Source organism: Roseateles sp. GW821-FHT09H11, from assembly GCF_059415845.1.
The window spans coordinates 335,188-449,463 of record NZ_JBWKOA010000007.1 but is presented as its reverse complement, the minus strand read 5'-3'; the positions used below and the strand labels follow the sequence as shown (position 1 = coordinate 449,463).

Annotated in this window: 95 protein-coding genes (2 of these 95 cut by a window edge); 38 read left to right on the top strand and 57 right to left on the bottom strand. The window is 69.9% G+C overall.

Translation table 11 applies throughout. From position 1 onward, the window contains the following. From AC07PR_RS24050 to AC07PR_RS24040, 3 genes are all read right to left on the bottom strand, one after another. Positions 1-527 carry the 5' portion of a heavy metal sensor histidine kinase gene (locus tag AC07PR_RS24050; protein ID WP_495136803.1) on the bottom strand. It extends 931 nt beyond the left edge of the window, so 527 of the gene's 1,458 nt are visible here — the first part of the coding sequence; it begins with the start codon at positions 525-527; its stop codon lies off the left edge, out of view. Positions 528-594: 67 nt separating this feature from the next. Continuing rightward, entirely contained in the window at positions 595-1,296 is a 702-nt protein-coding gene (locus tag AC07PR_RS24045) for a heavy metal response regulator transcription factor (protein ID WP_495136802.1), read from the bottom strand. A 73-nt stretch (positions 1,297-1,369) separates the two neighbouring features. Further along, on the bottom strand, positions 1,370-2,188 hold the full coding sequence (locus AC07PR_RS24040; protein ID WP_495136801.1) for an alpha/beta fold hydrolase: 819 nt from the start codon (positions 2,186-2,188) through the stop codon (positions 1,370-1,372). Between the two features lie 300 nt (positions 2,189-2,488). On the opposite strand from AC07PR_RS24040, the gene AC07PR_RS24035 reads away from it, so the two are divergent. Together AC07PR_RS24035 and AC07PR_RS24030 are read left to right on the top strand one after the other, a co-directional pair. Then, positions 2,489-3,616 carry a patatin-like phospholipase family protein gene (locus AC07PR_RS24035; protein ID WP_495136800.1) on the top strand — a complete coding sequence of 376 codons (1,128 nt, stop codon included), beginning with the start codon at positions 2,489-2,491 and terminating at the stop codon, positions 3,614-3,616. Positions 3,617-3,639: 23 nt separating this feature from the next. Continuing rightward, positions 3,640-4,809 (top strand): ComEC/Rec2 family competence protein, encoded by a 1,170-nt coding sequence (locus tag AC07PR_RS24030; RefSeq protein WP_495136799.1) that lies wholly within the window; start codon positions 3,640-3,642, stop codon positions 4,807-4,809. Here AC07PR_RS24030 and AC07PR_RS24025 read toward each other — a convergent pair. Beyond that, positions 4,787-6,394, bottom strand: coding sequence for a CHAT domain-containing protein (locus AC07PR_RS24025; protein ID WP_483108628.1), 1,608 nt, complete (start codon positions 6,392-6,394; stop codon positions 4,787-4,789). The two genes, AC07PR_RS24030 and AC07PR_RS24025, sit on opposite strands and share 23 nt — an antisense overlap. After that, positions 6,387-8,885, bottom strand: a complete 2,499-nt coding sequence (locus AC07PR_RS24020) for a GAF domain-containing protein (protein ID WP_377158168.1) — start codon at positions 8,883-8,885, stop codon at positions 6,387-6,389. Before AC07PR_RS24020 ends, AC07PR_RS24025 begins: the two co-directional genes overlap by 8 nt. A gap of 331 nt (positions 8,886-9,216) precedes the next feature. On the opposite strand from AC07PR_RS24020, the gene AC07PR_RS24015 reads away from it, so the two are divergent. Then, positions 9,217-11,604, top strand: coding sequence for an FdhF/YdeP family oxidoreductase (locus AC07PR_RS24015; protein WP_495136827.1), 2,388 nt, complete (start codon positions 9,217-9,219; stop codon positions 11,602-11,604). Between the two features lie 13 nt (positions 11,605-11,617). Next, positions 11,618-12,529 carry a bestrophin family protein gene (locus AC07PR_RS24010; protein ID WP_495136798.1) on the top strand — a complete coding sequence of 304 codons (912 nt, stop codon included), beginning with the start codon at positions 11,618-11,620 and terminating at the stop codon, positions 12,527-12,529. Positions 12,530-12,616: 87 nt separating this feature from the next. Here AC07PR_RS24010 and AC07PR_RS24005 read toward each other — a convergent pair whose 3' ends face one another. Beyond that, positions 12,617-14,044: an aminotransferase-like domain-containing protein gene (locus tag AC07PR_RS24005; RefSeq protein ID WP_483108626.1), complete on the bottom strand. Its 1,428-nt coding sequence runs from the start codon at positions 14,042-14,044 to the stop codon at positions 12,617-12,619. A 225-nt stretch (positions 14,045-14,269) separates the two neighbouring features. On the opposite strand from AC07PR_RS24005, the gene AC07PR_RS24000 reads away from it, so the two are divergent. Both AC07PR_RS24000 and AC07PR_RS23995 read left to right on the top strand, forming a co-directional pair. Beyond that, positions 14,270-15,205: an endonuclease/exonuclease/phosphatase family protein gene (locus tag AC07PR_RS24000; protein ID WP_495136797.1), complete on the top strand. Its 936-nt coding sequence runs from the start codon at positions 14,270-14,272 to the stop codon at positions 15,203-15,205. Further along, on the top strand, positions 15,202-15,612 hold the full coding sequence (locus AC07PR_RS23995) for a hypothetical protein (RefSeq protein ID WP_431101367.1): 411 nt from the start codon (positions 15,202-15,204) through the stop codon (positions 15,610-15,612). Before AC07PR_RS24000 ends, AC07PR_RS23995 begins: the two co-directional genes overlap by 4 nt. Before the next feature lie 205 nt (positions 15,613-15,817). Here the strand turns inward: AC07PR_RS23995 and AC07PR_RS23990 are convergent, their stop codons facing one another. Next, positions 15,818-17,953 (bottom strand): sigma-54-dependent Fis family transcriptional regulator, encoded by a 2,136-nt coding sequence (locus AC07PR_RS23990; protein WP_495136796.1) that lies wholly within the window; start codon positions 17,951-17,953, stop codon positions 15,818-15,820. 271 nt (positions 17,954-18,224) lie between these two features. Here AC07PR_RS23990 and adh point away from each other — a divergent pair, with 271 nt between their 5' ends. Continuing rightward, on the top strand, positions 18,225-19,745 hold the full coding sequence (adh, locus tag AC07PR_RS23985) for an aldehyde dehydrogenase (RefSeq protein WP_377158180.1): 1,521 nt from the start codon (positions 18,225-18,227) through the stop codon (positions 19,743-19,745). A 129-nt stretch (positions 19,746-19,874) separates the two neighbouring features. On the opposite strand, the gene AC07PR_RS23980 is transcribed toward adh, so the two are convergent. Then, entirely contained in the window at positions 19,875-21,425 is a 1,551-nt protein-coding gene (locus tag AC07PR_RS23980) for a methyl-accepting chemotaxis protein (protein ID WP_495136795.1), read from the bottom strand. Positions 21,426-21,614: 189 nt separating this feature from the next. Here AC07PR_RS23980 and AC07PR_RS23975 point away from each other — a divergent pair, with 189 nt between their 5' ends. The 7 genes from AC07PR_RS23975 (at position 21,615) to AC07PR_RS23945 (ending at position 30,233) form a co-directional block, all read left to right on the top strand. Beyond that, a complete protein-coding gene (locus AC07PR_RS23975; RefSeq protein WP_495136794.1) occupies positions 21,615-22,715 on the top strand; it encodes a carbohydrate kinase in 1,101 nt (366 codons plus the stop codon). 88 nt (positions 22,716-22,803) lie between these two features. Next, positions 22,804-23,733 carry a pseudouridine-5'-phosphate glycosidase gene (locus AC07PR_RS23970; RefSeq protein ID WP_495136793.1) on the top strand — a complete coding sequence of 310 codons (930 nt, stop codon included), beginning with the start codon at positions 22,804-22,806 and terminating at the stop codon, positions 23,731-23,733. 230 nt (positions 23,734-23,963) lie between these two features. Further along, positions 23,964-25,265, top strand: coding sequence for an efflux RND transporter periplasmic adaptor subunit (locus AC07PR_RS23965; protein WP_495136792.1), 1,302 nt, complete (start codon positions 23,964-23,966; stop codon positions 25,263-25,265). A gap of 69 nt (positions 25,266-25,334) precedes the next feature. Next, on the top strand, positions 25,335-28,466 hold the full coding sequence (locus AC07PR_RS23960) for an efflux RND transporter permease subunit (RefSeq protein WP_495136791.1): 3,132 nt from the start codon (positions 25,335-25,337) through the stop codon (positions 28,464-28,466). 38 nt (positions 28,467-28,504) lie between these two features. Beyond that, positions 28,505-29,227, top strand: coding sequence for a hypothetical protein (locus tag AC07PR_RS23955; protein WP_495136790.1), 723 nt, complete (start codon positions 28,505-28,507; stop codon positions 29,225-29,227). 97 nt (positions 29,228-29,324) lie between these two features. After that, on the top strand, positions 29,325-29,468 hold the full coding sequence (locus tag AC07PR_RS23950) for a hypothetical protein (protein ID WP_495136789.1): 144 nt from the start codon (positions 29,325-29,327) through the stop codon (positions 29,466-29,468). A gap of 63 nt (positions 29,469-29,531) precedes the next feature. Then, positions 29,532-30,233: a hypothetical protein gene (locus tag AC07PR_RS23945; RefSeq protein ID WP_495136788.1), complete on the top strand. Its 702-nt coding sequence runs from the start codon at positions 29,532-29,534 to the stop codon at positions 30,231-30,233. Between the two features lie 287 nt (positions 30,234-30,520). Here the strand turns inward: AC07PR_RS23945 and AC07PR_RS23940 are convergent, their stop codons facing one another. Continuing rightward, complete coding sequence (locus AC07PR_RS23940; protein WP_495136787.1) at positions 30,521-31,129, bottom strand: DNA-3-methyladenine glycosylase I; 609 nt, start codon at positions 31,127-31,129, stop codon at positions 30,521-30,523. Positions 31,130-31,234: 105 nt separating this feature from the next. Between AC07PR_RS23940 and AC07PR_RS23935 the strand changes: the two genes are divergently transcribed. The 3 genes from AC07PR_RS23935 to AC07PR_RS23925 all read left to right on the top strand — a co-directional run bounded on the left by AC07PR_RS23935 (position 31,235) and on the right by AC07PR_RS23925 (position 36,367). Further along, on the top strand, positions 31,235-32,788 hold the full coding sequence (locus AC07PR_RS23935) for a hypothetical protein (RefSeq protein WP_495136786.1): 1,554 nt from the start codon (positions 31,235-31,237) through the stop codon (positions 32,786-32,788). A 138-nt stretch (positions 32,789-32,926) separates the two neighbouring features. After that, positions 32,927-33,499, top strand: a complete 573-nt coding sequence (locus AC07PR_RS23930) for a hypothetical protein (RefSeq protein WP_495136785.1) — start codon at positions 32,927-32,929, stop codon at positions 33,497-33,499. A gap of 96 nt (positions 33,500-33,595) precedes the next feature. Continuing rightward, the gene (locus tag AC07PR_RS23925) at positions 33,596-36,367 is read left to right on the top strand and encodes a hypothetical protein (RefSeq protein ID WP_495136784.1); all 2,772 of its coding nucleotides are present in this window, start codon (positions 33,596-33,598) and stop codon (positions 36,365-36,367) included. Here AC07PR_RS23925 and AC07PR_RS23920 read toward each other — a convergent pair. From AC07PR_RS23920 to AC07PR_RS23910, 3 genes are all read right to left on the bottom strand, one after another. Beyond that, positions 36,364-36,840 carry a low molecular weight protein-tyrosine-phosphatase gene (locus AC07PR_RS23920; protein ID WP_377158198.1) on the bottom strand — a complete coding sequence of 159 codons (477 nt, stop codon included), beginning with the start codon at positions 36,838-36,840 and terminating at the stop codon, positions 36,364-36,366. The two genes, AC07PR_RS23925 and AC07PR_RS23920, sit on opposite strands and share 4 nt — an antisense overlap. Positions 36,841-36,859: 19 nt before the next feature. Next, positions 36,860-37,546: a ribulose-phosphate 3-epimerase gene (rpe, locus tag AC07PR_RS23915; protein WP_331613027.1), complete on the bottom strand. Its 687-nt coding sequence runs from the start codon at positions 37,544-37,546 to the stop codon at positions 36,860-36,862. 113 nt (positions 37,547-37,659) lie between these two features. Then, positions 37,660-38,481 (bottom strand): substrate-binding periplasmic protein, encoded by an 822-nt coding sequence (locus AC07PR_RS23910; RefSeq protein ID WP_495136783.1) that lies wholly within the window; start codon positions 38,479-38,481, stop codon positions 37,660-37,662. Positions 38,482-38,649: 168 nt separating this feature from the next. Here AC07PR_RS23910 and apaG point away from each other — a divergent pair, with 168 nt between their 5' ends. The 3 genes from apaG to mltA all read left to right on the top strand — a co-directional run bounded on the left by apaG (position 38,650) and on the right by mltA (position 42,473). After that, positions 38,650-39,024 carry a Co2+/Mg2+ efflux facilitator ApaG/CorD gene (gene apaG / locus AC07PR_RS23905; protein ID WP_377158204.1) on the top strand — a complete coding sequence of 125 codons (375 nt, stop codon included), beginning with the start codon at positions 38,650-38,652 and terminating at the stop codon, positions 39,022-39,024. Beyond that, positions 39,024-41,099 carry a transporter-like protein TlpB gene (tlpB, locus tag AC07PR_RS23900; RefSeq protein WP_495136782.1) on the top strand — a complete coding sequence of 692 codons (2,076 nt, stop codon included), beginning with the start codon at positions 39,024-39,026 and terminating at the stop codon, positions 41,097-41,099. Before apaG ends, tlpB begins: the two co-directional genes overlap by 1 nt. Before the next feature lie 165 nt (positions 41,100-41,264). Beyond that, positions 41,265-42,473, top strand: a complete 1,209-nt coding sequence (gene mltA, locus AC07PR_RS23895; protein ID WP_495136781.1) for a murein transglycosylase A — start codon at positions 41,265-41,267, stop codon at positions 42,471-42,473. Here the strand turns inward: mltA and AC07PR_RS23890 are convergent. Continuing rightward, entirely contained in the window at positions 42,463-42,744 is a 282-nt protein-coding gene (locus tag AC07PR_RS23890; RefSeq protein WP_495136780.1) for a DUF427 domain-containing protein, read from the bottom strand. The two genes, mltA and AC07PR_RS23890, sit on opposite strands and share 11 nt — an antisense overlap. Positions 42,745-42,755: 11 nt before the next feature. Here AC07PR_RS23890 and AC07PR_RS23885 point away from each other — a divergent pair, with 11 nt between their 5' ends. After that, positions 42,756-43,022: a hypothetical protein gene (locus AC07PR_RS23885; protein ID WP_377158212.1), complete on the top strand. Its 267-nt coding sequence runs from the start codon at positions 42,756-42,758 to the stop codon at positions 43,020-43,022. Positions 43,023-43,029: 7 nt separating this feature from the next. Beyond that, a complete protein-coding gene (locus tag AC07PR_RS23880) occupies positions 43,030-44,142 on the top strand; it encodes a Fic family protein (RefSeq protein WP_495136779.1) in 1,113 nt (370 codons plus the stop codon). Between the two features lie 3 nt (positions 44,143-44,145). Here the strand turns inward: AC07PR_RS23880 and AC07PR_RS23875 are convergent, their stop codons facing one another. After that, positions 44,146-45,816 carry a GDYXXLXY domain-containing protein gene (locus tag AC07PR_RS23875; RefSeq protein WP_377158216.1) on the bottom strand — a complete coding sequence of 557 codons (1,671 nt, stop codon included), beginning with the start codon at positions 45,814-45,816 and terminating at the stop codon, positions 44,146-44,148. After that, positions 45,813-46,763 carry a DUF2157 domain-containing protein gene (locus AC07PR_RS23870; RefSeq protein WP_495136778.1) on the bottom strand — a complete coding sequence of 317 codons (951 nt, stop codon included), beginning with the start codon at positions 46,761-46,763 and terminating at the stop codon, positions 45,813-45,815. The genes AC07PR_RS23875 and AC07PR_RS23870 overlap by 4 nt, the downstream gene beginning before the upstream one ends. A gap of 112 nt (positions 46,764-46,875) precedes the next feature. Here AC07PR_RS23870 and AC07PR_RS23865 point away from each other — a divergent pair, with 112 nt between their 5' ends. Continuing rightward, positions 46,876-47,547: a dienelactone hydrolase family protein gene (locus tag AC07PR_RS23865; RefSeq protein ID WP_377158220.1), complete on the top strand. Its 672-nt coding sequence runs from the start codon at positions 46,876-46,878 to the stop codon at positions 47,545-47,547. 12 nt (positions 47,548-47,559) lie between these two features. Continuing rightward, positions 47,560-49,053: a M28 family peptidase gene (locus AC07PR_RS23860; RefSeq protein WP_495136777.1), complete on the top strand. Its 1,494-nt coding sequence runs from the start codon at positions 47,560-47,562 to the stop codon at positions 49,051-49,053. Positions 49,054-49,184: 131 nt separating this feature from the next. On the opposite strand, the gene AC07PR_RS23855 is transcribed toward AC07PR_RS23860, so the two are convergent. The 7 genes from AC07PR_RS23855 to AC07PR_RS23825 all read right to left on the bottom strand — a co-directional run bounded on the left by AC07PR_RS23855 (position 49,185) and on the right by AC07PR_RS23825 (position 55,223). Next, entirely contained in the window at positions 49,185-49,871 is a 687-nt protein-coding gene (locus AC07PR_RS23855; RefSeq protein WP_377158224.1) for a YciI family protein, read from the bottom strand. A gap of 60 nt (positions 49,872-49,931) precedes the next feature. Beyond that, a complete protein-coding gene (locus tag AC07PR_RS23850) occupies positions 49,932-50,375 on the bottom strand; it encodes a methylglyoxal synthase (protein ID WP_377158226.1) in 444 nt (147 codons plus the stop codon). Between the two features lie 36 nt (positions 50,376-50,411). Beyond that, positions 50,412-51,770 (bottom strand): glycoside hydrolase family 18 protein, encoded by a 1,359-nt coding sequence (locus AC07PR_RS23845; RefSeq protein ID WP_495136776.1) that lies wholly within the window; start codon positions 51,768-51,770, stop codon positions 50,412-50,414. Between the two features lie 98 nt (positions 51,771-51,868). Further along, the gene (locus AC07PR_RS23840; protein WP_495136775.1) at positions 51,869-52,576 is read right to left on the bottom strand and encodes a hypothetical protein; all 708 of its coding nucleotides are present in this window, start codon (positions 52,574-52,576) and stop codon (positions 51,869-51,871) included. 73 nt (positions 52,577-52,649) lie between these two features. Beyond that, positions 52,650-53,429 carry a zinc metalloprotease gene (locus AC07PR_RS23835; protein WP_495136774.1) on the bottom strand — a complete coding sequence of 260 codons (780 nt, stop codon included), beginning with the start codon at positions 53,427-53,429 and terminating at the stop codon, positions 52,650-52,652. After that, positions 53,426-54,316, bottom strand: coding sequence for an EamA family transporter (locus AC07PR_RS23830; protein ID WP_377158233.1), 891 nt, complete (start codon positions 54,314-54,316; stop codon positions 53,426-53,428). Before AC07PR_RS23830 ends, AC07PR_RS23835 begins: the two co-directional genes overlap by 4 nt. A 331-nt stretch (positions 54,317-54,647) precedes the next feature. Then, on the bottom strand, positions 54,648-55,223 hold the full coding sequence (locus AC07PR_RS23825) for an Lrp/AsnC family transcriptional regulator (RefSeq protein WP_377161616.1): 576 nt from the start codon (positions 55,221-55,223) through the stop codon (positions 54,648-54,650). Between the two features lie 240 nt (positions 55,224-55,463). Between AC07PR_RS23825 and AC07PR_RS23820 the strand changes: the two genes are divergently transcribed. After that, the gene (locus tag AC07PR_RS23820) at positions 55,464-59,024 is read left to right on the top strand and encodes an indolepyruvate ferredoxin oxidoreductase family protein (RefSeq protein WP_495136773.1); all 3,561 of its coding nucleotides are present in this window, start codon (positions 55,464-55,466) and stop codon (positions 59,022-59,024) included. A 176-nt stretch (positions 59,025-59,200) separates the two neighbouring features. Here AC07PR_RS23820 and AC07PR_RS23815 read toward each other — a convergent pair whose 3' ends face one another. The 6 genes from AC07PR_RS23815 to AC07PR_RS23790 all read right to left on the bottom strand — a co-directional run bounded on the left by AC07PR_RS23815 (position 59,201) and on the right by AC07PR_RS23790 (position 69,982). Then, on the bottom strand, positions 59,201-59,716 hold the full coding sequence (locus AC07PR_RS23815) for a hypothetical protein (protein WP_377158240.1): 516 nt from the start codon (positions 59,714-59,716) through the stop codon (positions 59,201-59,203). 97 nt (positions 59,717-59,813) lie between these two features. Further along, complete coding sequence (locus AC07PR_RS23810) at positions 59,814-61,421, bottom strand: CYTH domain-containing protein (RefSeq protein ID WP_495136772.1); 1,608 nt, start codon at positions 61,419-61,421, stop codon at positions 59,814-59,816. Beyond that, complete coding sequence (locus AC07PR_RS23805) at positions 61,421-63,157, bottom strand: alkaline phosphatase D family protein (RefSeq protein WP_495136771.1); 1,737 nt, start codon at positions 63,155-63,157, stop codon at positions 61,421-61,423. Before AC07PR_RS23805 ends, AC07PR_RS23810 begins: the two co-directional genes overlap by 1 nt. Next, a complete protein-coding gene (locus tag AC07PR_RS23800; protein WP_495136770.1) occupies positions 63,154-67,236 on the bottom strand; it encodes an alpha/beta fold hydrolase in 4,083 nt (1,360 codons plus the stop codon). Before AC07PR_RS23800 ends, AC07PR_RS23805 begins: the two co-directional genes overlap by 4 nt. A gap of 37 nt (positions 67,237-67,273) precedes the next feature. Then, the gene (locus AC07PR_RS23795) at positions 67,274-69,076 is read right to left on the bottom strand and encodes an ATP-binding response regulator (RefSeq protein WP_495136769.1); all 1,803 of its coding nucleotides are present in this window, start codon (positions 69,074-69,076) and stop codon (positions 67,274-67,276) included. Between the two features lie 327 nt (positions 69,077-69,403). Continuing rightward, positions 69,404-69,982: an HD domain-containing protein gene (locus tag AC07PR_RS23790; protein ID WP_483108590.1), complete on the bottom strand. Its 579-nt coding sequence runs from the start codon at positions 69,980-69,982 to the stop codon at positions 69,404-69,406. 327 nt (positions 69,983-70,309) lie between these two features. Here AC07PR_RS23790 and AC07PR_RS23785 point away from each other — a divergent pair, with 327 nt between their 5' ends. The 6 genes from AC07PR_RS23785 to AC07PR_RS23760 all read left to right on the top strand — a co-directional run bounded on the left by AC07PR_RS23785 (position 70,310) and on the right by AC07PR_RS23760 (position 75,417). Beyond that, positions 70,310-70,873: a cytochrome b gene (locus tag AC07PR_RS23785; RefSeq protein ID WP_377161620.1), complete on the top strand. Its 564-nt coding sequence runs from the start codon at positions 70,310-70,312 to the stop codon at positions 70,871-70,873. 88 nt (positions 70,874-70,961) lie between these two features. Further along, on the top strand, positions 70,962-71,603 hold the full coding sequence (locus tag AC07PR_RS23780; protein WP_483108589.1) for a YceI family protein: 642 nt from the start codon (positions 70,962-70,964) through the stop codon (positions 71,601-71,603). A gap of 140 nt (positions 71,604-71,743) precedes the next feature. Then, positions 71,744-72,313: a YceI family protein gene (locus tag AC07PR_RS23775; RefSeq protein ID WP_495136826.1), complete on the top strand. Its 570-nt coding sequence runs from the start codon at positions 71,744-71,746 to the stop codon at positions 72,311-72,313. 226 nt (positions 72,314-72,539) lie between these two features. Next, on the top strand, positions 72,540-74,072 hold the full coding sequence (locus AC07PR_RS23770; protein WP_495136768.1) for a sensor histidine kinase: 1,533 nt from the start codon (positions 72,540-72,542) through the stop codon (positions 74,070-74,072). Next, positions 74,069-74,524 carry a hypothetical protein gene (locus tag AC07PR_RS23765; RefSeq protein ID WP_377158255.1) on the top strand — a complete coding sequence of 152 codons (456 nt, stop codon included), beginning with the start codon at positions 74,069-74,071 and terminating at the stop codon, positions 74,522-74,524. Before AC07PR_RS23770 ends, AC07PR_RS23765 begins: the two co-directional genes overlap by 4 nt. Before the next feature lie 56 nt (positions 74,525-74,580). Further along, positions 74,581-75,417, top strand: a complete 837-nt coding sequence (locus AC07PR_RS23760; protein ID WP_377158257.1) for a LytR/AlgR family response regulator transcription factor — start codon at positions 74,581-74,583, stop codon at positions 75,415-75,417. A gap of 26 nt (positions 75,418-75,443) precedes the next feature. Here the strand turns inward: AC07PR_RS23760 and AC07PR_RS23755 are convergent, their stop codons facing one another. The 4 genes from AC07PR_RS23755 to AC07PR_RS23740 all read right to left on the bottom strand — a co-directional run bounded on the left by AC07PR_RS23755 (position 75,444) and on the right by AC07PR_RS23740 (position 81,722). Then, positions 75,444-78,107, bottom strand: a complete 2,664-nt coding sequence (locus AC07PR_RS23755) for a hypothetical protein (RefSeq protein ID WP_495136767.1) — start codon at positions 78,105-78,107, stop codon at positions 75,444-75,446. Further along, positions 78,104-78,802 (bottom strand): lysoplasmalogenase, encoded by a 699-nt coding sequence (locus AC07PR_RS23750; protein ID WP_495136766.1) that lies wholly within the window; start codon positions 78,800-78,802, stop codon positions 78,104-78,106. The genes AC07PR_RS23755 and AC07PR_RS23750 overlap by 4 nt, the downstream gene beginning before the upstream one ends. Before the next feature lie 162 nt (positions 78,803-78,964). Next, positions 78,965-79,528, bottom strand: a complete 564-nt coding sequence (locus tag AC07PR_RS23745; RefSeq protein WP_377158269.1) for an ImmA/IrrE family metallo-endopeptidase — start codon at positions 79,526-79,528, stop codon at positions 78,965-78,967. Between the two features lie 127 nt (positions 79,529-79,655). Next, positions 79,656-81,722: an ATP-dependent helicase gene (locus AC07PR_RS23740; RefSeq protein ID WP_431101325.1), complete on the bottom strand. Its 2,067-nt coding sequence runs from the start codon at positions 81,720-81,722 to the stop codon at positions 79,656-79,658. Between the two features lie 63 nt (positions 81,723-81,785). Here AC07PR_RS23740 and AC07PR_RS23735 point away from each other — a divergent pair, with 63 nt between their 5' ends. Next, positions 81,786-82,154 (top strand): DUF1304 domain-containing protein, encoded by a 369-nt coding sequence (locus AC07PR_RS23735; RefSeq protein WP_495136765.1) that lies wholly within the window; start codon positions 81,786-81,788, stop codon positions 82,152-82,154. 104 nt (positions 82,155-82,258) lie between these two features. Here the strand turns inward: AC07PR_RS23735 and AC07PR_RS23730 are convergent, their stop codons facing one another. From AC07PR_RS23730 to AC07PR_RS23720, 3 genes are all read right to left on the bottom strand, one after another. Then, on the bottom strand, positions 82,259-83,089 hold the full coding sequence (locus AC07PR_RS23730; RefSeq protein ID WP_495136764.1) for a substrate-binding periplasmic protein: 831 nt from the start codon (positions 83,087-83,089) through the stop codon (positions 82,259-82,261). Positions 83,090-83,145: 56 nt separating this feature from the next. After that, positions 83,146-83,625, bottom strand: coding sequence for a hypothetical protein (locus AC07PR_RS23725; protein ID WP_483108583.1), 480 nt, complete (start codon positions 83,623-83,625; stop codon positions 83,146-83,148). A gap of 252 nt (positions 83,626-83,877) precedes the next feature. Further along, positions 83,878-84,969 (bottom strand): hypothetical protein, encoded by a 1,092-nt coding sequence (locus AC07PR_RS23720; protein WP_495136763.1) that lies wholly within the window; start codon positions 84,967-84,969, stop codon positions 83,878-83,880. A gap of 134 nt (positions 84,970-85,103) precedes the next feature. Between AC07PR_RS23720 and AC07PR_RS23715 the strand changes: the two genes are divergently transcribed. Next, positions 85,104-87,515, top strand: a complete 2,412-nt coding sequence (locus AC07PR_RS23715; protein WP_483108581.1) for an alpha/beta hydrolase family protein — start codon at positions 85,104-85,106, stop codon at positions 87,513-87,515. Positions 87,516-87,681: 166 nt separating this feature from the next. On the opposite strand, the gene ypfJ is transcribed toward AC07PR_RS23715, so the two are convergent. The 3 genes from ypfJ to AC07PR_RS23700 all read right to left on the bottom strand — a co-directional run bounded on the left by ypfJ (position 87,682) and on the right by AC07PR_RS23700 (position 91,756). Beyond that, on the bottom strand, positions 87,682-88,575 hold the full coding sequence (ypfJ, locus tag AC07PR_RS23710; RefSeq protein WP_483108580.1) for a KPN_02809 family neutral zinc metallopeptidase: 894 nt from the start codon (positions 88,573-88,575) through the stop codon (positions 87,682-87,684). Between the two features lie 127 nt (positions 88,576-88,702). Beyond that, the gene (locus tag AC07PR_RS23705) at positions 88,703-90,883 is read right to left on the bottom strand and encodes a sensor histidine kinase (protein WP_483108579.1); all 2,181 of its coding nucleotides are present in this window, start codon (positions 90,881-90,883) and stop codon (positions 88,703-88,705) included. 15 nt (positions 90,884-90,898) lie between these two features. After that, on the bottom strand, positions 90,899-91,756 hold the full coding sequence (locus AC07PR_RS23700) for a substrate-binding periplasmic protein (protein WP_483108578.1): 858 nt from the start codon (positions 91,754-91,756) through the stop codon (positions 90,899-90,901). Positions 91,757-91,913: 157 nt separating this feature from the next. Between AC07PR_RS23700 and AC07PR_RS23695 the strand changes: the two genes are divergently transcribed. Next, entirely contained in the window at positions 91,914-92,561 is a 648-nt protein-coding gene (locus tag AC07PR_RS23695) for a helix-turn-helix domain-containing protein (RefSeq protein ID WP_495136762.1), read from the top strand. A gap of 28 nt (positions 92,562-92,589) precedes the next feature. Next, positions 92,590-93,309 (top strand): response regulator, encoded by a 720-nt coding sequence (locus AC07PR_RS23690; protein ID WP_483108576.1) that lies wholly within the window; start codon positions 92,590-92,592, stop codon positions 93,307-93,309. 21 nt (positions 93,310-93,330) lie between these two features. Here AC07PR_RS23690 and AC07PR_RS23685 read toward each other — a convergent pair whose 3' ends face one another. Both AC07PR_RS23685 and hemE read right to left on the bottom strand, forming a co-directional pair. Continuing rightward, the gene (locus tag AC07PR_RS23685; protein WP_495136761.1) at positions 93,331-95,445 is read right to left on the bottom strand and encodes a primosomal protein N'; all 2,115 of its coding nucleotides are present in this window, start codon (positions 95,443-95,445) and stop codon (positions 93,331-93,333) included. 318 nt (positions 95,446-95,763) lie between these two features. Beyond that, positions 95,764-96,858, bottom strand: coding sequence for a uroporphyrinogen decarboxylase (gene hemE / locus AC07PR_RS23680; protein ID WP_495136760.1), 1,095 nt, complete (start codon positions 96,856-96,858; stop codon positions 95,764-95,766). An 86-nt stretch (positions 96,859-96,944) separates the two neighbouring features. Here hemE and AC07PR_RS23675 point away from each other — a divergent pair, with 86 nt between their 5' ends. The 3 genes from AC07PR_RS23675 to AC07PR_RS23665 are packed head-to-tail and all read left to right on the top strand — an operon-like array spanning position 96,945 to position 99,233. Then, positions 96,945-97,655 (top strand): LemA family protein, encoded by a 711-nt coding sequence (locus AC07PR_RS23675; RefSeq protein WP_495136759.1) that lies wholly within the window; start codon positions 96,945-96,947, stop codon positions 97,653-97,655. A gap of 10 nt (positions 97,656-97,665) precedes the next feature. Further along, the gene (locus AC07PR_RS23670; protein WP_495136758.1) at positions 97,666-98,685 is read left to right on the top strand and encodes a TPM domain-containing protein; all 1,020 of its coding nucleotides are present in this window, start codon (positions 97,666-97,668) and stop codon (positions 98,683-98,685) included. Next, complete coding sequence (locus tag AC07PR_RS23665; protein WP_377158291.1) at positions 98,685-99,233, top strand: TPM domain-containing protein; 549 nt, start codon at positions 98,685-98,687, stop codon at positions 99,231-99,233. Before AC07PR_RS23670 ends, AC07PR_RS23665 begins: the two co-directional genes overlap by 1 nt. 3 nt (positions 99,234-99,236) lie before the next feature. On the opposite strand, the gene ppk2 is transcribed toward AC07PR_RS23665, so the two are convergent. The 17 genes from ppk2 to AC07PR_RS23580 all read right to left on the bottom strand — a co-directional run. Next, on the bottom strand, positions 99,237-100,127 hold the full coding sequence (gene ppk2, locus AC07PR_RS23660) for a polyphosphate kinase 2 (RefSeq protein WP_495136757.1): 891 nt from the start codon (positions 100,125-100,127) through the stop codon (positions 99,237-99,239). A 118-nt stretch (positions 100,128-100,245) separates the two neighbouring features. Continuing rightward, positions 100,246-101,091 (bottom strand): D-hexose-6-phosphate mutarotase, encoded by an 846-nt coding sequence (locus AC07PR_RS23655; protein WP_377158295.1) that lies wholly within the window; start codon positions 101,089-101,091, stop codon positions 100,246-100,248. A gap of 14 nt (positions 101,092-101,105) precedes the next feature. After that, entirely contained in the window at positions 101,106-101,831 is a 726-nt protein-coding gene (locus AC07PR_RS23650) for a 4'-phosphopantetheinyl transferase family protein (protein ID WP_495136756.1), read from the bottom strand. 29 nt (positions 101,832-101,860) lie between these two features. After that, entirely contained in the window at positions 101,861-102,463 is a 603-nt protein-coding gene (locus AC07PR_RS23645; RefSeq protein ID WP_377158298.1) for a hypothetical protein, read from the bottom strand. 55 nt (positions 102,464-102,518) lie between these two features. After that, positions 102,519-102,926 (bottom strand): hypothetical protein, encoded by a 408-nt coding sequence (locus tag AC07PR_RS23640; protein ID WP_377158300.1) that lies wholly within the window; start codon positions 102,924-102,926, stop codon positions 102,519-102,521. A gap of 13 nt (positions 102,927-102,939) precedes the next feature. Beyond that, positions 102,940-103,410: an excinuclease ATPase subunit gene (locus AC07PR_RS23635; protein WP_377158302.1), complete on the bottom strand. Its 471-nt coding sequence runs from the start codon at positions 103,408-103,410 to the stop codon at positions 102,940-102,942. A gap of 54 nt (positions 103,411-103,464) precedes the next feature. After that, positions 103,465-104,694 carry a beta-ketoacyl-ACP synthase gene (locus AC07PR_RS23630; protein WP_483108565.1) on the bottom strand — a complete coding sequence of 410 codons (1,230 nt, stop codon included), beginning with the start codon at positions 104,692-104,694 and terminating at the stop codon, positions 103,465-103,467. Beyond that, positions 104,691-105,437, bottom strand: a complete 747-nt coding sequence (fabG, locus tag AC07PR_RS23625) for a 3-oxoacyl-ACP reductase FabG (RefSeq protein ID WP_377158305.1) — start codon at positions 105,435-105,437, stop codon at positions 104,691-104,693. The genes AC07PR_RS23630 and fabG overlap by 4 nt, the downstream gene beginning before the upstream one ends. 74 nt (positions 105,438-105,511) lie before the next feature. Next, a complete protein-coding gene (locus AC07PR_RS23620) occupies positions 105,512-106,060 on the bottom strand; it encodes a hotdog family protein (RefSeq protein ID WP_483108564.1) in 549 nt (182 codons plus the stop codon). Then, a complete protein-coding gene (locus AC07PR_RS23615) occupies positions 106,053-107,249 on the bottom strand; it encodes a beta-ketoacyl-ACP synthase (RefSeq protein ID WP_495136825.1) in 1,197 nt (398 codons plus the stop codon). Before AC07PR_RS23615 ends, AC07PR_RS23620 begins: the two co-directional genes overlap by 8 nt. Before the next feature lie 2 nt (positions 107,250-107,251). Next, a complete protein-coding gene (locus AC07PR_RS23610) occupies positions 107,252-107,929 on the bottom strand; it encodes a DUF3261 domain-containing protein (protein ID WP_495136755.1) in 678 nt (225 codons plus the stop codon). Further along, the gene (locus tag AC07PR_RS23605) at positions 107,929-109,050 is read right to left on the bottom strand and encodes a class I SAM-dependent methyltransferase (RefSeq protein WP_495136754.1); all 1,122 of its coding nucleotides are present in this window, start codon (positions 109,048-109,050) and stop codon (positions 107,929-107,931) included. Before AC07PR_RS23605 ends, AC07PR_RS23610 begins: the two co-directional genes overlap by 1 nt. Next, on the bottom strand, positions 109,047-111,470 hold the full coding sequence (locus AC07PR_RS23600; protein WP_495136753.1) for an MMPL family transporter: 2,424 nt from the start codon (positions 111,468-111,470) through the stop codon (positions 109,047-109,049). Before AC07PR_RS23600 ends, AC07PR_RS23605 begins: the two co-directional genes overlap by 4 nt. A 7-nt stretch (positions 111,471-111,477) precedes the next feature. Beyond that, positions 111,478-112,131, bottom strand: a complete 654-nt coding sequence (locus tag AC07PR_RS23595; RefSeq protein WP_495136752.1) for a LolA family protein — start codon at positions 112,129-112,131, stop codon at positions 111,478-111,480. 23 nt (positions 112,132-112,154) lie between these two features. Beyond that, complete coding sequence (locus AC07PR_RS23590) at positions 112,155-112,619, bottom strand: acyl-CoA thioesterase (protein WP_377158318.1); 465 nt, start codon at positions 112,617-112,619, stop codon at positions 112,155-112,157. Next, the gene (locus AC07PR_RS23585) at positions 112,609-114,165 is read right to left on the bottom strand and encodes an HAL/PAL/TAL family ammonia-lyase (protein WP_495136751.1); all 1,557 of its coding nucleotides are present in this window, start codon (positions 114,163-114,165) and stop codon (positions 112,609-112,611) included. The genes AC07PR_RS23590 and AC07PR_RS23585 overlap by 11 nt, the downstream gene beginning before the upstream one ends. After that, positions 114,152-114,276, bottom strand: partial view of a lysophospholipid acyltransferase family protein gene (locus AC07PR_RS23580; RefSeq protein ID WP_483108558.1) — the 3' portion only. Its footprint extends 859 nt past the window's final position; the window shows 125 of its 984 coding nt (coding positions 860-984); its start codon lies off the right edge, out of view; the stop codon is at positions 114,152-114,154. The genes AC07PR_RS23585 and AC07PR_RS23580 overlap by 14 nt, the downstream gene beginning before the upstream one ends.

Genomic DNA, 114,276 nt, shown 5'->3' with positions numbered 1-114,276 from the left:
GCGATCGTGCACAGCACGCCGGCCACGCCGACCATCAGGCCCGCGTCGTCGTAGGTCGACAGCATCTGCTGGCGCGGCCTCGGGTCCATCCCGATCAGCACCTGCGCATCGGGGAACACCGCGTGATCGGGCAGACGGAAATGCGCGCCGCGCAGCTCGACGCCATCCTGCCGACGCAGCCAGACCTTGTCGCCGTCGCGCTGCACCGACGGCGGCATGGGTTCCGCGCCGTACAGCAGCGCGCCGTCGCGCCCGATCAGCCACACGTTCCAGCGGAAGCGCCCGCCGACGCTCGTCGCCGCCAGATGGCGGCGCAGCATCGGCAGATCGTCCATCGATCGCGCCTCGCCGATGAAGTGCTTCACGACCTCCGTCTTGCCGAGCAGGTCGGCGCGCTCGTCGGCGATCAGCACCTGCTCCAACGCCTTGTGCAGCAGGAAGCCGGCGGCGGAGAACACCACCACCGCCACCAGCGCCAGCATCAGCACCAGCCGCGCGGAGATCGAGCCCAGCCGGCCCGCGCTCATCGGGACGCCTTCGTGAGCACGATCGGCCGGGTCGATCGCATCGGCAGGAACGGCGGCACCGGGCGCCTCATGTCGAGGGCACCTCCAGCACATACCCCATGCCGCGCACGGTGCGCAGCATCTTGGTCTCGAACGGGTCGTCGACCTTCGCGCGCAGACGCCGCACCGCGACATCGACGACGTTGGTGTCGCTGTCGAAGTTCATGTCCCAGACCTGCTCGGCGAGCACGGTGCGCGACAGCACCTCGCCGCGACGCCGCATCAGCAGCGCGAGCAGCTGGAACTCCTTGTTGGTGAGTGCGATGGACTGACCGCCGCGGAGGGCCTTGCGTCGCGCGAGATCCAGCTGGAGATCGCCGAGCGTGAGCATCGTTTCCGACATGCCGCCCGCACCGGCGCCCGACCCCGAGCGCACGCCGCGGCGGCGCAGCGCGGTCAGCCGCGCGAGCAGCTCCGAGAACGCGAAGGGCTTGACGAGGTAATCGTCGGCGCCCTCCTGCAGGCCGTGCACGCGGTCCTCGACGCCGTCCCGCGCGGTCAGCATCAGCACGGCGACGTCCTTCTCCGCCTTGATCGCCTTCAGCACGCTGAAGCCGTCGATGCCCGGCAGCATCACGTCGAGCACGATCAGGTCGTACTCGCCATTCAGCGCCAGGTGGCGGCCGTCGATGCCGTCAGCCGCCACGTCGACGACGTAGCCGTTCTCCGTCAGTCCTTTGCGGAGGTAACCGGCGAGCTTCGGTTCATCTTCGACGACGAGGACACGCATGTCTGCTCCTTGATCGCCGCCCCCGCCGGGCTCCCTGCCCGGCGGCGGCGCGTGGCGGATTATCGGCAGCAAGTCAGCGCTGGCCCTGCGCGGCCTTGACGATCAGGTCGGCCACCGCCTGCGGCTGCGACAGCAGCGAGACGTGGCTGGCGTTCAGCTCGATCGTCGCGGCGCCCATGCGCTGCGCCATGAAGCGCTGAAGCTCGGGGTTGATGGTCCGGTCCTGCGTCGACACGGCGTACCAGCTCGGCTTCACGCGCCACGCGGCGACCGTCGTCTTGCCACTCGCCACGGCGCGGGCGAAGGGCTGCTGCACGGCGAAGTAGCTGAGCGCCTCGGCGGACGGCAGGTCCCCCGCGAAGTCCTTCAAGAAGGCGTCCTGCGACAGGCTGCCCCAGTCGCCGCTCCACTTCAGGCCGGCGGCCGCGGGGGCCGTCGGGAACTTGCGGGTCAGCGCGGGGTAGTCCTCGCCGGCGTCCGGCGCGCGCGCCGCGATGTAGACCAGGCCGCTGACCTTGGGATCGGCGCCGGCCTCGGTGATCACCATGCCGGCATACGAATGGCCGACCAGCAGCGTCGGGCCGTCCTGCTGCGCCAGCGCGCGCTTCACGGCGTCCGCGTCGTCCTGCAGGCTGGTCAGCGGGTTCTGCACCGAGGTCACGTGCAGACCCTTGGCCTGCAGCAGCGGGATCACCTTGCCCCAGCTGGAGCCGTCGGCGTACAGGCCGTGCACCAGCACGACGTTGTGGACGGCGATCGGCGCGGACTTGGCCGTGACGGGCGCGGACTGCGGGGAAGGCGCGGCATCGGTCTCGGCATGCGCGGCGCCGAGGGACACGGTCGCGACGAAGGCGGTGGCCATCAGCTGGCCGAGGAAGGTCTTGCGGTTCATGAGGCTCTTTCGCGTGGATCGGACGCCGTCATCGGCGTCCTGGCTATAGGGAAGATTCGGGTGAGAGTCGCAGCGGCCCGGTGCCGACTGCTTGGAATGAACTGTAGAAACCGGGCTCCCACGCCAGACGCACAGCCACATGACAAGTTTGAAATCTTCGCGGGCAGGTGCCGGCCGCCACCCCTGCGCCGTCGCGCGTCCCGTCTCCCTGCGGCATCCGGGCCGGCACCCCCAACTTGACAGATTGCGGACCGCCCATGCGAGGCCTAGGCTCAACGATCCACACTGCGGGAGACCGCCATGCCCTTCGACCATGACGCGCGCACCAGCGGCATCGCGCTGGCACTCTCGGGCGGGGGCTTCCGCGCCGTGCTGTTCCACGTCGGCGTGCTGTGGCGGCTCAATGAGCTCGGCGTGCTGGGCAGGCTGGCGCGGATCTCCAGCGTGTCCGGCGGCTCCATCGCCTCGGGGTTGCTGGCCGTGCGCTGGCCTCGGCTCGCGTTCGGCGAGGACGGCCGCTCCGCGCTCTTCGAGGCCGAGGTCGCCGCGCCGCTGCGCGAGTTCTGCGCGCGCAACATCGATGTCGCCTCGGTGCTGTCCGGCGCGTTCAATCCGTTCCGCTCGGCCGGAGAAGCCGTCGCCGACGAGTACCGCAAGCGCCTGGGCCTCGACGTCTCGCTGCAGTCGCTGCCGGACGAACCGCGCTTCGTCTTCAACGCCACCAACTACGCGACCGGGGTGAGCTTCCGCTTCTCCAAGCCCTATGCGGGGGACTACCGCATCGGCCTGATCCCGAAGCCGCGCTTCGACGTGGCGACGGCGGTCGCCTGCTCCAGCGCGTTCCCCCCGGTGCTGGCGCCCATCGAGCTGGACGTCCACCCCGAGGACTTCACGAAGGTCGACGGCGCCGATCTCTACGACCAGATCGACTACCGCCGCCGGCTGATGCTGGCCGACGGCGGCGTCTACGACAACCTGGGGCTGGAGACGGTCTGGGGCCGCTACGAGACGGTGCTGGTCAGCGACGCCGGCAAGCCCTTCGACATCGACGCGGGCATCGGCACGATGGCGCCGCGCCAGATCATGCGCACGATGGACATCGGCCTGAACCAGGCGCTGGCGCTGCGCAAGCGCATGCTGATCGCGGCCTACGCCCGCGGCGACGCGAAGGGCGCGTTCTGGGCCATCGACACCGACATCGCCGACTACCCGGCCACCGAAGAGGCCCAGTTGCCCGTTGCTCCCGCGCGTGTCGCCGACCTGGCCGCGATCCGGACCCGGCTCGACCGCTTCAAGGAGCAGGAACAGTGCGAGCTGATCAACTGGGGCTATGCGGTCAGCGACGCCGCGGTGAGATCGCGCGCACCGCACGTGGCGCTGCGGCACCAGTCGCCGGCGTGGCCGTATCCGAAGCACGCGCTGGACTGAGGAAGCCCGGCTGACGCCGCGCCATGGCCGACATCTTCCGCATCGAGCTGCTGCCGGCGCGCCATGGCGACTGCCTGCTGCTCGAGTACGGAGACGCCGCGCGACCGCATCGCGTGCTGATCGACGGCGGTCCGATCGGCGCGTACGGCGCGCTGTCGCAACGTCTGGCCGCGCTGCCCGACGACGAGCGCGAGCTGGAACTGCTCGTGATCACGCACGTCGACGGCGATCACATCGAGGGTTGCCTCAAGCTGCTGAACCACCGCGAGCTGGCCACCTTCCGCGACATCTGGTTCAACGGCTGGCCGCACATCGCGCAGCCGCTGAAGGAGCCGCCGCCGCCCCGGCCCGGCGCGACGGGCGGCCACGGTGCCGCGGACGTGAACGCCCAGCGCAGCGCGCTGCAGGGCTCGATGATCAGCGTCCGCATCGAGGACCGGCAGTGGAACGCGGCCTTCCAGGGCGCGCCGATCTTCGTGCCGGCGATCGGCCCGCTGCCCGTGCGCGAGTTGCCCGGCGGCCTGCGCCTGACACTGCTGTCGCCGACGCTGGAGAAGCTCGAGAAGCTGCGCGCCGCGTGGGACCGCGCGCTGGAGCGCGCCGAGCTGGACGCCACCGATGAAGCGGCACTCGGCGCTCGCCTCGAAGGCCGCGCCGCGTTCCGTTCCGGCGGACTGCGCCGGCGTCCGAAGCCCGAGGAGATGCTGTCCTCGACGGCGCTGGCGCTCGGGCCCATCGACAACGCCGTGGCCAACGGTTCCAGCATCGCCGTGGTCGCCGAGTACCAGGGCCGTCGCATCGCGCTGCTCGGCGATGCGCACGCGCCGACGCTGACCGCCGCGTTGCGACGCCTCGCCGGCGCGGCGGGCGAACCGCGCCTGCGACTCGACGCGGTGAAGATGGCCCATCACGGCTCCGCCGCCAACCTGAGCGAGGATTTCCTCAGCCGGATCGAGTGCACCACCTGGCTGGTCTCGACCGACGGCAGCATCTTCAACCACCCCGACGACGAGGCGATCCACACCATCGTGAGGAACGTGCCGGGCGCGCGGCTGCTCTTCAACTACCGCTCCGCGCGCACGGCGCCGTGGGACGAGCCGGCCATGCGCGCCGCGCACGGCCACGAGGCCTTCTACCCGGCGGACGCCGCGGCGGGCCTCTCGCTCGACCTCATGACGGGACACCCGACGTGACGAGCATCGCCGAGGCCCAGGCGTTGTCCTGGCCTTCGTAGCGGCGGTAGAGCCGCCGCCGCGCGTGCCCGAAGGCCGCGTCCAGCGAGCGGCTGCGCTGCAGCATCCGGTAGAAGAGCAGCGCCTGCACGGCCGCCGTGCGGTCGTTGACCCGGCAGCGATAACCGAGCACGGCGTGGATGCCGGCCTCGGCGGCCAGCGTCGCGAAGCCCGAGTTGCCGCTCTCGCAGCTGCTCAGGTAGACGAAGCGCGTGTCGCGCAGGTAGCTGAGGATGTCGCCGAAGTCGACGCATTGCGGCTCTTCCTTCGGTCCGACGAACAGGAAGCCGGTCCCGCCCAACTGCCGCGCACCGGCCGGCTGGAAGCAGGTGTGGCCGGCGAAGTGGATCAGGTCCCAGCCGCCGTCGCCCAGCGCCGCCACGAGGCTCTCGCGGCTGAGCGGGCCGTCGAGGCCGATCACGCTGACGTTGCGCTCGTGGAAGAGCGGCTGGCCGCTGCGCGGGTCGGGCCGCGTCAGCAGCTTCTTCACGCGCGCGCACTCGCGCCGGACCGCCGTCAGCGGCGCAAGCTGCAGCGCGCCGCCCTTGAGCTGGTCGTCGTAGGCCGTGCCGTGCGTGTCCGCGCAGATCAGCAGCGCGCGGCGGGCCGCCACGGGGCCGGCGAACAGGCTGCTCTGGCTCTCCTTCGAGGCCGCGAGCCGCCGCGACATCGACGCCGCCTTGGCCAGCCAGGGCACCTCCTGCGAGGGCTCGAACATCGCCTCGAGCAGCAGCGGATAGCAGTCCTCCGACACCTCGAAGGTGATGCGGTCCGTCACGTCCTTGCCGGCCTCGCCGAGCTGCTGGAAGGCCTTGAGCCGCGCGTTCTCGCGCTGCAGGCGGAAGCTCTCCTGGTCCTCGCACAGGGCGATGCGGATGCTCTTGCCGATGCGGGAGAACTCCTTGTACCAGTCCGGCTCGTGCATGTACTGGGCCTGCCAGTCGAGCCGTGCCGACTTGCTGACCGTCAGCGGCCCCGCGCCCTGGAACTGGAAGTCGATGCCATGCATCTCGAAGCGCCAGTTGTCCGCGATCGCGGAGACCCGGATGTCGAGGCAGGGATTCAGCGCGGCGACGCGTGCCCGGCCCCCGCGGCCCGCGAGCGCGCCGGTCCCGGCGCCGCCCCCTGCATCGCCACCCGCGCCGGAGCCCTCCGCTTCGGACGACTCCAGACCCAGCAGCTCCAGCGCGAAGCTCCCGGCCGACGCCGGATCCGCATGCAGCGTCACCCGCAGCCGGATGCAGGCCATGTTCAGCTCGGTGGTCATCGCCGGCGCGAGCAGCATCATCGGCGTGTTGCCGAGCACGCGAACCTCGCGGCAGAAGGCCAGGCCGCCGTCCTCCGCGACGACCGCGCCCGCGTCGTCGGCCAGCTGGCTGCCGACGATGATGTAGTCGAAGGGCTGGCCGGTCAGCAGCTCCAGTCCGGTCTCGCGGTTGGTCTCTTCCTGGATCGTGTGACGGCCGAGCTGCCGCAGCTGCTTCTTGATCTGCGGGCCGAGGCTGCCCTGCTGCTGCGGGCTGAGCACGAGGAGGATGTCAGCCATGGACCCTCCTGCGCAGGAAGCTCAGCACGAACTCGGTGTCGCCGTCCGGCAGCACGCTGGCCTTGAGCGCGCCGCCCTGATTCTTCATCAGCTTGCCGAGCAGCGGATTGGCCAGCCGCAGGTCCGCCTGCGCCGCCTCGGGCGCGGAGAAGCGCTCCCCATGGCGCCGCGCCGGCGGCAAGCGGCCGCGCAGCCGCAGGAAGACCAGGTCGTCGTCCGGCACCAGCGTCAGCCGCACCATCGCCGTCTCCGGCGCCGCGCGCAGCAGCACCGACAGCAGGCTCTCCACGACGATGTGCAGCTGCATGTGGTCGGCCTCCACCTCCACCTTGCGCGCCGCGGTCTCGAACACGACCTTGCGTCGCTCCGATGCAGCCAGGCTGGACAGCAGCGCGTCGATCTCGCAGTCCAGCCGGATGGTGCTCGCGACGCGCGAGGCGACCCGCGCCTCGCGGTTGTACATGGCCAGCCGCGTGAACGCGTGCTTCACGCGCCCCAGCTGCCGGAGCACGGTCTGCAGCTCCCGGCCGCGCGCCTGCTCGCGGGCCGCGTCCGAGCCGAACGCCGCCTCGAGCTGATCCTCCAAGCACGACATCGCCATGCCCAGCGGCGCCTGCGTCTCGACGGCCAGTTCGTAGGCGGTCTCCTCGAGGAACTCCAGCTGCACCGAACGCCGGATCGGCCGCAGGTCGCGCGCGATGAAGACATGCCCGCCGAGCTTGCCGGGGAAGTCGCGCCGCGTGATGAAGACCGGCAGGCCGCCCGCCTCCGACGAGGTGTCGGGCACGGCAGCGATCGCGGCCTCGGGCGCCTCGTCGACGGCGACGCCCCTGCGGCACACGCGCAGTTCGCCGATGCGGTCCCCCGCCTCGGTGCCGTCGAGCAGCGCCGCCAGCGGCTCCGGGTTCTGGAACAGTTCCAGCAGGCTGCGCCCTTCCAGCGTCTTCGGCGCCGCGCCGAACAGCGCCTCCGCCGCCGGATTGACGCGGCGGATGCGCAGCTTGGCGTCGGTCGCGATGATCGGATCGGAGACGTTGTTGACGCACTCCGTCATCAGCGTCAGGTCGCTGATGCGCTCCATCGCGCCGGCCACCTCGTGCGCGATGTCGGTCAGTTGCCGCACGTGTTCCCGGGAGAACGCGTTCACCCGCGGATCGTCGACGTTGACGATGAAGCGCACCCGCTCGCCTTCCGAGAACATGATCGGCACGGCCAGTTCCGAACGGATCGGTTCGCCGTCGGGGGTCCGGAGGTACTCGGCATCGCGCGTGACGTCGGGGATCTTCTGCGGCTGCATCGTCCGCACGACCCGGCCGAGGATGCCCTGGCCGATGCCCTGCGAGTAGTCGCCCCAGGACACGCCGGTGTCCACGGCGAATCCGTCGTCGCCGAGCCGGGCCGAGGCCACGCGCACGATCGCCTCGCGCGCGCTGTCGATCCGGAACAGCGACACGTGCCGCCAGTCGAAGATCTCGACCAGCGCATCGGACAGGCACCGGCACGCGCCCTGGATGTCGACGCAGCGGTTGAGCGCGCGGAACATCTGCAGCTGGCGGCGGTCGCGCTCGCGATCCGCGTGGTCCAGGCTGCACAGCACCGCCTCGATCAGCGGGAGCTGGTTGAACAGCGCGAGGTGCTGCTCGTCGTAGGCGCCGCGCTCGCGGCTGAGCAGCGTCATGATCGCGACGGTCCGCTCGTCCTCGCCTTCGCCGCGCGTGATGCGGCGCCACATGCTGGACTTCAGGTCCATGGCGTGCATCTGCCGGCACATCGGCTCGTCGGCCATGTCGGCCCACGGGGGTTCGCTCATCACCGTCTCGAAGTCGTGGACGCCGCCGTCGTTGTCTTCCATGAATGCGCGTTGCGCGGCGTTCAGCTCATACCAGGCCGTCGGCACGTCCTGCCGGAACGGCGGATGGTTGAAGACGATCTCCGATTCCCAGGCACTGTCGTCCTCCACCACGCGCGACACCAGCATCAGGTCGAAGGGCAGTTCCCGGCGCAGCGCCTCGGCCACCAGCGGCAGCAGGTCCGGGCGACCGGCATGGCTCAGCGTCAGCGCGCGCACCTGGTCGGTCAGCACCTGGTGCTGCAGGCTGCGGAAGAAGCCCAGCGAGCCCACGACCGTGCCGCGCTCATCCATCAGCGGCAGGCCCGTCACCTCGACGGCCACCTGCCGCTCCGGATCGTCCTGGCAGGTCAGCGTGACGCGGTAGGCGCCGAGCTCCCGGTTGCGACGCCCGCGCGTCTCCTCGTCGAGCACGCGACCCGCTTCGCCGGCGAAGAGCCGGTCCAGGCGCAACTGCCCGACATGCTCGACCCCGCTCATCGCCAGCGCGGCCGCGTTGGCATAGAGCACGTTGTTGTCGAGGTCGCGCTGGATCACCGCGATCCGCGAGCCGTCGAAGACCGCCCGCTTCATCTGTCCCAGCATCGCGGCGGCTGCCGCCGAGGTGGGTCGCTGTGCGGAGTCTTGTGCGGAGTCATCCATGAGGCCGCCTCCTGGCCATCCCTGGCCCTCGTTCCCTTGCCGACATCCCTGGCCGGCATCCCTGCCGACCGCCTGAAGGCTACGCCGATTGATCGGCCGACGCGCCTGACAACATAGGGGTCCGAGGCCCGGGAGGCCCCATTTCATCGGTATTCCCCCGATGTCCGCCGACATCCGGCCGGCATTCCGTGGCCGCGGCGCCACGCGATGCTCGCGAACTGTGCTCCTTTGCGGCGGTCCGAACTGCATGCCCCACGGGGCGGCGCCGCTCTCCACCATGGAGTCCGGAGTGCGCCACCCCCTGGAAGCCCTGGAGTCCCCGATGAGCAAGATGCCCCCCCGCCCCCGCCGCGAAGTCCCCGGCATCCGTCGCTACGACGGCCCCGCCGGCGGCTGGGGCGCGCTGCGCGCCACCGCGCAGGCGGTGCGCCAGCAGATGGAGATCGTCGAGGCGCCCATCGTCCTGATGCGCACCAACCAGCCCGCCGGCTTCGACTGCCCCGGCTGCGCCTGGCCGGACAAGGAGCACAAGTCCACCTTCCAGTTCTGCGAGAACGGCGCCAAGGCCGTCACCTGGGAAGCGACCAGCAAGCGCGTGACGCCGGACTTCTTCGCGCGGCACACGGTGTCGTCGCTGCTGGCGCTGTCCGATCACGAGCTCGAGAACTTCGGCCGCCTGACGCATCCGATGGCCTACGACGCGGCCACCGACACCTTCCGCGCCGTCGAGTGGGACGCGGCCTTCGCCCGCATCGGCGAGGTGCTGCGCGGCATGGCGTCGCCGGACCGCGTCGAGTTCTACACCTCGGGCCGCGCGTCCAACGAGGCCGCCTACCTGTTCCAGCTCTTCGCCCGCGAGTACGGCACCAACAACTTCCCCGACTGCTCCAACCTGTGCCACGAGGCCACCAGCGTCGGCCTGCCCCGGTCCATCGGCATCGGCAAGGGCACGGTGTCGCTGGCGGACTTCGAGTCGACGGAGCTGATCCTGTCCATCGGCCACAACCCCGGCACCAACCACCCGCGGATGATGGGCACGCTGCACGAGTGCGCCCGCCGCGGCGTGCCCATCATCGTGCTGAACCCGCTGCAGGAGCGCGCGCTGGAGCGCTTCGCGGATCCGCAGGACGTCGTCGAGATGGCGACCAACCGCTCGACCGACATCGCGTCGACCTACCTGCAGGTGAAGGCCGGTGGCGACGCGGCCGCGCTGAAGGGCATCATGAAGGCGCTGCTGGCGCTGGACGCCTGGGCCGGCAAGGGTGCCGGCATCCTGGACCGCGACTTCATCGCCGAGCACACCAGCGGCTTCGACGCGCTGGTGGAGGACCTGTACGCCACCTCCTGGGCCGAGATCGAGGACGAGTCCGGCCTGCGCCGCGCCGACCTGGAGACCGTGGCCCAGGCCTACGCCAGGTCCGGGGCGACGATCGTCACCTACGGCATGGGGGTGACGCAGCACAACACCGGCACCGCCAACGTGCGGCTGATCGCGGACCTGCTGCTGATGCGCGGCAACATCGGCAAGCCCGGCGCCGGCATCTGCCCGTTGCGCGGGCATTCCAACGTGCAGGGCAACCGCACCGTCGGCATCACCGAGAAGCCGTCCGGGGACTTCCTCGACCGGCTCGAGGACGTCTTCGGCTTCACGCCGCCGCGGGCGCACGGCCACGACGCGGTGAAGGCGATGCGGGCCATGGAGACCGGCGAGGCGAAGGCGCTGATCTGCCTGGGCGGCAACTTCGCCGTCGCGTTGCCCGATCCCGAACGCTGCTTCCCGGCGATGAAGTCGCTGGCGCTGAGCGTGCACCTGGGCACCAAGCTGAACCGCTCGCACCTGCTGGTCGGCAAGGAAACCTTCCTGCTGCCGGTGATCGGCCGCACCGAGCTCGACCTGCAGGCGAGCGGGCCGCAGTCGATCACGGTGGAGGACTCGATGTCGATGGTGCACGCCTCGGCGGGGCGGCTGCGGCCGGCGTCGGCGCAGCTGCGCTCGGAGCCGGCGATCGTCGCGGGCATGGCGCGCGCGACGCTGCCGCACAGCAAGGTCGCCTGGCACGCGCTGGTGGAAGACTACGACCGCATCCGCGACCTGATCGAACGGACCATCCCCGGCTTCGACGACTACAACGTCCGCATCCGCACGCCCGGCGGCTTCCGGATGCCGCTGCCGCCGACGGAGCGCCGCTGGCCGACGCCGACCGGCAAGGCGATGTTCTCGGTCTTCCGCGGCGTGCGCGAGCGCTACGAGCCCTGGTCCGCCGACGCGCTGCGCCTGGTCACGATCCGCAGCCACGACCAGTACAACACGACGGTCTACGGCCTGGACGACCGCTACCGCGGCGTCTTCGGCCGGCGCGACGTGCTGTTCATGCATCCGGACGATCTCGCCGCGCAGGGCCTGGAGCACGGCGACGTCGTCGACATCGAGACCGTCGCCGAAGGCCGGTCGCTGCGACTGCCCGGCATCACGGTGATCGAGTACGACATCGCGCGCGGCTCCGTCGCCGCCTACTACCCCGAGGCCAACGTGCTGGCGCCGCTGGACTACATCGACCAGGACAGCGGCACGCCGTCGTACAAGTCGATCCCGGTGCGGCTGGTGCGGACGGCCACGGCCTTGGCCGCCGCCACGCCCGCGATGGCCGCGGCGCCGACGACATCGGCGGCATCGGCGGCATCGGCGATCTCGGTCGCATCCTCCGCATCGCCCGCCTGATCGGAGATTCGCGATGATCATCCGACCAAGACAGAGCTGGTTCCGGCTGCTGTTCGTGTGGCACGGCTCGGTGCTGCCGTCCATCCTCCCGCAGCTGGGTTTCATGGCGGCGGTCAGCGTGCTGGCGGTGGCGACGCACGGCCAGGTCTTCGGCGAAAAGATCCCGCTGAACGCGACGCTGATGACGCCGTTCGGTCTGACGCTGGCCATCTTCCTGGGCTTCCGCAACAACGCGAGCTACGAGCGCTTCAACGAGGCCCGGCATCTGTGGGGCAATCTGCTGATCGCCTCGCGCGCGCTGGTGTCCGGGCTGCTCTGCTACCTGCCCGACAAGGCGATGGCGCAGCCGGCGACGGATCGGCTGCTGGCGGCGGTCTACGCGCTGAAGCACGAGCTGCGCGGCACGGATCCCGAGGAGGACCTGGTGCGCCTGGTCGGCCAGCGCGAGGCGTTCCGGCTGCGGCGCGATCCGCAGACCTCGAGCGCGGCGCTGCACGCGGTGCGCGAGCGGCTCTGCGCGCTGCAGGACGACGGCCACCTCGGCGATGCCCGCTTCTGGACGCTGGACACGCAGCTGACGGAGATCGGCAAGGCGATCGGCGGCAGCGAGCGCATTGCGTCGACGCCGATCCCCTTCGCCTACGGGGTGCTGCTGCATCGCACGGTCTACACCTACTGCGTCCTGCTGCCCTTCGGGCTGGTGGACGCGACGGAGTTCTTCACGCCGCTGCTGTGCGTGTTCCTCTCCTACACGCTGATCGCGCTGGAAGCGGTGGCCAACGAGGTCGCCGAGCCCTTCGGCCTGGCGCCCAACGCGCTGGCGCTGGATGCGATGGCGCGGGGGATCGAGCGCTCGGTACTGGCCCTGAGCGGGCGCGCGATGCCGGAGCGCGTCACGCCGACGGAGGCCTTCCAGTTGACCTGATCGACGCTTCCGCTGGATCCGCTCGATCTGCCTGGTCTGCCCGACTTGCGCAGGAAGCCAGGCCTGCCTGCTACCGAGTCGATCGTCTCAACAGTTCTGTCGCGCGCACGTGGCGGCCAGCTTGCCGACGGTGATCACCGCCTGCTCGATGTCCTTGGACCACGGCGTGCTGTAGTTCAACCGGATGAAGTGCCGATAGCTGTTGCTCACCGAGAACATGTAGCCGGGCCCGATGGTGATGCCGCGCTCCAGCGCGAGCTCGTAGAGCCGCAATCCATCGATGGCCGGCGGCATTTCCACCCAGAGCACGTAGCCGCCGACGGGCGTCGAGACGCGGGTGCCTTCGGGGAAGAAGCGCAGCACGATCGCGCGCATCAGGTTGGCCTGCTGCGCGAAGGTCTTGCGCAGTCGACGCAGGTGGGCCTCGTAGCCGTCGCGTTCGAGGAAGCGCGCGATGGCGACCTGCGGCAGCGGCGGCGTGGTCAGCGTGTTGAGGAACTTCAGCTTCTCGACCTCGTCGCGATAGCGGCCCGGCAGCGCCCAGCCGATGCGGAAGGTCGACGCCAGCGTCTTCGAAAAGGTGCCGCAGTGCAGGACCAGGCCGCGCGTGTCATAGGCCTTGAGGGTGCTGGGCGCGACGGCGCCGTAGTAGAGCTCGTTGTAGACGCCGTTCTCGATCAGCGGCATGTCGAGCCGCGTCGCGAGCGCGACGAGCGCGCGCTTGCGCTCGTCCGGCATCTGGAAGCCGAGCGGGTTCTGGAAGTTCGGCATCACCATGCAGGCGGCGATCGGCTGCGTCGCGGCGATGGCGGCCAGCGCGTCGACGTCGAGTCCCCGCACCGGATCGGTCGGGATCTCCAGCGCGCGCATGCCCAGGCGCTCGATGGCGTGGAGCATCGCGTAGAAGGTCGGCGTCTCGACGGCGATCACGTCGCCGGGTTTGGCCACGGCCTGCAGGCAGAGGTTGAGCGCCTCGGTCGCACCCATCGTGACGAGGATCTCGGCCGGATCGACGGCCTGGCCCTTGTCGAGGTAGCGACGCGCGATCTGGCGGATCAGCAGCGGATGACCGGGCGGCAGCGCGTCCTTGAGCGTGCGCAGCGCCGGATCCTGGCCGGCGGCGAAGGCGTAGCGGTTGAGCTTCTCGAAGGGGAAGCTGCCGGTATCCGGATACGGCGAGCCCAGCGGCACCGCGTCATGCGCGGCGATCGAGCGCAGCGTGGACAGCACGAGCCGGCTGACGTCGACCGAGGACGAGACGGCGATCGGCCGCGGCGTGGCGGGCGCCTCGAGCTCGGCGGCGCCGGGCTTGATCTGGACGTAGTACCCGGACTGCGGTTTGCTGACGATGAGTCCCCGGCTCTCGAGCAGCACATAAGCGCGCAGCACGGTCGTGACGCTGAGCTGACGCTGCTTGCTGGTCTCTCGCACGGACTGCAGCCGGTCGCCGTGGCGGAAGACGCCACTGCGGATCTGGCGTTCGATGTCGTCGGCGAGCGTCTCGTAGAGCTTCATGGAGCGCGGTTGAGAGTATCCACCGCAGGTATCGGTGGGTGCGCTAGTTTATGAGCGGTATCGAGGCTTGAAAGTCCACCAATTCGAGAGCGCTCCAACGCTGGCATCGCGAATTCCACCCCCGTAGAGTGACTGCCCTCCCCGCGAATTTTCGCAGTGGAGCAGGCGCCGGCAGCCAGGGCTCGGCGATGTGGAACAGACTCTGCCAAGGACATGCTTCGGCCCATGACTCCCGATCCCATTCCGCCCGAGACGGGCCTGCGCATCGCATGGTGGAACACCAAACTCTCGCCGGCGCACGTGGCCGCCACGATCAGCGACGCCGTCGCCCTGGCCGCGGCCGATGTACTGATGCGGCTGATGAACGTGGTTCTGGCCGACATCATCATCCTGGGCGAGATGTCCGACAGCGCCATCGCCGCCCTGCGGGACACGTGCCCGGATGCGGTCGCCCGCTATACATGGCTGCCGGCCTGCCACCCTGCGGGGAAAAGCCGCTTCTCCGTGTGCGTCTTGAGTCGCAAGGACTACGTGCACGTCCAGTTCCAGGATCCGATCCTGCTCGAAGACGGGAAGTCGGTGACCAAGGTAGGCCTGCGTTTCGCGGTCCGCCTGTGGGACGACAGCCAGTGGATCCATCTCATCGTCTCGCACTGGCCCAGCCGTCTGCACCTGGATCGCCATGACAGTGGACGAACCCACATCGCGGCGTTCCTCCGCCACTGGATCGAGAACAAGATCTTCCGCGGCAGTTCCCATCCGAACATCGTGCTCGTGGGCGACTTCAATGACGAACCCTTCGATGAAGGATTGGAGCGCTATCTGCGTGCCACCAGGGACCACGACAAGATCAAGCGCAATCCGAAGCTCTTCTACAACCCGTTCTGGCGACACCTGAGCTCGTTCGAGCATCGACTCGTCAAACACCATGCCGCTGATCCGGGCACCTACTTCCATCGTGGTGGCAGGGACACCTGGTGGCGGACCTTTGATCAGTTGATCGTCTCTTCCGCAGTGCTCTTCGGCACGTCCGGCTGGCGCCTGGACGAGGCGTCCACGCGTGTCGTCCCTGAAGCCCAGGCCGGCATCGAGATCCGCTCGACGCGACGGATCTTCGATCACCTTCCCATCGTCGGACACATTGAAAGGCAATACCCATGATCGACTTCGACAGCCACATCCGCGCCGGCATCGACAACGCCACCACAGCCGATGGAGAGCTCGCCGAGATCGAGCGCATCCTCGGCAAGCTGGACGAAGCCATCCGCCGCAGCACGTCCGGCAAGGGCAAGCTGTTCGTCGGCAAGTTCCACAACGCCGAAGAAGATGAGGCGATGCGACTCGCAAGCGTGCCCCTCCGGCTCGTCATCCAGAGCACGGAGGACGACCGTGACGGACGAGTCATCGCGGGTTGGGAGACCGGCTCGAACGGTGGATACGCCACGCACCTGGTCTACGAGTTCCAAAGCCTTTACTGCGGCGATGGCGACGAGTTGCTGGAAGAGCTGGGCAACCTTCTCGAAACGGCCCGCGTCGGTCGCGCGATCCAGTACTTCGCCAACCGGTGAGCCCAAAAGACGAAGGCGGACATCCTTTCGAATGTCCGCCTTACCCATTGACGTCCGGCTTGCGCCTCTGCAGATCCACCACCAGAAACCCGGACCGCATGAACGAAAGAATACGCAGCGGCCGTCGATCCCGGAAGGCGGGTTCACCCCATCGCGGCTTCGGCGGATGGCTGATGCGCGCGTGAGGCGATGCCCTACGCCGCCCCTACGCGTCAGGCTCCTTGAGCAGCCGGTACAGCGTGTTGCGCCCGATGCCCAGCCGCCGCGCGGCTTCCGAATGGTTGCCGTCGCAGTCGTCCAGGACACGGCGGGCGTGGGCCCGGGACTGGGCTCGCAGCATCGCCGGCGCGGTGTCCGTTGTGGCGTCTGTTGCGGCGTCTGTTGCGGAGACTCTCCGCGACGACGCGCCCGATCGCCCCGCCGCCGAGGTCGACGTCCGCGCCGCGACCGGGACCAGCACCGGGATGACCAGACGCTCGTCCTGGTCGAGGTCCTCGACGAGATCATCCGGCAGATGCCCGCGCCGGATCACCGACTCGCCAGATTCCATCAGCGCGCAGGCGATGCGCAGCGCCTGCTCCAGCTGGCGCACGTTGCCCGGCCAGCGGTAGGCCGCCAGCTCGTGCGCCAACGGTGGATCGAGCACCACCCGCCGCGTCGGCTCCAACGCGGACAGCAGGCGCTCCACCAGCACCGGCAGGTCCTGCCGCTCCCGCAGCGGCGGCAGGCACAGCGTGAGCCCGTTGAGCCGGTAGTAGAGGTCCTCGCGGAACAGCCCCTGCGCGACCAGCGGTCGCAGCGGGCGGTGGCTCGCGCCGATCAGCTGGAAGTCCACCTGCACCGACGGCCCGCCGCCCAGCGGCTGCACCTGCCGATCCTGCAGCACGCGTAGCAGCCGCGCCTGCAGCGGCAAGGGCATGTCGCCGATCTCATCGAGGAACAAGGTGCCGCCGTGCGCCTCGCGCAAACGCCCTGGCGCGCCCTCGCGCGACGCCCCGGTGAACGCGCCGGGCCGGTAGCCGAAGAGCTCCGCCTCGATCAAGGACTCCGGCAGCGCGGCGCAGTTCACCGCCACGTACGGTCGACCGCGGCGCGGACCGCTGTCGTGCACCGCGCGGGCGAACAGGTCCTTGCCAACGCCCGACTCGCCCTGCAGCAGCAGCGGGATCGGCTTGTCGAGCACCCGCCGCGCCCGGACGACCGCTTGGTGCATCGCCGCGTCGCCGAGGTCCAGCGCCTGCAAGGCGTCTTCCACCGACAAGGCTCGAAACGCGGACTCGACGCCCGGATGCGTCGCGACGATCGTGCCCCGCGACACGTCCGTCGAGGAACGGGCGAGGACGTCGGCATCGACCACCGCCGGGGGCGCGCTGGCAGCATTCGATGCCGGCGGCGCGGGATGTCGCCATCCGCGCGGCGCCAACAGCCGCATCCACAGCGGCGGAGCGTCCTCGCGATGCAGCAGCCGCGCGCCCTCCCCATCCTGTCGCGCCCAATCCATCAACTCGGCCCATCGCAGCGGCAGCACCGACTCCAGCGGACTCGGTCGCGCCGCGTCCGTCCCGAGCCACGCCTGCGCCGCCGCGTTGCAGCCCAGGATCCAGCCGTCCTCGCTCAGCGCGAGCAGCCCTTCCGTCGGCGTGCCCAGTCCCTCGGGCTGGATGTGGATCTGCAGACGCAGTCCATCCGCGTGCCGCGTCTGGAACAGACGGTGTTCCACCATCCGCGCCGCCGAGCGCACCAGCGCCAGCGTGTGCCGCTGGAAGCCGTGCTGCTCGCCGGAGAGGTCCAGCACGCCGAGCACGCGCCCTTGCGGATCGCGGATCGGCGCCGCCGTGCAGCTGAGGAAGGCGTTGCGCTCCAGGAAGTGCTCGCCGCCGAGCACCGACACCGGCCGCTGCTCCACCAGCGCGGTCCCGATCGCGTTCGTGCCCCGCCAGCGCTCGTCCCAGATCGCACCGGGCCGCAGCGCGACCCGCTGCGCGCGATCGACGAAGCGGCCGTCCCCCAGCGCCCCGAGCAGCAGCCCCTGCGCGTCGGCCAGGATCACGAGGCCGTCGCCGTCGCGGGTCTGCTCGAAGAGGTCCTCCATCACCGGCCTCGCGTGGACGACCAGCTCATGCTGGCGCTCCAAAGCCCGTCGCAACTGCGCGCCCGACGCGTGCGGCGCGCCCGGCGGCCGTCCGACCGGGCTCAGGCCGAAATCGCGGCTGCGAAGCCAGCTGCGGCTCAGCCCTTCGTCGAGCGTCGCGACGCTGAGCCGGCCCGTGTCCAGCAGCTCGCGCCGCGCCGCGCGCAGCAGTCGCGGCGCCATGGCGGCGTCGCTCGGGGTTTTCACCATGCCGTTGTCTCCTTGGGCGCTGGGTGCGCGCTCATCGGGTCTTGCCCGCCGGTTTGAACCGGTCTCGACACCCCGGGTGTTCCATTCCGGAACACCTGTGCCGCCGATGACGTGCCTGCGCCATGCCGGACCGATCCTGACCAAAGCCAGCCGGATTGGGAAGAGGCATTCCGCCCATCAGGCAGGGTCTTCGGCGCGAAGGCGGCGTTGGCACGGCCCCTGCAATACGCCCCTGGGCGTCCCTCGCCTCAACAACCACGGAGACAACACCATGATCTACGCCAAGCCCAACGCGGCCGGCGCGCCGCTGCAGTTCAAGAAGCGCTACGACAACTTCATCGGCGGCCAATGGACCGCGCCGCGCGACGGCCAGTACTTCGACGTGATCACGCCCATCACCGGGCAGGTCTACACGCAGGCGGCGCGATCGACCGCCGCCGACATCGAGCTCGCGCTGGACGCCGCGCATGCCGCCGCCGAGAAGTGGGGCGCCACGCCCGCGGCCGAGCGCGCCAACGTGCTGCTGCGCATCGCCGACCGCATCGAGCAGAACCTCGAGCTGCTCGCCTACGCGGAGACCGTCGACAACGGCAAGCCGATGCGCGAGACGCTGAACGCCGACCTGCCGCTGGCGGTCGACCACTTCCGCTACTTCGCCGGCTGCCTGCGGGCGCAGGAGGGTGCGCTCAGCGAGATCGACGCCAACACCATCGCGTACCACTTCCATGAGCCGCTGGGCGTTGTCGGCCAGATCATCCCGTGGAACTTCCCCCTCCTGATGGCGGCCTGGAAGCTGGCGCCGGCGCTGGGCGCGGGCAACGCGGTCGTGCTCAAGCCGGCCGAGTCGACGCCGATCAGCATCCTGCTGCTGGCCGAACTCGTCGCCGACCTGCTGCCGCCGGGCGTGCTCAACATCGTCAACGGCTACGGCAAGGAAGCCGGCATGCCGCTGGCGCAGAGCAAGCGTATCGCCAAGATCGCGTTCACGGGCTCGACCGCGACGGGCCGCGTCATCGCGCAGGCGGCGGCGACCAACCTGATCCCGGCCACGCTGGAGCTGGGCGGCAAGAGCCCGAACGTCTTCTTCCCCGACATCGCCGCGCAGGACGACGACCTGTTCGACAAGGCGATCGAGGGGCTGGTGCTTTTCGCGTTCAACCAGGGCGAGGTCTGCACCTGCCCGTCGCGCGCGCTGATCCACGAATCGATCTACGACAAGTTCATCGCCCGCGCGATCGACCGCGTGAAGGCCATCAAGCAGGGCAACCCGCTGGACACCGACACGATGATGGGCGCGCAGGCCTCGTCGATGCAGCTGGACAAGATCCTGTCCTACCTCGAGATCGGCAAGCAGGAGGGGGCGCAGTGCCTCATCGGCGGCGGACGCGCGCAGCTGGGTGGCGATCTGGCCGGCGGCTACTACATCGAGCCCACGCTCTTCAAGGGCACCAACGACATGCGGATCTTCCGCGAGGAGATCTTCGGACCCGTGCTGGCGGTGACGACCTTCAAGACCGAGGAGGAGGCGCTGCGCATCGCCAACGACACGCCGTACGGGCTGGGCGCGGGCGTGTGGTCGCGCGACATCAACACGGCCTTCCGCATGGGCAAGGGCATCAAGGCCGGACGCGTGTGGACCAACTGCTATCACGCCTACCCGGCGCACGCGACCTTCGGCGGCTACAAGGAATCCGGCATCGGTCGCGAGACCCACAAGATGATGCTGGACCACTACCAGCAGACGAAGAACCTGCTGGTGAGCTACTCGCAGAAGAAGCTCGGGTTCTTCTGACGGAGTCCTAAGTCCAAAGGCCCGCGGGCAGCGAGCGCGCGTGGGGCCGGAATGTCGCTGGGGGTTCCCGGAGGGACACCCCCTGCGACCTGGAGTGCCCGCGCTTGTCCGCCCGCAGTCGGTCTCCGCTCAGCTCATCCGAAACACGGCCACGGCTTGAACCAGCTGCGTGGCCTGTTTCTCGAGGGAATCGCTCGCCCCGGCGGACCGCTGCACCAGTGCCGCGTTCTGCTGGGTCGTGCGATCGAGTTCGCTGACCGCCTGACTGACCTGGGAGATCCCGGTCGCCTGCTCACGCGTCGCATTGCCGATCGTCGAGATGAGCGCCGAGACGCGCTTCACCTGCTCGACGATCTCGTGCATCGCCTTGCTGGCCTCGTCGACCTGACGGCCGCCGGCCTCGACGTGCTCGACGCTCTCCCCGATCAGCTGCTTGATCTCCTTGGCCGCCGCGGCGCTGCGTTGTGCCAGCGAGCGCACCTCGCTCGCGACCACCGCGAACCCGCGTCCCTGCTCGCCGGCGCGTGCCGCCTCGACCGCCGCGTTCAGCGCCAGGATGTTGGTCTGGAAGGCGATCCCGTCGATGACGCCGATGATGTCGGCGATCCGCTTGCTGGACGTCGTGATGCCGGCCATGGTCTCGTTGACGTGACGGACCACCTCGCCGCCCTGCGCGGCCGCGACGCTCGCGCCCTGCGCGAGATCTTCGGCCTGGCGCGCGGCGTCGGCGTTGCTGCGCACGGTGGCGCTCATCTCCTCCATCGACGCGGCCGTCTGCTGCAGGCTCGCCGAGGCCTGCTCGGTGCGCGAGCTGATCTCGTTGTTGCCGTTGAGGATGTCCCCGCTGGACGACTGCACCGTCACCACCTGCGCCGCCACGTCGTCGATGACCCAGCGGAACATCAGGCCCAGCTGGTTGAGCGAGCGCAGCGCCATGCCGACCTCGTCGACGCGGTCCATCTGCAGCGGCTCGCGCGTGTCGCCGCTGGCGACGCGCTTGGCATGCCGCGCCAGCGATTCCATCGGCGCCACGATCTGCGCCTGCAGGAACCCCATCGCGAGCAGCGAGACGACCACGAAGGCGCCGATCCACATCGCCGCGGCGGCCAGCGTGGCCGCGCTCATCCACGCGGACACGATCGCCGCGATCGTCAGCGCGAGCACCGGCAGCCGCACGCGCCAGCGCACCGGCATCGTCTTCATCATCGAGGTCCACGCCATCGCGCCCTGGCGCACCACGACGCCCTTGTGGATGCGCAGGTGCTTCGCGCGGCCTTCGCGCATGTCGGCGTAGAGGCGCTCCGCGCCGGCGATCTCCTCGGCCGACGGCCGCGTGCGCACCGACATGTAGGCCACCGGCTGGCCGTTGCGCATCACCGGTGTCGCGTTCGCGCGGACCCAGTAATGGTCGCCGTTCTTGCGCCGGTTCTTCACCAGCCCGGTCCAGGACTCGCCGGCCTGCAGCGTCTGCCACATGTCGCCGAAGGCCTCGGGCGGCATGTCGGGATGCCGGACGATGTTGTGGGGCTGGCCGAGCAACTCCTCCGTCGTGAAGCCGCTGGCTTCGACGAAAGCCTCGTTGGCGTAGGTGACCCGACTCTTCGTGTCCGTCGTGGACATCAGCGTCGCGTCGGCGGGGAAGTCGTACTGGCGCTGGGTGACGGGCAAGTTCTTCCGCATGGCGTCCTCCTTGACTGTTTGATGCGGTGCGCTTCCCGCCGTGTGCCGGTCTGTGGAAGCGCGTTAAGCGTATGAAAAGTTCGCTTATCGCGCGACCCCTTCATATCAACGCCAGCAACGACTGACAAATGTTTTAATGAAAGACATTTGTTTGACCATGCATAGGCTGGCGCTCTAGAATCACGCGCCATGACGCCTCCCAAGGAACTTTCCTCGAAGGAACAGCTGCTGGCCTTGGTCGAAGCCAACCCCTTCATCGGCCAGCAAGAGCTGGCGGACCAACTCGGCCTGTCGCGCTCCGCCGTCGCCGGCCATCTCGGGCAGTTGACCCGCGAGGGACGCATCCTCGGCCGCGCCTACGTGCTGCCGCAGCGCCAGCCCATCGTCTGCATCGGCGGCACGAACCTGGACCGCAAGCTGCGCGCCGTCGGCCCGCTGCGCATGGGCAGCTCGAACCCGGCACGGCAGCATGAATCGGCGGGCGGCGTCGCCCGCAACATCGCGGAGAACCTGGCGAGGCTCGGCCTGCCGGTCCACCTGCTGACCGCCGTCGGACGCGATGCCGCAGGGCAGACGCTGCTGGCGCAGCTGCAGGGGCTGGGCGTCGATTGCGCCGGTTGCCTGCAGGCTTCCGACGCGGCGACGGGCAGCTACACAGCGGTGCTCGATCCCGACGGCGAGCTGGTGCTGGCGCTCGCGCACATGGCGTTGACGGACCGGCTCGATCCTGCCTTCCTGCGCCAGACCGCACCGCAACGGGCGCCAGCACGCTGGCTGGTCGCCGACCTGAACCTGCCCCGCGAGACGCTCGACGAGTTGCGCGCCGAAGCGCGGCTGCGCGGCCAGCGCCTGCTGTTGGTGGCCGTGTCGGAGCCGAAGATGGCGCGGCTGGGCGCCGATCTGCGCGGTGTCGAATTGCTGGTGCTGAACCGCGGCGAGTTGCAGGCGCTCTCGGGCCAGGCCCTGCCCGACGACGACGCCTTGCATGCCGCGTGGCGATCGTTGCGGGAAGCCGGCCTGCAACGGCTCGTGATCAGCGACGGCGCGGACGGCGTCCGTTTCTCCGACGGTGACGCGCTCGTCCTGCTCCCCGCGCCACCGCTGGATCCGGCGTCGATCCGCGAGGTCACCGGCGCCGGCGACGCGATGACCGCCGGCATCGTCGCCGCGCTGCACCGCGACCCCGACGACCTGCGCGGCGCCTGCGCGTTCGGCCTGCGGCTGGCGGCGCTGACGCTGCAGAGCGACGCCACCGTCAGCGAGGCGCTGAGCCCGGCATTGCTCGTCTGAGCCCGAGCGTCGCGCGCACGAATCCCAATCCGATCCCAATCCCAATCCGAGTCCGAGACCCCTCAGGCTCGAATCCAAGAGAGAACCCATGAGCACGCAAGACCTGATCGACCAGAACCTCATCGACTTCTCGCCTGAGGTGGCGGCCGCGCGGGCGCAGGGCCGTCCGCTGGTGGCGCTGGAGTCCACGATCATTTCCCACGGCATGCCCTACCCGCAGAACGTGCAGACGGCGCGCGAGGTCGAGGCCATCGTGCGCGAACACGGCGCGGTGCCCGCGACGATCGCGGTGCTGGACGGGAAGATCCGCGTCGGCCTGAACGACGCGCAGCTCGAGCTGCTCGGCCAGTCCCCGGACGCGATGAAGCTGAGCCGCCGCGACCTGCCCTTCGCGCTCGCGACCGGCCGCGTCGGTGCCACGACGGTGGCCGCGACGATGATCTGCGCACGCCTGGCCGGCATCGAGGTCTTCGTCACCGGCGGCATCGGCGGCGTGCACCGCGGCGCGGAGACGTCCTTCGACATCTCCGCCGATCTGCAGGAACTGGCCCGCACGCCGGTGGCCGTGGTCTGCGCGGGCGCCAAGAGCATCCTCGACCTGGCGCTGACGCTGGAGTACCTGGAGACGCACGGCGTGCCGGTGCTGTCCGTGGGGCAGGAGAACTTCGCCGCGTTCTACACGCGCGACAGCGGCCTGAAGGCGGACTTCCGCATCGACGCGCCGGCCGACCAGGCGCGTTTCCTGCGGACGAAATGGGCGCTCGGGCTGAGCGGCGGCGCGGTGATCAGCAACCCGGTTCCGGCGGCGCATGAGATGCCGCGCGCCGTCATCGACGGCTTCGTGGAGCAGGCGCTCGCGGAAGCCTCTGCGCAGGGCATCAGCGGCAAGGCCGTCACGCCCTACCTGCTCGCCCGCATCAAGGACCTGAGCGGCGGCGCCAGCCTCGTCACCAACATCGCGCTGGTGAAGCACAACGCCGTCGTCGGCGCGGCGCTCGCCAAGGCGCTCGCACTCTGACGGCCGCTGGCCCTCACCCCTTCCCTCTCCCGCAAGCGGGAGAGGGTGACAAGCTCCTTTCAGCCATCTCCGAAAACGTTCCTTCACGCTCCAATCGCACAGGTTTTCCTCCCGCTCGCGCAGGATTAACCTGAACGAAACAATCATCGAAAGAGCCGGACTTAACCTTCCGCGCCCTCAGGGAGCTTTGCAAAGCGCTCCCTGGATGACTGTCGTTGGAGAACGTGTTCATGCGCCGCAAGCCCCTTGTCCTGTCGTTGATCGTCATCCTGCTGCTCGCGGGCGGGGGCTGGTGGTGGAAGTCGCGGGCCGCGTCCCGCGACGCCGGTGAGGCAGGTCCCGCCACGGCTGCACGCGGGGCTTCAGGTCCCGCCGGCACGCAGACCGTCGGCGTCGTCACCGCGCAGCGCCGCGACGTCCCGGTCACCGTCGAAGCCTCCGGCACCGTCACGCCGATCAACCAGGTCGACCTCCGCGCCCAGACCACCTCGACGATCCGCGACGTGCTGGTCCACGACGGCCAGACGGTCACCAAGGGTCAGGTCTTGTTCCGCTTCGACGAGCGCGCGGACCGCGCCAACCTCGACAAGGCGCGGGCCCAGCTGGCCCGCGACAAGGCCAGCCTCGGCGACCTGCAGCGCCAGTACGAACGCGCCAAGGACCTGCTGGCGCAGAACTTCGTCGCGCAGAGCGCCCTGGACACCGCGCTGGCCAGCCTGCAAGGCGGCCGCAGCCTGGTGGACGCGGACGCCGCCGCGGTGGAATCCGCCGCCGTCGCGCTGAGCTACAACGAGATCCGCGCGCCCTTCTCCGGCCGCGCCGGCGCCGTGAACGTCTGGCCCGGCAGCCTGGTCCAGGCCAGCGCGACCGGCACGCCGCTGGTCAACATCGTCCAGATCGATCCCATCGCCATCAGCTTCAACCTGCCCGAGACGGAACTCGCGCCCGTGCTCGACGCGATGCGTCCCGCCGCCACGGGCGCCCAGGTCACGCCGCCCGAGGTGCAGGTCGTCCTGCCGACCATCGAAGGCGGCCCTTCCCGGAAAGACAGCAAGGGCGGCAAGTCCGCCGAATCGGTCGCCCACGGCAAGCTCACCTTCGTCGACAACCTCGTCGACGCGACCACCGGCACCATCAAGCTGAAGGCCGAGTTCACGAACGACGCGCAGAAGCTCTGGCCCGGCCAGTACCTGCGCGTGCGCATGACGCTGCGCAGCATGAAGGACGCGGTCGTGATCCCGCAGGCCGCGATCATCCTGCGCGGCGGCGACCGCCAGGTCTACGTCGTCGGCCCCGACAAGACCGCCCAGCTCAAGCCGGTGAAGCTGCGCTACGCCTTCGGCGAGATGGCCGTCGTTGACGGCGTCGACGCGGGCGCGACCGTGGTGCTCGACGGCAAGCAGAACCTGCGGCCCGGCACGCCGCTGCGCACGCAGCCCGCCGCCGTCGATCCAGCCGCCGCCGCGCGTCTGGCCGCGGCCTCGGCCGCCGCGGGCGGTGGCGCCTCCGGTGCCGACGTCGCCGCGCCCTGATCCGGCCATCCGGCCCCCGCCTTCGACGCCCCTGACGTCCCGACGCCTTCAGCCCACGCGGAAGCTGCCATGAATCTCACCGAACTCTTCATCCGCCGGCCGGTCATGACCGTGCTGCTGAACGTCGCGCTGGTCGTCGCCGGCATCGCCGCGTGGAGCCGCATCCCGGTCGCCGCGCTGCCCAGCTTCAACACGCCGGTCATCAACGTGCAGGCCACGCTCCCCGGCGCCAGCCCCGAGACGATGGCCTCGTCCGTCGCGCTGCCACTGGAGAAGCAGTTCTCGACGATCGCCGGCATCACGACGATCTCCTCGACCAACACGCTGGGCAACAGCTCGCTGACGCTGGAGTTCGACTCCGCGCGCGACATCGACGCCGCCGCGGTCGACGTGCAGGCTGCGCTGTTCCGCTCGCTGCGGGCGCTGCCGGTCGAGATGACGACGCCGCCGTCCTACCGCAAGGTCAACCCGGCCGACGCGCCGGTGCTGCTGGTGGCGCTGACCTCCCCGTCGATCAACCTGTCCGAGCTCAACGACTACGCCGAAAACCTGATCACCCCCAGCCTGTCGACGATCGACGGCGTGGCGCAGGTCTCCATCTACGGCCAGAAGCGCTTCGCGGTGCGCATCAAGGCGCGCAACGAGCTGCTCCAGCAGCGCAACATCACGCTCGACGAGCTGCAGGCCGCCGTCAAGGGCGCCAACGCCAACACGCCGGTCGGCACGTTGGACGGCGCGCGCCAGACGCTGACCATCCAGGCCAACAAGCAGCTGCGCGACGCCAACGCCTTCGGCGGCATCGTCGTGGCCACGCGCAACGGCGCGCCGGTGTTCCTGCGCGAGGTCGCCGACGTCGAGGACAGCTACGAGACCGTCAAGTCCTTCTCCAACTTCAACGGCGAGCGCTCCATCGTGCTGGCCGTGCAGCGCCAGCCCGACGCCAACACGGTGAAGGTCGTCGACGCGGTGAAGGCGATGCTGCCGCGCTTCGCCGCGCAGCTGCCGGCGTCGGTGCAGATGAGCACGCTGAACGACCGCTCGGTGTCGATCCGCGAGGGCCTGCACGACGTCTACTTCACGCTGGCGCTGACGGTGGCGCTGGTCGTGATGGTGATCTTCCTGTTCCTGCGCCGCATGGTCGCGACGCTGATCCCGACGCTGTCGCTGCCGATCTCGCTGATCGGCGCGGTGACGCTGCTGTTCGCGCTGGGCTACAGCCTGGACAACATCTCGCTGCTCGGGATCACGCTGGCCGTGGGCCTGGTGGTCGACGACGCGATCGTGATGCTGGAGAACATCTACCGCCACGTCGAGGACGGCATGGCGCCCTTCGACGCCGCCATCCGCGGCGCGCGCGAGATGGCGTTCACCATCATGTCGATCTCGATCTCGCTGATCGCGGTGCTGATCCCGATCTTCTTCATGCCGGGCGTCATCGGCCTGCTGTTCCACGAATTCGCGGTCGTCGTGTCGCTGGCGATCGGCGTGTCGGCGGGGGTGTCGCTGACGCTGGTGCCGATGCTGTGCAGCCGCTTCCTCAGCAGCCATCACGAGGTCGAGGAGAACGCGCTCGGCCGCACGTTCGAGGCCGGCTTCGGCTGGGTGCTGAACAAGTACACCGCGTCGCTGGACTGGGCGCTGGCGCGCCGCTGGGTCGTGGGCGTGGTGGCACTCGCCACCTTCATCGCCAGCGCGTGGCTCTGGATCGTCATCCCCAAGGGCTTCTTCCCGGAAGAGGACATCGGCCAGATCCAGGCCAGCACCGAAGCGGCCGAGGACATCTCCTTCGCCGCGATGACGGTGCTGCAGGAACGCGTCGCGCAGATCGTGCAGGACGATCCGTCGGTGTCGTCGGTGTCCGCCGCGGTGGGCGGCGGCGGGGGCGGCGGCAACGTCAACACGGGGCGCCTCTTCATCAACCTGAAGTCGCGCGGCGAGCGTCCCCCGATGCCGCAGGTACTGGAGCAGCTGCGCAAGAAGCTGCGCGGCGTGCCCGGCATCGCGGTCTATCTGCGGCCGGTGCAGAACCTGCAGCTCGGCGGGCGGCAGTCCAAGAGCCGCTACCAGTTCACGCTGCAGTCGGTCAGTACCGGCGAGCTCAACACCTGGGCCGTGAAGCTGCAGGACAAGCTGCGCAACGACCCGGTCTTCCGCGACGTCACCAGCGACTCGCAGCTGCGCGGGCTGCAGGCCAACCTCGTGATCGACCGCGAGCGCGCGACGCTGCTGGGCGTGCAGATGCAGGACCTGCGCAACGCGCTGTATTCGGCCTTCGGCGAGCGCCAGGTCTCCAGCATCTACGCGGAGAGCAACACCTACCAGGTGATCATGGAAGCGACCGACAGCGACCGCCTCAGCGAGGACGCCTTCGACAAGATCTACCTGCGCGGCAAGAACAACACGATGGTGCCGCTGACGGCCTTCGCGAGCGTGAAGCGCGAGCTCGGCCCCACGGCGGTGAACCACCAGGGCCAGCTGCAGGCGATCACCCTGAGCTTCAACCTCGCGCCGGACGTGCCGCTGGGCACGGCCACGGGCAAGATCGACCAGTTCACCAAGGAGATCGGCCTGCCGCCGTCCATCATCACCAGCTACGGCGGCGACGCGGCGGTGTTCAAGGACTCGCAGGGCGGCCAGCTGCTGCTGATCGTGCTGGCGGTGGCGGTGATCTACGTGCTGCTGGGCGTGCTCTACGAGAGCTACATCCATCCGCTGACCATCCTGGCGGGGCTGCCGTCAGCGGCGGTGGGCGCGCTGCTGACGCTGCAGCTCGCGGGCATGGAGCTGACGATCATCGCGACCATCGGCATCCTGATGCTGGTGGGCATCGTCAAGAAGAACGCGATCATGATGATCGACTTCGCGCTCGACGCACAGCGCAATGGCGGCATGACGCCGCAGCAGGCGATCCGCGAGGCCTGCATCCTGCGCTTCCGCCCGATCATGATGACGACGCTGGCCGCGCTGATGGGCGCGCTGCCGATCGCGCTGGGCCTGGGCGCCGGCGCGGAACTGCGCCAGCCGCTGGGACTGGCGGTGGTCGGCGGACTGGTCCTGTCGCAGGCGGTGACGCTCTACATCACGCCGGTGATCTACCTGGCGCTGGACCGCTTCAGCGGTAAGGGGCCGGATACGCGGGAGGTGGAGCACACGCGACTCACGGAACATCCGGCGCAGCCAGCTCCCGGCCACGCGGACTGACCGCGAGACGAGGCGTCTGCAAAACGAACTTTGAACATTTGTGGATCGGCATCAACTCAGTTGTCATGTCAATCCAACGCACCAACCCCACCTCATCTTCCCTGTCGCCTCCGTCGCTCGCACCCGATCCGCAGTCGGCAGCGTCGTGGCCCACAGACCAGGCCTTTGCCGCACATCTTCAGAATCTGAAATTCTTCCCCGCCGGCGCGAGCCGCTCGCCATCCGCAGTTCTACAGACGGAACACATCTACGACCTTGCTTCGCCCCTCAAGCGATTCGTGGACGCGTCCGAGCCGCCCCCCAACAGCTTCGTCCTGCAAGACAGGGTGGCGATGATCGCGGCTGCCGTTCGCAACGGGGATCTGCCCGTAGAACACGCTCGACGCCTCCTGGTACCGAGCGAACCTTCGTGGCTGACCAGCTTGAACACATCGTGGCGCATCCGTCTGGCGCATGACACGCTTCAGACCCTCACAAGAGCTTCCGTATTGAGCGACGGGACGGCGACCGCCGCCAGCCAATCGCTGTTACGGGGGCTGCTCGAGACCGAAGGGAACTCGCCGAGCGAGGTGCTACTCAGCATGGCCCTGTTCGACAAAGTCTCGTGGCTGCCACCTCTCGACGGCCAGAGGGCCATCCTGGCCAGTCGTATGGTCGACTTCATGTACCAGATGCAATTCACCGAGGCCGAGATCGGCCAGGTCAGCACTGTCCCTCGCAAGAAGGCGCCGCCGTTCCCACGGGCTTCGCAACACGCATGACCTGACCCCTCGACACGCCCGCCGGCTCAGCGCGGCGGGGCTGAAGCGCCAGTCGCTGGGCCTGGCACGGATCGGCGGGCTGATCCTGTCGCAGGCGGTGACGCTCTACATCACGCCGGTGATCGACCTGGCGCTGGACCGCTTCAGCGGGAAGGGGCCGGATACGCGGGAGGTGGAGGAGACGCGCTTGACCGAGCATCCGGTGCACGCGGCGCAGCCGGTTCCCGGCCACGCGGACTGAGCGCGACGAGGCGCATGAGCAACAAACTTTGAACGTTTGTGGCGCGGCATGAACTCAGTGGTCATGCCCATCGAACACGTCACCTTCAAGCTCTCTTCCCTGCTGCCGCCTCCGTCCCCCAACGATGTGGATCCGGGCGCATCGTGGCCCATGCAACAGCCCGTCGATGACTTCGATGAATATCTTCTGACTCTGTGTCGCCTCCCCGCCGGAGCGGGCGCCTCTCCGTTCGAAGCTCGCGAGGCGGAACGGCTCTACGATCTCGCTTCGCCCATCGGGCCCTTGCTGGAAGAGTCTCCGTACCGCCACCCCATGGAGCTCAACTTGCGAGACAGGCTGAGGACCATCTCATCAGCCGTCCGCGACGGACATCTCCCTGTAGAACACGCTCGACGGCTGCTGGTACCGAGCGAGCCCCCCTGGCTGACCAGCCTGAACACATTGCGGCGCGTCGAGCTTGCGCATGACACGCTTCAGACCGTCGCCGGAGAGTCCATAGCGAGAGATCGCACGGTCACAGCCGCCAGCAGAGCACTGTTCCGATCGCTGCTAGAGATCGAAGGCGACGCGCCGAGCGGGGTCCTGCTCAACATGGGCCTGTCTTTTCGACACCCATCGCAACCGCTCATCGACTTCAACAAGGCCACCCTGGCCAGTCGGCTGTGCGACTTGATGACATCCATGCAATTCACAGAGGCTGAGCGCGTCCGTGCTCTCAATGTGCCTCGTAAAGCGACCGCCTCCGGCGCCCGCAGGGTTCTTTGATCGGCCCGCATGACCTGACCCCTTGTGGCGCTCGACGGCCGTCTTCAGCGCCACCGCCTGGCCCGAACGGGCCACTCCCCACACCCCGCTCATTGCCTGTGCCGATCGAACGGGCCTGGACCGACAGAGGGCCGAGCTGGCCAACACGCTGAGCTGCTACATGTCCCGGATCGGGTTCACGGACGACGAGGGCGTCAAGGCGCTCCATGTGCCCCGCAGGCCAGCACCTCCACCGTCGCGGCCGTCCACGCGGCTGGCATGGCCTGACCCCTGCGACGCCCACCAGCTCAGCGCGGTGGGTTGAAGCGCCGACGTGCCAGCGCCGCCGCATCGCGTCCGATGCACCCCGGCGCGTGATCGTTGATCAGCCCCATCGCCTGCATGAACGCATAGACCGTCGTCGGGCCGACGAACTTCCAGCCGCGTTTCTTCAATTCCTTGGACAGTCGGATCGACGTCTCCGACGTCGCCCTCACATCGCCGCCCTCCTCCGGATCCTCGAAGCGCCAGAAGAACGCGGCCAGCGAGCCGGCGTCCTTCTGAAGCTCGAGCGCGCGGGACGCGTTGTGGATCGCCGCCTCGATCTTGCCGCGATGACGCACGATGCCCTCGTCCGCGAGCAGTCGCGCCACGTCGGCCTCGCCGAACTTCGCGACCCTGGCGATCTCGAACTGCTTGAAGGCCTTCCGGAAGTTCTCGCGCTTCGCGAGGATCGTCCGCCACGACAACCCCGACTGGAACCCCTCCAGGCAGAGCTTCTCGAACAGTCGCCGGTCCTCGTCGACCGGGTAGCCCCATTCGTTGTCGTGGTAGTCGCGGTACATGTCGAAGCCGGGCGCCTCGCACCACTTGCATCGCCATTGGCCGTCCGGGCCTTGCGCCAATCGTTCCGTCATCACCTCTCCGCATGGCCTCGACGCGGGCCCTGGCCGGCAATTCTGCCGGCAAGCGTGCCCCCGACGCGCAGAACGCTCCCCCCGCCCAGTGCCACTGCACGCGCCATGCATCCACTCATCGCCGCGTTCACGTCCTCATTTCTCCAGGACCCTGCGCTCGACGCCGCGGTGCCCGTGACCGCCAGCACGGCCGAAGGACGGGCGCACGACCCCTGGTGGTACCAGCCCGGATCCCGGCAGTCGCCTGAAGCGTTCGCGCGCGGCAACGGCTTCGATCGATTCGCGTCCAGCCTGTCGGCGCGCATCTCGGCCTTGGCGGCGATCGTCGGCACGGCGTCGATCGAAGCCGACGCCTTCGTCACATTCCAGGCCCATGTGCTGGATGTCGACAGCAAAGGCGCCAACCGCCACTTCGGTGACGCCGCCGGCAACGTCTATGGCGAGGGCGCCCAGTACCTGGATCGCCTCGTGCACCTGATCGGCGACCCTCGCCTGACGCCGGAGACGCGCATCACCGCATTGCGCGAGCTCGCCCCGCAATTGGTCGAGTGCGGCAACGGTGCCGTGGTCGCCCTTCAGCAGAGCGTCGCGCGCCTGGATCCGGACAGACGGGGCCTGCGAGGGAAATGCCGCACGCTCATGGAACTCACCATCGAACAGGTCGCCGCCGAAGTCCTCGACCGGCGTCACGCCAGGGCGTTGAGGGCGGCACCGGGCATGCATCGGCACCATGTGGCGGGCCTGCAGACGCGCCTGTATGGCGCACTGGGCCTGCCCTGGCGTCCGTCCAACGATCCGATGGCCAAGGCCACGTTCCCCACCCTGACCATCGAGAGTTGCCTCCAGCAACTCGGCAGCGTGTTGACGCCATCCGCCTTGGCATTGACGTTGGCGGAGGACTATCTCGCGAGATGCACGGAGGCCCTCCGCGACGCCAGCGCGTGCCGCGCGGACGCGCCGCTCACGATCGGCGAGATCGACGCGGGGACGCTGACGCTGCTCCACGAGTTCAATGTGACGCCGACGCACGACGCGTTGGTTCGCGTGGACGCGGACGCCGGCAGTTGCGTGCTCCAGGACGATCCGATCCTGGTGGGCCTCCAGTTCCTCGAAGAACTGTCGAAGGCCGACGTGGTCCATGCGGCGTGCCACGAACCGGTCGCTTCATGGATCGACGGCAGCGGTGAGCCGGTGCAGTGCTTCGTCAACGGGGCGCTGTCGTGGGCCGTCCAGGACGGCCGGCCACGGCCGCTGATCGCGTCGGACCTCCCCGGGCTGGCGACCTTGACCGTCGCGCCGCTGAACGCGGCGGCCAGGCGGTCGCTCAGGCTGGCCAGCACGCCATCGGCGTTGGCCGCGCACGTCGATCCGCGCCTGCTGCGGGACGCCGACACCTGCACCTGGTTGTGCGACCAGTTCGACGACGCCGGTCTGGCGCCGCTGTTGAGCGATTGGCAGGCCAGGCAAGCCTGGACCCCGGAGCAGTTCGCCTGGATTGCGCACGCGCTCGCTGCCCAGGGCCGCGTCGATCTGTTCACAGGCCTGCCCTTCGACTGGCCCGCCAACGCGCGTCTCGCGGTCATCGTCCGCGCACTGGACGCCAAGCCGCCGAAGCTGGATCCCGGCGGTCTGCGGCAGATCCTCGCCATGACGGTCTAGGATCAACAGTCGCTGCTGGAATGCGTCCTCCTGAAGGCGGACCTGCCCCTGTGCTGCCGCTTTCTGGATGCGCTGACGACCCGGGCCCGCACGGGGGAGCTGGAGATCGGCACCTGGGAGGTTTTCACCGATGCCGCCATGGAGAAGTCGGGCATCGCCGCGCGCCTCTACCAGTCCACGGGGACCTACTGTTCGCTGACCAGACTGTTCCAGCATCGCAATCTGCAAGGCCTGCTGATGAAGGGCACCAGCTCGCCCAGACAGTTGGCCACGGACCTGCTCCCTCCCGTGAAGGGGATATTTCCACGGGTCATCGATACGAACGATGAGGGTCACGTCCTCGCCGCGTTGCTGGCCGTCGAGGTCATCGGAAAGTTTGCCTGGGGAGGCGACAAGGCGCGCGGCCGCGACACCTTGCGTGCGCTGCTCGAGGGCCCTGGCCGATGCGCCTCCGGGGCCCTGCAGCGTCTGCACGGGCCGCGCACCGAGGACCTCTTCATCGCGCTGCTGGCGGAGACCCTCCGGGCGATGCGGCGGCTGTCCTTCAGCCGGGAGGAAGCGAGGGCCCTGCTTCGCATCCGTCCCTCCTCGGCCTCCGCGAAAGTGGGCGAGATCCTGGACGAAATCGCCCGGCAGATCGACAGCGCGACGGACGACGAACAGCTCCCGGAGTCGCTCGACGACTTGCTGACCTACACCCTCGCCCGATGACGCCGGGGCGAGTGGGCCGCCCGTCGCGCCGCCGTCGCGAATCGACGAATCGACGAATCGACGAATCGATCATGTTTGTTCGCACACTCACCGCGCATGCCTGTCATCCACGATCTGTACTCTTCCAACTTCCTCGCCGAGGCGCCGATCGTCGACGCCGAGCCGCCACCGCCCGCACCTGCCGATGCGACGTCGGACGGCGATTGGACCTACAGCCCCCAGCGCCATGGCGCCTTCGAGGCGTTCTTTCGACACGCGGACTATCCGCCGTTCCGCGAACGCGTCGAACGCAACATCGACGATCTGATCGCCTTCGCCCGCGCCGGCGACCTGCGCGGCGCCGTCCCGCACCTCGAGGCCCTGCGCAACAAGCTGTTCGACATCGGCGTCGACGGGCATCCCCTGAGCGTCAAGCCCTACGAGGTCATCAAGTCCTATGGTCCCCTGGTCGAGTCCCTGGACCGGCTGGTGCCGCTGTTCCACGACGAGACGATGCGCCTCGAGAGCCGGCGCACGGAACTGCAGCGGCTGGCGCCGGAGCTGCCGGTCTGTGCCAACGGCGCGCTCAACGCCGTGCAGTCCGCGCTGATCCAGCTCGAGCTGAAACGCTCCGGTCTGGGCGGGAAGTTCCGCGCCACGGTCGAGCACATCGTCGAACAGGCGGCCACCGATGCCGTCGAGATCAAGTACCAGCGCGACTTCCACCTGGCTCACCTGGAGCAGCGGCACTACGTCGCCGGATTGAAATCGAAGCTGTATCAGGAACTCGGTCTGCGCTGGGAACTGCCCGCGGACGATTCCGCCTACCGCCGGCACTCCGAGAACTTCGTCCGGCGCGTGGCCGGGTCCCTGACCGAGTCCATCGCGCCCGGGGCGGTGGCCCGTGTGATGGCGGAGGACTACCTCGCGCGTTTCACCGACGGCATGAACGAGACGCTCAGGCCGCGCGGCGCGGGGGCCTGGCCCACCGACGGGGATGTCGAGGACTGCACCGCCCTGCTGTCGTTGGAGTTCGGTCCGCCGCCGCCGCGCCATGGCCTGCTGCGACAGCACCCGGACGGCATCGGTTGGGAATGCCTCACCGACCCCACGCTCGTCGCGGCGCACCTGCTGGACAGCCTGCACGACGCCGGCATGCTGCAGCAACGCCGCGCGCCCAGCACCGTCGCCCGCTGGACGACCGTCGACCTGCCGCCGGCACGCTGTGAGCTCCAGTCGGTCGATGGGCTGACCTGGGTGGCAGAGAACGGCCATCGGCGCCCCTTGGAGGCCGGGGATCTGAAGCAGCTGAACGACCGCGCCGCCCTGAGCGCGCCGATGGTCCTGGCGGCCATCGCGAACAGTCCGCCCGACACCGTCGCCACCCTGGCGGAGCCCGATTGGCTGCTGAACCGCGAGGTGGGCGACCGCCTGCTGGGTCGCGTCGGGCTGGGCGGGGTCGCAGCGCTGGTCGAGGCACGACGTGCCGCCGGCACCTGGACCGACGAGCTCGACGCCTGGTGGACCGGCGTCCAGGAGGCACACGGCCCGAACCCGCCCCCCGCGGGTCGCATCAGCTGGTCGGACGCTCAGGGACAGCATCAGCTCGCGCCCGTCCAGATCAGCGATCTGCTGGGCGCCCGGATCGGGGATCTGCTGGACCAGCGCGAGCTCGGCCCGTTGTCCACGGAGACGCTCACCCACCTGAGCGACCTGCTGAGCTTGACCTTGACCGAACCGACGCCGAGGGCCCCTCGCGCCGTCGACGCCTCCGACCTCACCAACGCCGCCCGCGCGGCCCGGGAGGCCCGGAACGCCTTCAAGCGTGCGATGGCGATCGAAGAACCCATCCGGACGTGGTGGGCCACGGTCGGCGAGGCCCTGCGCGCCGACCCGCCGCGGATGACCGGCGACGCCTTGGCGGACGTGCTGACGACGGCAGGCAGCGAGTCGACAGTCCCGTTCGTCCGCGCCCTCACCGTGGCGGACGACAACGTGCGGCAGGTCTTCATGGACGGCCTGACGGAGCTGCAACGCGATGGTCTTCTGGCCACGGATCGCCTGGTCGCGCGGCTGACGCAGCCGCACGCGGCCTCCGACGGGCTGACGGCACGGCTGACCTCGCCGGAATTCGACCTGGAGACCCTGCTGGCGTTCACCACGAGGGCGGTGGCCGACGGCCATCTCGAACGCGAACGTGGCCTGGAACTCTTCTTCGGATCCGCACCGATCGCCTCCTCGTCGACGCCCCTGCCGCTCGTCCTGTTCGAGCGCGCCGACGCGCGCGCCGACAAGCGCCTGCGAGCCTATTTCTCCGCGCTGAGAGAGGCGGCGTCGCGCGGTGTGGTCACGCGGGACGAGCTCCTGCGATTGACCGGCCACGGACGCAGCGCCCATCCCGTGGCCGATGCCTGGCAAGCCACGCCCTCGATGACGAAACGTCCCCCCGCGTCGGCCTGGTTCCTGGGCATCGCTCAACTGTGTGCGGAAGGCCACCTGGCGGTCGAGGAGGCGGAAACACTGCTGGTCCCGCCCCCAGCAGGCAACGTGTCGGCCTGGGGGGATCTCGCGGACAACTGGCAACAGCAGCAGGTCCTGAACATCCTGTGGTCCGTGCCGCGCCCCCGCTTCGCGGGGCTTCGCGAGCCGTTGCCGCCTGAGCCGACGGAGGTCGCGCAGCGGCGTCGTCAGCTGTTGAGCGCCGTGACCGGTACGGGTTCCGGAACGCCCTGCCGCTTGATCAGGGCGCTGCACGACGCCGTCCCGGACCCGGGCGCGGGGTTGAGGTCCTTCATCGAGCAGCAGTTGGCGTTGACGATGACGACGCTGGGCTTCGGCGCCGAGGAGATCGCCGCCGCCGTCGGCAAACCCGTCGACGCTGTCGCCTAGCCCGGGTCGCGGTGAAACCGCGCGCGGTCGCTCGGCCAGGTGTGGGCGCGCGCCTCGATCAGGTCGAGCACCTGCACGAAACCGCTGGCGGCGCCGTAGTAGGGATCCGGTACCTCGTCCAGGCCCAGCCCCGTCATGCCGGCCAGGAACAGCCCGAGCTGCGCCTGCGCCGCCGGCGGCCGCATCGCCTGCAGGCCGCGCAGCACCTGGCGGTCCATCGCCAGGATCAGGTCGTAGCGGTCGAAGTCCTCGGGCTTCACCTTGCGCGAGCGCCAGCGCCGGTCCATGCCGTAGCCGCGCTGCTCCAGCACCGCCAGCGCGCGCTTGTCGACGGCGTGTGCGCGCGACGACGCGAACACGCCGGCCGAGTGCACCTCCGTCAGGCCGAGCTCGGGGGCGCGCAGCCGCAGCACCGCCTCGGCCATCGGCGAGCGGCACAGGTTGGCCGCGCAGACCAGCAGCAGTCGGGTCACCGTGTCGACGCGTCCGGGTTCAGAGCGCCAGCTCGGCGCGCATCGCGTCGATGACGCCCTTGTAGTCGGGCTTGCCGAAGATCGCCGAGCCCGCCACGAAGGTGTCCGCGCCCGCGGCGGCGATCTCGCGGATGTTGTCGACCTTCACGCCGCCGTCGATCTCCAGGCGGATGTCGCGGCCGCTGGCCAGGATCATGGCCTTGGCCTGCTGCAGCTTCTTCAGCGCGCCGGGGATGAAGCTCTGCCCGCCGAAGCCGGGGTTGACGCTCATGATCAGCACCAGGTCGACCTTGTCGATGACCCACTCCAGCACGTCCAGCGGCGTGGCCGGGTTGAACACCAGGCCCGCCTGCGCGCCTTCGGACTTGATCAGCTGGATCGTGCGGTCGACGTGCGCGCTGGCCTCGGGGTGGAAGCTCACCAGGTTGGCGCCCGCGCGGCAGAAGGCCTGCGCCAGGCTGTCCACCGGCTGCACCATCAGGTGGACGTCGATCGGCGCCGGCGTGCCGTCGGGCTTCACGGCGTGTTTCTTCAGCGCCTCGCAGACCATCGGGCCGAAGGTCAGGTTGGGCACGTAATGGTTGTCCATCACGTCGAAGTGGATCCAGTCCGCGCCGGCGGCCAGCACGTTGCGGACTTCCTCGCCGAGATTGGCGAAATCGGCGGACAGGATGCTGGGGGCGATGCGATAGGTGGGCGGGTTCATGGCGGGGCGGGCGCGGAGCCGCTGGCGGGGAAAGTCGACGATTGTAGAAAGGCCGGCGCGCGAGCGGGCGCCGCCCGGCCATGACACCCGTCGATGGCGCTCGACGACGGCGCTCAGCGGTAGCGTTCGGCCAGCCGCGCGATCTCCCCGGACGCGCTGAGCTGGCGCAGGCGGTCGGTCAGGCGCTCCACCACCGCCTCGGGCAGCTGGCGCGAGACCACGACGTACTGGGTTTCCTCCTCGAAGACGTGAGGCCCGATGCGCACGCGCGACGCCAGGCCCTCGCCGCGCGCCGCCTGGCGCAGGTTGAAGTCCTGGCCGTAGACCCCGCCGGCGCGGCCGCGCACGAGCATCTGCAGCGCTTCCTTGTCGCTGCGCGCGGATTCGATGAAGGACACGTCGGCCTCCTGCAAGGTGGCGGCCAGCTTGGTCCCCTGGGCCAGCAGCAGCGGCTGGCGCCGCGAGAAGGCGCGCAACTCGTCCCAGCTGCCGGGCGCGCGTTCCTCGCCGGCGCGCATCGCCAGCACATGCGAGATGCGGTACAGCGGCACCGGCAGGTAGCGCATCAGCGCATGGCGGTGCTCGGACTTGAGCAGGCAGAAGAACACGTCGAGGTCGCCGTTGCTCAGCATCAGCTCGAGGCGGCGCAGCGGCACCTGCTGGGTCAGGCCCTCGATGCGCAGGTCCGGATCGGTCCGCATCACGGCCTCGGCGATCTCGCCGCACAGACCGGGGCGCTGCGGGTCGCCCGACGCGTACTTGGCCGGCGCGCCGGCCTGCGCGGCGCTGCGCAGCATCAGCGGTCCCGTGGCGCCGGCCCCCGGCACCGCGGGTGCCGCGGGCCCGGACGGCGCCGCCATCGCCGAGTTCGCGGCCACCAGCCCGAACCTGACGCCCGCGGCCACGCCGCCGGCCAACGCGCAGCCGCGCGCCATGGCCTGACGTCGATTGGGCCGGGGGGATGCCGGCGGGTGTCCTGCCCTTGTCTCCATGACGGATGGCGTCCGGTGCGTGCCGGCCGCGTGGGGTGGTCCGTTCGAGCGGGTCCTGCTTGTGCTCTGTGCGATAGCCAGCATAGCCGAGGCGGCGCCTAGAATCCGCCGATGGCACATCCGCATTTCCACTGCAGCGTGGCCGTCGAGCCGCTCGCCGATCAGACCTTCCCGGATCGCAACGAGTTCGCGTACGGCTATACCGTGACGATCGAGAACCGGGGCGACGTCACCGCCCAACTCATCGGCCGCCACTGGACCATCGTCGACGGCAACGGCAAGGAGCAGGAAGTGCACGGGCTGGCCGTCGTCGGCCACCAGCCGCTGCTGCAGCCGGGCGAACGCTTCCAGTACAGCTCCTGGGCGCAGATCGCGACCCGCCACGGCACGATGAGCGGCCGCTTCCTGTGCGTCACGGACAAGGCCGAGGTCTTCCACGCCGACGTGCCCGAGTTCCTGCTGGCCGACTCCGGCTCCCTGCATTGATGTTCCGTCGCCAGGGCTGGGACCTCACCGCGCTGCTCAACGCGGCGCATCCGCAGGCACCGCTGGCCGAGCGCAACCTCTGGCTGGTGCGACTGATCGAATGGCTGCGGCACGCGCCGCTCAAGGACGACCGGGCGCCAGCGCCTGCCGCCACCGCCGCGGGCGCGGCGACCCCGTCGACCCTCGGGGACGAGCCGGCACCCGCGGCGCCTGCCGTCGTGCTCGCCGCCGCGCCTTCCGCCCCGCTGCCGGTCCGCCGTCTCAAGTACCTGCTCCGCATGCTGGAGCGCCATCCCGATCACGCGAAAGCCTTCGCCGAGGTCATCGCCAGCGTCTGGGCCGACGTCGACGCGATCAGCCTGTTCGCCGAGGTCGGCTTCGCGCCGCGGATGGCGTTGTGGAACGAGTTCCTCGGCCGCCTGCGCCGGCGTCTGCTGCCGCTGAGCGCGGACACCCGGGACCTGTCCGAACTCTTCGAGCTGCTGTTTCCGCACGAGGCCGATGAGCAGTGGATCAACGCCGTCGACGACGAACTGCTGGAGCGCCTGGGCCTGCTCTTCGCCGGCGCGCCCGAGGGCGACTGGCGCGAGGAGATGCGCGCCGCGATCACGGTGCTGGTGAGCTCGGTGCGCTCGGCCGGCCTGTCCGGCGCGCTGCGCGTGCGCATGGATCCGCAGCGGCTGGCCAAGCGCCCGTTCCGCAACCTCGCGACCGCCTGGGAGCAGGTCGAGCACGCGCTGGTCGAGCACGACCGCGCCACGCTGCCCGGCAGGCTGCAATACCTGCGCGGGCTGCTCGATGAATGCCGGGCGGCGGTGCGTTCCGTGCCGGATCACCTGGAGGAACACGGCGTCTCGGTGGACCTGATGTTCGGCGTCGAGCAGATGCAGGCGCGGCTGCGCCGCGTCGAGGACCTGCTCGCGGTGCTGCTGGCGGATCACCCCGAGCGCGAGCTGCTGCGGCTGGTGGCGAGCCTGGTGGCCGTCGTGCACGATCGACGCAGCATCCGGACGCTGTTCGCGCGGCACTACTCGCTGCTGGCGCGCAAGGTCGCCGAACGCAGCGCCGAAACCGGCGAGCACTACATCACCCGCAACCGCGAGGAGTACGGCGACATGCTGCGCCGCGCCGGGGGCGGCGGGCTGGTGATCGCGGGCACGACCTTCATGAAGTTCGCGATCATGGCGGTGGGCCTGTCCGCGTTCTGGGGCGGGTTCTGGGCGGGCGTGAACTACGCGGCCAGCTTCGTGCTCATCCTGCTGCTGCACTGGACCGTCGCGACCAAGCAGCCGGCGATGACGGCGCCCGCCCTGGCCGACAAGCTCCGCCACATCGACAGCGACACCGGCCTGCAGGCCTTCGTCGACGAGGTGGCGCACCTGTTCCGCTCGCAGACGGCGGGGATCATCGGCAACCTCGCGCTGGCGGCGCCGATGGTGCTCGTCGTGCAACTGGCGGCCTGGCTGAGCTTCGGCAAACCGCTGGTGGGCGTGAAGGAAGCCGAGCACGTGCTGCATTCGCTGACCGTGCTGGGGCCGTCGCTGTTCTTCGCGGCCTTCACCGGCGTGCTGCTGTTCGCGTCCAGCCTGATCGCGGGCTGGGTCGAGAACTGGTTCGTCTTCCATCGGCTGGACAGCGCGATCGCGTGGAACCCGCGCATCGTCGCGCGGCTGGGCGCGAACCGGGCGGGACGCTGGTCGCGCTGGTGGCGCGACAACATCTCGGGGCTGACGGCCAACATCAGCCTGGGCCTGATGCTCGGGCTGGTGCCGGCGCTGCTGGGGTTCTTCGGTCTGCCGATCGAGGTCCGGCACGTGACGCTGTCGACCGGTCAGCTGGCCGCCGCAGCCGGGGCGCTGGGGCTGGACGTGCTCAAGCACTGGCCGTTCTGGCTCTGCGTGATCAGCATCCTGGGCACCGGCGTGCTGAACGTGGGCGTCAGCTTCTACCTCGCGTTCAAGGTGGCGTTGCGCTCGCGCGGGATCCGGCTCGCGGACCAGAAGCGCGTGCGCGCGGCGATCTGGACGCGCATGCGCCACCAGCCGCTGAGCTTCCTCGTGCCGCCGAAGGGCTGAGGCTCACACGCTGACGCTCGAGGGCTGGCGCCTGAACGCCGGGCCGCTCAGGCGGCGTCGCGGTCGTCGGGCCGTTCGCCGCCCTTGCGGCCGGAGAACATCGTCCACCAGACGATGAAGACGAGCAGCGCGAGGGCGCCGAGCGCCTCCAGCAAAATCACGCCCATGATTCGTGGTCCGATCCGTAGCAGAACTCGCCGCTGGAGCGCGGCGCTGGCGATTCTAGGCGCGCTGGGCGCGGCCTCCGCTGCCGTTGTCACCGCCCTTGTCACCACCCTTTTCATCGGCTTCCTGGCGCCCGTGGCGTCCGCGGCGGGCTTGCCGATCGATCCCGAGAAGCTGCTCAACGGCGAGGACGACACCGCCGGTCGGCACGTGCTGCAACGCGAACGCGCCCGATGGGTCGCCGCGGCGTGGAACGAGCTGCCCGGCTGGGGCCAGGACCGCGCGCTGGAATGGTGGCCCGCGATGCTGCGCGGCTGCGAGAAGCCGATGCCGGGCTGGGCCGCGATCTGCGCGCAGGCTCGCGGCTTCAAGCCGGGCGACGACTGGGACGCGATGGTCTGGTTGATGAAGCGGCTGCAACCGTATCGCGTCGAATCGCCCGAGGGCCAGCGCGAAGGCGTGGCGACCGGTTACTACGAGCCGGAGCTCGCGGCGCGGCGCCAGTCGCAGGGCGAGTTCCGCGTGCCGCTGCTGGCGCCGCCGCAAGACCTGGCACAGCGCAAGCCTTACGACACCCGTCAGCAGATCGAGAGCAACGCGTCGCTGTCGCGGCTCAGCCTGGCCTGGGTGCAGGACCCGCTGGATGCGCTGGTGATGCAGATCCAGGGCAGCGGCCGGCTGCGGGTGACCGAGCGCGACGGCTCCAGCCGTTGGGTGCGGCTGTCCTTCGCGGCGCACAACGAGCAGCCGTACCGCTCGATGGGTCAGTGGCTGATCGCCCAGGGTGAGCTGCGGACCACGGAGGCGTCGTGGCCGGGCATCAAGGACTGGGGACGGCGCAATCCGCAGCGGCTCAAGGAGGCGATGTGGGCGAACCCGCGCTATGTCTTCTTCCGCGAAGAGCCGTTGCCCGATCTGGCGGTGGGTCCGCGCGGGGGTCAGGGCGTGCCCCTGACGCCGGGGCGCTCGATCGCGGTGGACAAGGCCAGCATCCCCTACGGCACGCCGGTGTGGCTGGACACGACCGAACCGCTGTCGACGACGCCGATGCGGCGGCTCGTGATGGCGCAGGACACCGGCGCGGCGATCGTCGGCGCGGTGCGGGCGGACTACTTCTGGGGCTGGGGCGAAGCCGCCGAGGCGCAGGCCGGCCGCATGAAGCAGCCGCTGCGGCTGTGGGTGCTGTGGCCGAAGGCGCTCACTCGGTGATCTGGACGCCCTTCCAGAAGGCGACGCGATCCTTGATCTCGGCGGCGGCCTCGGAGGGTTCCGGGTAATACCAGACGGCGTCCGGGTTCATGTCGCCGTGGACCATCAGGCTAAAGTAGTGCGCCTGGCCCTTCCACGGGCAGGACGTGCGGTGATTGCTGAACGTGGTGAACTCGCGCTTCAGCGAGGTGACGGGGAAGTAATGATTTCCCTCGACCACCACGGTGTCGTCGCTCTCGGCGATGACTTCGCCGTTCCAGATTGCCTTCATTCCAACTCCTCGTGCTCAAACGCTATTTCGCCCATCGGGGCAAGGACATCTTCGTCACCGCCGGGTCTGCGAGAGACCTGACACCCGGCAGCTTCGGGATCTGCGCGATCGGGGGCGGCGCGGAAGGCTGGTCCGTCGTCCACGTCGGCCCGGATGGCGACGCCGCCGACCTCGGCGGGGAGTACTACTTTGCCACCTCCGAGGAAGCCCTGGCGTTCCTGAAGGAACTGATCGACCTGATGGTGGATGGTGGCGAGCCGGAGGGGCTGGCGGAGTGACCCCTGGATGAGGCGATTCCCCGATCAGATCGACTCAGAATTCGAGGCGATTCTCAGCCCGATCGTCTCGCGTACCTGGCGGGCGGTGGGTGCGGTGGAAGGCGCGCTCTCGGCCGTTTCACCGGCAGATCGACTCCTGCTGGAAATCGACGGCTGGAGCGGGAACGCACTGGCGACGGCCTTGATCGAAGGCGAGCGCTACGACCAGCGATCGCTGCGTGACTCCGTCGAACACCGTGTGCGGCGGAACAAGCCACTGTGGGCGCCCTCCCCACCCCCTGTGGAGGGCTTGCTCGACGTCATGGACGACGCCGTCTGCCGCGCCGACGAACCGATCAGCGAAGAGCGGCTCTGTCTTTGGCAATCGACCCTGTTCCCACGCGGCTGCCTCGACGCCAAACCGGTCCTGACGGGGCAATACCGTCTCGACGGCATGGACATCGTGAGCGGACCTCCTGGGAATCGGACAGTCCACTTCACCGCACCGCCACCGGAGCACGTGCCGGCACAGATGCGAGATTTCATCGAATGGTTCAACGCGCCGAAGACGATGGATCCGCTCGTGGTCGCGGGCGTGGCACACCTGTGGTTCGAAACCATCCATCCCTTCGAGGACGGCAACGGCCGGGCAGGCCGAGCGCTGATCGATCTGCTGATGGCCAGGCAAATCGGGACCGCCACGCGTCTGATCCGAACGTCGGAGCGTCTGCTCGAAAAGCGCAGCGAGTACTACGAGGGGCTCCGGGCGACGCAGCACGGTGAAGCGCCGGTCAAAGCCTGGGTCGTCTGGTTTCTTGAGCAGGTGCGCGCATCGTGCGAATGCGCGAAGCAGGCGATCGACGGCAGATTGGCCAAGTCTCGCTTCTGGGCAGAGCACGGAGGCCACGACATCGGGCCGCGGCAACGCGCCGTGCTGAACACACTGATCGATGCGGGTCCCGCCGGGATCGAAGGCGGAATGAGCACGCGCAAGTACGAGCAGATCGGCGAGACCTCGCGCGCCACCGCATCCCGGGAACTGCTGGAGTTGGAAGCACTCGGATGTCTGCGGCGCTTTGGCGCGGGAAGATCGACCCACTATCAGATCGCCATCGACGGCTGGAACCCGGCTGCGAACTGACGCTCACAACGGCTTCAGATCCTCCCCCACCACCCGCACCAGCAGGCCCTTGCCTTCGGGGGTCACGCGGAACTCGCCGTACTTCGCCGGCTGCCAGCGCTCGGCCTCGCCTTCCTTGAAGAACCAGGCGTCGGACACGAAGGTCCATCGACCGTCCTTGGGCGTGAGCTCCAGCAGTTGCGCTCCGGCTGGAGAGGCCTCGCCTGGTTCGAGCATCCGCGCAGACTGCACGACGCCGCGAGCATCGACCGTCGCCGCGATCTGCAGACGATGCCCCCACAGCGGATCCTTCTCCCGCGATAGCCGGGTCCATGTGACATTCCCCAACGTGCGGCTCCAGCTCACCCCGGGCAGGTCGTAGCTCAACTGCATGTAGTCTCCCTGCATCAGCGAACGCGGATCGACCGGCGCCAGCTTCACGAAGACCGGGCGGCCATTGGCGATGAGCTGCTCCCGACTGGCGATCAGGACGTTCACCAGCACGAGCGACAGCACGCCCGCGCCGAGCAGCACCGCTGCAGCGCCACGCAGCGCGAGCGCCGGTCGCGCCTCGCCATCGGACAAAGGCGCCGCCGGATGCCACGCCAGCCAGCGGACCCATGCGGCGAGCGCCGCGCCGGCGGCCACCAGCGCGAGGGACTTGTGGGCGAGCGGCAGTTGCCACTCGTAGTACAGCGCCCCGATCGCCCACACCGCTGCCGCGCCGGCGAGCGCGGCCAGGCGCCAGCGTCGCGTCGACGCCATCAACGCCAGCACCAGCAGGATCCCGCCGAGCGCCGGCATCAGCGCCGAGAGCGCCGCCATCAGCAGCACCGGCGGCAGCAGTCGCGCGGCGCCCGTGGGCCGCCAGCGGCGCAGCAGCCACATCGCGCCAGCGAGCGCGAGCAGCGCCGACAGGGCACGGCTCGCCCCCACAAGGAACACATGGGTGCTCGTCAATTCCCGGGTGAGGCCACGCAACATGTCGCCACTTGAGAACGCACCGACGGGTGTGAACGACCAACCCGCGGCCACCGCGTGCATCACCAGCACGGCGACCCACCAGCCGCTCAGCGCCGATTCGAGCGCCGCTGCGGCAGACGCGGTGCGGGCATCACGACCCAACCGGGTTTGCAGCAGCCACAGCAACCCGCCTTCCGCCAGCAGCATCGCAGCGGCCATCAGAGACAGTCCGCCGTCCCATTCGTACCAGGCCCTCGGCGCGATGCCCTCGATCCACAGGTGCCCGAGGTAGCCCGCCAACGCCGCCATCCCGACGCCGAGCAGTCCGCGCAGCCAGCCCTGCTTGAGCAGCACGATCAGCGCCGCGCCGATGGCCAGGCCGATCCACGCCGCGCCGGCGTGCGAGAGATCCCGCTGCAGCCCGTAGCCGAGGCACACGAGCCCCGTCGGCAGTAGCGGCACCGCCGCCTGCTCCAGGAACAGCGGAATGGCCCGCGCCCGCAACAGCACGACGGACAGCGCGATCAAGGCGATGCCTTCGATGTACGGCATCGGGCCGCGATCCCAGTCGCCCCCGAACAGCATCGCGAACAGGAAGAGGAACGGCGGCACTGCCAGCCAGGCGCCGAGCGCCGTCAGCAGCACCACCGGCCAGGGCCGCTCCGGCACATCGGTCCCGGCGGGCACCAGCCCCTCTGCGCGCGCTTGCGCGATCCAGTCAGCGCCGCTCATGCACGCGCCTCCAACGCGCGTACGCGCCGCATGATCAGGCTGACGCTCACCGCAAGTAGTGCGCAAGCCACCAGGCCGATGAGGAAGACGCCGCCGATATCGCCCTTGGCGTCGATGATCAAGCGTGCCAGCCCGACGACCAGCAGCGTGTCGACCGCCAACGCCAGCGCGCTCATCGCATAGACCTCGCCGCGTCGCCACGCCAGCACGAGCCCCACGCCCATCACGCCGAGGCCCAGGAAGTACTGCGGCGCCACGTCCCTCGCGAACAGCCCGCCCAGCGCTGTCCCCGAGATCGCGATCACCGACGCCAGCACCGCCAAGCGCCATGCCCAGGGCTGCGCGAGCGGATCCGGTCGCAGCGCGAGCCTGGCGCACAGCAGGCCGTACGCGACGAAGCCGATGGCGTGCACCGGCACCGTGGATGCATCAAAGCGCCACGAGTGCCCGCCGAAGGTCTCCATCCACAAGCCGATGCCGGTCGCGACCACAAGCGCCCATGGCGTCCACGTCAGGTCCGAGCGCGACGCCCACGCGATCGGCAGTCCGAGCGCGGCCCAGAGCGCGAAGAGCTGCCAGGGATCGGCGCCCGTCTGGTAGGTCTGCCCGAAGAAGGCCAGCAGGCCGCCCAGCGTCAGGAAGGCCACCATCGCCAGCGGCGCGCGCCACGGTCGCAGCGTCGCCGCCGCGATCAGGCAAACGGCGAGCACCGCCTGCAGCAGCCCGAAGCGCATGACGCGCCCGAAGTCGTCCCAGTTTGCCGCGACCCACAGGATCAACCCGAACCCGATCAACCCTGCCGCCAGCGCGCCCGCGCCGCGCCGCAGCGGCGTCCACGGATCGCCCGGCGGATCATCGACGCCGCTGAGCGCCCGCAAGCGCCGTGCGCTGGTCGCATCCAGGCCCTGGCGGGCCGTCCATTGGTACAACTGCTCGTGCAGACTCACGGGTTCCTCCCTCAGGATGCGACCGCCCGCAGGGGTCGCCGGTGATGTTCTTCGAGGGGGACGATTCTTCCTCATCCTTCGCTTCTTCCTCTTTCGGCACTGGGAGTTCCAAATGGGACAGATGATCGACTACGAACGCCCCGACGGCGGCACCACCGCCGGCTACCTCGCCAGCGCCGGCGACGGCGCGCCGGGCATGATCCTCATCCAGGAATGGTGGGGCCTCAAACCCCACATCAAGGACATCGCCGAGCGCCTGGCCTCCGCCGGCATCACGACGCTGGCGCCCGACCTCTACCGCGGCCGCATCGCCGCCGACGCGGACGAGGCCAGCCACATGATGGACGGCCTGGACTTCGTCGACGCCACCACGCAGGACCTGCAGGGCGCGCTGACGCACCTGCGCGAGCACCTCGGCTGCGGCCAGGTCGGCGTCATGGGCTACTGCATGGGCGGCGCGCTGACCATCCTCGCCGGCGTGAACCTCAAGGACCTGCAGGCGGCGGTCTGCTACTACGGCATTCCGCCGGCCGAGTTCGCCGACCCGGCCAAGATCGAACCGCCCTTCCTCGGCCACTTCGCGACGCGCGACGACTGGTGCACGCCCGAGAAGGTCGACGCCCTGGAGGCCCGGATGAAGTCGGCCGGCAAGCAGCCGGTCATCCACCGCTACGTCGCGGACCACGCGTTCTCCAACAAGACCCGCCCCGAGGTCTACGACGAGGCCGCCGCCGAGCTGGCCTGGTCGCGCACCCTGGACTTCCTCAAGCAACACCTCGCCTGATCGACTGAGCCCATGACCCTCCATCGCCGCCGCCTGATCCCCACCGCCGCCGCTGTCTGGGCGCTGATCGCTGCTTCCGCCATCGCACAGACCACGCCGGCCTCGGGTCCGGCGTCGGCGACGGCGCGCGCCGCCTCGGAGACCGCGGCGCCGCCGCTGGATCCGCGCGTGGCGCCGCTGCTCGCGGACATCTCCGCCGAGCGCATCGAGCAGACCATCCGCAAGCTGGCCGCCTTCGGCACGCGCCACACGGCGTCGGACACGAAGAGCGACACGCGCGGCATCGGCGCCGCGCGGCGCTGGATCGAGCGCCAGCTGAAGGACTGCGGCGCGAAGGCCGGCGGCCGGCTGCAGGTCACGATGGACGCGTTCATCGAGCCGGCGGGCAATCGACTCTCGGCGCCGACGGAGTTGGTGAACGTCGTGGCCACGCTGCCCGGCGCGTCGGCGGGCACGCCGCGCGAGCGCATCCTCGTGGTGAGCGGGCATTACGACTCGCGCAACAGCGACGTGATGGACGCGCAGGGCGAGGCGCCCGGCGCCAACGACGATGCCTCCGGCACGGCGGCCGTCATGGAGATGGCCTGCGCGGCGGCCAAGCAGCGCTTCGACGCGACGCTCGTGTTCATGGCGGTTCCGGGCGAGGAGCAGGGCCTGCTCGGCGCCCGCCACTGGGCCCGGCGCGCCCGCGCGCAGGGGTTGAACGTCGAAGGCATGATCACCAACGACATCGTCGGCAGTTCGCGCGGCGACAAGGGCGAGCACGATCCCAAGCGGCTGCGCCTGTTCGCCGACGGCTTCGATCCGCTGCTGCGCCTGCTGGTCAACGCGAACGCCAACAGCCCGGCCAACGAGGACGAGGTCAAGACCAACGCGGCGATCCGCGCGCAGCTGCAACCGCTGGCGGTGGCCGGTGGCGGCGAGGAGCTGCCGACGCAGCAGTTCGGCCGCCACCTGAAGGCTGAGGGCGAGCGCTACCTGCCGGGCTTCCGCATCGACCTGATCCAGCGCCGCGACCGCTACCTGCGCGGCGGCGATCACCTGCCCTTCCTGGAACGCGGCTACGCGGCGGTGCGCTTCTCCGAGCCCTTCGAGGACTTCCGCCACCAGCACCAGAACCTGCGCACCGAGAACGGCGTCGTCTACGGCGACCTGCCGGAGTTCGTCGACTTCGGCTACGTGGCCGACGTGGCGCGGGTCAACCTCGCGGGAGTGGCGACGCTGGCCTGGGCGCCATCGCCGGTGAAGGGCGCGCGCATCGACGCACGCGAGCTGACCAACGACACGACGCTGCTGTGGACCGCGAACGTCGATCCGGAACTGGCGGGTTACCGCGTCGTCTGGCGCCGCAGCGAATCGCAGGCGTGGGAGGGCGCGAAGGACGTCGGCAAGGTCACGACGGTCACGCTGCCGCTGTCCAAGGACAACCTGATCTTTGGCGTGCAGGCGGTGTCGACGTCGGGCCATGCGAGCCTGGCGAGTTATCCGTTGCCGCTGGCCCGCTAACCAGAGCCCGAACGCCTCGGTGTCCTGGTCGGCGGGAGCCGGGGTGCCCCCGGGCGATTTAGCGGAGCCTGCGAGCGTATGAGCCCGGGGGTGCCCCGGCTCCCGCCGACCTGCTCGGTCCAACGCAGGACCTATCGCAGCACGCCCTTCCCCAGCCACTGCCCCCAGATCTTCATCGTCACGCGCTGATCGGAGAGTCCGGGGTATTCGGCCATGGTCTTGCGCAGCGCCGTCTCGTCGGTGCCGCGCGAGAACACGACCTCGCCGATGGGCCCGTCCTCCAGCGAGTACCAGGCGCCGATGACGCCCTGGTCGAGCGCCCGCTGCAGGAAGATCGGGACCGCGTCCTTGTCCTGCTCCTGCGCGCGGCTGAACAGCACGATGCGGTGCTCCTCGATGCCGTTGGGATCGATGCCGGTGTGGTTCAGCGCCTGGTGCACCGTGGCGGGCTGGGCGTTGACGACCATGTAGCCCTCACGGACGTACTGGTCGGGCTCGAAGTAGCTCAGCAGGATCTGCCGGTTGGGGGCCTTGACCACGACGATGCCGCGCTTCTGCTTCAAGGGGTCGCGCATCGGTCCGGCCGCGAAGAGCTTCTCGTCGGCGAAGAGCCGCTTGAAGTTCTCCAGGTGCCCGGCCTGCATCGCAGCAACGGCCGCCTTGTCGTCGGGGACCGGCTTGCCGGTCTCGAGGAAGATGAAAAAGTACTGCTCGGCTGCGATCATTGGCGGACGGGTCTGTGCGTGGGCCGGCAGCGCCGCAAATGCGGATAACGCGGGGAGAGCCGCCGCCGTGGCGATCAGGGAACGTCGTTGCATCGGAGTCTCCTTCTGTCGTTGACCGGGGCCAGCGTCGGACTCCGGCGTCGACAGATGACTCTACTCCCGGCCGCCGCCCGTGCCGAGCACCTGCAGCGAGCGCAGCATCAGCCGCCCGCTGGTGACGTTGGTGGCGCAGGCGACGTTGTGGACGTCGCAGGCGCGGACCAGCGCGTTGATGTCCGGTTCATGCGGCTGCGGCGTCATCGGGTCGCGCAGGAACACGACCGCGTCGACCAGCCCGACTGCCAGCCGGGCGCCGATCTGCAGGTCGCCGCCGTGCGGCCCGGACAGCATCCGCTCGACCGTCAGGCCGACCTCGGCCGTCAGGCGCGAGCCGGTCGTGCCGGTCGCCACCAAGTCGCAGCCGCCGAGGAAGCCGGCGAACTCGGTGGCGAGCATCACCATCTCGTCCTTCTTGCCGTCGTGGGCGATCAGGGCGATGCGCAGGCGCGCGGGCGCGGCGGTCGTCGTCGCGGAATCAGGAGCGGTGGAGGCAGTCATGGCCGCGATCGTAGGCCCGGAGGAACGGCGCGCGAGTTACCGGCGAGGTTCTTTCTGCGTCGCCAGCGGCACGTTGCCGACGCCCCGGTTCATCGCGTTCAGCAAGTCGCCGTTGTCCTGGCTCAGCTCCCAGGCGAAGACGCCCGCCAGGCCCTGGTCGCGCACGAAGCGCCCCTTAACAAGCACGGCACGCGGATCGTCATAGCCCATCCAGAGCTTCTGCGTCGGATTGAACAGCGACCACGACTGCGTCACCGGGTCCCAGACGGACTGGTAGCCTGCGCGGCCCTTGCCCTTCGCATCGAGGATGCGGCCGGCGATCTCGCGATAGCCCTGCGCGCCCTCGCCGCCCGGGTACGCGCCGGTCTTCGCGGCGCCAGCCTTGGTCTCGCTCACGCCGGTGAAGCCGCGGCCATACATCGCGACGCCGGCCACCAGCTTCGAGCGCGGCACGCCGGCCTTCTCCAGGTTGGCCACCGCGCGCTCCAGGCTGTCGTCCGCCTGCGGCGACGACGAGCGCAGCGTCGTGTGATGCCCCGCCACCGGCGACCACATGCCGTAGAAGTCGTAAGTCATCATGAAGATGAGATCGAGCGGCTTGGACGCGTCCTTGAAGTTGATCTTGCCGACGATCGAGTCCATCGGATTCACGGCAGTGGTCAGCAGATAGGGACGGCCCGTCTCCGCGGTCAGCGCGTCCAGCGCCTTGCGCAGGTCGGCCATCAGTTCCGCGTAGGACTGGCCATCCTGCGGACTGCCGAGCTGCACGCCGTTGGCCGCGCCGTTGTTGCCGGGATGCTCCCAGTCGATGTCGATGCCGTCGAAGGCCGGATGATCGCGGAGGAACTGCTGCGCCGAAGCCGCGAACACCGCGCGCTTCGCCGAATCGCCGACCAGGTGGAAGATCGGATCCGACCCGCCCCAGCCGCCCACCGAGGCGACGATCTTCAGATGCGGCGCGCGCTGCTTGTAGCGTTGGAATGCGTCGTTGAAACGCGTGTCGATCGGGCCGGTGCCGATTTCGAAGTCCTTCTTGCCGACGCACTTGGCGGCGTCCTTCTCCAGCTGGCCCGGGCCGCACAGGCGCAGGAAGGCGTAGAGCACGTGGGTCAGGTTTTGCGGCGGCACGCGCTCGATCAGCTCGACCGGCTCCCAGTTGGGCACGTAGATGCCGACGATCTTTCCGCCGGTGCGCTCGAACTCGACCGGCTTCGCGCCGAAGAGCGCGTATCCCGGCGCCTGCGCAGGGGCCTCCGACTTCGCCGCGGCCTTTGCGCCGGGCTTGACCTCGGCCGCCGGTGTTGCGGCCATCGCGGCCGAGGCGGCGATCGCACCCAGTGCGGCGATCGCGGCGGTCAACGGGGTCGGAATGCAGGACAGGACTCGAGCAGACATGCGGGGCCTCCAATGGACGCCGCAGCTTAGCGGATCGAGCCGAAAATTAACACCAGTCAAATACCAATTTGACTGATTCACCGAGTTCGGAGGAACCTTTATGGAGCCACTTCGACCCGAAGCTGCAGTTCGCGGAGCTTCTGTACCTCCGCGTCCCGCGTGCTGTAGGTATTGCGGCCAGCACTCGACGTCACGCTGCCGGTGCGCGCGATCGTGACCCAGATGCCGAGCGGGGCCTGGACGGTGCTGAGGACGTCGGTGCTCGGCCGCTGCTGGCCGTCGGGCAGCGACGTGCCATAGGCGCCCCCCTGCGGCATCTGCGCCTGGTCGGAGGCCCGGACCTCGACATCCACCGGGCTGCGACCGCCCGGCCACTTCGGTCGGACGACGATGCCCCGCACACGCTCGGCCATGCCCTGGCGCGGCACGACGACCACGCGATCGCGCTCGCCGCGCTGGCGGTCGAGCGCGACATCGACCCATTGGATCGGCGTCGATTCGGTCATCGTGAACGAGGCCTGCGCGCCGTTGAGGACCAGCAGGCGCGGGAACAGCTGCTGGCGTTGCTCGCGGTTCTCGGTGGAGAGCGTCACGCCGCCGCGTGCCGACACGCTGCCGCCGGTGCTGACCACCGTGCTGCCGTCGCGGATGCCCGCGACCGTCGAGCCGCTGAGCTCGGACTCGACCCAGCGCAGCTCGACCTGCAGGTTCTGCTTCGGGCCTTGCGCGTGGACCGGCGTCATTACGGAAACACCGACGCCGAGCGCGGCGGCGGCAAGAACGGCGAGACGGCGATGCAGATTCATCACGCCAGCATACGCCGCGAGGACGTCCATCACGACCCCAGTCACGCAGCCCATCCCGAGGCCACCCAGGACCTCACCGGTTCAGCGCTCTGCAACGGTCGATGTCGCAGGCGGTGGGCAGCATCGAGCGGTACTCGACGACGCTGCCCCAGCTCTTCGGATCGCGCAGCGCGCAGCGCTCGCCCTTGCCGTTGTCGTAGTAGGACATCGTGTCGACGCAACGCTTCGAATGCGCCATCAGGCCGAAGAAGTGGCCCATCTCGTGCGAGAGCACCATCTGCAGCGTCTGGTCCGCCGGGTGCTTGGGATTGCGCTCGCGCAGCAGCGCGAAGAGGCCCGGCCCGATCGACAGGCTGCGCGCCGTCACGTTGGCCAGCGCGAACTGGCCGCGGCTGCCGACGTCGCTCCAGAGGATCTGGATGGCGTCTTCCGGCGGCACCTGGCCGCGCGGCACGGCGATGACGGCGAGCTTCAGCCCGCAGGCCGACCAGGCCTCGGCGGAGCGTGTCAGCAGCGCCATCACCTGCGGCTCGCTGAACCACGGCGGCGCGTTGTCATGGCGATAGGCGAAGCGCAACGAGCGCGTCGCGATCGCGCGATCGCGGCCATCGCCCCAGGTCTGCACCTCGCCGGGCAGGCATTGGGCGATCTCCTGGTCGCGCACGGAGGGAATCGTCGTGGGCGCCTTGCCCTTCTCGGGCGGGACGAACTGAGCGTTCGCGCCACGGGGCGTGAGCGCACCGAGCAGCGCCAGCGCCAGGGCCAGGGCCAGGGCGGCCAACGCGCCGGCAAGCCGGCGATGCGCGCGCGCACCGAGGCGCATGTCCATGCGCATGCCGGCGCCCATGCTCATGCCTTCGCGGTCCGCAGCACGCCGCGCACATGCGGCCACAGCAGATTGATCGCGAGCCCGCTGATGACCAGCGCCGCAGCGATCAGCTTCCACGGCGGCAGGCCTTCGCCGAGCAGCAGCGCCGAGCAGCTCATGCCGAATACCGGCACCAGCAAGGCCATCGGGACGATGGTCGCGGCAGGGTGGCGCGACAGCAGCCAGCTCCACGCGCCGTAGCCGAAGAGCGTGTTGCCGACCGACTGCCAGAGCACGGCGCCCCACGCGCCGACGCTGGCGTTCTGGATCGCCTCACCCATCTGCGCGGGACCTTCGACGATGAAGGAAAGTACGAACAACGCGGGCGCGGCGAAGGCGCTGCTCCAGACGACGTAGGCCAGCATGTTCACGGCGCCGGCGCGCTTGCCGACGATGTTGCCGCTGGACCAGCAGAGCGCGGCGAGCAGCACCATCGCCAGACCCAGCACAGTGGTCGTGCCGTCGGTGTGCGACGCGATGACGCCGATGCCGGCCGCGGCCGTGACCAGGGCGAGCCACTGGAATCCCTGGACACGTTCGCCGCTCATCTTCATGGCGAGCAGCAGCGTGAAGAAGACCTGCGTCTGGATGACGAGCGACGCGAGCCCCGGCGAGATCTGCGAGCGCATCGCCAGGTAGAGCAGCGCGAACTGCCCGACGCCAACGAAGGCGCCGTAGGCGGCGAGGTTGCGCCAGCCGACCTTCGGGCGCGGCAGCAGCAGCATGGCGGGCAGCGCGGCGAAGGTGAAGCGCAGCGCCGCGAACAGCAGCGGCGGGAACGCGTTCAGGCCCCAGCGGATCACGACGAAATTGCTTCCCCAGATGGCGACCACGGACAGCGCGAGCAGGAAATGGCGGAGCGGTAGCGTCATGGCGGCCAGGGAGCGAGGGGGGATCGTCGACTATGCCAGCGGGGCTCTTCTCCGGCCCGGTACACGGGCATGCGAGTGCGACCGGTACAGCCCGAGAAGACCTTCGCTCTCATGCGCCCCGGTACTGCGTCGGCACTTGGCCCTCACCCCTCCCTCTCCCGCAAGCGGGAGAGGGTGAAAGAGGAGCGAGCCTGACGAACTCCCCCTTTCGATTGGGGGAGAGGGGGAAAGGAGCAGCGAGCCTGGCGAACTCCCTCTCCCGCTTGCGGGAGAGGGTGGGGGTGAGGGCCAACGGCGGTGGAAGTGCTGAAGCCTTCTTGCGATGAGGGCATCAGCCCTTCGGCTTCAGATGCCCCAGCGGCAACGCGCCTCCCGCTTTGACCTCGCCAAGCGAGAAGCTCGTGTGGATGTCCTTCACGTTCGGCAGGTTCAGCAACGTGTCGATCGAGAACCGGCTGAACGCATCGAGGTCGGTGGCCATCACCTCCAGCTCGAAGGTCCCGGCGCCGCTGATGTAGTGGCAGGCGATCACCTCCGGCAGTTGCCGGATCGCCTCTTCCAGCTGCTTGGTCGCCGCGCCGTTGTTGCGGTCCGCGTCCACGCGCACGAACGCCAGCACGCCCAGGCCGAGGCGGCGACGGTCGATCTCGGCGCGGTAGCCGGTGATGAAGCCCTGCTCCTCCAGCCACCGCACCCGCCGCCAGGTCGGCGCCGGCGACAGGCCGATCCGCGTCGCCAGCTCGGCGTTGGACAAGCGCGCCTCGCGCTGCAGCTCACCCAGGATGGCCACGTGATACCGGTCGAGTTCGCCGCTTGCCGGAGCACCGGATCCGCCCGCGTCCTCTCCCCGATCGGCGCTCCGGTCGACCCCCTCGTCGACGCCCGCGGAACCCGCCGTCGCCCTCATGGTTTTCCCTGAGGCGCCATTTTTCGATGCCATTTGAATTCCTATCGCCATTCCGGGAAAGATTCTTGCTCAAACGACCGCCGCCGGCGCGGAACTAGCAAACACTCGCCGGGCATTGTTTCCTACACTGTTCTCTGCGTTTTCCGCGCGCCGCCATACTCGGCGCGACGGCAGCCAAGGCACACGGCCTCGCCACAAGCGGGGACCGGAGGTCAGCCACCCATCAGGAGACTCCCCCGCATGAACGCCCCCTTGCCCGAACACATCCTGCGCGCCCTCGAGAAGGTCACGCTGGATGACAAGTACGCACTCGACGAGGGCCGCGCCTTCATGAGCGGCGTCCAGGCGCTGGTCCGCCTGCCGATGCTGCAACGCACCCGCGACGCCATCGCCGGCCTCAACACCGCCGGCTTCATCTCGGGCTACCGCGGCTCCCCGCTGGGCGGCTACGACCAGGCCCTGATGGCCGCGAAGAAGCACCTCGCCAAGCAGCACATCGTCTTCCAGCCCGGCGTCAACGAGGAACTCGGCGCCACCGCCGTCTGGGGCACCCAGCAGCTCGCGCTCTTCCCGGAGAAGGCGAAGTTCGACGGCGTCTTCGGCATGTGGTACGGCAAGGGCCCCGGCGTGGACCGCTCCATCGACGTGTTCAAGCACGCCAACATGGCCGGCACGTCCAAGCACGGCGGCGTGATCGCCATCGCCGCGGACGACCACATCGCCAAGAGCTCCACCGCCGCCCACCAGAGCGACCACGTCTTCAAGGCCGTCGGCTTCCCGGTGTTCTTCCCGAGCAGCGTCCAGGAGATCCTGGACATGGGCCTGCACGCCTTCGCGATGAGCCGCTTCTCCGGCCTGTGGTCGGGCATGAAGACGATCCAGGAGATCGTCGAATCGTCCAGCAGCGTCAGCGTCGATCCCGACCGCGTCGAGATCCTGATGCCGGAGGACTTCCAGATGCCCCCGGGCGGCCTGCACATCCGCTGGCCCGATCCGCCGCTCGATCAAGAGGCGCGGATGATGGACCACAAGTGGTACGCCGCCCTCGCCTACGTCCGCGCCAACAAGCTCAACCACAACGTCATCGCCACGCCGCATGACCGCATCGGCCTGATCGCGTCGGGCAAGGCCTGGAACGACACCCGCCAGGCGTTGCACGACCTGGGCCTGGACGACGACAGCTGCCGCCGCCTGGGCATCCGGCTACACAAGGTCAACGTCGTGTGGCCGCTGGAAGCGACCATCACCCGCGACTTCGCCACCGGGCTGCAGGAGATCCTCGTCATCGAGGAGAAGCGCCAGATGATCGAGTACCAGCTCAAGGAAGAGCTGTACAACTGGCGTCCGGACGTCCGCCCGAACGTGCTGGGCAAGTTCGACGAGACCGACGGCGACCGCAGCGGCGGCGAGTGGAGCCACCCGAACCCGAGCAGCAACTGGCTGCTGCGCCCGCAGGCCGACCTGACGCCGGCCATCATCGCCCGCGCCATCGCCAAGCGGCTGAAGAAGCTCGGTGTCGACGCCGACACCGCCGCGCGCCTGGACGCCCGCATGGCGCTGATCGACGCCAAGGAGCAGTCGCTCAAGAGCGAAGAGAAGACCGCCGGCGGCGCCGACCGCACGCCGTGGTTCTGCTCCGGCTGCCCGCACAACACGAGCACGCGCGTGCCGGACGGCTCGCGCGCCGTGGGCGGCATCGGCTGCCACTACATGGTCACCTGGATGCCGGGCCGCAACACCGCGACCTTCACCCAGATGGGCGGCGAAGGCGTGCCCTGGGTCGGCCAGGCGCCGTTCACCGACGAGAAGCACATCTTCAGCAACCTCGGCGACGGCACCTACTTCCACAGCGGCATCCTGGCGATCCGCCAGTCCATCGCCGCCGGCGTGAACATCACCTACAAGGTGCTCTACAACGACGCCGTCGCGATGACCGGCGGCCAGCAGGTCGGCGAGCGCCCCGAGGGCCACAGCGTCACGCAGATCATGAACAGCCTAGTCAGCGAAGGCGTGGCCAAGCTGATCATCGTCACCGACGAGCCCGAGAAGTACGACGGCAAGCCGCTGGCGCCCGGCGTGACGGTGCATCACCGCGACGAGCTGGACGCGCTGCAGCGCCAGTTCCGCGAGATCCCCGGCACCACGGTCATCATCTACGACCAGACCTGCGCGACCGAGAAGCGCCGCCGCCGCAAGCGCGGCAAGCTGGTCGATCCGGCCAAGCGCACCGTCATCAACGAGCTGGTCTGCGAAGGCTGCGGCGACTGCTCGGTGCAGTCGAACTGCCTGTCGGTCGAGCCGCTGGAGACCGAGTTCGGTCGCAAGCGCCAGATCAACCAGAACACCTGCAACAAGGACTTCTCCTGCGTGAAGGGCTTCTGCCCGAGCTTCGTCACCATCGAAGGCGGCGAGCTCAAGAAGCCCAAGAAGGACAAGCGCGTCAGCCCGTTCGACGCGTCGCTGCCGGTCATCCCGCAGCCGACGATCCCGAACGCGGTCGAGGCCTGGGGCATCGTCGTGGCCGGCGTCGGCGGCACCGGCGTGATCACGATCGGCCAGTTGCTCGGCATGGCCGCGCATCTGGAGGGCAAGGGCGTCATCACGCAGGACGCGGCCGGCCTCGCCCAGAAGGGCGGCGCGACCTGGAGCCACATCCAGATCGCCAACACGCCGGACGCGATCCACTGCACCAAGGTCGGCACCGCGGAGGCGGACCTGGTCATCGCCTGCGATTCCATCGTCGCCGCCAACAAGACGACGCTGGCCGTGATGCGCGAAGGCCGCAGCTTCGTCGCGCTGAACACGCACGGCTCGCCGACCGCGACGCTGGTCAACGACGCCAACTGGTCCTTCCCCGGCGCCGCCTGCGAGGCCGCCGTGCAGAAGGCGGTCGGCGCCTCGCACCTGGGCATGTTCGACGCGGAAGAGGTCGCGGTGAAGCTGCTGGGCGATTCGCTCTACACCAACCCGCTGATGCTGGGCTTCGCGTGGCAGAAGGGCCGCGTGCCGCTGAGCCTCGCCGCGCTGATGCGCGCCATCGAGCTCAACGGCGTGCAGGTCGACAACAACAAGGCCGCCTTCGAATGGGGCCGTCGCTGCGCGCATGACCTGGCCGCGGTGCAGTCGCTGTTCGCCGCGCAGCAGGTCATCAACTTCGTCAAGCGCCAGGGCGTGGACGAGCTGATCGCCAAGCGCGTCGAGTTCCTGACCGACTACCAGAACGCCGCCTACGCCGAGCAGTACCGCGCCTTCGTCGAGAAGGTCCGCCAGGCCGAGGCACCGGTGGGCGGCACGCGCCTGACGGAGGCCGTCGCGCGTTATCTGTTCAAGCTGATGGCCTACAAGGACGAATACGAGGTCGCCCGCCTGCACACCGACACGAAGTTCCTCGACAAGATCAAGGGCCAGTTCGAAGGCGACTTCAAGGTCGTGCATCACCTGGCACCGCCGATGCTCGCCAAGAAGGACGACCACGGTCATCTGCAGAAGCGCCCCTTCGGCGGCTGGGTGCGTCCGGCGATGGGCGTGCTGGCCAAGCTGAAGGGCCTGCGCGGCACCGCCTTCGATCCGTTCGGCTACACCGAGGAACGCAAGACGGAACGCCAGCTGATCGCCGACTACCGCGCGACCATCGAATCGATCCTGGCGAAGGGCCTCAGCACCGAGCGCCTGTCGACGGCGGTCGAGTTGGCCCGCATTCCGGAAGACATCCGCGGCTATGGTCACGTCAAGGAGCGCCATCTGAAGGCGGCGCGCCTGAAGTGGGACCAACTTGCCAAGCAGTGGAACGACGTGGCGTGATCTTCCACCGCCACGGTTGACGGCCGGCGAGGCGCGGGCTCTCCGCGACGCATGGGGCGCCCCGCCAGGGACCCCATGCATCTCGCTCCGGCCCCACACCCGCTCGCTGCCCTCGGGCGCCATGCGCTCGGGCGGCGACGTCTGCCCCCACCGATCCCGCCGATCCGGCGCAGCGTTCAGTCCGGCGCGCCGGGCGCCCGGTAGAACATCGCGGTCGGCGTCTTGCCGCCCTGCCCGCTCGCCCAGCGGAAGTGCGGGTAGGTCGCCTGGTTGTCGACGACGATCATCTCGTCCTGGTTGACGCATCGGACCACCAGGAAGACGTGGTCCTCGCCGTGGTGCTTGTCCTCGCGGCAGGTGCTGCCGACGTCCCCGCCGCGCTGGCTGCCGGGAGGCACCTCGATCCAGCCGCGCGCGAGCAGTGTCGCCGGCACGTCGATCGCCCAGCAGAGCTCGGGCACATCGAATCCCGCCGCCCGCATCAGCACCGACAGCGTCATCGCGCATCCGTCGGCGGGATAGGTGCCGCCCTCGGGATCCAGCAATCTGCGCGCGGCGAGCGCCTGCGCGGCGCTGAGCCGGTCGGGATCGACCGCCAGCGCCAGCAGCCCGGGAATCCGGGCGCGATCCGGGACATCCTCGGCGGGACGGGGAGGAAGTTCGGTGAACGGCAGAGGATGGAACAACGGCATGGGGGCCTCGCAATGACTGGAATGAGGGAGTGCGTCCCGTCGCCTCGGCATGAGGCTGCGGGCGCCCTCTTCAGTGAAGTCAGTCGGCCAAAATGCTTCAGTCCTGCTTGCGGCGCTGCGACGGCTTGGCAGTCTTGGCGCGCTTCGAGGCGTCGCCCACGCCCATGAGCTTCACGGCCTTGACCGCCTTGGTCGCCTTCTCCAACGCCTGCCGCTGACGCGGCCTCAGCCATCCCAAGGCGAAGCCGGCTGCTGCCGCCGCCGGCACGTCGCTTCGTGCCATCGCCAGCGCGAGTTGCTCACGCGCCTGGGACAGGCCAACCTCGAGATCGTTCAGCGCACCGAGCCGCTGCGCGGCCTCGTGGACACGGGCGAGCTCCCGGGCCCGGCGTTCGATGTCCTTCTTGGTCAACTTGCCGTCGTCGACACCGGCCGGGACCGCGAATGTCAGCTCCATCGCCAGGCGCAGGCGTCTCAGGCGGCGCCGCAGGTGATGCCGTCCCTCGACATCGAGACGATCGAAGCGTCTGACCTGCTTGTCCGTCGCGGCGCGCCACTGCGCGAGGTGGGCATGGACGGGGGCCAGGCCTTGCGTCCCTTCGGGCCCATGGTCCGGCGCGGGGCGCGCGAGCCAGCCGATGACCGCGAGCAGCCAGCCCTGGACCTCCGGCGTGAGCAGCAGGCCGGCGACGTCGATGGGCGCTGCGGGCGAGACCTCGGAGGCCGCGGACGGACGCTCGGCGCGCCAGGCGGCAAGCATCGTCGCGCGCCAGCCGGCTTCGGCCTGCGCATCCGCGTCGCGCGCGGCGGTGAGCCGTCGCGACAGCTGCCCGGCGCCCTCGGCGAGCGCGAGCAGCGCGACGTCGTCTTCCGCCGCCAGCAGCCGCAGGCCGGCGCGCAGGCGGCGCAGACCGACGCGCATCTGATGCAGGTGCTCGGGCCGATGCCGGCCGCTCGCGATCTGCGAGGCATTGCCGACGACCGGCTCCAGGCACTCGCGCAGCAGCACGTGGAGCGCGTCGTCGCAGCTCATGTCCCCGGTCCAGTGGATCGCATGGGAATCGGCGACCGGTGCGCAGTCGAGCTGGCGCGCGAGCAGGTCGCCACGCAGCGCTTTCGTACGCAGCTCCAGCGACAGCCCGAAACGCTCGATGGCCCATTGCCGCGCCGTTTCGAGCACGGCGCGGGCTTCGCCGCTCTTCAGTTCGATCTCCAGCTCGGCGACCGGCGTGCTGCGCAGCGAGTCGCCCTCGCCCGCGAGCAGCGCGCCGTGATCGAGCGCCAGTTCGACCGTGCCATGCGGCGTGCGCAGCGGCCGCGTCAGGCGGGTGATGTCGGTGCGGAACAGCGCCTGCAGCGCGCCTTCGGGCAGCGTGGCCAGCAGCGTCTGCAACGCCTGCCCGGCGGGATGGTCGACGTGCCGGGCGACGTCGAGCCGGGGAATGTCCGCGCCGAGCGGCACGTTGTGTTCGAGGCGGGTCATGCCGTCGGGCGCGGCGCCCTTGAGCGTCTGCACCCAGACCTCGCCCTCGCGCCGCAGACGCAACGCAAAGCCGGCGCGCGCGAGGTCGCGCTCGGGCGTATCGAAGTACGAGGCCTGCAGGCGCTCCTGCGCCGCGACGGACTTGCCCGCCCCCGCGACCCAGCGGCGCACGGCGGGCCATTGCGATTCGGGGATCTGGAAACGCAGTTCGATTTCGGTCATCAGGCAGTGTCGCATGGGCGAAATGACAGCACGGCATCCGGTTCGGCCCGCACCGCACCGGCTCGGTCAAACCAGAGTTCGACCTCCCCACCTCGCACGCGGAGCACCGCGAAGCCATCGCCCGGATGGTCGGCCCATGCGCTGACGACGCATCGCAGCCGCAGGCCATCCGGGCCGTCGAACTCGAACACGTCGGACGCGGCCAGCTCCTCGGCCGCCGTGATCGCGAACGGCCAGGGCGCGTAGAGCGCGGAGCTGTGGACCGAGTGGATGCGCACCGAGCCACGGTCGTCACCGTCGACGGCGGAGATCTCCGCGCTCACCCAGCCCGAGCGGTGCTCGTCGCCCGACAGGAACACCAGTCCCGAGGCACGATGCCGCCACACCAAGCCCAGCAGTTCATGCAGGCTGTGCGGGTAGCCGTCCCATCCATCCGAACGCAGGCAGCTCGCCGCGTGCTCAACGCTCATCCGGCGTCGCGGCAGCGGCAGCGAGCCGCTCAGCACGAACTTCGGCCGAGACGCCCCGCGCGACAACCATTCGTTGAATGCATCGCGTTGGGTGGTCGACCACAGGCGCGCGCTCGACCAGTTTGCGACGCGTCGTGCCTCGCGCTCGCAGCGCGCGTCGGCGATGAAGAAGGCCGCGCCGCGCCAGTCGAACTCGTGCCACAGCAGTTCCGGGCCGCCCACGCGGGGGCCGGCTTCCCACCGGTGATGCCAGGCGGCCTGGCGCGCGACATCGAACCAGGGGCCGTTGCCGCCGTGGCTGGCGCCAGGACCCGGTTCCCAGTTGTCGACGATCTCGTGGTCGTCGATCGCCTGCACGACGCGCGCCACCGTCGGTGGCAGCAGCCGCACCGGACCGGCCTTGAACTCGCCGTAGGCGCGCGCGTACCGCTCTATGCCGCTGCGCGAGTCGGCCAGTCCGCCGCTCGCATCCGCATAGATCTGGTCGCCGGCGAACAGCACCAGCGAGCAGTCCTGTCCTCGCGCCGTGGATCGCGTGAACTGGTGCAGTCTCGCCAGTGACGCAAGACCTGGCCCCGCCTGCGACGCATCGAGTTCCCACCCCGGACTCACATCCAGCAGGCCCGGCGGGTACTGGCACGCGGCAAGCGCGAAGCACAGGCCTCCGTCGTCGACGGTGACCTCCGACCCGCCCGGCGAGGGCACGAAGCCATGCGCCCAGCGATGCGGCGGCAGATCGAAGAACTGATCCAGCGCGCCTTCAACCTGCGCGTGCAACTCCTCGTCGCCAAGCTCGTGCATCACGCCGCGATGCGCGCCTTCCATGGCCAGCGCGCGCGGCTCCAGGTACAGCGCCACCAGCAGCAGGCCGTGGATGTCGATCTCATGCTCGTCGCCGTCGCTGCCAGCCGCGGCGTCGTTCTTCGAGTGCCCCGCTGCATCGGACATCGCGCGCGGCGGCACAGGGAACGCCTCCACGGCCTGCGAGGTCCGCCAGGGCGCGCCCGGCTGCCCCACGCCCGGTGGCACGAAGGACTCGATCCGCCAGGGCTGCGGCAATTGCTCGTAGGTCCAGCCGCCGCGCCACCGCATCGGCACCCACAGCAGCCAATGCGGCCAGCCACGCTCCGGTCGCAGCGCTGTGAGCAGTGGCACGCGGCCGGTCTCCGGCGGCGCCCGCTCGATGCGATGACCCGGCGCCTCGGCGCCGATCAGCAGCGCGTTGGCCGGCGCGCCCCGGCGCGTACCGTGCAGGACTCCGCTCATGACTGCGGCTCCTCGGCCAGGAAGGCCAGCACGTGCGGGAACACCTGCGTCGCGACATGGCGTCCGATCAGGCAGTCCTGATGCCCGTGGCCCGCGATCACCCGGTAGCGATAACGGCCCGGCGCGGCCTGGTCGTAGTAGTCCTTCAGCAGCTCGGCGCTGTCGGCGCTGCACAACCCGTTGTCCTCGCCGTGCAGCGACAGGACCGGGAACGCCTTGAGCAGCGCCAGGCTCTTCGCCAGACTGTCGAGATAGACGCTCGCGCCCTGCCAGTCGGTGATCTCGTGGCATCGGGCGAAGTGGATCGCCTGCGCGACCGTGTCCATGTTCAGCGGCCCGAAGTGGTCGTCGATGAATGCCAGCACCGCGCGATCGACGTTGCCGATCGCGAAGTCGCGCCCGTACAGCAGGTCCATGCGGTGCCGCGTGGCGGTCCAGGGCGTGCGCCTCATCCGCCATGGCGGCCAGGGCGGCGGGTTCTCCAGATCGAACTCGGCCTCCGGATACGGCAGGCTGGCCAGCAGCCGGTCGAGCAGGTGATCGAACAGCGTCGGCGTGCCCTCGGGCCGGAACGCATACCCGCCCAGCGGCAGGTAGGGCCGCAGGTACTGCATCAGCACGCCGCGCAGGCTGTTCGTCGGCGACATCACCATCAGCGGCGTGACCTGCGAGATCACCAGCTTCGAGATCCGGTCCTTCAGCGCCGCGCGCAGTGCGAAGCAGCGTTCCCACGGCTGCTCGCGCGGCTCCAGCAGCGCCATGTGCAGCATCACCGATCCCATGCAGTGCGCGAGGACGTTGAGCCGCTCCCGACCGGTCTCGCGCAGCACACGATCGACGGCCAGCGGGATGTCGTTGAACGCGGATTCCTCGAAGGTCCACGGCAGCGTGGCCGTCGGCAATCCCGCGCTGGTGCGCAGGTCCAGCAGCCAGACGTCGTGGCCCGCGTCCCACAGCAGCTGGGCCGGACCGGGGCGCACCGAGTGGTGCGCGAAGGTCGTGCCGCTGGCGCTGTAGCCATGGATCATCAGCACGGGTTCGCCGCCCGGCCGGCCGTAACGCGTCAGGCGGATCAGCACCGGCCGGTCGTCGTCCTCGCGCGTCGGGCGGTCCAGGTCCTGGCGCTGCGCGCCCGCGTCGCCCCAGCGGCCGGCGGCCATCTCGATCACCACGGGATCCGGCAGTCCCGGCACCGTGCCCGGCAAGCGCGAGATGCGCCGCCGCGGCGCCTCGTCGGGCTTGCGGAAGGTCCAGGCATGCAGCCCGATCGTCATCCGCGCGATGTAGGCCATCAACGCGCCGACGTCGCGCGCCGCCGAAGGGATGTCGCGCGCCTGCCGGATGCGCAGCAGCGGCAGCCGCTCGCGGGCGAGGTGGTGCATGTCCAGCGTCAGGACGATGTCCCGCGCGCCCGGTGGCGGCGCCATGCCGGCGGCCGGCGTCAGCGTCATGCGGCTCAGCTGCGTCCAGGGATTGCCGCGCCGCGTGTAGCTGATCCGCTTGCATCCGCGCAACGACTGCCCGCGCAGCCCGGCGGCCCACGCGGGCAGGTCCGCGGCCGGGTCGATGAGCACCTGGTAGCGCATCACCCGCGCCTCGCCCGCATGGCCCGAGAGGTGCCAGGCGTTGACGGCCCGCGCGCGCAGGCCTGCTCGTGCCGCGCCCGGCGTCCTGGGCGGCGATCGGTGCCCCGCCCAATCGATCAGACCCTGCCAGGCGTCGCGCACGCCGCGGTTGATCGCCCAGGCCCACAGCCCGCGCGCATGCCGCCGCAGCGATCCCGAGTCCTCGCGCTGGAACAGCGTCAGCACGCCTTCCGCCAGCGGCGCGGTGAACAGTGCGTGCTCATCGCCGCGTTCCTCGTGCGCCCAGAGGCGGCCGTCGCCCGGCTTCGGGCCGACGATCTCGAAGCATCCGGGCCGTCGCTCGCGAGCCTCGAAGACGCGAAGCCGGCTGCCCGGCGCCACGATCAGTCGCCGCTCGGGGCCAGGTCTCAACAGCTCCACCAACGCCTTCGGACGGAAGACGACGCAGAGCTCCACGTACTTCACCGGCGAGCCCGGCGCTCCGGACCAGCGCACGAAGCCGCCGAGGCGCTCGCGCACCTCGATCACCGTGGCTTCGGGGGCACTGGCGGCGCCGTCGTTGCTCGCGCTGCCGCCATTGCCGGAGTGACCGGCGGCGGAGGACGGCGGCCCACCCCGTCCAGGCCCGGCAGGCAGGCGGAACACGGGACGCTCCGGCTCCCGGCGCCGGGCCACCGGCGATGGCGCGCCCAGTCGCCAGAGGACGGCGAGCCGGTCCAGCGCCCGCTGCGCCAGCGCGCTGATCGTCAGCGCCGGATTGATCGCGATCGAGCCCGGCACGATCGAGCCGTCCAGCACGACGAGCCCGTCGTGCACCGCCTCGCCGTCGCCGGAAAACACCCGCCCGATCGCGTCGACAACGCCGTCGCTGCCGAGGTCCCCCATCGCGCAGCCCCCCAGCGGATGCACGCTCACCATCGGCCCGCGGGCGTCGTTCGTCAGGAAGGCCATGTCCGGCGGCAGCAGCTGCCACAGCGGATTGCGCAGCAGCCGCGCGCCCTGGGTGTGGCAATGACGCGCCAGCGCCTCGTGACGGCGCGCGATCGCGGGTTCGTCGCGCAGCCCGGGCCAGTCGACCTGCAGCCCGCCTGGCTCCTCGAACCCTTCCCGCCGGACCAGCCGGCCGGTGCCGCTGTCGCGACCGACGATCGCCAGCGGCAGCTGCCGCTCGGTCACGGAAGGACGGACCGCGAAGGGATCGTCGAAATCGGCGCGCTCCTCATGCGGGCCGGCGTTTGAACGGGCCAGCGCATCCAGCGTCGCCGCCAGCGCGAAGCCCTCCTCGAAGACCGGACGCAATGCGCCGGGAATCGCCAGGTCCTCGACGACATGATCCGGCCCGGCGTCCCACACACCGGTGATGGTCGGACCCACCTGGCGCGCCGCGGCCGGCTGGTCCTCGTCGGCGACCGCATGGACCGCCCGCGGCCAGCCGTGGCCGACCGCGATCACGTCGCCGTTGGCCGAGAACGCCTGCCCCAGCATCCGCGACAGCGTCAGCCCCCGGTCCCGCGAGCGCATCAGGATCTCCGTCGAGCCCAGGGTGCCGGCAGCCAGGATCACCCGACGGGCGAGCACCTCGAACGGCTCGCCCTGCCGCCGGCGCAGCAGCTCGTCGGTGTGCTGCAGCGTGACGCGCCAACCGGCGCCGGGGGCCGCCACCAATGCTTCGACGCTCGCGCCGCAGACCAGCTCCGCGCCCTGCCGCCAAGCCTGCAGCAGCAGGCTCGTGTCGAGCGACTGCTTGGCCTCGTGGTTGCAGCCGGTCGCGCAGTCGCCGCAGGCGATGCAGGGCTGGTGCGACCATTCGGCCGCACCGCGCGGGCGCGCGTCCATCGCGACCTGGATCCTCGCCGCGCGCGTGCGCGCCGGGTCGAGCGCCTTCAACGCGTCGAGCCGGCGCGTCTTGAAGCCGGCCTTCGCGCGCAGGCGTTCGATGGTGTTGTCGCCCTCGTCGTCGCGGACGCCCAGCAGCCGCTCGGCGCGCTCGAACCAGGGCGTCATGTCCTCGCGCAGGAAAGCCTGCGGCCAGCCGGGTTCGCGGAACACCGCCGGCGCGGGTCGCTCCATCACGCCCGCGTTGATCAGCGATCCGCCCCCCAGGCCGTTGGCCAGGGCGACACAGACATCCGGTCCCAACCGCAGGTCGAAGAGCCCTTCGCGACGTCCCGTCGGCGCATCCACGCCGGGACGCGCCAGCCGCACGTGACCGGGCAGATCGGCGAAGCGGCTGGGGAACGCCCCGGGCAGGTACTCACGCCCGCGCTCGAGCACGACCACGCTCAGCCGCCGGCCGTCCTCGTCGCGACGTCCCGCGAGCGCATGCGCCGCCGCGGCGCCGCCATAGCCGCTGCCGACGATCAACACGTCCACGGCGGCCGGGCCCGGCTCCGGGACCGACAGCCGCCCGGCCATCCAGTCCTCGAGCGGCCGCGACAGCCAGCGCGTGCCCGAGGGTCTCGGCCGCCGAGCGTCGGTGCCGTCCGACGTCACGCGAGCCGCCGTGTCGGACGACGCGGCAGACGGGGCCTCAGAGGGGACTCTCGGCGCCTCCTCGAACGGTCGAGACATCGGCACCCTCCCTGCGATATTCGGCCAGCGCGGCCTGCATCGCGTTGATGAGCAGCTCCTCGGTGACCGGTTTGTGCAGCAGCGTCAGGCCCGCCTCGTGGGCCTCGCGCAACCGCTCGGGCGCAGTGTCGCCGCTCACGATCAGCGCGGGCAGTCCCGGGAACGCGCTTCGCAGCGAGCGCACCGCGCTGATGCCGTCCTCGCCGCCGCGCAGCCGGAAGTCGGTCAGCAGCAGGTCCGGCTGCTGGCCCATGCTCTTGAGCAGGCCCTCGCGGGTGCTGCCGGCCAGCAGCACCTGGCAGCCGTGCGCCGTCAGCAGCGCGTGCATCGCGACCCGCACCGGCTCCTCGTCGTCGATCACCAGCACGCGCATGGGCGGCAGCGCCGGGCCCTGCGTCGGCGTCGAGCCGGGTCGCACCAGCGCAATGTCGGCGGCGGTCACGTTCAGCATGAAGCTCGAGCCGTGCCCCGGCGCCGACCGCAGCGCCAGGTGCAGGTCCAGCAGGTCCACCAGCCGCGTCACGATCGACAGGCCCAGCCCCAGGCCCTTGGTGCGGTCGCGCTCCGGGTTCCCGACCTGGTAGAACTCGTCGAAGATCCGCTGCTGCTCGTGCTCCGGGATGCCCATGCCGGTGTCGCGCACCGTCAGCCGCCAGACTTCCTCGTCCTGGCCGCGATGGACCTCGATCGCCACCTCGCCGCGCGCCGTGTACTTGAGCGCGTTGTCGATCAGGTTGCGCACCACGCGCTCCAGCAGCACGGGGTCGCTCTCGACGCAGGCCTCCGGCGGGCAGTCCAGTCGCAGCAGCAGGTGCTTGCGCAGCGCGGTGGGCTGGAACTCCCGCTGCAGCCGGCCCAGCCAGGGCTGCAAGGCGAAGACCTGGTTGTTCACCGGCACGACGTTGGCGTCGAGCTTCGAGATGTCCAGCAGCGCATCCATCTGCGAGGACAGCGAGTGCAAGGCCAGGTTCATCTGCGTGACGATGACGCGGCCCTCGTCGTCGAGCGGGCGCTTGTCCAGCGCCGCGCCGAACAGGGACAGCGTGTGCATCGGCTGGCGCAGGTCGTGGCTGGCCGAGGCCAGGAAGCGCGTCTTCGCCGCCATCGCCGATTCCGCCTGCGACAAGGCCTGGCGCAGCTGCTGGTTGCTCTTGTTCTGCTGCAGCCGGATCAGCACCGACTCGGCGAAGACGCGGTAGGTGTCGCGCGCCAGGCCGGTCAGGATCAGGCCGAAGAAGACGATCAGCGCCGACAGCACCCAGTCCAGCCAGCGGTGCTCCGCGCCAGGCTCGTGGAACAGCCCCCACGACAGCGCGGTGGCGAGCGTCACCGGCCAGAGGAAGACCTGGAACACGACGCGGTGCCCGGCGGTCGTCGCGACCGCGCCGGCGCACAGGCCCAGCAGCACGATGGTCTGCACCATCCGCTGGAAGTCGCTCAGGTGGGGGGCTGCGATCAGCGAGGCGCTGAAGACCAGCCCGTTGGCCAGGCTCAGCCACACGGCCCAGTCCATGCGCTGTTCCAGCGGGCGGTCCTGCATTTCCGGCAGGCGGCCCAGCACGGCCCAGCGCGTCACCAGTACCGCGTACACGGCGGCCAGCCAGCCGTAGGCCAGCCAGGGCGACATCACGCTGGCCGCCATCACCGCCATCATCAAGGCGGCAATGCTCACCGGATAGGGGACGCGACGACCCTGCTTGCCGATCAGCCGCAGCAGTTCGAGCTCGACGCTCGCCTGCTCGGCGCTGCGCTCACCCGCCATGACCGGAACAGACAGCGCCTGGCCACTGCCGCGAATGGAAATGCATGGGTTGTGTAAGGCTTGTTCTGGGCCGGCAATATATCGTGCCGTGCCGAAAACGTGCCGCGCAGATAAAACTATGCCGACCACCGCCACCCTTGCGGGCTTTGGTAGGTCGGCATAGCACTCCTCCCCTTGATCACGACGCTGAGGTCCAGGCAGCGCGCGATCGGTACCCAGTATGCAAAGCGACTCGGGGGTCCGATATCCCCCTCAAGAGGGAGACACGCTTTGACATCGACCCATTCCGCATGTGCTCATCCGGAATGCGCCTATGCCGCCCGCGCCTCAGGCGATGCGCACCCGTTCCGGGGCCCGCGTGTCGTGCAGCAACTCTTCGAGCAGCACCAGGTAGTAGCCGAGCGGCGGCGTGCGCATGCCCGGCCGCTTGGCCAGATCATCCCAACGGCGCAGCTGCAGCGAGGCGCTCGCGTGCGGGTGGGCCATGAAGAGCAGCCGTTCCTCCGCATTCATCGGCCCGCCCTGCAACGCCAGGCTGTGGCGCGAGGCGTCCGACAGCCCCGGTCCGTATGCCGGGTCGGTGCTGACCAGGTAACGCTTGGCGGCGACGTGCAGGCGGATCGGCTCCACCACGGCCGGGCCCAATCCCCCGGCGCGCAGCAGCGGCAGCGCGGTCAACTCATGTTCGTCGTCCCGCAGAGGGGCGCCAGAACCGCCGTCCATCAGCTGCCCGATGTCGTGCAGCAGCGCGGCGGCTACAAGGCTATGCTCCGCGTGGGCCCACTCGGCCAGTTGGGCGCATTGGAGCGCGTGCTCCAGCGCGGTGACGGGCTCCCGGCGCTCGTCGCCGTACTGCAGGTGTCCGCGGCGGCGGAACACCGCCTCGATCTTGGCGATCAGGTCCATGGCAACTCCTAGCCATCGCTCCAAGGGCGGAGCGGGCGCCAGTCTCGACCCCGCCGATGACGGATCTGTGAAGCATGGCCGTGGCTCCCATTCAAATTGGATGAACAGTGGCCTCAGTTCCGGTGAACCGACGATGTACGGCGCACGCGGACACTTCATGCCATTCCGGACCTCCCGACGCCCCAGGTCTTCCCAAGGACGCGAGCCGACATGACTGCCATCGACAACCAGAACAACGACCCTGACCAGCAGCCCACGCTGCCCGCCGAGACCCACGATGGCACCGGGGCCCCCATCGCCACGTCGCCAGCGCCCGCGTCCACGGCGATGCCGCCGGTGCCGGCCGCGGTGCCGCCCACCGGCAAGACCCGGTACGACGGCCTGGCGATGCTCTTCCACTGGGTGCTGGCGATCGCGATCATCGGCACCTTCTCCGTGGGCTGGTACATGGCCGACCTGCCGTTCTCGCTGACGCGGCTGAAGCTCTTCAACTGGCACAAGTGGGCCGGCGTGACGATCCTGGCGCTGTCGGCGCTGCGGCTGCTGTGGCGCCTGACGCACCGCCCGCCGGCGGACCTGCCGATGCCGGGCTGGCAGAAGCTGGGCGCCCACGCGGTGCACTGGCTGCTGTACGCGGCCTTCTTCGCGGTGCCGCTGAGCGGCTGGGCCTACAGCTCAGCAGCGGGCTTCCCGATCGTGTGGTTCGGCGTGCTGCCGCTGCCGGACTTCGTCGGCAAGGACAAGGAACTGGCCGAATCGCTGAAGCAGGTCCATCAGTTCTTCGCCTATGGGTTGGGGCTGCTGGTGCTTGCCCACCTTGGCGCCGTGGTCAAGCATGTCGTCCTCGACAAGGACGGCCTGCTGCGGCGCATGCTCCCGGGCCGCGCCTGAGCGGCACGGCGACAGCCCCGGCCCGGACCGCAAGAAACAACACCTGACAACACCTGACCCCCAAGATCCACGACTGGCAGAGGACCTCATGACCGCACGCATGGCCACCCATCTCTCGATCACCGCGCTGTCGGTGCTGAGCGCCGCCCTCCTCCTGGCCGCGCCGGCGATGGCGCAGACCAAGCCGGCGGCAGCGCCCGCCACGGCAGCCGCCGCGACGACGGCGGCCGCGCCCAAGCTGGTGCCGGCGCAGAGCGACATCGCCTTCACCTTCCGCCAGATGGGCGTGCCGGTGGACGGTCACTTCAAGAAATTCGATGCGCAGCTGGCCTTCGATCCGAAGAACGCCGCGGCGGGCAAGGTCACCTTGTCGATCGAGCTGGGCAGCGCCACGCTGGGCGACGCCGCGACCGACGCGGAGCTGGTCAAGCCCGAGTGGTTCAACGTCAAGAAGGTCCCGACGGCCACGTTCCAGAGCACCTCGCTGAAGGCGCTGGGCGGCGGCAAGTTCGAGGCCGCCGGCAAGTTGACCATCAAGGGTCAGGTCAAGGACGTGGTCGTCCCGGTGGCGCTGGCCCAGGCCGGCGGCACGACGACGGCGACCGGCGCGTTCGCGATCAAGCGGCTGGACTTCAACATCGGCGAAGGCGAATGGAAGGACACCTCCATCGTCGCCAACGACGTGCAGGTGAAGTTCAAGCTGGCCATCACCGGCATGGCGCCGCTGTAAGCCGATTCCGCGGCCGATCCGCAGCCTCTCCCGATTTCTCCAACCGGTCCGGGTCCTTCGCCCGGTTCCTTCTCCACCGCGGTACCCGCCGCGGTTCCATCACTGTTCCGACAACTGTTCGACAAGGACCCACCACCATGATGAAGAAAGCCCTGCTGCTCGCCTCCCTGCTCGCCGTCGCCGGCCTGGCCCAGGCCCAGAGCGCGACCTACGCGATCGACCCGACGCACACCTACGCCACGTTCGAGATCAAGCATTTCGGCACCTCGACCAACCGCGGCCGCTTCGACAAGAAGGAAGGCACCGTGCAGTTCGACAAGGCTGGCAAGTCGGGCAAGGTCGAGATCACCTTCGACATGAACGGCATCAGCACCGGTTCGACGCAGTTCGACACCCACCTGAAGAGCAAGGACTTCTTCGACGTGGCCAACAACCCGACGGCCAAGTTCGTCGGCGACAAGTTCACCTTCTCGGGTGACAAGGTCGCCTCGGTGGCCGGCCAGCTGACGCTGAAGGGCAAGACCGCGCCGGTGACGCTGACGGCCACCAACTTCAACTGCTACGAGAACCCCATGCTCAAGCGCGAAGTCTGCGGCGGCGACTTCGAGACCACCTTCGACCGCACCGCCTTCGGCGTCGACTACGGCATCCAGTACGGCTTCTCGAAGGACATCAAGGTCATCGTCCAGGTCGAGGCCGTGAAGCAGTAATCCCCTCGGGAACACTTCACAACCATGCCGAAAGGCCCGCGGAAGCGGGCCTTTCGCGTTTGTGGCGCTTCTGGCGCCCGCACCGATGGGGGGCGCATGGGCCATCCGGGCCTCCGGCCTGTCGCCGATCGGTGCAGTCCATCCCGCCGTCTTCACGGCGCGTCGCCCGCCGCCCCGGGAGCGCCGGGGTCTTGCGTAAAGTGCGAGCCATACGACAGGTCCTCCCATGAACGCGCCGACTCCCGCCTCCCCCACCCCGCGCCAGCGCTGGCAGAGCTTCATGAAAGCCGCCGAGCAGGGCTTCCACGCCTACGGCAACTGGCTGGTGTCCATCACCTGGAAGCGCTTCACGCTGCTGGCGGTGATGCTGATCATCGGCGCCAACATCCTCCAGACCCTCCCGCCCTTCTCCTTCAGCTGGCAACTGCCGGTCGAGACGACCGAGACCATCCATCCGCCCAAGGACCTGCGCCGCGACCGCGACACGGACCGCGAACGCCGCGAGAAGCAGCGCGCCGCCGAAGCGGAGAAGAAGGTGGCCGAGGCGCAGAAGAAGATCGACAAGGCCACGAAACCCGCCGACTCCGCCGAAGCCGGCTCCGAGGCGGGTCACGGCGCGTCCGCCGCGGTCGACGGCGACGGCCTGCGCTACGAAGTCCAGATCGACAGCCGCGGCGTGCGCATCGTGCCGCGCCATCCGGCCTCGCCAGCCAGCGCCGCGTCCGCAGCCGACGCCGAAGGGGCCGTCGACCCCAACCTGCCGTCCGTGGACATCCGCATCCCCAACGAGAAGCAGCGCGAGGCCATCCGCGACGCGGTGAAGTCCGCCGCGGCCGACGCCAAGCGCGCCCTCGAGGAGGCGGCGGAAGAAGCCCGGCAGGCCAAGGCCGATGCCGAGGAAGCGCGTGACGAGCTCGAACAGGTCCAGCGCGAGACCTCGCGCAAGACGCGTTATCGCACCGTGCACCTGGGCGACTTCCTCGACAAGCTGGCCATCCTGGTCGTGCTGGCCTCGGCGCTGCTGAAGGCCACCTACAAGGGCCGCCTGCAGGCCGAGGTGAAGGCCGCCAAGGCCACCGAGACCGCCGAGGCCGAGTCGCTGCGCCGTCAGGTCGTCGAAGCCCGCATGGCCGCGATGCAGGCGCAGGTCGAGCCCCACTTCCTGTTCAACACGCTGGCGTCGATCGACCATCTGATCGAGACCGATCCGCCGCGCGCCTCGCAGATGCAGAAGAACCTGATCGCGCTGCTGCGAGCCTCGATGCCGACGATGCGCGAGGCCAACGCCAACGGCGGCGTGCGCGACCTGGGCCGCGAGATGGCCGTCATCCGGCCCTACCTCGAGATCCTGCAGGTCCGCATGGAAGAGCGCCTGGTGTCGCGCATCGAGGTGCCGGACGGCCTGCTGTCCGCCGAGTTCCCGCCCATGATGATCCAGAGCCTGGTCGAGAACGCCATCAAGCACGGCCTCGAACCCAAGGCCGAGGGCGGCAGCCTGCTGCTCAAGGCCGAGATCGTCCACGGCAAGCTGCAGGTCACCGTCGCCGACACCGGCCTGGGCTTCGGCCGCGCCGCGACCTCGGGCACCGGCGTCGGCCTGGCCAACATCCGCGAGCGGCTCTCGCTGCTCTACGGCAAGGCCGCCAGCGTCACCGTGGCCGAGAACCAGCCGTCCGGCACCGTCGTGATCATCACCGTCCCCTACCGGACCTCCGCCCACCACGCGCCCGAACAAGGAACGCAAGGAGCACACGCATGAAAACGCTGTTCAAGACCCTTCTTGTCCTCGGATTCGTCCTCGTCGCCGGCGCGCTGCTGCTGGGCTGGGGCGTGATCCATCTGCTCGGCGACGTCCCGGGCGTGCACCTCACCGTCGACGGCGAGGAAGTCATCCTGAGCGGCATGGGCATCGCCGACGCCTTCGGCGCCGGGCTCGGCCTGATCATCGCCATCGTCGTGATGTGCCTGGTCGTGCCGCTGGTGCTGCTGCTCGGCCTGGGTCTGCCGCTGCTGATCCTGGGCGGGCTGGCGCTCGTGGCGCTGGCCGCGCTGGCGGGCGTCGGCGCGGTGGTGGGCTCGCCGCTGCTGCTCATCGGCCTCGTCGTCTGGCTGATCGTGCGCGACAAGCCGCGCAAGGCGCCGCGGGTGCCGCCCGCGCCGGCAGCGCCCGCCATGACGTCCACGCCGGCCGAACCGTCCCTCCACGCCTGAGACCACGCGCGGGTCCACCGCCGGATCGCCCCTCACCTGCCCTAACATCGCCTCCCATGAGCGACACCAGCGACACCCACCACGCCCCCCGCGCCGTCCTCGCGGACGACGAACGCCTGATGCGCGAGCAGCTGCGCAGCCGCATCGCCGAGGTCTGGCCCGAGCTGCAGATCGTCGCCGAGGCCAAGAACGGCCTGGAGGCGGTCGAACTGGTCAAGGAGCACAAGCCCGACCTGGTCTTCCTCGACATCCGCATGCCGGGCCTGACCGGCGTCGAGGCCGCCAAGCAGATCGCGCAGCTGCCCGACGACGACGACTGGCCCCTGCCCGAGATCGTCTTCATCACCGCCTACGACCAGTACGCGGTCGAGGCCTTCGAGCAGGGCGTCTGCGACTACGTGCTCAAGCCCGCCGAGCGCGATCGCCTGCTGGTCACGGTCGAGCGCATCAAGAAGCGCCTGGCCCTGCGCAGCGGCGAGGTCGAGCCCGAAGGCCCCAGCACCGGCACGCTGCAGCAGCTGCTGCACTCGCTGTCGGCGCGGGTCAACAACACCAGCGGCTCGCCACAGTACCTGCAATGGATCCAGGCCTCGGTCGGCCAGACGATCCAGATGATCCCGGTCGAGGAGGTGCTGTTCTTCATCAGCGACGAGAAGTACACCCGCGTCCAGACGCCGACCGTCGAGGCGCTGATCCGCAAGCCGATCAAGGAACTCGTCGACGAGCTGGATCCGAAGCTGTTCTGGCAGATCCACCGCTCGACGCTGGTCAACGTCAAGGCCATCAACGGCATCAGCCGCGACTTCCGCGGTCGTCAGCTGGTGGGTGTGCGCGGACTCGATGAAAAGCTCGAAGTCAGCCGCAGCTACACGCACCTGTTCAAAGGCATGTGACGCGGCCCAGAATCGGGCACACCGCGTCAGCGTGGCGGACCTTTCAGCTTGACGCCTGCCGCCGCCATCGCGCGGCGGACTTCGGGGGCGTCCTCGAAGGCCGACTCCAGCTCCGGCTGCAGGGTCTCCAGTTCCAGGCGGGAATCGGGATCGCCCGGGCGATGCGACTTGCGTGACGACGCCCGCAGGCCCAGCCCCAGCGCCATCAGCGCGTAGAACAGGAAGGCGATCCGCGGCGCGTCGATGAGGCTGTCGAAGAGCCCCACGATCACGAAGCCCGCCAGCCCGCCCACCACCGCCGGCGCCAGCGGATGGTGGCGCCCCGCGCCGAAGCTCAGGCGCACCAGCACCGTCACCAGCAGGCTGGTCCACAGCGCCAGGCCGAACAGGCCCTGCTCGAACAGCACGTGCGCCGGCAGGCTCTTCATGTGGAAGGGCATGTGGTTGCGGTCGCTGGTGAAGAACCAGCGCGCCAGACCCTCGTTGAAATCGCCGTTCCGCAGCAACGGACCGTGCACGCTGTCGACGATCGAGATCGACGCGATCTCCAGCACGCCGCCGCGCCAGTTCTGCGTCACCGAGGCCACCAGACGCTTCGGCGCCCAGGATCGGCCGCCGAAGTCGGCCGGCGCCTGGCCCAGCTTCAGTTGCACCGGCTGCCAGGCGCCGCCCATCGGCTCCACATCGGTCTCGCGGTCGACGCAGCGCAGCGGGTAGAGCAGGAACTTCTCGCAGATCTCGACGCGCAGGCGCGTCTTGAACTGCGTGCGCAGCGTCACCGTCGCCGCGACTTCGCCGGCGACCGCCGGCACGCGCTGGCTGAGCCGGAACATCTCGCCGTGCCCCATCTGGTGCAGGCCACTGGTCAGCGTCACCGTCGGATGCGGGAACGGCTCCGTGCCGGGCAGGCCGGACGCGGGCAGCTCGGAACGCGCCGCGTTCAGGTGGTAGTCACCGACGCGTTCATCGAAGGGCCCGCCGTTGGCGAAGCTCGCCGGGAAACGGCCGCTGCCCTTGCCCAGCAGCCATTCGTCCATGGACTTGAGCAGGCCCAGGCCGACGCGCCAATGCTCGAGACGACCTTCGAGATCCTGCTGCCCGGTCGACATCCGCTGACCGATGTAGGCGCCACCGCCCAGCGCCGCGACCACCGCGCACGCCAGCAGACAGCCCGTCCACACGAGGCCGCGGATGCGCCAGCCGGCGGTGCGCAGATCGGCGCCGACGCGCGGCGACCATTGCGTCGCGATCCACGCGATCGCCAGCACCGACAGCACGGCGGCGATCGCCACCACGTCCTGGCCGCCGCCCCAATGCGCCGCGACGAGCCCCGTGCCGGCGAGCGTCGCCATCCACACGATCGCCAGCGCGAAGGCCTGCGAGGGCTGCGTCAGTCCGCCGCGCCACAACCAGGCCAACCCCAGGCCGAGCAGGACGACGATGCCGTCGATCAGGTAGGCGCCCTTGGGCACGAGATCGATCAGCAATCCGCCGAGCAAGGCCAGCAGCAGCGCCGGCAGCGGCGACAGCGCCATCAGCGCCCGCTGCTGTCCGCGCGGCCACGCTGCACGCGAGGCAGGCATCGCGAGCAGCACCGCGACACTGCCCGCCAATGCGAGCAAGGCGCGATAGCCGCCCGCGCCGAAGAGCACCCAGGCGGCGACCGCGGTACCGATGATCACGCCGGCCGACCACGCAAGCGGCACCGTCCCGCGCGCACCGGGGAAGACATGCGACGACGGCGCCCCATCCGGTCGCGGCGCGTTCCGTTCCTCGCGGCGCTGCACCGCCCACAGCAGCGCGCAAAGCGCCATGCCGAACGGCACCGCCAGATAGACACCGCGCGAGAACGTCGTCAGCGACGCGTAGAACGCCAGCAGCATCACCGCCAGCGCCATCACGAAGCGCAGCGGGCGGCGCTCCCGCATCGCCCACAGCATCGCGAAGGGCAGGCTCAACGCCAGCGCGCCATCCAGCGACGCGCCGCCGACGTTCATCTCCCAGAACAGCGAGGTCGTGCGGTAGTCCGATGAGAAGTCCAGCAGCCCCGTGTAGACCCAGCGCTCCCACAACGCGCCGAGCGAGGTCGTGACCAGCACCAGCACCCAGGCCGCGCGCGACAGGCGCTGCACCGACGAGGGCCGCAGGTCCGACGCCTTCTGCCACAGCGGCAGCAGCAGCAGGACCAGGAAGAAGCTCTTGCCGGCGCGCAGGCTGTTCATCGGCTCCTGGAAGCCTTGCCAGAAACCGAACTGCACGCCGCCGGCCTGGTCGAAGCCGCGCCAGACGGCGATGAAGGCCGACAGCGCGAACACGGCCATCAACACCCGCACCGCGGCGCGCCAGCGCAGCGTCCGATAACGCCACGCCACCGGCTTGTGCGGCGGCTCGGTCACGGCGATCGCGGTGTAGCCGCCGGCGGCGACGGCCAGCACCAAAAGGTCGAGTTCCTCGAAGGTGATCCAGCCGGTCCACGGCGCGAACCCGATCACCGGCACCAGCGCGGGCACCAGCAGCGGCAACGAGCGCCATCCGAAGAAGCTGGCCACCGCGATCGCCACCCACAACGCGGTGGCGGCGACTGGTTCGACCGGGTAGTGCCGCATGAGCCAGAGCCCGACGGCGGCGCTGGCCACGCCGGTCACCAACGTGGCCAGCGATGAAGGGCGCCGAGGCAGGATGAATTTCATGCGCGGGGCCGTTCCAGGCTGCTGGCGATGCACCACTGCGCCGGCCAGTAGCTCGCGAGCACCCAGAAGCTGGCCATCTCCAGCGGGCCTGCGAACTTGTTGATCGCCAGCATCGCGTCGGAGAGCACGAACAGCGTGCCGCCCCACGCGGCCCAGCGCGCGAGCGGCTCATCGGGCTGGCCGACGCTGCCGCGCCACCAGGCCCAGGCCTGCGCCGCCATGGCCGACAGGCAGACGACGTAGACGACCACCGGTGCGCGCAGCTCGGCGGGGATGTGCGGCCAGAGCCGTCCCAGCACTGCCGCCGCGATGATGCCGAACATCAGGAAGGGCCAGCGCACGGCGCCCAGCTTCTTGCGGGTGCAGAAGCCGACGATGTAGCAGACATGGGCGGCCAGGAAGCTCACCAGACCGGGCAGGAAGCCCTGCGCCGGCCACAGCAGCGCGATGTCGCCCGCCAGCGAGCACAGCAGCCCGGCACGCAGCCAGCGCGCCAGCCGTGGACGCTCGGCGCCACGGCGCCAGGCGTAGAGCAGGATGAGGATCGTCGTCAGCGGCTTGAAGACGAAGGCCAGGGCCGGCGGCAGTTGCGCGGGCTGTGACAACGCGAGGATGGCGGCAGCCGCGCTGAGGAGGGTCAGCAGCGGGAGCGCGGCGGCGAGCCTGGTGGCGGACTTGGCGGCGGAGGCTGTCATGCGCCGGCATTTTGCCGTTTGCCGACGACGCCCACCCCCCGGTTCCGGGTGACATGGCAGACCTTACAGGGTCGATGCGGCGCGTGACGCTGACCGCCGCACCATGTCGATCACCGCCCGTGGCGCGCGCGAAGCGCACGAGGCGCACGGCATGCGCGAGGATCACAGATGCGACCAGTGCCGATCCAGGGCTTGCAGGCGTTCGTGGACGGCGGACTCGGGGACGAAGAACTTCTCCGAGAGCCTGCGGGCGCTGACGATCCCCTGGTTCATGAGCCGGTAGATCGCGAAGTCCGGCATCAGCAGGTCCAGCGCGAAGCGATGGGCGTCCTGCTCGATGCGGCGCGGGCTGTGAATGGAGAGGTTGGACGCCGTCTCCGGCGGTACCGCACCGTGCCCGAGCAGGTGATGGCCCAACGCATGCGCCAGCACGATGCGGCGTCGCATCGGGTCCTCGGCGAGGCTCAGCTCGATCACCGGGCGCTCGTCCAGATAGAGGAGCCGGCCGCGATGGGGATACATCGGCTCCCGCGGGCCGCCGCGGTCGCGGATCTCGACGCCGACGCCCTCCGCCAGTTCGTGGGCGTTCAGCGGCAGCGTGGCCTGGTCCCAGTGCGTCTTGCGCAGTTCATCGGCGAGGGCGTCGATGGCGCGGTGACGCGCCGCGGCGTCGGCCGGCTCGGGGGATTCTCGGAAGGGGTGGCAGGAAAGCGGGGCAGCGTCCATGGTCGGTCTCCTCGGCGGGCGCAGAGGGACCGGATGCTAGAAACGCGCGCCTCGCCGCGAAATGACTCGAACCAGTAAGAATCGTTCGCCCACCACCGTCACTGACTGTTCGAGTGACAGGTCTTGCTCAGCGATCGTCCTTCGCCGCCTGCGCCTGTTTCGCCGCGGTATCGGCGGCCTTGGCGGCAAGCTGCTCGCGCATGCGCTTGAGCTTTTCGCGGGGGTCTTCCTTGACCCCGCCCTCGCCGAGTTTCATCTCCGCGATGAAGCGGCTGGGCACGCCGACGACCGTCTCGCGGTTCTTCTTCCGCCGCCGCAGCGTCGACACCGCCAGCGTCCGCCGCGCCCGCGTGATGCCGACGTACATCAGCCGGCGCTCTTCCTCGACGCGCTGGGGCGTGAGCTCGTCGTTCTCGGCCTTGAACGGCAGCAGTCCTTCGTTGACGCCGGCCAGCATCACGTGCGGCCATTCCAGGCCCTTGGACGCATGCAGCGTCGTCAGCACGACCTGGTCCTGTTCCTCCTGGCGCTCGGCCAGCGAGAGGATCACGCTGATCGTCTGCGCCACTTCGAGCAGCGTCTGACGCGGGCTCTCGGTGGTGATGCCGCCGTCGGTCGAGATCTCGCCGCCGCAGCGCTTGGCGACCCAGTCGACGAAGTCCAGCACGTTGCTCCAGCGGGCCTGCGCGACCTTCTCGTTGTCTTCCTGGTCGATCAGGTACTGCTCGTAGGCGATGTCCTTGAGCCATTCCATGATCAGCGCCTTGCCCTCCTCGCCACCGACGGCATGGCGGGCGCGGTACTCGAGGTCGACGACATAGCGGCCGAACTCGTGCAGCCCGTGCAGCGCCTTGCTCGACAGCGTCGCCTTCAGCGACTCGGCGAACAGCGACTCGAACATGGACAGCTTCCACTTCGCCGAGAACTCGCTCAGGTGCCCCAGCGTCTGGTGGCCGATGCCGCGCTTGGGCGTGGTCACGGCGCGCAGGAAGGCCGGGTCGTCGTCCTGGTTCACCAGCAGCCGCAGCCAGGCGCAGAGGTCCTTGATCTCGGTGCGGTCGAAGAAGCTCTGCCCGCCGGACACCTTGTAGGGGATCTCCGCGCGGCGCAGCGCCTGCTCGAAGATGCGCGCCTGGTGGTTGGCGCGGTACAGGATCGCGAAGTCGGAGAACTTCGTCGTCGGATGGTTGGCCCGGATCGACTGGATGCGGGCGACGGCGCGCTCGGCCTCGTGCTCCTCGCCGTCGGCCTCGATCAGCGTGATGGGATCGCCTTCGCCGAACTCGCTCCACAGCGTCTTCGGGAACAGCTTCGGATTGCCGCCGATCACGTTGTTGGCCGCGCGCAGGATCGCGCTGGTCGAACGGTAGTTCTGCTCCAGCGGAATGATCTTCAGCTGCGGGAAATCGACCGGCAGCTTCTTGAGGTTCTCGATCGTCGCGCCGCGCCAGCCGTAGATGGACTGGTCGTCGTCGCCCACGGCGGTGAACATCGCGCGATCGCCGACCAGGCACTTCAGCAGCTCGTACTGGACCGCGTTGGTGTCCTGGTACTCGTCGACCAGCACGTAGCGCAGCGTCTCCTGCCACTTGCCGCGCGCCTCTTCATTGGTCTGCAGCAGCTTCAGCGGCATGCCGATCAGGTCGTCGAAATCGACCGCCTGGTACGCGGTCAGCCGCTCCTGGTAACGCTGCATGACGACGGCGGCGGCGCGCTCCATGTCGTCCTTCGCGTAGGCCAGCGCCTGCTGCGGGCTCAGGTTCTGGTTCTTCCACAGCGAGATGGTCCACTGCCAGGACTTCGCCGTCGCCGCGTCGGTCGTGCCGCCGGCATCGCGCAGCACGGACAGCACGTCGTCCGAGTCGAGGATCGAGAACTGCTCCTTGAGCCCGAGATGGCGCCCGTCCTGGCGCAGGATGCGCACCCCCAGCGAGTGGAAGGTCGACACCAGCAGCTCCGAGCCCGCCTTGTTGCCCACGAGGTGCTTGGCGCGCTCGCGCATTTCCTGCGAGGCCTTGTTCGTGAACGTGATCGCGGCGATGTTCTTGGGCCGGTAGCCCTCGGACATCAGCTTGGCGATCTTCTGCGTGATGACGCTCGTCTTGCCCGAGCCCGCGCCCGCGATCACCAGGCACGGCCCCGAGAGGTGATGCACCGCCGCCAGTTGGGCGGGGTTGAGCTGGGCTTTGGACATGGAACGTGGGGACAGGAAAGCGCGGAGGGGCCGGGGATGATAGCGGGACGTACAGTGCGAACCATGAACACAACACTTGCCATTGCCGCCAATGTCGTCGTCGCCCTCGTGGCGCTGATCCACGTCTACATCCTGATCCTGGAGATGTTCCTCTGGACCACGCACAAGGGTCGCAAGGCCTTCGGACTGACCCAGGAATTCGCCGAGGCGAGCAAGGTGCTGGCCGCCAACCAGGGGCTGTACAACGGCTTCCTCGCGGCCGGGCTGATCTGGGGTCTGGTGCTGGGCGCGGCCGGCGGACCGGTGAAGATCTTCTTCCTGGCCTGCGTGCTGGTGGCGGGCCTGTATGGCGCCGCGACGGCCAGCCGCAAGATCCTCTTCATCCAGGCCATCCCGGCGGCGATCGGCCTCGCGTTGCTGCTGTTGAGCTGAGGCAGCGCGGTCCGGGCCCAAAATGCCCGATTCGCCCGATTCGCCCGATTCGCCCGATTCGCCCGATTCGCCCGGGTCGCCCGGTTCGCCCGCCGGGACGCCGTTCAGTCCGGCAGCGCAACGCCGCGTCGTGCCGCCATCTGCTGCAGTTCCCCGCTGGCGCGCAGGCGCTGCATGCCGGCATCGACCAGCGCCGCCCAGGGCTCGCCCGCCGCGTCGCGACTGAAGGCGAAGTGGCCGCGCAGCTGCGCGAACGGCGGCGCGCACAGCACGACCTGGTCTGCCAGTCCCAGCTCCTGGATCACCGGTTCCGAATTGCGCTGGTTGGCCGCGATCAGGTCCAGCCGGTTGAGCTGCAGCATGCGCAGCGCGGTGGCCAGGTCCCGCACGGCGGTCACGTTCAGGCCCGCGCGCGCCTGCTCGAAGCGGTCGCCGTAGACCCACCCCTGCACCGCGCCGATCCGCAGCGGCTGCAGCGCCCGGAAGTCGTCCCACCAGAGTCCTTCCTCGCGGCGGCGCGCGTAGAACACCAGCGCGTCTTCGTAGAAGGCCAGGCGGGAGAAGCGCATCGATCGCTCGCGCTCCGGCGTGCGATACGGTCCGACGAGGATCTGCGCCGGACCATGTTCGATCATGGACTGTGCGCGCAGCCAGGGATAGAACTCGTAGCGCGGCTGGTGGCCGGCGGGGATCAGGATCGCGTCGAGCAGGTCGACGGCCAGGCCGCGCGGCTTGCCGCCGTCCATCCCGGGTTCGAAGAGCCGCGCGAAGGTCGTGCCCGCCACATGCACCTGCGCCGACCGCGGCCGTCCAACGCCGGGCGCACCGGTCAACGAAGGCAGCGCACCCGCCGCGCCCGCCATGCCGACGGCCATCGCGCCGAGCGCGGCATCACGGAGCAGGTGTCGACGGAAGGCGTCCATGGGAGTGCCCATGATAGGCGCGCGCTTCGTGCGCGGGCAGCCCCGCGACACGGGGTGGCGGACGTCCTTCAATGCCCGCGGGTCTCGGCGGCGAGGTCCTCCGGCACCAGCGCGCCGGGGATGAAGATGGGCGTGCGGATGGGATCGCGGCCGATGTCCTCGCCATGGGACCCGTGGACCGCGAACGCCGCCGAGAGCACGGCATGGACCTGCCCCATCGTCTCGTAGGACGGCGACGAGCCGCCGGCGAAGAACACCTTGGCGTCCCCGATGCCCAGCCCGCACAGCCCGTAGAGCCGGTCGCCGACGCGGGCGCAGAACTGGTCGGCGATCTGGCGTCCGATCAGCGAAGGCAGCCGGACCAGGTAGTCCCCCGTCCCCCCATCCACGGCCCAGCGCACCGACAGCCGCATCCAGTGCGCGTTCTTCCCGTCGATGCAGCTCTCGAGCACGCCGCGAAGCCAGGGCGAACAGTCGGGATCGGTGACCGAGTCCCGCCAGCAATTGCGCCAGTCCGCGGCGGACATCGGTCGAATTTCGAAACTCACGCACATCCTCCTCGCGTCGCGACCCATGGCGACAGAAGGACGATCGTAGGCAGAGGCACCCCGCTCGGACAATCCGCCTTCATCGACCGCTGAATGACTCTTCCAAGTCGCTCTGAAGCGCGAACTTGTCGATTCGCATGGGCGTTTCCGATGGGTCCTGCCTCACCCCTGCGGGAGCACTAGTGCATCGAGGTGGGTCGCCGACTCATCGGCGGAAGGACGCGAAGGAGGGCGAAAAGGGGCGCGGCGCGTTCAGGCGCCCCGCAGCAGCAGCCAGGCGACGATCGCCGCCAGGGCCAGGACGAAGGCGAGGCCCGCCAGCCGTTCCGCCCATGACGCGCCGGGGGACGCCGGGCGCTCGTCGTCGGCCTCGAGCGGTGGCGGCAAAGGCAGGAGCGGCATCGGCGCCGACGCTGAGGCTGCAGGGCCGGATCCGGCACGTGGAGCGGCGGGCTCGACCTCGATCCAGTCGCGCACGGCCTGCGCCAGCAGCTGCCGGTCGGTGAACGAGCGCCCGTCCATCATGGCCCGGTCCAGCAACTGGTCCAGGCTCTCGCGCTGCGCGGCCGTCAGCGACATCCACGACTGCAGCGACGCCACGGGCGTGGCGCCGGGTTCGGGTTCTTCCTCGAAGCCGTCCTCGGTCGCGTCGCGTCGCGGCAGCCGGCCGTTGACGAGCATGCCCAGCAGGCGGCCCAACGCGTGGGTCTCGCTGTTGGCGTCGGGGCGGCCGCCGGCGCGTTGACGCGCGTTGGCCAGCGGCTCGGCGGCGCGCACCAGCGCGGCAGGCGCCTGGCTGTCGCGCGGTGCCAGCCCTTGCCCCAGCCAGTGCAGCTGCTGCGCCGGGCTCAACCACAAGGTGCCGGGATCCAGTTCGTGGAGGACCAGGCCATGCACGTGGGCGGCGTCGAGCACATCGATCAGGTCCAGCAGCAATTGCATGCGCCGCTTCAACGGCAGCGCCATCGCCACGCGCAGCAGCGGCGCGCCCTCCATCGCCGGCACCACCAGGTAGGGCAGGCCGGTCGGGCTGAGTCCGCTGTCCAGCGGCGCGCCGAAGGCCGGATGCCGGAAGCGCGACAGCGATTCCGAGTCCTCCGCGAAGCGCATCAGCACCGCCTGCGCATCGGACTCATGGCGGTAGACCAGCGCCAGGCCGGTCTGCGCGGCGGCCTTGCCGTGCTCGACGCGGAACCACACGCCGGAGGCGCACTCGAAGAGCACGGCCGAGACGCGCCAGACGCCCAGCCGCTCGCCGACGGCCGGCACCGCGGCCGGGGCCCGGGGGGCTGGCTCGTGCGGTGCGCGGGGGTCCTGCGCGTGCGGGGCGGGGGGTTCGATCATGGGCGCGAATCCTAGCGCAGCGATACTTCGGCCCCATGTCCTCCCGCGTCCCCTCTGTCGGCCTGAGCCATCCGCCCGTCGGTGCCCTCGACGCCCTTGATGCACCGACGGCGCCCCTCCCGTGGCTCCGGCGCATGACCGTCGCCCTGCTCGCCACGGCGCTTTCCGGGCTGGCTGCCGCGGCGCCCGCGCCGTACAAGCAGCCGTCCGCGGCGATCCGGGAGCTGCTGGACGCGCCGGCGCTGCCGCGGCTCATCCCGTCGCCGGACCGGGCCGCGCTGGCGCTGGTCGAGCAACGCCGCTACACGCCGCTCGAGGAACTGGCGCGACCGGGACTGCGCCTGGCCGGCGCGCGATTCGATCCACGCAACGCCAGCCAGCAGAACCTGATCGCGGTGCAGCGCGTGCGCCTGCGCTCGCTGCTCGACCCGGAGGCCACGGAACGCGACGTCGAGCTGCCGGCCGGCGGCACCTGGCACAACTTCATCTGGGCGCCCGACGGGCAGCGTTTCCTACTGTCCCGGCGCACCGACACGGCGGACGAGCTGTGGGCGGGCGCCACGTCCAACGGCCAGCTCTGGCGCATCTACAACGTGCGGCTGAACAACGCCGTCGATGCCGACGACATCGCCTGGCTGAACGCCCGCGAGGCCGTCGTGCTGACGGTGCCCGACGACCGCGGCGCCCCGCCCAGCCGGGCGCAGACCGGGCCGGCGATCCAGGAGACGCACGGCAAGGCCTCGCCGGAACGCACCTATCCGGACCTGCTGCGCAATCCGCGCGACGAGGACCTGTTCGAGCATTACGCCCGCTCGCAACTGACGCTGATCGACGTCGCCAGCGGACAGAGCCGCGACATCGGCACGCCGGGGCTGTTCACCAGCGTCTCCAGCATCGGCACCGGCCAGGCGCTGCTGACCGAACGGCTGGTGCGGCCGTTCAGCTACAACCTGACCTTCGACGATTTTCCGACCGTGGTCGAGGTCCGCCAGCGCGACGGCAAGGTCATCCGCGAACTGGCCAAGATGCCGCTCAAGCAGGGTGTCGCGATCGACGGCTCGCTGGCGGGACCCCGGGTGTTCTACCCGTCGCCGACGAAGGACGCGGCCATCTATTGGGTCGAGGCGCTGGACAGCGGCAACCCCGCCAACCGCGCGGCGTTCCGTGATCGCGTGATGCGGCTGGATCCGCCCTACACCGGCGATCCTTTCGAGGTGCAGCGCATGCCCTACCGCTTCACGCGGCTGCGCTTCCTGGACGACGGCATCCACGGCCTGCTGACGGAAGAGGACCGCAGCCGGGGCTGGTCGCGGACCTACCTGCTGCCGCTCAACGGCAAGCAGAGCCGGCCCCTGTTCGAGCACTCCGTGCGCGAGCGCTACCGGCATCCGGGCTTTCCGTTCATGCGCACGCTGGCCAACGGCCACCAGGTGGCGCAGACGCTGGGTGGCGACCTGCTGCTGTCCGGCCAGGGCGCGGGCCCGAAGGGCGACCGGCCGTTCCTGGACAAGCTCTCGCTGAAGGACCTGAGCGTGCAACGGCTGTTCCAGTCGGCGGAGGGGGTGTACGAGCAGCCCGTGGCGCTGCTCGAGGATCGCCGGCTGCTGACGCAGCGCGAGACCGAGCACGAGCCGCCCAACCTGGTGCTGCGCGAGAACGGCAAGGTCACGCCGCTGACGCGGATCAAGGATCCGACGCCGCAGTTGAAGGGCGTGCGGCGCGAGCTGGTGAGCTTCAAGCGCAACGACGGCGTGGAGCTCTCGTTCTGGATGTACCTGCCGCCGGACCAGCGCGAGGGTGAGAAGCGACCGGCGCTGGTGTGGGCCTACCCGCTGGAGTTCAACGACGCGGCGATCGCGGGGCAACTGAGCGGATCACCGGGCCGGTACATGAGCTTCTCGGGGATCAGTCCGCTGAACCTGCTGATGGATGGGTACGTGGTGCTGATGGACGCGACGATGCCGGTGGTGGGCGACTCGCGCAACATGAACGACAGCTTCATCGAGCAGATCACCGCCAATGCGCGGGCGATCGTCGACAAGGCTGAGGACCTTGGCACGGTGGACCCGAGGCGGGTGGCGATCGGCGGCCACAGCTACGGCGCCTTCATGGCGGTGAACCTGCTGGCGCACACGAAGCTGTTCCGCTGCGGCATTGCGCGCAGCGGCGCCTACAACCGGACGCTGACGCCCTTCGGATTCCAGAGCGAGCGTCGCTCACTCTGGGACGCAAAGGACGTCTACCTGAAGCTGTCCCCCTTCCTCTTCGCCAACCAGATCAAGGATCCGCTGCTGCTGATTCATGGCGAGGCGGACAACAACTCCGGCACCTTCCCGATGCAGAGCGAGCGCCTGTACCAGGCGCTGGCGGGCCTGGGCGGCACGGCCCGCTACGTCCTGCTTCCTTTCGAGGCGCACGGCTACACCGCGCGCGAGTCCGCCGGCCAGGTGCAATGGGAGATGAGCCAATGGCTGAAGGGCTGCGTGGGCGACCCGCGAGTCGAGCCCAAGCCTCGCCCCACAGCCGGATCCGGCGCCTCGCAGTAACCGGACGGTGTGGACTCGCTTGGCCGGGGCCGCCGGCGAAGCCGAAGCTTCCAGGACTGACTAGGCGCGTTCTGTCTGACCAAAGCGAGCCGCAGGCGAGCGGCGGGAGTTGAGCGCCCCAGCTTCGGCTTCGCCGGCGGCCCCGGCCAAGCGAGTCGCGCTCGACCTAAAGCTGCTTCGCCGAAAACGTATCGCAGTCCCGCAGATCTCCTTGAGCCATCCCCCGCTTGAACCAGCGCTGCCGCTGATCACTGGTGCCATGGGTGAAGCTCTCCGGCACGACCGCGCGCCCGGCGCTGCGTTGAAGCGTGTCGTCGCCGATCTTCGCGGCGGCATTCAACGCTTCGTCGATGTCGCCGGCTTCCAGCCAGCCTTTGGACTGCTGCGAGTGATGGGCCCACACGCCGGCGAAGCAATCGGCCTGGAGTTCCACGCGGACGCTGGTGGCGTTGGCCGCCTGCTCGGACTGACGACGGCGGGCGGCGTCGACCTTGTCGGTGATGCCGAGCAGATGCTGGACGTGGTGTCCGACCTCATGGGCGATGACGTAGGCCTGGGCGAAGTCCCCGGGGGCCCCGAGCCGGTCGCGGAGGGTCTGGTAGAAGCCGAGGTCGATGTAGACCTTGCTGTCGCCGGGGCAGTAGAACGGTCCCATGGCGGCTTGTCCGAGCCCGCAGGCGGTGCGCGACTGGCCTTCGAAGAGGGTCAGCGTCGGCGCCTGGTAGGTCTTGCCGCCGGCCTTGAAGAGCGGCGTCCAGACGTCCTCGGTGTCGGCCAGCACGACGCTGACGAACTTTGCGGGCGTGTCCTGGGGACGGCTGTGCTCGACGGGGCGCTGGGCCGGGCCGGGCGTGGTCTGGACCGCGCTGCCGTCCAGCGCGCTGAGCACCGTCAGCGGATTGATGCCGAACGCCCAGGACGCGAGCAGCGCCACCACGATGCCGCCGATGCCGATGCCGCGTCCGCCGATCATCGGCAGGCCGCCGCCGCCGCGGCTTCCACCGCCGCTGCCGCGCAGATCCTCGACGTTGTCGCTCTCGCGATTGCCTTCCCACTTCATGATGTGCTCCTGATGCCGTCCCGCCGGCACGAACCGCTTGCAAGGATCGCACAGCGCGTGGGATGCGACTGTCGGACGGGGCCCCGAGAGCGCCCTCCCCGTCCCCCTGGATCAGGGGACAAGGCACTCAGTCGGCTGCCTGGGCCTCGCTGCCCGCCGCCAGCGAGTCTTCGGCGGGGAGGATCAGATGGAACTCGGCGCCCCCGCCCTCGCGATTGGCGGCATAGAGCTGGCCGCCGTGCATCTCGACGATCCGCCGGCTGATCGGCAGGCCGAGGCCGGTGCCTCCGGAGCCATCCTTGGTCGCGCTGGATTGGACGAAGGGATCGAAGATGCGCTCCAGTTCGTCGACCGGGATGCCCGGTCCCCGGTCGGCGACGCAGAGGTGCAAGGCCCCCTCGGGCGTGCGACCGCCGCGGAGCTCGATGGTGCCGCCCTGCGGCGCGAACTTGATGGCATTGGCCAGCACGTTGCGCACGGCCTGCTGGAAACGCAGCGGATCGACGCGCCCCGGCATCGGCGCCGGCAGGTCGGCGGCCATCGTCAGCTGGCGCTTCGCGGCCAGCGGCGCGAGCTCACGCATCACCGCGTCGACCGGCCCGCGCAAGTCCTCCGCGCGCAGTTCCAGCGCGCCGACGGCATCGAGCTTGGACGCGTCGAGCAGGTCGTTGACCAGCGCCAGCATCCGCTGCCCGGAGCCGTGGATGTCCGAGAACATCGCCTGCAGCCGCTCCTGCCCGCCGCTGCGCATGATGCCGAGCTCGGAGAACCCGAGGATCGACTGCAGCGGCGTGCGCAGCTCATGGCTGATGTTGGCGAGGAACTCGGTCTTCGTCCGCGAGGCCTCCTCCGCCGCGTCGCGCGCCTGGCGCGTCAGCCGTTCGGCGGCGGCGCGTTCGGTGATGTCGACCGCGCTGCCGGCGTAGCCGAGCAGGTCGCCGTCGCGACGCAGCGGCACCGTGGCGATCTGGTAACGGCGCGGCGCGCCCTCGCCGTTGCGGATCGTGGCCTCGACGCTGCGCACCCCTTCGTCGCCGCCGAACAGGCTCGCCACCGCGTCGCGGTCGGCCGGCTCCGCGATATCGGCCAGCCGGCGCCCCACCGCCTCGTCCGGACGTCCGCGGTGCAGCGTCGTCCAGCGCGCGTTCACGAAGGTCAGCGTGCCCGCCGGGTTGGTCCGGAAGATCACCTCCTGCACGCTCTTGAGCAGCACGCGCATGTCGCGCTCGCGATCGGCGAGCTGCTCATGCGCGCCCTCGAGCGCTTCCACCGCCTCCGCCCGCGCCTGCAGGCTGCGCCGCACGGTGATCGTCGCCAGCGCGATCAGGGCCAGGGCCAGCGCGCCGATCAGCAGCAGCCAGCGCAGCCCCGCATGCCAGCGGGCCAGCACCTCGTCCATCGACTGCTCGACGCCGACCATCAACGGACGCCGCGGCGCCGCGCGGTAGGCGACGATGACCTCGCCCGGCAGCGCGCCGGCGCCGATGTAGGTGTCGTGCTCGCGCCCGCGGCGCAGCCCGTCGAAGGCCGGGTGCCCATCCAGCCGCTGACCGGGCAGCTGATGCAGCGTTTCCATCGCGGCGAGCAACTGCCCGTCGGTCGAGGCCAGCCATGCGGCGCTCCGGCCGGTCGGCAGCGCACGCTGCTGGACCTGCGTCAGCGCGTCCGGATTGATCAGCGCCAGCAGCCAGCGCGGGTCGCGCTCGCGCGTGCCCGGCGAGATGCCCACGGGCGCGGAAGCACCGCTGGCCGGCGCGTCGGGCGACGGCGACAACTGCAGCAGCAGCGGCAGCATGCCGACCGGCGAGCCTCGCGCCGCGCGTCCCTTCGCGAGGTCCGCCAGCCCCCGTCCCGGCCGCAGCGGCAGCAGCAGATCGCGGTCCGGCGCCGGCAGGCGGCCGAAGTCGTCGAGCGGAATCTCCAGGCCGATCTCGTCGGCATTGGTGCTGATCAGCACCCGCCCGCGCGTGTCCAGCAGCGACACGCTGCGGATGAAGGGCAGCCCCACCAGCACATGGCTGAAATGCTCCTCGAGGTGCTGCGCCTCGTGCGGGTCGGCGACCGTGCGCGTCAGCCCGTCGCCGATCGCATGCAGGGACAGCGAGGCGGTCTCGATCGTGCGGCTCGCGTCGCTCTCGAGCACCTGCGCCAGCAGCGCGCCGCGGGCGCGCGCCTCGTCGATCGCTTCCTGGCGGCCGATCCAGGCCGGTCCGATCAGCCCGGCCAGCGTGCCCGCCCCGACGGCCACGCCCGCCCACAGCGTCGCACGACGCAGACGCAGGAGGGATCGGACGGCCGGACCGAGCATCGCTGCGACTCCGCCTCAGGGCACGACGATCGCGCTCAGGCCGTGGCGCTCCGCGGCGGCGCGCAGGCGGCCGTCGCGCTTGATGCGCCCGACGAATTCGTCCAGCCGCGCCAGCCAGACGGCATCGCCGCGCTTGATCGCGTAGGCATACGGCAGGACGTGGAAGGGCTTGGGCGACGCGATCAGCTGCGCCCAGTCGGCGTTGTCCAGCAGCCGGCGGCTGTACGGATAGTCGGTCATGAAGACGTCGGCGCGGCCGGACTCCAGTTCGCGCTCGCGCGTCGCGGGGGGCTGCACCACCAGCAGCGTCGCGCGCTTGAGCGTGTCGCGCATCACCTGCTCCGTCGACGTGCCGGTCTGCACGGCGACCACCACGCCCGGCTGATCGATGTCCTCCCAGCGCTTGACGACGCGGCTCGCGCGACTCGCAATGGCGTAGATGTCGCTCTGCAGATAGGGCTGCGTGAAGGACAGGGCCACCGCCCGCTGCGGCAGCACGGCGACGGCGAACATCGCGACGTCGCATCGCTCCGCCTCGAGGTCCGGGATCAGGCGCCGGAACGAGGACTCGACGTACCGCAGGCGAACGCCGAGTTCCTTGGCCAGTTCATTGGAAAGATCGATGTCGATGCCGCTGAGCGTCTCGTCACGCGGATGCCGGTAGGTGATGCCGTAGTAGTCCGGCCAGATGCAGACGCGGAGCACGCCGTGGGCGAGCACGCGTTGCAGCGCCGGGCTGGCGGCGGCGTTGACGGGCGCAGGCGCGGACGCCGGGGCGCTCCACGCGCCCGGCGCCACCGCCACCAGCAGTCCCGCGGCCCAGGTCCGGGCCAGCCGGACCGTCGCGGCCTGTGCGGTCCATCGCTTCGTCATCGCATCTCCTCGGCTCCGGATTGCACCAGAGTTCGCGCCACCCGACCGCGAGGGATGCCCCCACCCGCCACCGAAGTCACACCCGATATCAGTTTTATCGCTTATAAATGGGGATATTGCCCACCTACAAGTTTGGTTAATTCGGCAAAATCGACTCATGACAGCCATTGCCCGTACACCTGACGACATGCAAGAGGATTTCAGCACGCGCGAAGTGGCGCAGCGCCTCGGCATGGCCGTCCGATCGGTGCAGCTGATGGTCGACCGCGGAGAGCTCCAGGCCTGGCGCACGCCGGGCGGGCACCGCCGGATCCTGCGGGCGTCGCTGGACGCGTGGCTGACCGGCCGCGGCCTGGCGCCGACCAAGCCGGCCGACCTGGCGCCCGCCGACGGCGCCCCGCAACGGCTGAAGGCGTTGCTGATCGAGGACTCGGTCCACTACCAGAACCTCGTCATGCTGCTGGCGCAGCAGGAGTTCCCCGACCTGGACCTGCACACGGCCAACGACGGCATCGGCGGTCTGGTCATGTACGGGCAGCTGCAGCCCGAGATCCTGCTGGTCGACATCCTGCGGCCCGGCATCGACGGCGCGGCGCTGGTGACCAGCCTGCGCTCGCAGCCGCAGTTCGCCAGCAGCGAACTGATCTTCGTCACCGCGCTCGACGAGCAGCAACGGGCGCCCTACGCGTTCGCGCTGGCCGGCCTGCCGCTGGTGCACAAGCCTCGGCTCGTGACCGATCTGCCGCCGCTGCTCGGCGCCGCCATCCAGCGCATCCAGGCCCGTCAGCCGCAGTTCGCCGGTTGAAGCCGGTCGACCTCGGCGGGTTTTGATCATGGCGTCCCGCGTCCGGGTCCTCCTGGTAGAGGACGACACCACCCTGCAACGCTTCGTTGCCATGGCCCTGGAGGACGACGAGGTGCGCCTGCAGGCCTGCATCTCCGTCGACGAGGCGCTGCTCGCGCTCGCGACCCAGAGCTTCGACCTGGTCATCAGCGACCTGATGCTGCCAGGGCGGCACGGCCTGGACCTGCTGCAGACGCTCAAGCAACGGCCCGAGCTGCGCGGCACGGCGCGGCTGGCCGTGTTCAGCGCCGGACTCAACCCGGCCGTGCGCGAACAGCTGGAGGCGCTCGGCGTGACGCGTTTCCTGTCCAAGCCCTGCTCGCTGGGGGATCTGCAATCCTGCCTGGACGGCCTGCGCGACGCGACGCCGGCGGCGGCGATGCCGTCGATCCACCAGGCGGCCATCGAACAGTACTTCGGCGGCAACGCCGCGCTGTACCAGGCCTTCCTCGCGCGCTGCCGGATGCAGTTCCCGCTTGACATCGCCAACGGGCGCCTCGCCTGCGAACGCGGTGAGCACGTCAAGCTGCGCCATCTCGCGCACAGCCTGAAGAGCGTGCTGCTGACGCTGGGGCACACCGAGGCGGCCGAGGTCGCCCGGCAGCTGGAGCTCGACGCGGAACAGGCCGCGACGGGGTCCGAGGACGCCCTCGCCGCCGCACGCGCCGCCTGGCCGGTGCTGGAAGAAGCGCTCTCGCGCCTGCTCTGAATCCGCGGCGATCGGGCTTCCCTAGATCGCCAACGGATCCACGTCTACCGCCCACCGCGTCAGGCCCTTCTGACGGCGCTTGAGCGCGTGCAGCTCGGGCAGCCAGGCGCGCAGGAAACGCTGGAGCTGCGCGCGGTTGCCGGCTTCGATCAGCATCTGGAAGCGCTCGCTGTCGGCCACCCGCGCGATGGCCATCGGCACCGGCGGATAGAGCAGCAGGCCCAGCGACAAGGGCAGCGCCTGCGCCGCCTCCTGCGCGGCGGTGAGGAAATCGCGCGCGGCCTCGACGCTGCGCCCTTCCGCCCGTACCAGCGCCAGATGCGCGAACGGCGGCAGGTTCGCCGTCATCCGCTCATGCAGCTGGCTGCCGGCGAAGGCCTCGTAATCGTGCTTCTGCAGCGACTGGTAGAGCGCGTGCTCGGGATACCAGGTCTGGATCCACATCTCGCTCGCGGCCGCCTGCGCGGCGTCGCGCCCCGCGCGGCCGCCCGCCTGCATCAGCAGCGAGAAGAGCCGCTCCGGCGCGCGGAAGTCGCTGCTGAACAGCGCGCCGTCCGGGTTCACGGCGGCCACCAGCGTGATGCGGCGGAAGTCGTGGCCCTTGGCGATCATCTGCGTGCCCACGAGGATGTCGACGTCGCCGTCATGCACCGCGGCCAGCTGCGTTTCCAGGCTGCCCTTGAGCCGGGTCGTGTCCGCGTCGATGCGCGCCACCCGCGCGCCGGGCAACGCCAGGGCGAGCTGCTCCTCCAGCCGCTCCGTGCCGCGCCCCAGCGGGGCGATGTCCGGGTTGCCGCAGGACGGGCAGGCGCGCGGCACGCGCGTCGTCACGCCGCAGTGGTGGCAGCGCAGCGTCCGGTCCTCCTTGTGGAAGACCTGGTGCGCGCTGCAATGCGGGCAGTCGCTCTTCCAGTTGCACTGGTCGCAGTGCAGCACCGGCGCGTAGCCGCGGCGGTTCAGGAACACGAGGCTCTGCTCGCCACGCTCCAGCCGCTTGCGCATCGCGTCCAGCAGCGGCACCGACAGCGCCGTCGTCACGCCCTTCTTGCGTTCGAGCCGGTTCATGTCGAAGAGCCGGACGCGCGGCAGCGCGCCGCCGCCGATGCGCTCGGTGAGATCGATGCGCCGATAACGGCCGCCGAGCGCGTGCTGCCAGCTTTCCAGCGACGGCGTCGCCGAGCCGAGCACCACCGGCACCTTCTCCAGATGGCCGCGATAGACGGCCAGATCGCGCGCGGAGTAGCGCGCACCGTCCTGCTGCTTGTAGGAGGGGTCGTGCTCCTCGTCGACGACGATCAAGCCCAGTCGCGGCATCGACGCGAACACCGCCAGCCGCGTGCCCAGCACCAGCTGCGCGCGCCCCAGGTGCGCCGCGAGCCAGTTGCGCAGGCGCTGCGCCGGCGTCAGCGCGCTGTGCAGCGACACGATCGAACGACCCGCGAAGCGCTCGGCGAAACGTGCCTCGAGCTGCGGCGTCAGGTTGATCTCGGGCACCAGCACGAGGACCTGCTGCCCGCGTTCCAGCGCGGCTTCGGCGGCGCGCAGGTAGATCTCGGTCTTGCCGCTGCCGGTCAGTCCCCACAGCAGCGCGGGCGGTGGGGCGTCGCGGCCGGCCAGCTCGGCCAGCGCGTCCAGGGCCGCCTGCTGCTGCGCGGTCAGCGCCGGGCGCTCCGGCGAGGCCGGCGACCCGTCCTGCACTTCGGCCACGGCCTTCGCCGCTGCCGCATCGGCCTTGTCGAGCTTCTTCAGCCGCGCCTGCAGCTGCTTCGCGTCGAGGTCCCGCAGTTGCGGCGGGAGCACCGCCAGCGCCAGCTCGCCGACGCTGCGCTGGTAGTACTGCGCGGCGAAGTCGAGCAGCCGGCGCCAACGATCGGACAAGGGCGGCAACGCATCGAGGGCCTCGCCCACCGGACGCAACTCCGACTCGGGCAGTTGCTCTTCCTCGGGCAAGTCCTGGCCCTCGGGCAGGTCGTCCCACACCAGCCCCATCACGTCGCGGCGGCCCAGCGTCACATGCACCAGGGTGCCGGGGGTCAAGTCTTGCGGGCCGAGGTAATCCAGCGGCCCGGTCAGCCCGCTGTGCTGCGGCGCCTCCACGGCCACCCGCACGCGGCGCAGGGGCGGACCCTCGCTCATCGGCCCTGCCCCCGGCGCCGGATATCACCGCTCGCGCCGTCCCCTCCGGCCTCCACCGGCCATGAGGAAAACGCGCCAAGTGCCTGATTTCCAAAGGTGTTCACAATGGGGTCGAAAGCCTGTGGATAACTTTGTGGGAAACGCGCTGGCTTTTCTGGGGCCGCCCGGATTGGCGCCGCGGCGCCTCTCGGGCGTCAAATTCCGGGGAAACGCGGACACCCCTTTGAAATCAACGACTTACGCGCCCATCGGGGAAAGCCCTAGCTCCGATGCCACGCATGTGCTGCGTTTCGGTGACATGCACGAATTTGGGGATAACTACGCCGTGCCCTTGCGCAGTTTGCGCGAATGCTTATGCACTTCGTCGACCAGTTCGGCGACGCTTTCCGGCGGCGTGAACTGGCTGATGCCGTGGCCCAGGTTGAACACGTGTCCGCCCCAGCCGCCGTCCGCGCGCTGCGGCGCGCCGAAGCTGTCGAGCACCGCGCGCGCCTGCTCGCGTACCGCGGCCGGCGGCGCGAACAGGACGTTCGGATCGAGGTTGCCTTGCAGCGCGACGCGGTCCTGCACCTGCGCCCGCGCGCGGCCGAGGTTGACCGTCCAGTCCAGGCCGACGACGTCGGCGCCGGCCGTGGCGATCTCGTCCAGCCACAGCCCGCCGCCCTTGGTGAACAGCAGCTTGGGGATGCGGCGGCCGTCGTGTTCGCCCTTGAGCTGCGACAGCACGCGGCGCGAATACGCCAGGCTGAACTGCTGGAACTGGCCGTCGGCCAGCACGCCACCCCAGGAATCGAACACCATCACCGCCTGGGCGCCGGCCTCGATCTGCGCGTTCAGGTAGGCGGCGACCGCATCGGCGTTGATCGACAGGATGCGGTGCATCAGGTCGGGACGCGCGTACATCAGGCTCTTGACGTGGCGGTAGTCGTCGGAGCCGCCGCCCTCGACCATGTAGCAGGCCAGCGTCCACGGGCTGCCCGAGAACCCGATCAGCGGCACGCGGCCGTTCAGCGCGGTCCGGATCGAGGTCACCGCGTCGAAGACGTAGCGCAGCTTGTCCATGTCCGGCACGGCCAGCGCGTTCACGGCGGCCTCGTCGCGGACGACCTTCTCGAACTTCGGACCCTCGCCCTGCGCGAACGACAGACCCAGGCCCATCGCGTCCGGCACGGTCAGGATGTCGCTGAACAGGATCGCCGCATCCAGCGGATAGCGCTCCAGCGGCTGAAGGGTGACCTCGGTCGCATAGTCCCTGTTGGTGGCCAGCCCCATGAAGCTGCCCGCCTTGGCACGCGTGTCGCGGTACTCGGGCAGGTAGCGGCCCGCCTGACGCATCAGCCAGACGGGGGTGTACTCGGTGGGTTCGCGCAGGCAGGCGCGCAGGAAGACGTCGTTCTGAAGGGGGGCGCTCATGGGGAGGGGATTATGCTCGGGCCCCCCGCTCTTGAATTCCGGGACCCGGCACACGATATGCCGCTGCGCACTAGGAGGATCCGCTGATGACTTCGACCCTGTCCCGCCCATTCAACGCCATTCGCTCGTCGCTCCGCGCCACCGCGGCCGCCGCGCTGATCGTGGGCGCGCCGATGGCGCTCACCGGCTGCGGCTACAACGAGTTCCAGAGCCTGGACGAGCAGGTCAACGCCAGCTGGTCCGAGGTGCTCAGCCAGTACCAGCGCCGCAGCGACCTGATCCCCAACATCGTCAACACGGTGAAGGGCGAGGCCAGCTTCGAGCAGGACACGCTGACCAAGGTCGTCGAGGCGCGCGCCAAGGCCACCAGCATCCAGGTCACGCCCGAACTGGCGCGGGACCCCGCCGCGCTGCAGAAGTTCCAGGCCGCGCAGGGCGAGCTCTCCGGCGCGCTGAGCCGGCTGATGGTCGTCAGCGAACGCTACCCGCAGCTGCAGGCCAACCAGGGCTTCCGCGACCTGCGCGTCCAGCTTGAGGGGACGGAGAACCGCATCACCGTTGCACGCAACCGTTACATCAAGTCGGTGCAGGAATACAACGTGCTGACCCGCCGCTTTCCGACCAACCTGACGGCGAAGGTCTTCGGCTACGACACCAAGCCCAACTTCACCGTGCAGAACGAGGCGGCGATCTCCGCGCCGCCGACGGTGAGCTTCGACAAGCCGGCCACGCCCGCCACCCCGCCGGCGACGACAACGCCGGTCCCGGCCCCGGCGGCCTCGCCCGCGTCGAACTGAGGCCCCGCGCATGCGGGCGGCCTCGCTCCCGTTGCCGCACCGGCGGCTGTCGTCGCATCACTTGTCGCGACACGTGTGGCGGTTGCTGGCGCTGGTCTTCTTCGGCCTGCTGATGAGTGTCGGCATGCTGCCGCGCGCGCGGGCGCAGGACGTCCAGCCGATACCCCCGCTCAGCGGCCGCGTCATCGACCAGACCGGGACGCTGAGCGCCGCGCAGCGCGAGGCGCTCGACGCGAAGCTGGCCGCCTTCGAGCGCGAGGCCGGCCCGCAGATCGTGGTGCTGATGGTGCGCACGACCGCGCCGGAGGACATCGCCGCGTTCGCGCAGCGCCTCGGCGACGAGTGGAAGATCGGCCGCCGCGACGTCGGGGACGGGCTGCTGGTCATCGTCGCGAAGGACGACCGGCGCATCAACATCCAGACGGCCAAGGCGCTCGAGGGCGCGGTGCCCGACCTCGCCGCCCGGCAGATCATCGAGCGCGACATCACGCCCGCGTTCAAGGCCGGCGACTACGCCGGGGGACTGAACCGCGCGATCGACTCGCTGCAGGCGCGCATCCGCGGCGAGCACCTGCCGGCGCCGACGCCGCGGTCATCGAAGTCCGGCGGCGGCCACAACATCGACATCGGCGAGATCGCGATGATCGCCTTCCTCGCCGTGCCGCTGGTGGGCGCGGTGCTGACCTCGATCTTCGGCCGCAAGATCGGCAGCCTGTTCACCGGCGTCGGCGCGGGCGCCGTCGGCTGGGGCCTGAGCAACAGCCTGCTGCTGGGTGCCGGCGCGGCGGTCGCGTCGCTGATCCTGGTCGGCGTGCTCGGCATCGGCGCGGCGCGACGGCGCAGCGCGAGTCCTTCCTACAGTGGTTACCGGCGCAGCGCCCATGGGTCCGGGGGCATCTCGCCGCCGATCATCTGGGGCGGCGGTGGTGGCGACGGCGGCGGCAGTTGGGGTGGCGGCAGCGACGGCGGCGGCTTCTCGTCCGGCGGCGGCGGCGACTTCGGCGGCGGCGGCGCTTCGGGAGACTGGTGATGGACCGACCCACCGATCACGACGTCCGCCACGCCGGCGACACGAGCCGGCTGGGGCGCTTCTTCCGCCACCGCTTCTGGGACGAGGCCGACGTGCGGCGCGTGCTGCCGGCCGCGGCGCTGGCGCGCCTGTCCGCGCGGGTCACCGAGAGCGAGCTGAGCCACGCCGGCGAGATCCGCCTGTGCGTGGAAGCCAGCCTGCCGATCAGCTACCTGTGGCGCGGCCTGACGGCGCGACAGCGCGCGCTGGCGCTGTTCGGCAAGCTGCGCGTCTGGGACACCGAGCACAACAACGGCGTGCTCATCTATCTGCTGCTCGCGGAGCACGCGATCGAGATCGTCGCGGACCGCGGATTGAACCGGCGCGTCAGCGCGGCGCAATGGCAGCCCATCGTCGACGGGCTGCGGGAGTCGCTGCGCGGCGGTCAGTTCGAGCAGGGGCTGGTGGAAGCGATCCGTGCCGTCGAGGCGCTGCTGGCGCAGCACTTCCCGCCCGAAGCCGGCGCGGTGCCGCGCAACGAGCTGCCGGACGCCGTCGTGGTGCTCTGAGATTCAAAGGCTCTTGATCGGCTTGAGCTTCCAGCCGAAGCGCTCTTCCTTCAGACCGCCCTTCATCGGCGGGAACTTCAGTTCCTTCGCCGGCACGGTGACGTCGGGCAGATGGTCCAGCAGGTGTCGGATCACGGTCAGGCGGCCGCGGCGTTGATCGTTGAAGTCGACCAGCGTCCAGGGCGCCTGCTTCGTGTGCGTGTGTTCGAGCATGCGGTCGCGCGCGCGGCCGTAGTCCTCGTAATGCTGTCGCGCCTGGAGGTCGATCGGCGAGAGCTTCCACTGCTTCAGCGGATCCTCGGCGCGCTCGGCGAAGCGCTCTTCCTGCTGCTGCTGATCGACCGTCAGCCAGTACTTGAACAGCAGCACGCCGTCGTCGACGAGCAGCCGCTCCAGCACCGGCGCCTGCTTCAGGAAGTCCTCCGTCTGCTGCGGCGTGCAGAAGCCCATCACCGCCTCGACGCCGGCGCGGTTGTACCAGCTGCGGTCGAAGAGCACGATCTCCCCCGCCGACGGCAGGTGTGTCAGGTAACGCTGGAAGTACCACTCGCCCTGCTCGCGCTCGCTGGGTTTGCCCAGCGCGACGGTGCGGCACTGGCGCGGACTCAGCGTCTCGGAGATCGCGCTGATGACGCCGCCCTTCCCGGCAGTGTCGCGGCCCTCAACGATGATCAGCAGCCGCTTGCGCGTGTGCTGCAGCCAGCGCGCGAGGTTGTTGAGCTCGACCTGCATCGGCTGCAGGCGGTCCAGGTAGTCCGACTTCGACAGCTTGCCGTTCTTGCCGCTGCCCTTGTCGTTGCTGCCCTTGTCGCTGCTGCCTTTGTCGTTGCCGCCTTTGGCGCTGCTCCTGTCGTCGCTGCGCTTGCCACCGCTCTTGGACTTCTTGTCGGCCATGCTGTCTCCGTGCCGTGAAGGACGGGCCAGCTTACCGCGCATCACCGCCAACGCGGGGGTGGCGCCGCGGCCGCCGTGCTGCTGCTGCGCTGCTACGGCGATGCGCCGATGCGGCGGATCAGAGCAGTTCGAGCGTCTGCATCCCCGCCCAGGTCTCGCCCGGCGGCAGCTCGATCGGCTTGAGCACCTGCGCGGCCTCGACGCACAGCATCTGCTTCCAGCCGCCCTCGGGCATGTCGGCGAGCGCGTCGCCCTTCTCCTGGCCGGGATTCCAGATCACGGCGTCGGTGAAGCCCTGCTGGCGGATCGCCACGCGGCGGTCGCCGTCGCGCAGGGTCAGGTCGTGCCGGGCGTCCTGGTAGATGCGATCCATCTCGCCGTCCAGACGCAGCAGGTCTTCGTGCTGGGTGCCCGCGCGTTCGGCGGCGGAGTCCCAATACGCCAGACCCGACAGTCCTTGCACCGAGGCCGACATGATCTGCGTCAGCCGCAGGTAGGTGTGCAGCGCAGCGGTGAAGGACAGCGGCGCGTCGCCCTTGTTCTCACAGGCGAGCTCGATCTGCAGCGCGCGGCCGGCGATGCGGATGCTGATCTCGGCCTCGAAGGCATGCGGCCAGACCATGCGGGTGGCGTTGTCGTCGCTCAGGCGCAGGACGGCGAGCGCGTCTTCCTTGCCCGACTCGGCGCTGACCAGCTGCCAGGGCTTGCCGCGCGCGAAGCCGTGGCGCTGCAGCGGGCCGCGGGTCGCGAACTGCGGAAAGATCACCGGCACGCCGCCGCGGATCGCCTGGCCGGTGGCGAAGGCGCTCTTCGGCGACAGGAAGAGCTGCTCATCGGCGCCGGCAGGCACCCACGACACCAGATGGGCGCCATGCAGCAGCAGCGTCGCGCGGGCGCCGCCGGGGGCGCGGAGTTCAAGGGCTTCGAGGCCCTGGTGACGGGTGATGGCGATCGGGGTGGACATGGGCGACAACAACTTCAGGCGGAGGGCCGCGATTCTAGGAGTTGCCAGCGCAGCGGTTCGCCGGCCATCTCCTCGGGAAGGTCATGCGGGCGCAGACCGCGCCCCGGGAGAGCGCCCTCCACGACGACGGCGAGCATCAGGCCAAGGCCTTCCGCGCGGGCGCAGGCGCAGTCCGCGCGAGGCCCGTCGGTATCTGCATCGGCATTGGCCGACACGCCGACGTCGTCGAGCGGGAGGAAGTCGAGCGCACGCATCTGCGCGAAGTCGAGGCCACGGCCCCGGCACTTCAGCCAGGCTTCCTTGAGCGTCCACCAGCCGTAGAAGACCGCGAGCGCGTCGACGTCGCGGCCCTGGGTCCGCAGCCGCTCGATCTCCGCGCATTGCGCCTCGCCGTGCACCTGCCGCGACAACGCGAGCAGGTCGCCGCGACGTGGCCGCAGCACTTCGAGGTCGACGCCGATGGGCAGCGCGCAAGCGCCGGCGAACAGCCAGTCGCCGCTGTGGGAGAGATTCACGTGGCCTGACGGCAGCGTGCTGCGTCCGTCGGCATCGATGTCGGGCGGTACGGCCGTCAGTTGCCGCAGCAACCGACGTCCTTCGACGAAGCGCTTCCGCGCGTCGTCGTTGCGGCGTCCCGCGAGCCGGGCGCGCTCGCCCGGCAGCAGGTCTTCGGGCGACAGCGGCGGACCGGACAGACCGGTCCGCGTCGTCAGCGCCAGGCGAAGGAACGGCGGCGACACGCGACTTTGATCGCCTGCCGCCATCCTCGTCACTTGGCGGTGGCAGTGGCGGGAGCGAGCGCCTTGTCGTCCGCGCCGGTCGGGCCGCCCTTGGCGACGCTGTAGTTCGCCAGCACGTAGCCGCTGGCCAGGTTGGCGACACGGGTCAGCATGATGTTGTCATGCACGCCCATCACGAAGCCAGCGGCCATGGCGTCGGCGCGCTGGAAGAACTCCGGCGTCGCGACCACGCGGCCCTTGTCGTCGATGATGCGCAGACGCAGCAGCACGCCCGAGCTGCCGGCCAGCGGTCCCAGCAGGATGCGCTTGGCGCCGTGCGTGAACTGCAGCTGCTCGAGCACTGGCAGGATGGTCAGCTTGCGGCCGTTGTCCGGGCCGGCGTTCCACTCGGGCAGCGCGGTGGACAGATCCTTGGTCAGGTTCTCCTGGATCTTGGCCACGCCCGCCGGGCTGGCCTTGATGCCGTCCGCCACGCGCAGCGGCTGCACTTCGATGCGGCCGAAGGCCTTGAAGGCTTCCGTGGGCGGCGGGTTGTCGAGCGCGGTGGCCTTGACCCGGGTGGCGCAGCCCTGCAGGGCGGCAAGGCCCATCAGGCCGGCGATCGCGAAGACGCGAAGGAAATGACGACGCATGGAGAACTCCCTGAAAAGTCGTTGTTGTGGTTGAGAAAAGGAAAACGGCGCGCGCTCAACGGCGCGCCGCGGCTTGGATGTCCTTGGTCAGGGACGGCAGCCACTTGTTGTAGTTGGGATGGATCTGAGGAACACCGTCCTTGACTTCATAGCCCAGCTCGCGGCTGGACACGTAGCTCATCTGCAGGCTGTCCGCGTCATAGGCCACGGCGATGACGCACTCGATGCGGCCGTTGTCCTTCGTGTAGACGAGCTCGATCCGACCGGGCTCTTCCTTGCCAGGCCGCCAGCCGCGCTTGGCGCTGCCCTCGACGATGGACTTCCTCATGAGCTCGACCCCGGGCGTCCGGCCGTCGATGTTGGTGATGGTGGTCCGCCCGGGTTCCACCATCGGCACGGAATCGCGCGCCTGCGACAGCGTGGTGGCCGCGATCAGCGCGGCGGCAATCAGGAAACGCTTCATGTCGACCCTCCGATCAGTTGGCAACCTTGGCGTACGTGCCCTTGAGCGCGACGCCGATGATCACGCCGCCGGCATGGCATTCGAAGGTGGTGTCGCTGCGGGTCTCGTTCTTCTTGTAGTAGCTGACCATGTCGACCACGGCGTTGGCGCCTTGGCGTTTGGCGCTGTTCTGGAACTGGATCAGCGCGCTCAGGGCGGCCCACTTGCAGCCGAACTCGTCGGACTTGCCGATGCCGTTGGTCTTCTGGTTGGAGCTGTCCGAGCCCATGCGCTTCTCGACGCGAGGCGTCTTGGCGCCGGCCAGGAAGAACTTGACCGAACCGTCGAGCTTGCCTTCGGCTTCCGGCATGGCGAGCACGTCGGCCAGCGGGATGTTCAGCACCGTGTCGCGCGCCTGCGCGGCTCCGGCGGCCAGGCCCAGCGCGGCGACGCCGACGGCCAGCGAGCGCTTCATGACGAGGGCGTACTTGTTCTTCGTGGTCATGGATTCCCTTTCTTGAGGACGGTGGTGAGGGGGGCCGGTCCGCAATCGCGGCCCTCAGATCCGGCGGAAGATCAGCGACGTGTTGATGCCGCCGAACGCGAAGTTGTTGCTCATCACGAGGTCGGTCTGCAGCGCGCGGCCGTCGCCGGTCACGTAGTCCAGCTCGCCGCAGCGCGGGTCGACCTCGGTCAGGTTGAGCGTCGGGGCGAACCAGCCCTCGCGCATCATCTCGATGGTCATCCACGCTTCGAGCGCGCCGCACGCGCCCAGCGTGTGGCCCATGTAGCTCTTCAGCGAGGAGATCGCGACCTTCGGCCCGAACACCTCGTTCGTCGCGCGCGACTCGGCCACGTCGCCGTGCTCGGTGGCGGTGCCGTGCGCATTGACGTAGGGGATCGCGGCCGCATCGAGGCCGGCGCTCTCCAGCGCCAGGCGCATCGCCTGCGCCATCGTCGGCGCGTTGGGCTGCGTGACGTGGCAGCCGTCGCTGTTGGTGCCGAAGCCGATCACCTCGGCCAGCATCGTCGCGCCGCGCGCCTTGGCGTGCTCGTAGTCCTCCAGCACGAAGGTGCAGGCGCCCTCGCCCAGCACGAGGCCGTCGCGATGGACGTCGAACGGGCGCGGCGTCAGCGACGGGCTGTCGTTGTGCTTGACGCTGGTGGCGAACAGCGTGTCGAAGACCGCCGCCTCGGTGGCGTCGAGTTCCTCGGCGCCGCCGGCCAGCATCGCGACCTGCTGGCCGCTGCGCACCATCTCGTAGGCGTAGCCCAGGCCCTGGCTGCCCGACGTGCAGGCGCTGCTGGTCGTGACGACGCGGCCGGTCAGGCCGAAGGTGACCCCGATGTTCACCGGCGCCGTGTGCGACATCATCTTGATGTAGGTCGTGGCGTTGATGCCCTCGGTGCTCTTCTCCAGCAGCATGCGGCCGAAGTCGCCGATCGCCTTGGGCGTCCCGGCGGAGGATCCGTAGGACACGCCGACCTTGCCGCCCTTGAGCACCGGATCGCCGAGCAGACCGGCCTGCTCGAGCGCCATCTCGCTCGCACGCACCGCCATCAGCGCGACGCGGCCCATGCTGCGCGTGGTCTTGCGGTTGTAGCGGACCGGGTCCAGTTGGAACGGTGCGGCGGGCACGCCGACGCGGGTGTTCAGACCCTCGTACTCGTCCCACTCGTCGATGTGCTGAACGGCATTGCGGCGGCTGCGCAGGTGGGCCAGCACCGAGGCCCAATCGCAGCCCAACGGGCTGATCGCCCCAATGCCCGTGACGACCACGCGCCTCATCCCACCATTCCTCCGTTGACCGAGATCACCTGTCGGGTGATGTAGGCCGCGTCCTTGCCCATCAGGAAGGCCACCGTGGCGGCCACCTCCTCCGGTGTCCCGACGCGTTGCGCCGGGATCAGCTTCATCGCTTCCTCGAGGACCCGCTCGTCCACCATCTCGGTGGCGATCAGGCCGGGCGCGACGCAGTTCACCGTGATCTGCCGGCTGGCCAATTCGACCGCCAGCGCTTTTGTGGCGCCGATGATACCGGCCTTGCTGGCGCTGTAATTGACCTGACCCCGGTTGCCCATGACACCCGACACGGAAGCCAGCGTCACGATGCGACCCGGCTTGCGGCGGCGCACCAGCGGCATCGTCAGCGGGTGCAGCACGTTGTAGAACGCATCCAGGTTGGTGTGGATGACCTGGTCCCAGTCCTCGCCGCTGAGCGCCGGGAAGGCGCCGTCCCGGGCGATGCCGGCGTTGCAGACGACGCCGTAGTAGCAGCCGTGCGCCTCGACATCGGCCAGCAGCGCGGTCGACGCGGCCTCGCGGTCCGCGACGTCGAACTGCAGCACGCGGGCCTGGCGGCCCAGGGCCGTGATCTCGGCGGCGACGGCGTCGGCTTCCTCGACGCGGCTGCGGCAATGCACCACCACGTCGTAGCCGTCGCGCGCCAGGCGCAGCGCCACCGCGCGCCCGATGCCCCGGCTGGAGCCGGTCACCAGGACGGTGTCGTTGGAATCGTTGTTGTTCTTCATGGAGCGGGGTAAGCGTTCTTCTTTGGAATTCTCGTCGGGCGGGCGAGACCTCTTCGGACCTCGTCACGCCATTTTCATGGCGCCATGCCGGCCAGGAAAGCCGCCGGATCAGGCGGCCCGAACACGGTGAGCTGGGCCTGGGCCAGCGGCGGCGCCTCCGGCGAATGCGGCGCATCCCCGGCGAGGTGCACCACGCAGGCGAACTGGCCGAGGCCGTTGTCGGCCTGGAACTCGCGCGCGATCTCGATGCGCAGCGTCTCGCCGGCCTCGAAGCGGGCGCGCGTGCTGCGGTACTTGCGGCAACCGAGCAGCAAACCGATGCGCGGCGCCTCGCCCTGGGCGCGGCCCTGCACACCGGCCCACGCGGCCACGGCCTGCGCCATCAGCTCGATGCCGATCCAGCCGCCGATGCCGGTGCCCTCGCCCTGGCTGTCGTGAAAGAGCTGGTCGCCGTCGAGCACCGCCTCGGCCACCAGACGGTCGCCCTCGCAGGCCAGCACGCGCGTCAGCAGGCTCATGCGACCGGCGTGCGGCACCAGCTCGGCGGCCGGCATCGGGAACACGAGGTCGAAGGCGGCGTCAGACGGATTCGACGGGTTCGACGGGTTCATCGGCTCAGACATCGTGTCGGCTCAGGATCAGCGCGGCATTGCTGCCGCCGAAGGCGAAGGAGTTGCTCAGCACGTGGCGCGGCGGACGGCCCAGGCGCTCGCCCGGCGCGGCGAGCCGGATCGCGGGCAGCGCCGGATCGCGGCGGCCATCCCACCAGTGTGGCGCGAGGCGTCCGTCCGGGTTGTCGCGCAGGTGTATCCAGGCGATCGCGGCCTCCAGCGCGCCGGCGGCGCCGAGCGTGTGGCCGGTGAGCGGCTTGGTCGAGCTGCACGGCAGGTCGAGCCCGAACAGCGCCTCGACCGCGCGGCTCTCCATCGCATCGTTCTGCGGCGTGGCCGTGCCGTGGAGGTTGAGGTAATCGATGTCGGACGGCGCCAGGCCGGCCTGCGTCAGCGCGGCGCGCATGGCCGCCAGCGCACCGGTGCCGCCCGGTTCGGGCGCCGAGATGTGATGCGCGTCCGAGGTCTCGCCCCAGCCGGCGAGTCGCACCGGGCCGGGCTCGCGCGTCATCAGGAACAGGGCGGCGGCCTCGCCGATGTTGATGCCCTCGCGGCCTTCGCTCATCGGGTTGCAGCGTGCCTCGGCGACCGAGTCCAAGGCCGCGAAGCCGGCGACGGTGAAGCGGCACAGCGAGTCCGCGCCACCGCAGACGACCGCGTCGCAAAGGCCGGCGCGCAACAGCCGCGCGGCGCTCGCGAGCGCCTTGGCACTGGACGAGCAGGCGGTCGAGATCACGTGCCGCGGACCCGCGGCGCCGAGCTCGCGCGCGAGCATCAGCGCAGGCGCGCCGATCTCCTGCTGACCGACGTGGAAGGACTCGGGGAGTCGAGACCCATCGCCACCGGCCTGCGCCGCGGCGTTCCAGGCCGCCTCGGCCTCGCCGACGCCGGATGTACTGGTCCCCAGCACCACGCCGATGCGACCGGCGCCGAAGCGCGCGATCGCGGCGTCCACGGCCGGCCGGATCTGCGCGAGCGCCTCCAGCAGCAGCGCGTTGTTGCGGCTGCGCTCGGCGACCGGCCGCGCATCGATGGACGGCAGCGCGGCGTTCACCGCGCCGAGGTGCAGCGTGCGCCCGGGCCAGATCGCCTCGTTCGGCGCGACGCCGCCCGGCGCGTCCGCGAAGACGCCCGCGCGCAGCGCGTCCACGCCGCTGCCGAATGCGCAGACGACGCCCAGTTCATGCAGATAGGCGGCCACGCTCATCGGCCGGACTCCAGAGGTCGGGATTCGATCAGGAGCCGATAGTGCTCCCGCTGGTTGGTGATGACGATCCGGCTGTCCCCCGCGAGGTCCCCGGAGACGGCGACATCGACGACCGGCTGTGCGACGTCCGCGCCCGCGATCAGCTCGCGGCGGCCCGGCGTCTCGCGCAGCGTCCAGCCCGGCGGCAGCGCGCCGCGCAACGCGGCCACGGGCCAGTAGACCAGCGTCATGTCGCGCAGCATGCGCTGCTCGTCGACCTCGGCGGGCAGGCGCGGATGGCGCTGCGTCTTCAGCTCGCGGCCGTCCCACTGCATCAGCAGCACGCGCTGGCCGATCGCGAAGGCGGCCAGGCGCAGGCCCTCGCGGTCGATCTCCAGCTGCACGTCGACGACCTGCGGCTCGCGCCCGCTGCCGTCCAGCGGCGTGACCGTGAGCCGCTGGCTCAGGCTCGCGTCGCGCTCGAGCAGCGCAGGGGCGAGCCGCAGCATCGGCAGCGGCGTCTCTTCGCTGGCAGGCGCCGAGGCCGACGCCGACGTCGGCGCCGCCGCTCCCGTCGACGCGGCAGCAGGCAGCCGCGAGGACGCGCACCCCGTCATCGCCACCGCGAGCGCGGCGAACGCGGCGAACGGGACGAGGAGCGACGCCTGCAGCCCCCTGAGGCTCATCGGACGCATCACGCCTTCGTCAGCCGCATCAGGCTGTGGCAGTAGCCGATGTTGTCGCGCATCGTGACGAGCTTCAGGCCGGCCTGCGCGGCCAGGCGCAGGTAGTCGCCGCTCTGGTAGACCTTGGAGTTGCCGCTGGCCATCGCGGTGAAGTACGGCGAGGTGTTGATCAGGCAGTACGCGGCGATGTCGTAGCGCTGACGGTCCCACAGCGTGTCCAGGATCAGCACCTGGCCGCCGGGCTCCAGCGCGTCGGCCACGCGGCGGAAGATGCTGGCGATCTGCGGCTCGCCGAAGCAGCTCAGGAACTGGCTCATCCAGATGATGTCCATGCCTTCGGGCAACGCGGCGTTGTCGTCGAGCATGTCGCGGCCGTGGAACTTCGCGCGGCCGACGGTGCCGGCCTCGGTCAGCGTGGCGCGGGCCAGTTCGAGTTGCTGCGGCAGGTCCACCAGGTTCAGCTCGAAATCGGCGTTGTAGGCCAGCGCCGCGCGGCTGAACTTGCCGGTGTTGGCGCCGATGTCCATCACGCGCCTGGGCGCGGTGGCGAAGACGTCGGGCAGGATGTCCGGGAACGAGGTGTCGGAGTAGAAGTGGTCGAACTCGAACCAGCTCGTGCGCGCCGGCTCCTGCAACTGCGACAGGCCTTCGTAGATCGTCGGCCAGGGGCCCAGGTGGGCCAGGCCCAGCGGGCGCTCCTCGTCGAGCGAGCGCTCCAGGTCGAACAGCCCCTGGTAGCAGACGTCCTGGACGAAGTTGATGTTGATCTGCGTGATGCGGTCGCTGATCAGGCAGTAGCCGGTCTTGTCCAGCGTCCAGCGGCCCTGCTTCAGTTCGACGACGCCGGCCGACAGGCAGGACTCCAGCGCGAGCTTGAGCGCGTAGGCGGTCCATCGACCTTCGGCCACCAGCTGTTCCATGCTGAGTCCGGCGTCACCGGCGCCGGCCAGCGTTTCCAGCATGCCGCGCTTCCACGCGTAGCGCACGCATTGGAAGACGACCGGGCCGAAGGCGATCTTCTGGGCCTCGTAGCGCGCGGCGAAGGCGCTCTGCTTGGGCGGGGAGAAGCGCTTGTCGATGGCCTCGGTGGCACCGTGCGCTGCGGTGTCCTGGGTCGCGGTCGTGGTCATGGAGTCCCTTGTGATGAAGGTGGTGTGGGCGCGGTGGCGCCTCTCGGATCGTTGGTCTGGTCCGGGCGCGTGACAACGTCGGCGTCGGCGTCGGCGTCGGTGCCGGTGTCGGCGTCCGCGGGCATGAAGAGCGGCGTGAGCCACCAGGCGAGCGTGACACCGACCAGCAGCGTCAGGCCGAAGGCGCGCAGCGCCGGCGTGGTGGACAGCGCCAGCAGGCCGAAGGCCAGCAGCGTGGAGAGCGCGGCCAGGCTCACGGACAGGAAGGGCTGGATCTCGCGGCGGCCCGGTTGTTCGAGCAGGAAGATGCCGTAGTCGACGCCCAGGCCGAGCAGGATGAGCAGCGGCAGCAGGTGGAACAGCGTGACGGGGACGCCCGCCATGCCGAAGACGGCGAGCGTGAGCAGCGTGGCGAGCGAGGTCGGCACCAGCGCCCGCCACGCCCGGCGGCCGAAGCGCGGCATCAGCGCGAGCCACACCAGCAGATGCCCGGCCACCACCATCACGCCGAACAGCGACGCGTAGCGGCCGAGCAGCGCGGAGATCTCGCCGACCTTGTCGACCCAGACCGCGCCGGGGATCTGGCCGATCGCCGCGGACAGTCGCGCGGCGTCCAGCGGCGCATCGCCGCCTCGCAGCAGCACGGCGCTGCGCCAAGCACCATCCGCGCCGCGGCCCAGCCATTGATGGCGCAGCGGCTCCGACACCGGCGACGCGAGCCACGGTGCCGGCAGCAGCGGCGATGCGACGGCGGCGGGCGCGGGCAGCGTCTCGTCGAGCATCGTCGACAGCGCGCCGTTGATCTCGGCCGCACGGCGCGCGATCAGCGCGGCGTCGTCGCGTTGCGCCTGCCGTGACGGCAGCCATTGCGACACCGCCTGCGACTCGACGCCCAGCGCACCGAGGGCCCGCACCACGGCCTCGTCGCGGGTCAGCAGTTGCTCTTCGCTCTCGCCCTCGACGAGCACGAAGCGAGCGACGCCGGGCAGGCCCATCACACGGCCGACCTCGCGCTGCTGGTCGATCAGCGCCGCGGGCGCGCTCTGCAGCTGGCGGATGTCGTCGTTGCGCGTGAGCTGATACAGGCCGAGCAGGATGAACATCGACGTGAAGATGATCAGCGTCGACGCCCAGCGGCGCAGTGCGACATGGGGCACGCGGGCGCGCAGGCCGCCGAGCCACAGTCCGAAACGCGTCGGTGGCGCGGCCTCGCCGTCCAGCCACGGGAACCAGAGCATCACGGTCACGAACGCGCCGAGCAGACCGGCCGACGAGAACACCGCGATCTGGCGCAGTCCGGGGAACGGTGCGATGCCGATCAGCGCGTAGGCGATCACCGTCGTCAGCATCGCCAGGCTCACGATCGGCCACTGCCGCCGCAGCATGTCCCAGCGCGCCGCGCGCGGCAGGCCCATGCGGGCGCAGAAGTAGTTGCTGCCGTAGTTCTCCGCGACGCCCAGCAGCGTCGCGCCGAACACCAGCGTGATCAGATGCAGACCGCCGAAGAGCGCGTGCGTAACCGAGACCGCCGCCGCCAGGCCCACAGCCATCGACAGCGTCACCAGCACGCGCGGCCGCAGCGAGCGGAACGCGCACCACGTCAGCAGCACGATGCCGATCAGCGAGCCGACGCCGATGGTGTGGATCTCGCGCTCGGCCTGCGCCGCGGCGGACGCCGCGAACAGCGGCACGCCGCCCATCAGCACGCGCGCGTCCGGCACCGCGGTGCGTGCGGCGTCCCCTGCGGCTTCAAGTCGCGCGACCAGTGCGCGCTGCGCCGACACCGCGAAGGCCGGCGCCGTCGATTCGGCCATCAGCACCGCGTAGGTCGTGTCGCCGTCGGTCGCCGTGAGTCGCCCGTCCTCGACACGCACGCGGCTGATGCCGGCGCGTTCGGCGAGCCAGCGGCCGCGCAGGTTCAGCGGGTCCTCGGCCCAGGAGCCGATGCGCGGCAGCCCCACCGGCTGGTGCAGCGCGCGCAGCGCCTGCTGGGCGAGCGCTTCGGTCGACTGCGTCTGCAGCGCGCGGCGGTCCGTCTCGGTCAGCAGCGCGGCGCGCCACGGTGCGTAGAAATTGAGCCAGGCGCCCTGCTCGCCCTCGTCGACGCGCCAGCGCAGCGCGACCTCCTTGCCCAGCGCCTCGGCGAACGCGTCGCCCGCACGGCGTGCCTGCGCCGGATCCTTCGTGCCGATCAGCACGACGACGCGTCGCTCGCCCGCATCGGCCAGCGCGCGCGTGGCCGCGGCGACGGCGGGGCGGCGCTCGTCGCGCGGCAGCATCGCGAGCACGTCGCTGTCCAGCACGCCGGCCGGTCGCGTCCACAGCCACGCCTGGTGCGCCGCGATGACGAGCACCACCGCCAGCCAGAGCCAGGCGAGCAGGCGGTGACCGCGCGGAGGACGCGACGCAAGGGCGGTCATGCGGCGATCAGTCGAAGAGCCGCGCACCGCCCTCGGGGGCGGATTCGCGCAGATTGGAGAAGACGATGCGCGTGATGTCGCCGCCGGCCTCGACCAGCTCGACCGCGCGCACGTGCGTGTCGCCGTTGAGCGCCAGACGCTGCAGGACCTGCAACCAGGCCGCCTGGCGCGGACGCAGGTCCAGCTTCCAAGCGGCGGCGCCGGTCAACTCGCCCTCCATTGCGAAGAGCTTGGAGAGCGCGCCCACATCGCCGCCGAGCAGGGCGAACATCATCTCGTTGACCAGCCGCAGCGCGGGCTCGCGCTGGGCGTCCATCCGCATCGCCGTCGCGCCGCCCTGGCTGGCGCGGATCTCGTCTCGCGTCAGGCGCAGCTCGCTCTCGAACGGCGTGCGCGTGTGCCACAGCACGCCGCGGCCGCGCGCCACGACGAAGTCGCCGCGCGAGACCACCGGCTTCTTGAATCCGGGCACCTGCTTCGATTGCTCGAAATCGCCGCGCAGCCACTCGGGCTGACGCAGACGCGACTGCACGCCCTTCATCAGCGCGGCTTCATCGGTCGCAGCCAGCGCCGAAGTCGGCAACACGAAGGCCGACAGCGCGCCGACAGCGAGCAGTCGGCGACGGATCGGATCGACGCTCGTCGTGCCCATCTTGTGCATCGTGTCCATCCTGGTCATCGCCGTCATGCCGGGCGCACGCCCAGCTTGTCCCACAGGATCCGCGGGCAGACGTACTGCATCTGCCGCGACGCGATCTCCAGCGCGACCTGGATCGTGTAGGCCTTGTTGAGCACGCGGCCCGTCGCGGCGTCGCGCACCTGGTACTCGATCTTCAGGCGGTTCTCCCACTCGACGATCTCGGCGCGGATGCGCACCGCCTGGCCGTACTCGACCATGCCGACGTACTTCAGCCGGATGTCCACGATCGGCCACGCGTAGCCGGACGCCCGCATCTGGGGATAGTCGTAGTCGAACTTCTGCAGCAGCGCGCACCGCGCGAGCTCCAGGTACTTGACGTAGTGGCCGTGCCAGACGACCTCCATGAGATCGATGTCATGGAACGCCGGCGAGAGCTCGATCTCGTGGCTGAGGTCCGGCGGGCTGTTGTCGGCACGGTCGAAACCGCTGCCGTCGGCGTCAATCGTCATGGAGCCTCCACTGCCGCTCGCGCAGCGCGTGCACCAGCGCGAGCAGTTCGCGATCGAGCGCGCGGTCTTCCTCGATGAGGGGGATGCGGGCCGAAAGCTCGTCGAACATCGCGGCGGCGCCGGTGCCCAGCGCCAGCGGTTCCGGCTGCAGGAGCGCGCGCAGCGCGAGGCCCTGGCGGGCGGCGATCAGCATGGCGGCGACGACCTGCTCGGACAGCTCCAGCACGCGCAGGCAGTCGCGCGCGGCGATCGTGCCCATGCTGACCTTGTCCTGGTTGTGGCACTCGGTCGAGCGGCTGAAGACCGAGGCCGGCATCGTCTGCTTGAGGGCCTCGGCGGTCCAGGCCGACACGCTGATCTGCAGCGCCTTCAGGCCGTGGTTGATCGCGGCGCGCTCACCGGACGCACCCGACAGGTTGGACGGCAGACCGTGGTTGTAGCGCGTGTCCACCAGCAGCGCGAGCTGGCGGTCCAGCAGATCGGCGACGTTGGCCACGGCGTTCTTCAAGGTGTCCATGGCCAACGCGATGTGACCGCCGTAGAAATGGCCGCCGTGCAGCACGCGCTCGTTCTCGGCGTCGATCAGCGGGTTGTCGTTGGCGCTGTTGAGCTCGTTCTCGATCAGCTGGCGCAGGAAGGGCAGCGCGTCCTCGAGGACACCGATGACGTGCGGCGCGCAGCGCAGCGAGTAGCGGTCCTGCAGGCGATGCGAGTTGCGGCTCGGCGCGTCGACGGCCAGATCGGCGCGCAGCCGCGCGGCGATCTTCTGCTGGCCCGGATGCGGCTTGGCGGCGAACAGCGTCTCGTCGAAGTGGTGCGCGTTGCCGGCGCTGGCGACGACGTTCATCGCCGTCAGGCGCGTGGCCATGCGGTTCAGGTAGTCGGCGCGCGTCCACGCGAGGCAGGCCAGGCCCGTCATGACGGCCGTGCCGTTCATGATCGCGAGGCCCTCCTTCGGGCGCAGTTTGTGCGGGGTCAGGCCGATGGCCTTCAGCGCGTCGGCGGCAGCCATGCGCTCACCGCGCCACATCACCTCGCGCTCGCCGCACAGCACGGCGGCGACGTAGGACAGCGGCGTCAGGTCGCCGCTCGCGCCGACCGACCCTTCCGACGGGATCAGCGGCAGCACGTCGTGGCGCAGCAGCTGCTCCAGGCCTTGCAGCAGCTCCAGGCTCACGCCCGACATGCCCTGCGCCAGCGAGTTCAGCCGCGCGGCCAGGACGGCGCGCGTCTGCTCGGCCGTGAGGTAGGCGCCGGCGCCGCAGCCGTGGTACGTGTACAGGTGGTGCGGGAGTTCCGTGACGAGGTGCGGCGGGATCACGACGGTGCAGGAATCGCCGTAGCCGGTCGTGACGCCGTAGATGACGCCGTCCTCGGCCAGCAGGCGGGCGACGAAGTCGGCGCCCGCGCGGATGCGCGCCTGGAAGGCGGCATCGGTGGACAGGCGCGCCTCGGCGCGGCGCTCCGCGATCGCGGCGACGTCCTCGATGCGCAGCGGGCCGCCGTCGAAGATCACGGTGGGCAGCAGGGTCTCAGGACTCGACATCGGGTTGATTCCAGAACGGGAAGAAGTTGAACCAGTCATGCGGCGAGCGCCGCAGGCAACGCGTCAGCGCCGCGACATAGGCGAGCGCCGGATCGGTCATCGCGCGCTCGC

What these genes read in the sequence shown, in the direction of transcription:
- AC07PR_RS23700 (WP_483108578.1), bottom strand. Translation starts at nt 91,756, where the DNA reads ATGACGAAGCGATGGACCGCACAGGCCGCGACGGTCCGGCTGGCCCGG.
- AC07PR_RS24020 (WP_377158168.1), bottom strand. Translation starts at nt 8,885, where the DNA reads ATGGATGACTCCGCACAAGACTCCGCACAGCGACCCACCTCGGCGGCA.
- AC07PR_RS23995 (WP_431101367.1), top strand. Translation starts at nt 15,202, where the DNA reads ATGATCGACTTCGACAGCCACATCCGCGCCGGCATCGACAACGCCACC.
- ppk2 (WP_495136757.1), bottom strand. Translation starts at nt 100,127, where the DNA reads ATGGCCGACAAGAAGTCCAAGAGCGGTGGCAAGCGCAGCGACGACAGG.
- AC07PR_RS23855 (WP_377158224.1), bottom strand. Translation starts at nt 49,871, where the DNA reads ATGCAACGACGTTCCCTGATCGCCACGGCGGCGGCTCTCCCCGCGTTA.
- AC07PR_RS23735 (WP_495136765.1), top strand. Translation starts at nt 81,786, where the DNA reads ATGAACACAACACTTGCCATTGCCGCCAATGTCGTCGTCGCCCTCGTG.
- AC07PR_RS23965 (WP_495136792.1), top strand. Translation starts at nt 23,964, where the DNA reads ATGCGCCGCAAGCCCCTTGTCCTGTCGTTGATCGTCATCCTGCTGCTC.
- AC07PR_RS24035 (WP_495136800.1), top strand. Translation starts at nt 2,489, where the DNA reads ATGCCCTTCGACCATGACGCGCGCACCAGCGGCATCGCGCTGGCACTC.
- AC07PR_RS23740 (WP_431101325.1), bottom strand. Translation starts at nt 81,722, where the DNA reads ATGTCCAAAGCCCAGCTCAACCCCGCCCAACTGGCGGCGGTGCATCAC.
- AC07PR_RS23730 (WP_495136764.1), bottom strand. Translation starts at nt 83,089, where the DNA reads ATGGGCACTCCCATGGACGCCTTCCGTCGACACCTGCTCCGTGATGCC.
- AC07PR_RS23935 (WP_495136786.1), top strand. Translation starts at nt 31,235, where the DNA reads ATGCATCCACTCATCGCCGCGTTCACGTCCTCATTTCTCCAGGACCCT.
- AC07PR_RS23645 (WP_377158298.1), bottom strand. Translation starts at nt 102,463, where the DNA reads ATGCGTCGTCATTTCCTTCGCGTCTTCGCGATCGCCGGCCTGATGGGC.
- AC07PR_RS24025 (WP_483108628.1), bottom strand. Translation starts at nt 6,394, where the DNA reads ATGGCTGACATCCTCCTCGTGCTCAGCCCGCAGCAGCAGGGCAGCCTC.
- AC07PR_RS23635 (WP_377158302.1), bottom strand. Translation starts at nt 103,410, where the DNA reads ATGACCACGAAGAACAAGTACGCCCTCGTCATGAAGCGCTCGCTGGCC.
- AC07PR_RS23600 (WP_495136753.1), bottom strand. Translation starts at nt 111,470, where the DNA reads ATGACCGCCCTTGCGTCGCGTCCTCCGCGCGGTCACCGCCTGCTCGCC.
- AC07PR_RS23640 (WP_377158300.1), bottom strand. Translation starts at nt 102,926, where the DNA reads ATGAAGCGTTTCCTGATTGCCGCCGCGCTGATCGCGGCCACCACGCTG.
- AC07PR_RS24040 (WP_495136801.1), bottom strand. Translation starts at nt 2,188, where the DNA reads ATGAACCGCAAGACCTTCCTCGGCCAGCTGATGGCCACCGCCTTCGTC.
- AC07PR_RS23990 (WP_495136796.1), bottom strand. Translation starts at nt 17,953, where the DNA reads ATGGTGAAAACCCCGAGCGACGCCGCCATGGCGCCGCGACTGCTGCGC.
- AC07PR_RS23805 (WP_495136771.1), bottom strand. Translation starts at nt 63,157, where the DNA reads ATGAGCGGAGTCCTGCACGGTACGCGCCGGGGCGCGCCGGCCAACGCG.
- apaG (WP_377158204.1), top strand. Translation starts at nt 38,650, where the DNA reads ATGGCACATCCGCATTTCCACTGCAGCGTGGCCGTCGAGCCGCTCGCC.
- AC07PR_RS23785 (WP_377161620.1), top strand. Translation starts at nt 70,310, where the DNA reads ATGCCGCCGGTGCCGGCCGCGGTGCCGCCCACCGGCAAGACCCGGTAC.
- tlpB (WP_495136782.1), top strand. Translation starts at nt 39,024, where the DNA reads ATGTTCCGTCGCCAGGGCTGGGACCTCACCGCGCTGCTCAACGCGGCG.
- AC07PR_RS23590 (WP_377158318.1), bottom strand. Translation starts at nt 112,619, where the DNA reads ATGACGATTGACGCCGACGGCAGCGGTTTCGACCGTGCCGACAACAGC.
- mltA (WP_495136781.1), top strand. Translation starts at nt 41,265, where the DNA reads ATGATTCGTGGTCCGATCCGTAGCAGAACTCGCCGCTGGAGCGCGGCG.
- AC07PR_RS23755 (WP_495136767.1), bottom strand. Translation starts at nt 78,107, where the DNA reads ATGAAATTCATCCTGCCTCGGCGCCCTTCATCGCTGGCCACGTTGGTG.
- AC07PR_RS23795 (WP_495136769.1), bottom strand. Translation starts at nt 69,076, where the DNA reads ATGGCGGGTGAGCGCAGCGCCGAGCAGGCGAGCGTCGAGCTCGAACTG.
- AC07PR_RS23945 (WP_495136788.1), top strand. Translation starts at nt 29,532, where the DNA reads ATGCCCATCGAACACGTCACCTTCAAGCTCTCTTCCCTGCTGCCGCCT.
- AC07PR_RS23765 (WP_377158255.1), top strand. Translation starts at nt 74,069, where the DNA reads ATGAAAACGCTGTTCAAGACCCTTCTTGTCCTCGGATTCGTCCTCGTC.
- AC07PR_RS23790 (WP_483108590.1), bottom strand. Translation starts at nt 69,982, where the DNA reads ATGGACCTGATCGCCAAGATCGAGGCGGTGTTCCGCCGCCGCGGACAC.
- AC07PR_RS23815 (WP_377158240.1), bottom strand. Translation starts at nt 59,716, where the DNA reads ATGCCGTTGTTCCATCCTCTGCCGTTCACCGAACTTCCTCCCCGTCCC.
- AC07PR_RS23675 (WP_495136759.1), top strand. Translation starts at nt 96,945, where the DNA reads ATGACTTCGACCCTGTCCCGCCCATTCAACGCCATTCGCTCGTCGCTC.
- AC07PR_RS23595 (WP_495136752.1), bottom strand. Translation starts at nt 112,131, where the DNA reads ATGCACAAGATGGGCACGACGAGCGTCGATCCGATCCGTCGCCGACTG.
- AC07PR_RS23835 (WP_495136774.1), bottom strand. Translation starts at nt 53,429, where the DNA reads ATGAGCATGGGCGCCGGCATGCGCATGGACATGCGCCTCGGTGCGCGC.
- fabG (WP_377158305.1), bottom strand. Translation starts at nt 105,437, where the DNA reads ATGAAGAACAACAACGATTCCAACGACACCGTCCTGGTGACCGGCTCC.
- AC07PR_RS23750 (WP_495136766.1), bottom strand. Translation starts at nt 78,802, where the DNA reads ATGACAGCCTCCGCCGCCAAGTCCGCCACCAGGCTCGCCGCCGCGCTC.
- AC07PR_RS23980 (WP_495136795.1), bottom strand. Translation starts at nt 21,425, where the DNA reads ATGCGGAAGAACTTGCCCGTCACCCAGCGCCAGTACGACTTCCCCGCC.
- AC07PR_RS23975 (WP_495136794.1), top strand. Translation starts at nt 21,615, where the DNA reads ATGACGCCTCCCAAGGAACTTTCCTCGAAGGAACAGCTGCTGGCCTTG.
- ypfJ (WP_483108580.1), bottom strand. Translation starts at nt 88,575, where the DNA reads ATGAAGTGGGAAGGCAATCGCGAGAGCGACAACGTCGAGGATCTGCGC.
- AC07PR_RS23720 (WP_495136763.1), bottom strand. Translation starts at nt 84,969, where the DNA reads ATGATCGAACCCCCCGCCCCGCACGCGCAGGACCCCCGCGCACCGCAC.
- AC07PR_RS23930 (WP_495136785.1), top strand. Translation starts at nt 32,927, where the DNA reads ATGGAGAAGTCGGGCATCGCCGCGCGCCTCTACCAGTCCACGGGGACC.
- AC07PR_RS24015 (WP_495136827.1), top strand. Translation starts at nt 9,217, where the DNA reads ATGCCCCCCCGCCCCCGCCGCGAAGTCCCCGGCATCCGTCGCTACGAC.
- AC07PR_RS23970 (WP_495136793.1), top strand. Translation starts at nt 22,804, where the DNA reads ATGAGCACGCAAGACCTGATCGACCAGAACCTCATCGACTTCTCGCCT.
- AC07PR_RS23850 (WP_377158226.1), bottom strand. Translation starts at nt 50,375, where the DNA reads ATGACTGCCTCCACCGCTCCTGATTCCGCGACGACGACCGCCGCGCCC.
- AC07PR_RS23820 (WP_495136773.1), top strand. Translation starts at nt 55,464, where the DNA reads ATGAACGCCCCCTTGCCCGAACACATCCTGCGCGCCCTCGAGAAGGTC.
- AC07PR_RS23910 (WP_495136783.1), bottom strand. Translation starts at nt 38,481, where the DNA reads ATGGCGCGCGGCTGCGCGTTGGCCGGCGGCGTGGCCGCGGGCGTCAGG.
- AC07PR_RS23810 (WP_495136772.1), bottom strand. Translation starts at nt 61,421, where the DNA reads ATGACCGAAATCGAACTGCGTTTCCAGATCCCCGAATCGCAATGGCCC.
- AC07PR_RS24010 (WP_495136798.1), top strand. Translation starts at nt 11,618, where the DNA reads ATGATCATCCGACCAAGACAGAGCTGGTTCCGGCTGCTGTTCGTGTGG.
- adh (WP_377158180.1), top strand. Translation starts at nt 18,225, where the DNA reads ATGATCTACGCCAAGCCCAACGCGGCCGGCGCGCCGCTGCAGTTCAAG.
- AC07PR_RS23840 (WP_495136775.1), bottom strand. Translation starts at nt 52,576, where the DNA reads ATGAATCTGCATCGCCGTCTCGCCGTTCTTGCCGCCGCCGCGCTCGGC.
- AC07PR_RS24000 (WP_495136797.1), top strand. Translation starts at nt 14,270, where the DNA reads ATGACTCCCGATCCCATTCCGCCCGAGACGGGCCTGCGCATCGCATGG.
- AC07PR_RS23770 (WP_495136768.1), top strand. Translation starts at nt 72,540, where the DNA reads ATGAACGCGCCGACTCCCGCCTCCCCCACCCCGCGCCAGCGCTGGCAG.
- rpe (WP_331613027.1), bottom strand. Translation starts at nt 37,546, where the DNA reads ATGAACCCGCCCACCTATCGCATCGCCCCCAGCATCCTGTCCGCCGAT.
- AC07PR_RS24045 (WP_495136802.1), bottom strand. Translation starts at nt 1,296, where the DNA reads ATGCGTGTCCTCGTCGTCGAAGATGAACCGAAGCTCGCCGGTTACCTC.
- AC07PR_RS23670 (WP_495136758.1), top strand. Translation starts at nt 97,666, where the DNA reads ATGCGGGCGGCCTCGCTCCCGTTGCCGCACCGGCGGCTGTCGTCGCAT.
- AC07PR_RS23610 (WP_495136755.1), bottom strand. Translation starts at nt 107,929, where the DNA reads ATGCGTCCGATGAGCCTCAGGGGGCTGCAGGCGTCGCTCCTCGTCCCG.
- AC07PR_RS23630 (WP_483108565.1), bottom strand. Translation starts at nt 104,694, where the DNA reads ATGAGGCGCGTGGTCGTCACGGGCATTGGGGCGATCAGCCCGTTGGGC.
- AC07PR_RS23940 (WP_495136787.1), bottom strand. Translation starts at nt 31,129, where the DNA reads ATGACGGAACGATTGGCGCAAGGCCCGGACGGCCAATGGCGATGCAAG.
- AC07PR_RS23655 (WP_377158295.1), bottom strand. Translation starts at nt 101,091, where the DNA reads ATGTCCACCCCGATCGCCATCACCCGTCACCAGGGCCTCGAAGCCCTT.
- AC07PR_RS23695 (WP_495136762.1), top strand. Translation starts at nt 91,914, where the DNA reads ATGACAGCCATTGCCCGTACACCTGACGACATGCAAGAGGATTTCAGC.
- AC07PR_RS23960 (WP_495136791.1), top strand. Translation starts at nt 25,335, where the DNA reads ATGAATCTCACCGAACTCTTCATCCGCCGGCCGGTCATGACCGTGCTG.
- AC07PR_RS24030 (WP_495136799.1), top strand. Translation starts at nt 3,640, where the DNA reads ATGGCCGACATCTTCCGCATCGAGCTGCTGCCGGCGCGCCATGGCGAC.
- AC07PR_RS23865 (WP_377158220.1), top strand. Translation starts at nt 46,876, where the DNA reads ATGGGACAGATGATCGACTACGAACGCCCCGACGGCGGCACCACCGCC.
- AC07PR_RS23690 (WP_483108576.1), top strand. Translation starts at nt 92,590, where the DNA reads ATGGCGTCCCGCGTCCGGGTCCTCCTGGTAGAGGACGACACCACCCTG.
- AC07PR_RS23880 (WP_495136779.1), top strand. Translation starts at nt 43,030, where the DNA reads ATGAGGCGATTCCCCGATCAGATCGACTCAGAATTCGAGGCGATTCTC.
- AC07PR_RS23705 (WP_483108579.1), bottom strand. Translation starts at nt 90,883, where the DNA reads ATGCTCGGTCCGGCCGTCCGATCCCTCCTGCGTCTGCGTCGTGCGACG.
- AC07PR_RS24005 (WP_483108626.1), bottom strand. Translation starts at nt 14,044, where the DNA reads ATGAAGCTCTACGAGACGCTCGCCGACGACATCGAACGCCAGATCCGC.
- AC07PR_RS23745 (WP_377158269.1), bottom strand. Translation starts at nt 79,528, where the DNA reads ATGGACGCTGCCCCGCTTTCCTGCCACCCCTTCCGAGAATCCCCCGAG.
- AC07PR_RS23875 (WP_377158216.1), bottom strand. Translation starts at nt 45,816, where the DNA reads ATGAGCGGCGCTGACTGGATCGCGCAAGCGCGCGCAGAGGGGCTGGTG.
- AC07PR_RS23825 (WP_377161616.1), bottom strand. Translation starts at nt 55,223, where the DNA reads ATGAGGGCGACGGCGGGTTCCGCGGGCGTCGACGAGGGGGTCGACCGG.
- AC07PR_RS23925 (WP_495136784.1), top strand. Translation starts at nt 33,596, where the DNA reads ATGCCTGTCATCCACGATCTGTACTCTTCCAACTTCCTCGCCGAGGCG.
- AC07PR_RS23775 (WP_495136826.1), top strand. Translation starts at nt 71,744, where the DNA reads ATGAAGAAAGCCCTGCTGCTCGCCTCCCTGCTCGCCGTCGCCGGCCTG.
- AC07PR_RS23860 (WP_495136777.1), top strand. Translation starts at nt 47,560, where the DNA reads ATGACCCTCCATCGCCGCCGCCTGATCCCCACCGCCGCCGCTGTCTGG.
- AC07PR_RS23665 (WP_377158291.1), top strand. Translation starts at nt 98,685, where the DNA reads ATGGACCGACCCACCGATCACGACGTCCGCCACGCCGGCGACACGAGC.
- hemE (WP_495136760.1), bottom strand. Translation starts at nt 96,858, where the DNA reads ATGAGCGCCCCCCTTCAGAACGACGTCTTCCTGCGCGCCTGCCTGCGC.
- AC07PR_RS23780 (WP_483108589.1), top strand. Translation starts at nt 70,962, where the DNA reads ATGACCGCACGCATGGCCACCCATCTCTCGATCACCGCGCTGTCGGTG.
- AC07PR_RS23845 (WP_495136776.1), bottom strand. Translation starts at nt 51,770, where the DNA reads ATGTCTGCTCGAGTCCTGTCCTGCATTCCGACCCCGTTGACCGCCGCG.
- AC07PR_RS23890 (WP_495136780.1), bottom strand. Translation starts at nt 42,744, where the DNA reads ATGAAGGCAATCTGGAACGGCGAAGTCATCGCCGAGAGCGACGACACC.
- AC07PR_RS23620 (WP_483108564.1), bottom strand. Translation starts at nt 106,060, where the DNA reads ATGTCTGAGCCGATGAACCCGTCGAACCCGTCGAATCCGTCTGACGCC.
- AC07PR_RS23715 (WP_483108581.1), top strand. Translation starts at nt 85,104, where the DNA reads ATGACCGTCGCCCTGCTCGCCACGGCGCTTTCCGGGCTGGCTGCCGCG.
- AC07PR_RS23685 (WP_495136761.1), bottom strand. Translation starts at nt 95,445, where the DNA reads ATGAGCGAGGGTCCGCCCCTGCGCCGCGTGCGGGTGGCCGTGGAGGCG.
- AC07PR_RS23830 (WP_377158233.1), bottom strand. Translation starts at nt 54,316, where the DNA reads ATGACGCTACCGCTCCGCCATTTCCTGCTCGCGCTGTCCGTGGTCGCC.
- AC07PR_RS23585 (WP_495136751.1), bottom strand. Translation starts at nt 114,165, where the DNA reads ATGTCGAGTCCTGAGACCCTGCTGCCCACCGTGATCTTCGACGGCGGC.
- AC07PR_RS23760 (WP_377158257.1), top strand. Translation starts at nt 74,581, where the DNA reads ATGAGCGACACCAGCGACACCCACCACGCCCCCCGCGCCGTCCTCGCG.
- AC07PR_RS23605 (WP_495136754.1), bottom strand. Translation starts at nt 109,050, where the DNA reads ATGACCACGACCGCGACCCAGGACACCGCAGCGCACGGTGCCACCGAG.